The sequence below is a fragment of the Candidatus Villigracilis saccharophilus genome (assembly GCF_016711665.1).
Genome location: NZ_JADJSO010000002.1, coordinates 115344 through 230065, shown reverse-complemented (window position 1 = coordinate 230065; position 114722 = coordinate 115344). Strand labels below are relative to the sequence as shown.

Below are 114722 nucleotides of genomic sequence, written 5' to 3'. Positions count from 1 at the left end.
GCAGGCGACATTAACCGCTTCGTGGAAAGGGAAATGATTCAGGATTGAAATAACGGTGTGAAAAGCATATACTAATTCAAACATATCCGATCTGTTGTTTTCGCAAAAAAAATGGAGGATAAAACCCATGCCAGAATATAAGAATATTGATAATACAACTGTAGAAGGCAGGCGCACTGCTGAAAGGCTGTTGACGCTGAAGTTTGAGTTGGATAAAGTCATCCCTGCGAAGACGGTTGACCCGACACTCCTATTGGCGACATGGAATCTGCGCGAGTTCGGCGGAACCAAATCGGGTGGTCGGGAGGATGAGCCGCTCCTCTATATCGCGGAGATCATGTCACGGTTTGACATCATTGCTGTTCAGGAAGTACGCGACAATCTGGATGCTCTCGATCAATTGATGGGTAACCTTGGCAGTTGGTGGAAGTATCTTGTCTCGGATGTTACCCTGGGGGAGCAGGGTAACAACGAACGCCACGCTTATATCTATGATACGCGCAAGATCTCCTTTGGCGGGATGGCGGGGGAACTGGTGCCTGAGATGAAAAAGGAAGGCGGTGTCCTAAAATCTGATTTCGCTTTTTCTCGCACCCCATATGTTGCGGGTTTTAAGGCGGGCTGGTTTAAATTCACACTCTGCACTCAACACTTCTATTATGGTGAGGACAAAGCTGACGATCCGCAACGCCTTCAGGAAGCAAAGGCCATTGTTCAGCTGCTAAAGAAACGCATGAAAGCCAGGGATGCCTGGGCGAATAACACCATTTTGCTGGGCGACTTCAATATCTTTTCCACAAACGATGAAACTTTTAAAGCAATTGAAATGGAAATGTTTGAAATTCCCGCAAAACTCAAAGGCACGTACACGAATGCCATTCAAGACAAGCCCTTTGATCAGATCGCTTTTCTGGCACGTGATGTCCAAGCCCAATTAGGGCTTGCAAGGGCAGGCACTTTCCCATTCTTTGATCATGTCTACCGCGACGCGGATTGGCAAACTTATCAGCCGCAGGCAACGCTGAATAAATACAAACAATGGCGCACTTTCAAAATGTCCGATCATCTGCCGCTCTGGGTTGAATTATTTGTGGACTTTGGAGATGCCTACCTTGAGAAGAAGATGAAAACGCCCGCTGGATAACCCGCAAATACAAAGTCAAGCAAACGTCATTATGCAGGTAATCCCCCACGGGATTAGCGAACAACATCCCGTGGAAAGGCAACTGTTGGCTGCACATCATCGCATGAGAATTCTCTGCGATTTGCGTCTCCTTGGATAATCCGGCAATCTCGGTTCGTTACAGAATGTTATGGTTTCAAGGTACATTTAATTTCACCCATGACCTTGTCGGGAACAATGCCCGGTAGTTGAATTTAGAAAACTGACTTTCTTGAGTCAGTTTTTTTATTTTTGATAATTGTACAAGGGGGATTAACTTTGGCGGATCCGTGGCGTGTAACATTTTGACATACTAACGACAATGACTTGATGGAATGGAGAATTAAATTAACCATCCTTGCTCAATTGTCATATCTTTGATTCGACCTGTTGTCTTCTGTTTGCAACTAATTTTACTTGTGCTCGTAAATCAACCAGAAATCATACATTCATGAAGGATAAACAAGATGAAACATATAAAATTAATAACCTTGACGCTCCTTGCCTTGACCATTATCGCTGCATGCAGTTCAACGCCGTCTGCCACCCCACAGGCCACTCAGATCCCAGTAGTAATTGCAGACGATACCACCATCGCTGAAGGACGCGTTGAGCCCGTTCAGTATGCCGAAATCGCTTTCAATACCAGCGGGATTGTTAGTGAAATATTGGTAAAGGAAGGCCAGGTAGTGGAAAAAGGCCGGCCATTGATCCGTCTTGGGAATGGATCGGATACAAATTATGCCACTGCACAACTTGAACTCGCCAGTGCTCAGAAGGCGTGGGATGACCTGCAAAATTCAAGAAACGCCGACTTTGCCCAGGCGGTCATTACATTGAAGAACGCCCAAGAAGCAAGTGAAGAAGCGTATCAATATCTCATATATTTAAAAACTGATAAACAGATCCCGCAGAACGAAATCCAAAGGGTTTTGAGAAACACACCTTTTGGATATCAATATGAATCCAGGAAAACCAAAGGCTTTAAAGGACCCGCGCCACAGGACTGGATCATTGAAGCCGAGAACGACCTTGCATTGAAAAAAGCTGAGCTTGAAAAAGCACAACTTACCTATGACCGTCTCAAGGATGGCCCGGATGCGGAACAACTCCCGTTGCTCGAAGCGCGCCTCAATGCCGCGAAAGCCGGTGTTGAGGCTTTCGCGGTGGTTGCCCCGTTCGATGGTATGGTGGCTGAATTAACCGCAAAGATGGGCAGCTCGATTAATGCCGGCGAAACCGCTGTAACCATCTCAGACTTCTCAAGCTGGATCATTAAGACCAGGGATGTGACTGAGATCGATGTTGTCAAGTTAAAAGAAAGCCAGCCTGTCATCGTTAAATTTGATGCCATACCTGGCAAGGAATTCAAAGGTAATGTACTCTCCATTGGCGAAAATTTCTCTGAAAATCAAGGAGATGTAGTTTATGAAGTCACGATCTTATTGGCAGATACGGATCCAGCCATACGCTGGGGCATGACTGCTGTAGTCACGTTCAGATAATCACAAAAAAATTCAGGATGAACTTCTCTTGAGTTCGTCATTATTAGAAAGAGACCATCATGGCTATCTCATTTTTCAAACAGAAAATCGAGGACAATCAGAACGGCGATCGTCCCATCATAGACCTGCGGGAAGTCAATAAATACTATAGGACCGCAGTCGGTGACTATCACGCGCTGGAAGGCGTAGACCTGCAAATTAAAGCCGGCGAGTTCGTCAGCATTATTGGAAAATCTGGTAGCGGCAAAACCACCCTGCTCAACATGATCACAGGCATAGATCGACCCACAACTGGAGAAGTCTGGGTCAATGGAACGGCTGTGCATGATTTGAACGAAAACACAATGGCACGCTGGCGTGGAAAGAGTCTGGGCATCGTCTTTCAATTCTTCCAATTGCTGCCCATGATCTCAGTGATTGAAAATATCATGCTGCCAATGGATTTCTGCCGCACCTATCCAATACACGAACGCCGTACTCGTGCGATGGAATTATTGGAACTTGTTGAACTCGCAGATCATGCCTACAAACTTCCCACCGCACTTTCGGGCGGACAACAACAACGTGTGGCAATTGCCCGCGCATTGGCAAACGATCCGCCTGTGATCATTGCAGATGAGCCGACGGGCAATCTCGATTCGAAAACCGCCGAGGCTGTATTCTCCTTGTTCAATAACTTGATCGCCAAAGGCAAGACCATCATCATTGTGACACACGACAGCGGACTGGCAAAGCGCACCCATCGCACAGCTCTGATCGCTGACGGTGAAATCGTCAATGAGTACGTTGCCAAAGTCATGCCTAATCTGACAGCTTCCCAATTGTTACAAGCCACAAAAACCGCAAAGCTGCAGACTTATAAGGCGGGCACAATGATCCTTTCTGAAGGCACGAATGCGGAAACCTTTTATATCGTTTCTAAAGGAACTGTGGAAGTGATCCTTCCGCGTAAAAACCAATCGGATGTGATCGCGCTTCAACTTGGACCAGGGAAATGCTTTGGCGAGATGGAGTTTTTCCACGAGAAGAAGCATCAAGCGTCCATCCGCGCATCTGAGGGCGGACCTGTTGAGGTGCTTGCCATCGGATATGGGCAATTGTCAGAATTGCTGAGCCAGTCCGAGGTTACGCGTGAGACACTGCATCAGTTGGCGGACAAACACGAAGGTGAGAATCTATCCCTGCGGAGAGCATTCTAATGGGCAGCCGCTGGATAAAAGTCTGGGCTGACTTTTCGGGCAACCGCGGGCGGACTTTCCTGATCATTATGACGATCGCGGTCGGGGCGTTTGCAGTTGGATTCAACAGCAACCTGGGCTTGTACATGAACGAAAGCATGGATAACGATTTTCTTTCCGCGAATCCATCCGAGGCACAGGTGTATGCTTCGCCACTTACAGATGGAATGGTTAAAATTGCCCGTTCTGTGCCGGGCGTGGATACAGTAGAAGGGGTGGCTTCAACCAGTGCCTCAATCATACGACCTGATGGAACAAAAGTTAATATTAGTTTCACTGTGGTTAAAGATCCCGGCAAATTGACTTTGAACCTCCTCAAGCCCGCAAAAGGGGAGACCGATATTCCACATTACGCGGATAAAGAAATCATTATTGACGCGAGTGCAAAATCTCTTGGCTATCATCCCGGCGATACGATCCTGTTGGAACTGGGCAATGGCAGGCGGCGTGAAGTTAAGCTGGCAGGTTACGTTCATGCAGTCACAGGATTCCCATATAATCTATCAAACCAGGTAAATGCTTTTGTGACTCCCGACACTTTGGAATGGCTCGGTGGTGATATTTCCAGCTATGGCCAGTTGGAGATCAGCGTTTCTGAAAACCAGACCGATCAGGCCCATGTGACAGAGGTGGCGCAGGCGGTGGCAGACCGCATGGAACGCGCGGGTGCAACCGTGTATTTTGTGAGTGTTTATCAACCGGGCCACCATTTTGCCTACAACATTACACAGGGTGTTTTTTTTGTATTGATCGTGCTGGGGTATCTCACGGTATTTCTGAGCGGATTCTTGATCGTCAACACGGTCACTGCTTTAATGACCCAGCAAACACGGCAGATCGGAATCATGAAAGCCACGGGCGGAAGCATGATCCAAATCTTTGGGATGTATCTTGTGCTGATCCTGAGTTTTGGAATTGGTTCATTATTGATCGCGATTCCTCTGGCAAATATGGCTGCTGAGATCATTGGCGGCAGAATGGCAGAATGGTTAAATTTCTATCCCGTGCCATTCAAAGGATACACATCAACGGTAATACAACAGATCATTGTCGCGATGATTGTGCCGGTACTGGCAGCCATACTACCGATCTACAATAGCGTTAAGGTCACAGTTCGCGAGGCATTGAGCGACTACGGTCTTGGCGGTAATGCCACGGTCAAAAAAGAATCTGTCAGCAGTAACGCGCTAATCATTCCGCGGCCAATCCGTATCTCGGTTCGCAACATGATCAGACGCAAAGTAAGGCTTGGCATCACCCTGTTCACCCTGGTGTTGGGCGGTGCGGTATTCATTGCCGTATATAACCTGTGGGCTTCGTTCGATAAGACCATTGAAGATATTCAAGGTTATTTTCTTGCCGATATTAATATTGCATTTGATCATGGTTATCGATTTGATAAAGTTGCAGGAATCGCAAACAATATCGCTGGTGTGGAAAATTCCGAAGGCTGGTTGGAATTCCCTGGCACCCTCAAGATGGGGGCTGGAGAAACGGGAACACAGATTCTTTTCGTTGCCCCTCCTTCAACATCCACCTTGATTGATCCGATCATCACATCAGGCCGTTGGCTTGAATACGGGGATGAGAATGCGATCGTGATTGGCAATCATCTGCTTAATGTTTTTCCGGACCTTAACGTTGGTGATTGGATAACGATTGAGGCGAACGGCAAGGAAACAGACTGGCATATTGTCGGGACGTACAGCATAACTGGGAATGTCAGTCCACCCCTGTTATATGTTAATTATGAATATCTCAGCATGTTGGTCGGCGAACCAGAAATGGCATATTCTCTGCGAATCGTCACAGCTCAGCACGACTCTGCCACGCAAAAGCGTATCAACGATCAAATCCAGGCAGCTTATGAAGCGCACGGCATCCAAATTCAATCCACTCAGTTGGGAGCAGACTTTATTCGTGATCAAAAAGCGCAGACAGATATTCTCGTTTACTTTATGCTGGTGATGGCGAGTCTGATCGCAGTGGTCGGTGGGCTGGGTTTAATGGGAACCATGAGTATCAATGTGCTCGAGCGTACACGCGAAATCGGCGTGATGCGGGCAATTGGAGCAAGCAACGGTGATATTCAAGCCATTGTCATCACCGAAGGCCTGTTAATCGGTGTTCTCAGTTGGGCGGTTAGCATTCCGATTTCCATTCCGATCACCAGCGTGCTTTGTTATGGTGTTGGTGTGGCGATCCTAACCGCCCCTATGCCGGCGGTATACGGTGCAAGCGGCCTCATCGCCTGGCTGATCTTCACCATCGTACTCGGAACATTAGCAAGTGCTTTACCCGCAGGACGGGCATCACGGTTAACCGTGAAGGATACACTGGCTTATGAATAGTTCAGGCATGTAAATAAAAAACTACACGCCTTTTTTCTGAATACTTACAGCATCTTTGTGTCAAAGAAATATCCAGCTGTTTGAGAAATACCCGCTTTAGATTCGAAAACGGTCGATATAAGATAATGTGTGATCTTTCATTGGCCCAGATTGGGATTGAAGATCCAATTGGTCAATCCCATCATGGCGGCTTGATCCAGGTAATGCACCTTTATTCCAAAGCCCGCGCATAGTCCACTGATCCCGTCCCACCAAGCCAGGCCTTCATTGCCTGGAAATACAAATTCCAATACGGTCCGCCGAACAAAGGGCAGTGGTACTTCCTGCACTGCCAGCAAAAGTCCCTGATACAAAATATCCAATCCTTCCACTTGCGGGGTTTTCCAGACCCGGACAAGTTTTTGAAACTCCAGTCTTGGTTCAGGATCAGGCCAGAATAATTGTAAAAGCCTGAGAGTCCAGCCCGGCTGCATGGATGACAGGATGGCCTGGTAAGCCTCCTGCGGACGCACCTCGGGACGATCCGGATCCGCATACAGTTCGGCAAATACTCTGCGGGTATCATCGTCGCCGATCAATGCCGCGTGCGGGCCGGCCTGGGTGAATCCCTTTGAGAGTACAAAGGTGCGGGTCGAACCAATGGTCTCGCCGGCCATTACAGCAAACCTTTGAAAAGAGACTCGGGAAGATTGAGATCCGTTGCGCGAAATCCTGGGCGCATGGGACGATTGCCGGTCGGCTGCAACCCTTTCCCTGGTTCAAAACGAAACAAGGGGGAGAAGGATGGACGGGCCGCGGTACGCTCCACAATGGAAGACACCTCAACCACCTCGCGCACGATCTGCCCGTGCTGCGGATTGCGTTCAATGTAGATCGCGGCTGTGACCGCCTCCGCGAAGGACTGCGCGATCTGGAACTCAGACATGCGGGCCGCGTCCGGGTGAGCCTGCACGACCTGAAGGAAGCGCGGCCAGACATGCTCGGCGCTGGTTGCGTGGATGGTGAAGGCGGAATGTCCGTGCCCCGTGGCAGCCGCGCGGATCAACTCCCAGGCTTCCGCGCCGCGCGCTTCGCCGATCACGACCCCGTGCGGACGCGATCGCAGAGCCGCGCGGATCAGGTCATACATCGTGACGGCCGGCGGGCCGCCGCGGATCTCTGGGCGCGTGATGGTGTAGACGATATTGCTGGTGTCGCTTTTGCCATCGCCATTCCAGCCGTTCAGGATGATCTCGTTGCTGTCCTCCACCAGAAATAAACGGATCGCGCCGCGCGGGTAATAATCCAGCATCTCCTGCAGAATGCGTTGCCCGACGAAGGTCTTGCCTGAACCGGTTGTTCCCGCAATGACCAGTGTCCCGCCATGCACCATCACACTTAATAAATAGTTCGCGACGTCGGGAGTCAGGATGCCATCGCCGCCTGGAAAATCCTTTGGATCAAAGCGCGGGCGCGGGATGGGCGGGAGTCGTTTCTGGCAGAGCATGGCCAGACTCCCGTGTGTGAGATCCGTGGTCGTGCGATAGTTCGAGATGCGCAGGGTGATCGTGTCTCCATAGGGGGAGGCCGGCGCCATGATGTAATTGATGCGCACGCCCTTCCTCCGCACGGTTCCATCTGCAAGCGGGACCATCACTTGCAGCATGGCATCCGCGATCGGATAATCGGGAGTCGGCGCCCGCTGCCCGGCTCGATCGATCATGACGCGCAGGGCATCCCCGATCCCATCGGGCGCGGCGCCCGTATGTTCCCAGCCTTTCGAGGTCGTGTACACATGGATATGCCCGAGATTGATAGCGATGTCTTCAATGTCGGGTCGCGCGATCAGTTCAAGCAACGGTCCCAGGCCGGATAGATCCCCGATCAGGCGCAGGATGTATTCAGCAGGCAGGGAGACGCCCGCGTCAACTGCGCGCAGCCGCATTTCTTCAAATACAGTGCGCGCCAGGGTCTCGATCTCGGTTGAGCTCATGCTTTTCTGTCTGGACTCGGTCGCCTTCCGCGCGCGGCCTTCCAGAGCCAGAATGCTCCACCAGTGTTCCAGTTCCTCCGAAGATCTTGCATCTGCAACCGGCTTCATTGTTTTTCCAGTGATATCGAACATGGCTATTTTCTGAACCAGCCGCGTTTTCTGATCTGGTTGGGTAACAGCCCAACCCGCGCCGCGCCTTCACGCACGGCAGGCACAAAGTGTGCCGCGAACCCCAACAACGAATCCACGAACGGACCGAGTTCCTCCAGCTTCTCCTTCTTATATCTCCAGATCAAAATATCATCGCGGCGGTCCGAGTTGACCGCCTGCGCGGCAATGCGCGGGTCGACCACAGGCAGTATCCCGTTCGGGATCAGAGCCAGTTCGATCCTGTCTTCGGCCAGCGCCTGTTGCAGCATTTTGTGGGCGGACTTGAATCCATCCCCGACCACCTGGTTGTAGCAGAGCTTAACCCTGCTGCCGATGAATTCATGCGCGCTGTTTTTTCCAACCACACCTGCCAGTGAATTGATCATGCGCGCGATCCAGCGACGGGTCTCCGCCAGGTCCGGGATCTCAGGTTTGATCACGATCGCGATGCCTTCGGCGGCCTTCAAGGCGGCGCGGTGCACGACATGCGCGGGATTGATACCGACATCCATGATGACCACACCGCCGGCCGCGACACCTGCTTCGAATAATCCCTGGATGACCTCGGCCACTTTTCCTTCCTGTTGCAGGACTTCATCACCGAGATCGTCGGTGATCAGGCCGGGCAGGACGCGCAGGGTCGGTAGATTTTCAAGCGGTGTGAACGCATTCAAGTAGGCCGCTCCCGAAGCCACATCGCTCATGACTCCTTTTCCAGCCTTTGAGATTTCGCGCCGCAGCAATCCGATCATGGTGGTGTTGACCCGTTCCAGGCGCATGTGATATTGCAGCGAACCGGCGTTGCCGTCGGCATCCACCAGATAGGTTGTGATGCCGGACAGCGCCAGCGCGACCGCCAGATTAACGGCCACGGTAGTCTTGCCCGTGCCGCCCTTTGGGGATGTGATCGCGATCTTGCGCACCGCCATACCGGATTGAATGCGGGCCGACATGTCAGTGCCTAGTACCGCCCGGCGATACTGATCGTCGGCGGCCAGGTTGCCGGCATCCGCCCTGCGCAGTTCTTCATATAAACGATTGATATCCACATCCGATGGCGGATACGCAAAGGCCGGCACACCGACACCGTTCGCCCAGGAGGACATGCCATCTCCGACTCCCGCGACCACGAAGATCAATTTGCCGCGTTCGGCGGCCTTGATCAGACTCTCGGGCGAGACCGATGATTCCGGAGAGACCACGACCACGGCCCGAAAATCGAACAGGTCCAGATGCTGGGGTGAGAAGGCCGCGATCTGCGCAATGACCGAGTGTCCCTGTTCGGCCAGCTGCATGTTCAGACGCGAAGTGACGGTGCCCGCGCCAAGCAGCAATACCTGCATTATCGTCCTCCCAAAACTTCCGACCGATCCGCCTGGAAGAGATCCTCGAAGTCCCAATAGGTGAAGCCGGCGGTGGGTGCCTCATCGCTGCGCGCCATCAGGGATACGACCAGTCGATCGCCCTGCTGCAGGGCAAGCGACAACACTTCGCGGCTTGCATTGGGTACCAGCAGCATTAACATGCGCGCCTGGGTCATGGTTGAAAAAGAAGAGTCAGCGGTGCTTCCATCCGTGGACTGTGTTACAGCGGGCAATCCCTGGACGGAGATCACGCGCACGCCCATTGGAAACAGGTCCTTTGCCAGCGGCGGCAATGCGCGCGCGAGCGCCTCCGTCTGTTCCACTTCTTCGGGCATCGGCGTGGCTGTGGGCTCCATTCCCGCAATGATAAATTCCGGGACGGCAGTCGGTGTGGTCATCTGCTGCGGACGGCTGCTGATCACAACGGTGATGCCCACCAGGTCACCAGGCAGGAACGACTCCACATCCGGCGCCACCAGATTCATGGCATCCAGCGGCAGTGGAAATAAACTATATCCGGGGTATTTCGCGAGCACTGCCGAGAGTCGGGTCCCCTCCGCAGCCTGGGCCAGGATGGTGGTGCGGAAGATGGGCTGACCGCTGAAGATCGGCTGCGCGGCCACGCCGCCGACCACCCCGGCTGCTTCATCTGCAGAAATATACAAGGCGGCGTTGTCATCCTGAAAGACGGTGCGGGCGACAACATCTTCAGCAGTGATGACATCCCCGATATTCAGATCACGCGCCGCAGACAATATTTCCAAAGTGGGCGGGCGCTGGGCGGCTCCCAATGCGTTCAACGCAAAGAAAGCGGTCAGGAAAATTGCGACAGAGACACCGAGCACCACCAGGTTGATGCCGGTCGAGGCAAATCGTTTAAGCATTTTGATTTCTCCAAGTTTGGGGTTTCCAGGGCAGGCTGCTCTGGGTGATGATCTGCTGGCAGGCGGGTGTATCGGAAATGATTTCTTCCAGACTTTCCAGTGTCTGGTGCAGGAGGCCGTATACCACCGCCAATACAAATTCCGTGCGCAGATGCGCCGACTCGAACAGGGCGTTATGCACCTGAGCGGTCGCTCGCGCTATATCCATGACCTCCGCATCAGCCAATGCTTCGGACGAGATACGCGGCATGTCAGGAAAACACATTTGGATCAAGTCCGTCAGATCGGTTTGAATTTGCTGGGGGGATGGTTCGGGTACGGCTTGCGCGGGCGGGTCGAGCAGATCTGCAACTGAAGTATCGGGATCGACGCGCAGCTGCTCCACTGCGCGTGATAACTGTTTGAGGCCGGCTTGAAAACCTTCCATCAGGCGTGCCTGCGCCTGCGGAGGCAATGCGGCGACCGCTTCGACATTACGCAGGGAGACATGCTTTCGCATCTCAGTTGGCAGGCAGGCCAGCACCCGCTGACGGCGTTCGCGTTTGGATTGGTATGTTTCGCTCATACCTGCATGATATGAAATTACGCGGGAGGGTATTTGGCAGGTGTCGCTAAGGAACGCAAAGCGGACGGATGCCTGTTTTGCATCCGCCCGCTTTGCATTGGATATTCTTTTTATGGTAGGAGTTTCTGGTTTCCGACGGGGTTGCCCAGAAGTTTTAAACCCTGGAAGGCAGCTCCGATCTTGAGCAGGGTCTCAATGACCGGCAGTACTTTCATGATCACCTCCCAGAAGATATTCAAGAAATTCGCAAGGTTATCCACGGGAGTCGGGTCTCGCTCCAGTATTTCCTTATGCAATACTGCCAGGTTTCGTTTGACCTTTTGGCGTTCCATATCGTAGGTCCGCGCACCTTCTTCGGATAATTTTCCATTTCGGCACCAGTTCAGAACATCATCTCCGATCTTTTCACAGATGGCGTGGATCCTGCGAAAGTGTTCGGAATCCCTGAGTTGGTCCGTCGTATACACATGCTGCATGAAGAACCCATGATCCCTTTTTTAAATGGATCTTTGCCGAAATCTGATTCAGTTCATATTCGACGAGGCTGAATTTTTTTGTAATACTCAGGGAGTCCTGATTCATGCTCTACCTCTCATCTTGACCTAAAACTTGTGAATGCAGTATAGATGGCAAGATGAAAGGAGTCGATTGATATAAACAGGGGGATATGGGTGGGCAGATATGACCATTCAATATTATTGCTACAGTATTTCTTGCACACATATCGTTTTGCGATCATGGCTGGCTCATTTTACATAGCACCCATTTTGACCACTAGCGATCAGAGTTTTCTTTGATCCCATCTCTGGATCAGCATAAAAATAATTACAACACAAATCAACCCGAGAACACTGGCTTCCAGCCCAAATTGACCGCCAGTCAACCATACTGGAACTTCGTTAAAAACGGGCTTCAACAACCCCGATTGATCTGTACCGCTCACACCAAAGCCAAGCAACCCGCCTTGCACTAAATTCGCCATAAAATGCAGACCGAGCGGCATGGCAAGGCCTTTGGTGCGGAGGAATGCCAATCCAAACACGAGCGATGCGATAAAAATATTGATACTTGCCAAAAATTTTACCTCACCCGTCATGCCTGGGTTATTCAAATGAGTAAGCAGGAAATACCCTGCCATGATCAGTTGGGCTGGCAGTTGACCGAGTCCAGCGATAAGCCGTTGAAAAATAAAACCCCGAAACAACAATTCTTCTGCCAGCGCAACCCCTGCAAAGAGCAATACAGTTGAGAGTAAGGTTGAGAAGCCGTCAGGATTCCATTGCCAATGCACCCAGCCAAAAATCCACAGGACGAGCGCGGGAACAAGCATGAGCGCAGAACCAACCAAACCGCCTAAATAAAGTTCCTTGAACCAAAGCGCATTGAATTTTCCCAAAAGTTCAGCCAGTGGTCTTCGGCGCAGCAACTGACAAATCCACGAGGCAAGCAATATGATGACAGCTTGCAACCCAATGGAGACATCCATGGAGTTTTGCTGCGCTATTATTAAAGTTGGCACAAGTAACGAAGCCAGTACAAGAAAGAAGATAAGGATCCACCAGCCATTGCGCAACTGGCGTTCAGAATTCAGAAATGGATTGATTAACATAAGACACCTTCATATTCCGGGTGGAACCTTGTTATGCGCTACACAGACTCAGCAGCACGTTTTTCCCATTGTTCAAAGTTGACACCTTTAATCAGAAGCCATAAGGGGAATGCAATTTCGAGAAACGCAAGGGAACCGATCGAGGTGAATAGCGCTTTGTATTGGGGGAAAAGCATAGTCCCAAAATCCTGGGCAAAATAACACAGGGATACAATAAGCAACAAGACGCCCAAAAATTTGGGGAGGTAGCCTGACTTGTACACCAGGTAACCAAACACCAAAAGATGCAGCCCAAAAAACAATCCCCAAATCAGGGTTACGGATTCGTGAGCATTGAGAAATATAAGCACGAGTGCCTGCGATTGATCAGGCGAGAATACTGTTAGATATCCTGCGCCGCTTATAAGCAGCAAGACAATAAAATGATTGAGCAGATTGATTCCCTGAATAACCGTCATTGCCAATCGGGAAAACGCTGCAGCCAGAGAAAGAGTTTTGTTTACTGGCTTGACTAAAACATAGAGGAGCACAGTCAACACGATCTCGATCAAAAAGACGATTGAGTCGCTGACCATGCCAGCGCGGAATAACCCCTGGGAAGCCATGATATTGTTGGCTGTTGCTGCAGCATCGCCAGGCACAATCAGTGTAGTGGGAATGTATAGCATACTGAACGGCGCCAGCACAACGATCAGCAAAGTTAGGATTGCCGCAATTCTGGCGGTCATCTGGATTGAATTTGTTTTTATGGTTGTATTCATGGTTTTCTCTTTTTGTGAATGATATTAATTCTGTTACTCTTTAGCCGATTCAAAAACGAACGCAGCCGAATTGAAGCCCTTGACGATCAACCACACGCCGATGGACATTTCCCACAGACCGCCTGGAAGGGTGTGGAGTAGTTGTAGATTGAAGCCCAAAACTTCCAGCATGGATCCAAGCAGAAAGCTCACGTAGCCAATGAAGCCCCAGATGACGAAAAACTGCGGCACCAATTTTGCGCGATAGAACCCGTAGCAAAGTGATAAGCCAGCCATCCCTAAAGCGACCATGCCGATCTGGTAGGTGTAAGCCTGCGACTGAGCGAACAGCGTGCTCAAGGATTGAAGATAGGGAATTTCAGAAGCGCTGGCTTTCAGGAACTCAGCACCCAGCGGGATTTGAAGCAAGATAAATAAAGCCGAGACAGCAATAACAGCAGCTTCGACGAGTCTGGCGCTAAGGTAACCAAGCGCAACACGCTCGTTGTTTTGCTTGAGGATCGGGAACATCATCACGCCGTGAGCGGCGTCACCTGCGGCGGCGATCACCCAGAGCAATGCACCGATTGCGATCATCATGCTCCTGGCAGAAACCGTGTCAAGCTGACCTGGCGCACCAAGCACCGAACCTGCAATACCTACAATAAACCCCATGATGTACAGCGCTCCCACTACTTTTGCCGTCGTTCTGTATGTGTTAACTTTTGTATCCATAATATTTTCTCCTTTGATTGAATAAACTTGATTGACCGAGATGAGGGGCATGCCCAGATCTCTCACTTTGCGTAGCAACCCGTATAGGGCTGGCTGATCAGGCACAGGTCCAGAAAGAAGCGTTTTTCCATCCGCTTCGAGGGTGATGGAAAAGCCGTCAAACCAGTCTGCCCACTGATTGCCCAAGTGCCCTTCGATCCTGATTTGATATTCCTGCGCCATTGCCTTTCACCTTTTGTTTGAATTAACGTGCGCGAAATATAACGGCAATGAGTATTGCCGTTTAGAACCAAAAGTATTGTTTGAAGTATTGTTTAGGGGATTAGAACAAACCCAGCTCGCGGGCACGTGCCACGGCTTCGGTGCGGCTTTTTGCCTGCAATTTGCCAAAGATGCGCAGGTTATGACCTTTGACCGTGCTCAATGCCAGGAAAAGTTTCTGGCTTATCTCGTCATTTGAAAGTCCCTCAGCAACGAGACGCAACACTTCCAGCTCCCGCTCGCTCAACGGGTCGATCAACGCTTGAGGATTGGCAGGCTCGGGTTTTGTTTTTTCAAAGGCATTCAGCAATTTATGGATGTAGTTGTTGAGCCTGTCACCTGCACCCGCATGGCTTAATGCTGTCAGCATCTCCGCCATTACTTTGCCTTCATTCACAAAAAAGCGGAAGTAGCCTTCTGGTTCAGCCAGGGTCAATGCGTGTTTGAGGGAGGCGAGTGCTTGCGATGGTTCTCCGTGTGCATGGAAAGCGAGCATTTGCACCGTCAGGATCTCAAGCATGCTGCCCATTCGCTTTGCATTTTCGGCTGTCTGCAAAAGGCGCGACAACAATCCCAGCGCATCCAGAATTTTATCTTCTGATGCAGTGCTTTGATATTCAGCAATCAAAACCCGCGAAAGAGTGATATGTTCGAATTCGCGCAAATAACTGAGTTCATCGTTAACTTTAATTCCATGTTCGCGCACCCAATCTTGCGCCTTGGATAATTGTCCCTGCTTGAGGTAGATGCGCGCCTTCAGCGCTTCGACAGGACGCGTGTTGGGAATAGGCGTGCTGATATATAAACGTTTGGCTTCATCGAGAAATTCAAGCGCCACATCTAAATCGCCCTCTGAATCTTTAAAACGAGCTTGAGCAAGACTCAGGCGATATGGAAAATCTACGAGAGTTGACTGCTTTCCCAACTCAATGCTTTGCTGAAAATATTGCGCAACAGATTCATCATTCCCCATTTCATGATGCAGCAATGCCAACCCCAAATGATGATGGGCTAATATCTGATTCACTTCGCTGCCATACGTGGATGCATGTTGCAGCGACAGTTCATAAGTCCGCAGCGCTTCGCGGAGATGTCCCTGCGCTATTTGGATTTCCGCCTTGCCTGACTCACTGGCAATCGAAAAAATATAATTTCCAGCCTTCAATGAACTATCGATCCAATCGCTCATGGATTTGCAAGCCGCATCCAGATCACCGCTTGCCCAATAGGTGCCACCCAGCATCGCTGCGGCTCCAGCACGCATGAATTGATCTCCTTCGGGGGCAAGCTTGATCGCCAATTCAGCATACTTGACCGTGGCAGAGAAATCGCGCCGCGTCTGTGCATTGTAGGCGCGGGCAAAAGCAATTCTGGCGGGCAGCGTTTGAATCTCTTTTTCATCCACGACAACCATCGCTTCGGATGAACCTTCGAGACACAACTCAGCATCCCGCAAACTGGACTCGCTGGACTCTACATCGCCTGCATCCATGAATGCCCAACCGATCTGCGTGCATAACACGGGACGAGTGCGGATCAGACTCTCTGGTAGCTGCTTCACCCACCCAAGCCAGGCAGCCGACTGAAAGCTTTGATTCATTCCCTGCCAATATTTTTCAGCCAACCCAGCTCCACGACTGAAGTCTCTGGCAGCGATAGCGTGTTGAAATGCTTCAGCCTCTTCACCATTCTGTTCATACCATTCACTGGCACGGACGTGATGTTTGGCAATCTCTTCGGGCTTTAGGGTTTGTTCGTGCCGCTGACGGAGTAGATCATTAAAGAGATGATGATAGCGATACCAACGTCGGTCATTATCGAGTGCCACGATGAATAGATTGGCGCGCTCCAAAGATTCCAGTGTTTCCTGTCCAGAAACAGAAGGGTCGAGTAATACCGCATCGCAGAGCGGACCGCACAGGCGATTGAGGATGGACGTGCGCAGCAGAAATGCTTGAACATTTTCAGGCTGCTGGTGCAGAACCTCTTCGAGCAGATAGTCCAATACGAAATGATGCGCACCTGTAAATGATTGGATGAAGCTGGCGACATCGGCGTGCCCTTGCATGGAGAGCGCTGCCAGATGCAAGCCGGCGATCCAGCCTTCGGTGCGGGCTTCGAGCGCGGCAATATCTTCATCCAATAGATTTAATCCCATCACTTGGTTTAGAAATTCCGCAGCTTCAGCAGGGGTGAAACGCAGATCGGCAGTGCGTAGTTCAGTGAGTTGATCGCGGACGCGCAGGCGTGCCAATGGCAGGGATGGATCTTCACGAGTAGTGATTACCAGATGCATTTGTTGCGGCAGGTGTTCCACCAGGAAAGTCAGGGCTTGATCAACTGATTTGGAGTCAAGCAAATGGTAATCATCAAGGACGAGAATGAAATCATTGGGAATGGAATTTATTTCATTGAGCAGGGTCGTCAAAAGCGCTTCAAGTTCTGGCATTTGCGGTGATTGTAGAGCACCCAACACCCCCGAGCCGATCTCCGGGACGAGGGTCTGCAACGCCGAAATGAGATACGTCAAAAAGCGTTTGATCTCGGTATCCCCTTCATCCAATGACAGCCACGCGATCGGTCGCTTGCAATCTGAAACCCATTCGCTTGTCAATGTGGTCTTGCCAAAGCCTGCCGGAGCAGAGATAAGAGTCAGTTTATGTTTAAACCCGGTGGTTTGATTTAAGCCCGCATGCAATTGCTTCATCAAGCGGGCACGCAAAACAGTTTTGGGGCGGGGCGGAGGCATATATAACTTCGACGCTAAAATAGGCATGGACATGAATCTATTATAAAGCCCGTATGAAAAGCCGTGAAAAGATCCACTCAGAAAAATTCTTTAGATCTTATGCTGACAGCGTATGCTACTGCCCATATTTACAGGATCTAACACCCCTGGTTTGATTTCAACCTTTGCCGCAGCCTGCCATTCCTGCCTGTGAAGAAAACATCCGATGCGGTCCGCATCGGATGTTTTGACTCTTAGTACTCGACCGCCCGTTTGAGCGCCTTGGCGGCTTTTATCCAGGCTTTCACGTTACTCAACCCGGGCATCTGATTCACCTTGTTGAGTTTCGCATTCGCCTTGGTCATTGCTTCAAGCAAGGCTTCAGGATTGCGGCCGGCAAGTTCCACTACAGTATCCACCCCTGCAGCTTCGAGCAGGTCGGAATATTGTGTCCCGATCCCACTTACGCGAAACAGGTCAGCGCGGTTGACCCAGGCAAGAATGCTTTTTGTGCTGAAGCCTGTGGCTTTGGCGAGGTCCTGGCGGCCTTTTCTAGTGGCGCCTTTCTCTAACAACCCGCCTGTTCCCCGAACACCTGCTGCATTAAGCTTTGCTGCGTTGACAGGTCCGATCCCCTCAATTTCAATCAATGTAGGCATAATGTTTTCTCCTTATGAATAAGTATAGCATCAGCTTCAAAAACTTCAATATCTGTGAAGTGGGAATCACGGTGAAAGAATCTTTGGAAATGGAGTATTCACAGCTCATCAATAGGATGCGATTGAAAAGCCAGATAACGATCGATTGAAGACGCGGAACCTTTGGATGGGAAGGTGTCATGTACCGGTAGCCGCCAGGGTATTTGAACATGGAAGGTTGTCTTCCGGTTCGACATGGAAGCCGAGAGTTGGATCCCGCGCAATTTGACTCGTTCAATACAAGCTCTTTCGCGGATCGATGAAACTGAATAAAAAATCAATGAAGACCAGAAGTTCACCCCTGGGTAGAAGGGCCGTAAAAACAAGTGGTATTCCCGCCTACGTGCTTTGACAACCGGATCCGCTCTCTGTATACTCCCGATCGTTCAACCCCACCACAATCCATCCACCCCTCTTAAGCCTGGCCATCGCCGGGCTTCCTTCGTTTCAATATTAATACATAGAAAGGAGACCAGAATTAAACGATCACCACACCAATTCAACCTGAAACACATCAGGCCATCATCTGAATTCCCGGACCCTGCGAAAGATCAAGCGTACCTCCGCCATCATCTCGAAATGGGAACAACTCCATTTCACCGACACGGCGAAACCTGGCGCCGATCCACCCACCGACACGGTTCGAAATCACGGACCATGTCGGTCCTTCGCGCACCTAACCATAAACACATAGGAGGCACACGAAACCAAGTACACAACTGAATATCCACGCATTGCAAGAACGGGCGCTGTTCCTGGAATTTCCAGGCGGCGCCCGTTTTCGATTCACAGTGAGGACTCGCCGGGGTGAGAGGCCCGGTATTAAAAGGTGAAACCGCCCAGTTGCGCCTGGACGGTTTCGAGGAAGAAATAGAACACATGTTCACTAATAATAATACCACATATGAAAAGACTGTCAAGATTTTCGCGCCTTTTCGCCTGAACGCCGCAGAGCGCAGAGTGATCGCAGACGGAAAACATATCAGCACCGCGGCACCCGCCGGACGACAGCAGGGAGACTACCTATACTCTACAACCGTTACACTGCTGCGTGAAGGCATGACGCTGTATACCAGCGCGCCGTGCTGGGCGAGTGTCGAGATCCGATGAGCAGAACTCGCCCTGACGGTCCGCGCGGATGTGTGATCATGGGATCTTCCTGGAAGTATTTAAAAAATAAAAACAAGGAGACCCGTTATGAGAACCATCGCGTACCTTCTCATTCTGGTCGCGATCGCCGCCAGCCAGCCGTATACCTGGCTCTCGGATATTGCGGCCTGTACCGTCCAATCCCTGGGCGGGTAGTTCACAACAAATTATTCCGTTCAAAAGGAGGTCGTAGAAAATCTCATGGAAGATATTCTTTCCGCCGCAGAAGAGATCCTGGGCAGCGCGGTTCGAGTGGAACACCACAGGGACTGGGCCATCTTCTGGTGCCCGTTTCATAACGATGCCAGCCGCGATGGGTCTGGCGGACACCCGAACTTCGGGGTCAATCTCAGCTCGGGATACTGGAAGTGCCTGCGCTGCGGCGCGACCGGTGGATCGCTGAACAGTCTGCGCATGAAGCTTGGACAGGATTGGAAACCGGGTGTGTCGGTAATGCCGCCGACCCGCCCTCAAAAACCGCCGACCCGGGTGCAGTTTCTGGATGAAGCCGTGTCGGAAGCGCGCTCGGTTGTGCAGCGCTCTCCCGCCTGGGGCTATCTTGCAGAGCGCGGAGTAAGTCCATACACAGCGCTGGTGTACGGACTCGGATACGGCATTCCCGTTCCAAGGGTTTCCCCCGAGATCATCAGCGCTGCAAAACAGTCGCTGATGGTGCGCTCGGACGGGACCTGGTTATGGACGGGCGGGGTGGTGTATGCCGACCCGCCGATCCACCCTACTGTGATGAACGTGCGCTACATTCCCGAAGAGCAATTGCCCGGCGGCACGCGCAGCTTCAAACCTGAAAAGAACCACAAGACCTGGGGTGTTCGTACCCGGCCATTGGGCAGCTGGCGCATCCAGCCAACCACCCGCACCGTGATCGTGCTGGAGGGATTATTCGACATGCTCATCACCGCGCAGAAGATCCATCAGCTTGGACGTGATGCCGACACGGTCGCGGTCTACACCAACGGCGCCAGTCCGGCTGCGAAGATGAAGCAGTGGTTCAGCCAGCACAATGAATTTGAGTATGTCCTGTTTAGCGATCCGGATGCGGCAGGGGAGGAATGGACCGACACGCTCACCACCTGCATCCAGGCAGGCGGCGCGCAGGTCTGCGCCTTCAAGCCGCCGGACCATCTTGACCCGGACGAAGCCATCCTGAAAGGATGGTGGCCGTCCATCCTATGAACATTCCATCCCAATCGATCGGGAAGTGACTACCAGTCGCTTCCCGATCTTGTTTTCCAGGAGACCCCGCATGTCAACCCTTTCCATCATCCTCGCCGTTCCCGTTTCCATCTGGGCGGTGTGGTTTGTGATCGAGTCCATTCGTTACATCGCTTCGGGCGAATATGAGATCGACAAACGCCTGAAAGATGTCTGCCGCTAATTCCCCCCAATATTCAACCATAAGGACGGCTTCCAGCCAGGGAGCCGTCTTCGTTTTTCAAAGGAGACCCAAATGACCACAGGCAATTCACTTCTGCTTCAATCCCCTTCCGCGTATGACCAGCCCAGACTCAAGAGCCAGGCTGCGCGAGCAGCCCGCATACCGCGTGACCCAGAATCCATCCGCCTGCAATATCACCGAACTTCTGGCCGCCGTCATCGGCGGAAATAATCAGATCGAGACCGCCCAGGCTTTGATGTCCCGTTTCGATGGAAATATCCGCAGGCTGTACCAGGCTCACCCGGCCGAGCTCGCGAAGGTCAAGGGCATCAACCAGACCAGCGCGGTCCGCATCAAGGCCGCGCTCAACCTCGGGCTGCGCATCAACCTGCCGGAAGACGCGCGGCCGGTCATCAACTCTCCGGCCGACGCGGCCGCGCTTGTCCAGAATGAAATGAGCTTGCTGGAGAAGGAGTCGCTGCGGGTCATGCTGCTGGATACAAAAAACCATGTCCTGGACATCATCGAGGTGTATGTCGGCTCCGTGAACTCCTCCCAGGTGCGCATCGGCGAGGTCTTCAAGGCGGCCGTGGCCAGGACCGCCTCCGCCATCATCGTTTTTCACAACCATCCCTCATCGGACCCGAGTCCTTCACCGGATGATGTGGCAGTCACCCGCGCGATCCATCAGGCTGGCAATCTATTGGATATCGCGCTGCTCGATCATGTGATCATCGGCGGCACGCGCTGGGTCAGTCTCAAAGAACGTGGGATGGGTTTCGGGTAGGTCCAGATGGCTTTCTATCTAGGAAGACGCTCTGCCGATGACCTGATCCTGTTTCGCTCTTCAAAGATCCCCACCAGGGAGACACACGGGACTCAGTTCACATCCGTCATCGGTCCGTTCAAGTCCAGTCTCGCGGCAGGCTGGTATGCAAGATACGGCCGAAATGATCTGCGCGTTCATAGCGCGGATGAGATCGAACAACTGGCGCGCGCTGACCCGCGCATGCAGCAGGCAATCGTGGAAGAGAAGATGACAAAAGAAGAACTGTCCATCGCACTTGAGTGCAGCGCGATGGACTCTATCGAATATTCACCCGACCCTTTGCCGACCCTTCAGACGGTCTGGCAAATACAAACCAAGGAGGAACAAAATGCCCAACTGGTGTGAGAATGAACTGACCATCACAGGTCCCGATGTACAGAAAGTATTGAATGCCATCCGCTCTGAATCCGATGAAGACGCGCGTGTGCTGGACTTTGACCGGATCATCCCATACCCGAAGCACTTCCGCGAGCTGGATGAACGCAGCCTGCAGTATCAGGAGCAATACCTTGCAGTCGACAGGGATGACCCTGAGCGGCAGGTCAAGCTCGACGCGCTGGCTGCGGAATATAACGTGGAGCCCGGAACTCCCTGGCTGAAGGACGGCTTCAACTCCGGCGGGTATGAATGGTGCTGCGAAGCCTGGGGCACGAAGTGGAATGCGGTGCGGGCGGTCCTCAACATGCAAAAGGATGGCAGCGCCAGGATCGATTTCGATACAGCCTGGAGCCCGCCCATCCCGGTCATTGAAAAACTGTCTGCGCTGTTCCCAGAGCATCAATTCGAGCTGGCATATTTTGAGGGTGGCTGCGGCTTCTGCGGTCAAGCGCGCTGGGAAAATGGAAACGAACAATACCACAACCAGGGCGACTACGACGGTCCGCGCGGCGGATAACAGGAGCAGAAAGATGAACCACGAATTTGATGCCCCCTGCCTGCTTTCCTACTTCACCTGCGCTGAAGATGAATACATTGTGCTCGTCTCCCCGGGGAATTCACCTCTGGATTTTTGCCGGGCGGGGTACAGTCTCGCCGGCACGCTGGAGGTCTGGAACCCGTTTGATCTCCCGTTCGATGTGATCCTGCGCGTTGAGCATGAAGACACTGAAGCGGACACGGAACCGGATGAGGGTCTATTAACAGAGGAGTTTGAAAATTCTTCAAGACTGCATGACGACGACTGGCTCGAATACAGGATCGAGGACGATATAAGCGGCTGGGAAGGATAACCATTCAATGAGAGGGCGGCTATATGGTTGCCCTCTCATTCATTTATGGAGGAACCAATGACCACACTATTTCAAACCATGATCGAGCATCTGCTGCGATCGCACGAAGTGCTTGAACAATTCCAGGCTCATACCGATTTCCATGTGCGCTTTGACATGCCACACTACAACCGCCTAGTGATCGAAAGGCATGATGCACTGATCAGTGTCGCGCATTACTTTGAGCAGAACGGAGACCTGGTTCCTGACCCGGATGTGGAAGTGCGAATCGCTTGAATCGATGCTAACCACCCTGCGTGAGGTTCGGGCGGAATAAAATAATGATCTATAACATCAAACAAACAGCGGAACCATCATGTGGCTCCGCTGTTTGTTTCCCGGGATTTTTGAGACCACTCCAAATTATTAACCTACTCCCATGGATTGATGATCCTGACGTCTGCGCCATCGAAATCATTCACGTTTCGGGTGACCAATGTTAACTTGTAAGTAAGTGTTGTTGCTGCAATGAGCGAGTCTATTGCAGGTAAAGTGATTCCTGTTGATTCCAGGCGCGCAATGAGAATTCCCCATTCCATCAAAATATCTGTATCCAATGGAATAATCCTTCCATCAAAGCGAACCATCAAATCTTCCTTGAGCCAGGAATGCAATTCCTGTTTACGTTTCGATTTGGGTAATTTTTCAACGCCTTTGGCAATTTCCCCAATCGTGATAACGCTCAAGTAAACATCCCCAGAGTCCAGAGAATCAACGAATTCCACAACTTTCGGATTTGGGTGCTTGGCAACCAGTTCCGAGATGATGCAGGTATCAAGCAGGTATTTCATAGCTCTATTCCCTTGCGCGGCAGGGACTTGTCACGAGGCAGCTCAAGTCCAGCCAGGGGAGAGGTACGAAAAAATTCAGAAAGTTTACCCTGGGATTTACGCAGGGTCTCGTATTCGGCATATGAAATAACTACAACGGTTTTCTCGCCGTGCTTAGTGATCAGTTGAGGTCCCTGCTTTAAGGCGCGTGCGATCACCTCACTTAGTTTGTTTTTTGCATCCTGGATTTGCCAAGTTTCGTTCATTGTCACTCCTTTCTGTCTAGTCTGTCTAGCCAGATTTTACCTTTCCTTCAAACGAAAGTCAATCTAAAGGAGACATATGACCGATCCATTTTTCGAACTGTTGGTCTTGCTGTTTCAGGCAAAACTTTCAGGATCTTCTGAATTCCTGCCCTTTAAACAAACCATGTGCATGCTGAGAAAGGGCCAGCGCATTCAAATTGAGCGCAGTTCCCCCGGCGCTCCCCATGCCATCGGCTGGACGATCTTCCGCCGCACACCCAGGAAATATGTGTACGATAAAGAACCGCTCTTTCGCTTCGAACGCGGTGCGCGTCGCTCGCTCCGCGTCCGTAAAGCCTATGCCATTCACTATGCTTCGTTCGGTTCTGAACCGAGCTGGCAGGCACCGGTTCAGAACCGACTTGTACAGTAGATGGTAAGTATATAGAACATCCTCACGTCTTGTATGGGACGAAGCGGGAAAGCAATAAAAAATCGCATGAACAACAAAAGGAAAATATATGACATCAGATATTCAGGTTTCTAAACGAACGCTTGGGAGGACTGGGATTCAAGTGACTCCCATTGGTTTGGGTATGATGGAATTTGCCGGCGGCGGTGGGTTGATGGGATCGGTATTTCCCATCATTGCCCAGCAAGAGAAAAACGCGACGGTCAAGGCGGGGGTTGGAGGGAAGATCAACTGGTTCGACACGGCTGAACTTTACGGGAACGGCGTCTCAGAAACCTCACTATCGACAGCGCTCAAGACGGCCGGCAAGTCCGATCAGGATGTTGTGGTGGCCACAAAGTGGTGGCCGCTTTTTCGCACGGCACGCAACATTCCCAAGAGCATTGAAGACCGCCTGCGTTTCCTGGACGGTTACAGCATCGGCCTGTACATGGTGCATCAGCCTTTCGGATTTTCTTCAAAGGAAGCCGAAATGGATGAAATGGCAAAGCTGGTCAAGGCCGGCAAAATCCGTTCTGTGGGTATCAGCAACTTCAATCCCGACCAGATGCGTCGAGCGCATCGTCAATTGCAGAAGTATGGTTTGCCTCTGGCGGTGAACCAGGTCCGCTATAGTTTGCTTGACCGTACGATCGAGAAGAACGGCATCCTGGAAACTGCAAAAGGAATTAGGAGTAACGATCATCGCATACACTCCACTGGAATCAGGATTGCTGAGTGGCAAGTATCATAAAAATCCCGAACTGCTGGATAAGAAACCAGCCATGTGGCGGGCAGGCTGCGCCGCAGTATGGAAAAGAGTCGCCCGGCTGGTATCCGAGCTGAAGAAATTGCCCTTCGTTACAATGCCACCCGCATCCCGGGTGGCGCTGAACTGGGTGATCAATTCCCAGGGCGATAGTGTGGTCACCATTCCGGTGTGACGAAGGCCAGTCAGGCGCAGGAAAATGCCGGCGCGATGAGTTCAGGTTGTCGGTGATGAGATCGAACAACTTGGCACTCTCTCGCAAGTCGCCCGTTAATTTCTCAAAGAAAATAGTTCACATTCACAGCCCCATACCGTTCTGGTGCGGGGCGTTGATTCCTAAAAGGAGGTTCCTGATGTTTCAAAGCATTCAAGTGGATCAGGTCTTTGATATGAACAAGGCGATGGCATCTGGGAACCGTGCATCCTACTGGCTGGCGCAGTTGCGCCGACTGGCGGTACCTGTTGAAGTTCGTGGATGTGAAGCTGCGAGCGAAAACAAAGAAACAAATACTGGTGGAGACTGCCCTGGGAAATTTGAGTTTGTCACCTGCGATGGGCGTGGAGATGTCTGGCGGCTGTGGAATGAGATGCGGAACGAGCATCGCATCCACGATGATCCAGTTCCGTCATTCAGAGTCGGATTGGTCTCGTGAATTCCGGGGTTCATCCACTGGAAAAGACGATCCTTGGCTTTGTGAATATCGCGGACAGATGCAAGAATTTGAGGCGGCACTCCTGCATCAGAGTCGCGGCACATGGCGCCACCCTTGCTTTAGCAATGGGAGGATACCGTCTGCTTCTTGAATTGGTTTCAATTTTCAATTAAAGCCTCTGTTATAATTTCGGTAAGGCACTCCATTTTTTTTGGAGACAACAGCTTTCAGTACCTTTCCTGTTGAGAATAGAAGGTTGCAGAGAATAATCGTTCTTTGCAGTTCTCAGCGTCAAAGTTAAAACTTTTTCCGCCAGTCCTTTGGACTGGCGGGGCAGTTGTAAACCTGCCATTGATCCTCAACCCAAGGGTTAGGATAAAGCCTCCGCCTTTAGGCGTGAGGTTGTTTACATAAACGCAAGCCCTGATTCGTTGAAAATCAGGGGCTTTTTGTTCGGTATTGTAAGAGAGTGGAGAAAACGATTTCACTTTTGAAAGTGAGATGAGCGGGTAGAAAACTACCCTGATTTCATTTTTGTTCCTGGCCAAGAACACGTCCAAGAGCGGTCTGTTAATATCGGCTGGATCAGGATAGTGCCGGCAGGTCTGGATATAAACCCCATGAACCATGATAATCCCAGTAGGCAAAATTTAGATTGTTTTCGTTTAACAGATCAAGCATGTCAGTTACCCAGCGTGCACCGCCTGCTTCTGGCGAAAGAAATGTTGTTTGGAAGACTCCAAACTCACCGACGTTTATGGGGACATTGTTTTGTTCGCCAAATTGAATTCCAGCCAGCATGCGCTCGGCCAGGAAATCACGATCATGGCGAATGAGCTCATCCTGAGGATCAAGCTGGAAAAAATCGATCATATAGGAACAATTCGCGGGCGGAAATGTCGTCGCCTTTCATCCAGCCTTTGATCTGATATTTTGTGTCGGGTTGTACCTCAAAAGTACCTTTTATCGATTCGTTCCGCAGGAGTTTCCGGACTCTCTAACGGTCAGGAGCGGCCTTCGGAAGTGTTGTTATGATTTTGCGGCGATACCCCAAATATGACGGATCGGGATCGGGATTTTTCCAGATGATACTTTCCAGATCGATCGTGATATCCACCAGGACCTGCGGGCTTTCAGAGCCTTTTTGTGCAAGGATTTGAAAATCTCCAAAATACGCTTTCCCGGTATTATTCATGCACTTCCTGCCGGGAGAACCAAACGCCCGGGTGTTCTGCTGTTTGCCTGGATCCAAAAATGGGGTTTCATATAGGATCCAGTCGGACGAACCGTCCGGCAGTGAGGCTGTGCGCAGCGGGCCAAGATACTTAACCGGTCCCAGCGGATCTCCAGAAAATCCCGGATCGGGATAGGTTTTGTATTAAATAGGCCCATTGTATTTTCGTGAGTGAGATTCCCCGGCTGATAATGATGAAAATCATACATCACATTGTCATCTTTCACGGTTACGAATTGCGGGTTATTGCCGGGGATGACCTCGACAATGATCAGATGGTTGGTATCCACCTCACGAATGGCATCCACCACCTTTTGCATATACGATTGATAGACTGCCGGTTCGAGATTGAATGGCTCGTTCATCAGATCATATGCGGCAATTATGGTCTCATCCTTATAGCGGTCAGCCAGCATGCGCCAAAGGTCGGCGGTTTGCGCCTGTGATTCCGGGTCAGTTGACACCGTCCAAATATCCTGCCCAGGCACGTAATGCATATTGATGTCCAGGTACACACCGGCTTCCTTCGCCCAGGCAACCTGCTGATCCGCCAGCCCAGCCCTGGTCAGGGTTTTCCGTGAACCATTGATAGGTCAGATTGAAGCGGATTAAATTAAGCCCAATCGCCGCACCTCAAAAAATCACGCCTGGCATGATGGGGCATGAACGGAAAATTTTGAGTATAAAGATCGTTGTTGAAATTAATTCCGACCAGGCGAATTGCCTGTTGAGAGGATCCAACAATCAGATCCTGTCCCTGGGCGTGCACAAAGCCGTCCAAAAGGACTGGCTGGATATTCGATGCGCTTTTTGGAGCAGAAACAGTACTCAAGACTGGATCTGGGCGTTGGAAAAGGGCTGCGAGTATTGGATGTGAGAAAACATTACTCTTTGCTGGATACATCCCCCAGCGGTCATCACGATAGGATTTCCAGGCATAACTCCATGAAAATCCGTCCAACAGATCAAACATATCCTGCGCCCAGACCGTCCCGCCTTTATTCAGGCTTTCGCGTGTCACACCAAAATCGACCAGCATCATGGGCAGATCATGAAATTGGCCATAATTTGCAAGACGCTCCAATTCACGCTGCAAATGGTCTCGATCCCAAACTGCCAGCTGATCACGGCCTGCATATGAATAAAATTCAATGTTAAATCTGCAGTCGGCGTCAGGGTTTACATTTTCTCCCCGCACCCAGCCGTGAACAGTATAGCTGCGGCCGGGTATAGCTTCAAAAGCAAAATTCTGATCCGCGACCGTGCCGTCCGCAGACTGACCTGCATTGATAGGCGCAAAATGAATGGACGTACCGGTTTGACCCCAGGGACTGTCATCCACCTTTTCAATGATGGTATTGTTATTGGGACTCCACGGCCCCCAAAAGCTGGATTGAGCCAGGTCAATGGTGTTCACATCCCTTAGAAATTCCCCTGTTTCATCATATTCGCGAACTGTAAAATTACTGAACCAGGCTGATCCGAGCAGGTAGTCACAAGCAACGGCGGGGACCCCTATGACCGTCTCGCGGTTGACCACCAGGTTGAGGGAAGCGCCTGTTTCGGTCCAATCTGTTGTCCCCGCAGCGAGTTTGGGATTGCTTAGATTTTCCGTCAATTTAAAATCTTCCCATGCAGGCTGGAAAATTGCCTCGCTTGGATATTGACCCTGGCTTAGCGCTGTGAATTCATAAGGCTTGAAAAAATCGAAGCCAAGGATGTAATTCGGATCTTCAAGATATATGAAAGTGCGATCAGGTACCAGGGCTGCCTGAACGATCAAGGGATGATTGGAGTCGCTGGCCCGGATGGCCCTGGCGATTTTTTCTGCCAGGGATTGCCATTGATCGAGCCCCATCGGGACCGGCCTGTTGAGTAGATCGTATGCAGCGATCACAACTTCGGCGGCATACTTTCGTGCAATGCTGTCCCAAAAATCCAGGACGGCTTGCTCAGCGGTATCCGACCACAGCGTGGATTGATCGGATTTTGTGTTCAAACTGAGTATTAGATATATTCCTGCTTCTTTTGCAGACGCGACCTGTGTATCCAGCCAACTGTTGGCGGTTTCGGCTGTTGAAAACAGATCCATATCCAGCCCAAGACGGACCGCGTTAAATCCCATGGCGCGGGCATCCGCATAATCTTGCACAAGCGGGTCATGTGTGAAATTTACAGCAAGCAATCGCAAAAGGACCGCACTGTCTGCGTTCACAAGCGCCTGGCCGTTGGATCGTAAAAACCCAGAAGGAAATTCACTCTGAACTTGTTGAGTAGGCGCAGCCGTGGAGGGAACCTCTGGTATGGGGGCGCTCTGACAACTGGAAAGCACTAGACTTAAAATGATGATCGGGATGAATTTTTTCATGGTTTCCACCTTGGTTCTATGCACGCTGGATGAAAGGCATTTCGGTTACGCAGGTTCATTCCCGCTTTTCCAAATTATACGACGTGAATTCCCGTATCCGCTTATTGCAGGGCTTGTTGAAGACCTTCTTACTGCTTGGACCTGCCATACCGCAGCCTTCGAACAAACCACCTGATACATAAGCACATGGACACTTTGCTTTAATTACGCTTCCCATATACTTCATCCTTTCAAATATTTTTATGATTCAGTCTTCATACCGATATTTGTCAATCGCCACTCCAATGCCGTGAAACGCTGCGACACCTTATTATTCCGCACCGCCATGCTGATCGCGCGTGGGCTGCCTGCCAGCACACACAACTTGCGAGCGCGGGTGATGGCTGTGTAAAGCAGATTGCGCTGAAGCATGGTGTAGTGCTGCGTCACGATCGGCATCACGACCACAGGAAACTCTGATCCCTGCGCCTTGTGAATTGAAACCACATAGGCAAGGGTTAGTTGGTCCGCGTCACTCCAATCATAGGTTGCCAATCGTCCATCGAAATCTACAATAATTGTCTGTTCCACAACATCGATCGAAGTAACAAAACCAATATCGCCGTTGTAGACATCCTTGTCATAGTTGTTCTGGGTCTGCATCACCTTGTCACCCAGGCGAAAGATCGTGCCGTACAGTTTGCGTTCGAGTTTGTTATTGGCGGGCGGATTAAGCTTCTCCTGCAAGCGTTCATTTAGCGCGATCACCCCAGCGGGACCACGATAGATCGGGGATAACACCTGAATGTCCCGCACTGCATCAAACCCAAACTTCTGGGGAATTCTTACCGAAACCACATCCACGATCCAGTCCGCTGCGGCGGTTGCATCTTCCGCGGGGAATAAAAAGAAGTCTCCGCTTTCTTTTGAGAACACTGGAAACTTGCCCTGGTTGATCAGATGGGCATTGGTGATGATCTTCGAATCAGCGGCCTGACGAAATATGCTGCTCAGGCGGGTGATCGGCGCGACCCCGCTGCTGATCATGTTGCGCAGCACATCGCCGGCTCCCACCGATGGAAGTTGATCGATGTCCCCGACAAACAATACATGCGTGCCTGGACGAACCGCCTTGAGCAGATGGTTCATCAACAGCAGATCCAACATCGAGGCCTCATCCACCACCAGAAAGTCTAAGTCAAGTGGATTTTCTGTATTGTGCTTGAATCCTTCAACAGGGGAGTATTCCAATAACCGATGGATGGTGCTCGCAGGATGTCCCGTTGCTTCAGAGAGACGCTTTGCTGCTCGTCCGGTTGGAGAAGCCAGTGCGAAGCGCTTATGCTGATCTGCGATCGTGGTGATCAAGGCTTTCAAACAGGTGGTCTTTCCAGTGCCTGGGCCGCCAGTAAGGATACTGAGCGGATGAGTCAGCGCCATGTTCACAGCGGCTTGTTGTTCATCAGATAGATTCTCCACAGGAAAGAGACTGTGGTTCATCGTCTTTTCCTGCGACGCCGCGCTGGCAAGTGTTTGTAAGCGTTCGGCAACGCCCTTCTCGCCGAAGTAAAGCGGGGTCAGGTATATAACAGGTGTGCCGTACATCGCCTGAGATTCAGTGACCGTTTGTTTTCCCTTTCCATCGTTCTTGCTGTTCAAGGGAATCATCTCAGGGCGAATGCGTTCATCCTGTGCCAGACGTTCAAGAGCTGGGGCGATCAGCTCTTGTGGAACTTCAAGCAGCTCGATGGCTCGCTGCGACAGCAATTCCCTGGGAGCATAGACATGACCATCGTTGATCATTTCATTCAGGGCGAACACGATCCCCGCCTCGATGCGCGAAGGATGTTCGGGAGGCAATCCCAATGCTTGGGCGATGCGGTCCGCGGTTTTGAAGCCAACTCCATAAATATCGCGTTCGAGTTGATATGGATTTTTTTGAACCGTTTCAAGGGACGCATCCCCGTATGTCTTGTATATCTTGACGGCCAGATTCGTACTCACCCCGTGGCCATGTAAGAAGACCATGATCTCCTTGACCTGTTTTTGCTCTTTCCAGGCGGTGGTGATCTTATTTTTACGGTCAAGACCGATGCCACTCACTTCGAGCAAGCGGTCTGGGGTAGTCTCGATCACATTGAAGGTGTCTTCCTTGAATAATTCGACGATGCGTTCAGCAAAGCGCGGGCCGATGCCTTTGATCATGCCCGATCCGAGATAACCCTGGATCCCGGCCACCGTGGCCGGCAATGTTTGTTCACAAACTTCAGCTTTGAATTGTGGTCCGTGCTTTGGATGGTTATCCCATTGCCCCTGCAGGCGTAAATGTTCTCCTGGTGAAAGTTCAGGCAAACTCCCCACCACTGTAGCCAACCCATCCGCGTTCAGGCTGGATTTATTGGTGAAGCGATTCGCCATCTTTGTATCCGGGCGCAAACGCAACACGGTGTATCCATTTTCAGGATTGTAATAGGTGATGCGCTCAACGGCTCCGCAGAGGGTTTCCATAAGTTAAGTATACCCGGCAGGAAAGTGGGGAATCTTGAATCGTTTTTTTTATTTCATCCCGATTGCAGACTTCAACACTTCTGGCAGTTCACCTGAATAGGTCAAAACTAATCTTTGCCCTGCACGTGTTGCTGCCATATAAAGCTTGCGGGTATTATCGCGGATCAGGTTTTCCCGTTCTTCGTCAGACAGGCGCAAAGACTGCTCCTCTTCAAAGAGTTGCTGCAGCCCAACCAGGAAAACGATATGACTTTCCAGGCCGGCTCCTGCGTTCAAGGTGGTCACGCGGACATAATCTCCAGGATAGGTATCCTTCGGGTCATAGGCCGCGTTTTTGCCGAGCCGTTCGTCTATGGCCTGAATTAGATTTTTCGCTCCCCACGCGTCACCGTGAAGTAGAAGCAGATGTTTTTTCGGGAAGCCCTGTTTCACCAAACTTTCCACTTCATTGGCTACTCGTGTGGTTTCATCTTGAGGACTTGTGAGTGGAATGATCTCTGGAAAAGCGCCATTTGGCATGTTGAGCATGTCAGGAATGAGGATGTCGTCATCTGCTTCGTCACCCAGACGCAGGCGATACAGCAGGGTGGCAAATTGCATAATTTCAAGAGTGGTGCGATAGCTTCTTCTAAGATTGTGGGTATGACCGCGCGCTTCAAGTCCGAGGGATTTCCAGGTTGTGCCGCGCCCAAGAAATCCCTGGGTTGGGTCAGCAACGAGGAATAGATGTCCACTGCGGGGGGTGAGTGATTTTTGGATCAAGCGCATCCAGAGTGGTGCGAAAAACTGGGTTTCATCAACCAGGATGAAGTCATATTCGGGTAACTTCACTTCGCCGGTTTCTGAGGATTGCCAAAGAAGCCTGGGCACATCCCCCCAGTCGCACGCGCCTCTTTTTTGCAGAGAGATCTGGTAGTCCTGCATGGCACCGAATATCCGCTGGCGTTGTTCCATATTCAAACCAAACCCGCGTCCGCGGCGGTCAACGGTTAAATATTCATCTTGCGATAATGGGATCTGATCCTTGAACCAATCCAGTTCACTCTCAAACATATGCAGGCTGATCGTGGATTTTTGCAGATGGCTCCGCCAGGTTTCTTCGATGATCCTTTTGCGCGCCTTTGTGTTAAGGGGTTCGATCCATTTGGGTTGTTTGGGCCAGTGGTGATAGCACCAGGCATTGAAGGTCCGCCACTCGATATTACCCGATGAACGACTTTCCAGCCTGGAAAACCGACTTTCCATGTCATGGCTCAATGGGCGGTTATGAGTCAATACCAGGAATTTCTTGTTTGGATAAAGGCGATACAGGAGGCGCAATCGATACAGAAGGATCAAGGTCTTGCCGCTCCCCGCAACACCGTTAATGATATTGAGGCGCAGGTCGCTGGGGAGGGATTGATCGTCTTCAGGGAGTTCCAAATCGGTTTTGACCGCTGCTTCTTGATCATAATCAAGCAGATAGCTGGTTAACCCGGCTTGCGTGCGTCGTTCGATGGGCTGCCGAACGGTCATCTCGGGTTGGATCACAATTTCTGGAGTGAAGTGTTGGCGGAGTTTTTCCAGCCAGATCGGGTCAAGTGGAGCGGATAAAAGATATTGGTTCAATTCAAGACCAGAGTCTGATTGAACGATCTCCTTGCCAACCCAATGCGGTTCTCCAGCGCGGCGCTCCAATCGGCTGGCCGCCGCCTGTTTATGTTGAATATTCGGGAATATCACCAGCGTTTCAATGTTTTGATCAGCCGGTAACTTCAACGCACCGACAAAATTTTCCAGCAGGACATTCTCATTCCGCCCCAATTCTTTTTTGTTATCCTCCAGAAGCAGCATCTGCGCGGCAGTGCTGGCCTGGTCACTGGCGGCGGAGCTGACCTTGATCAATAACGTCCGGCCTTGTTCATTGATAACCAGAAAATCAGGGGCGTCGGGCTGCCACGGAGCAAGATGGTGCCAGACATAATAGGAATCAGGCAGTGATTTGAGCGCTCGAAAAACGCGCAGCACTTCCTTCGGCATGCTCTGGGGCGGGGTGTCGGGAAGGATATGTGCCATGAAGGGGGTTAGTCCAGGACGCCGTTCGGTACGGTAATATGATGACAGCTATGGATCAGATCGCGCAGGACATCCATGATTTCCTTTTGGCTTTCGTCATACTGATCTGCATTCAGCATGTTGCTGCTTCCAACCAGAATTAATTTTGTGCGCGGGCGGGTCACGGCGACATTCAGGCGTTGAGGTTGAAAAAGGAATTCCGCCATTTGAGAAGCAAACTTGGCACTGGAGGTTGCAAAGGATACGATGATGACTTCCCGTTCCTGTCCCTGCATGCGTTCCACGGTATCCACTACAAGGCGATTGGCGATCTCACTATCCATCAGATTTCTGCGGATCAAACTGCGGATCAGGCGGCTCTGCGCACGATAGGAGACCACGACGCCGATATCCTGCGGGGATACATCCCGCATCAAAAGGCACAGGATCAATTCCAGAACCACATCGGCTTCCACCCGGCTTCGAACTGTGGTGTTCTTCTGGCACAGGTCAAGGAAGACCGCGGGGGAAGCAGGATCAAGCACCGCATCCCAGCGGGTGACTTCAGGTGACAAATTCAATCGCCGTGCGGCGGAATGTTCGCTTGACTTGAGTTCGTTTTGATAAAAGGTCCGGCTCGGCCAGTCGGTCAGCACATCATTTAATCGATAGGTCACAGCGAGCATGGTTTCATTTCCGCGGCCAGAGAGATAATTAAAGATGGAGGTTTGGGCCACCTCGGAAGTGGAAAATGCCGTCACCGGTTGAAGCTGATTTTCATCCCCGATAAAAACATATTTGCTGCCCGCCAGCATCCCCATGATCGCCAGCGGCAGGGTGATCTGGGATGCCTCATCAAACAGGACAACATCGAACTCCACCCCGGAGAGGCGCTGGGTTTGGCGGGCGAAAGGGGTGGCGCCGATCACATACCCGCCGCTGTTATCGCCAAAACGGGAATTGGAAAAATTATTGTAGTTCGGTACATCCAGATCGCCCGTATGTCTTTCCTCACCGATCTTACAGACGGGAATCATGCTGTCCACTTCCGCGATCTTATTCAGTGCGTTGTGGATCGCGCGATGGGTCAGGGCGGTCACAAATACGCGCTGCCCATCCTGGACTAATAAGCGGGCAAGATGGGCAAGCATAAGAGTCTTGCCGGTACCGGGCGGTCCCTGGATCAGGTGCAGCAGGTCTGTGGCGTATGACATGGCCACAGACTCAATCTGGCTATCGTTGAGCCCCGCATTCTGTAATTCTTTTTGGGCGCGTTCATAGCGGGCGTAATCTATTTTTGGCGTAAGCTTGCCCTGGAGTAATGGCAGAATGGTATCCCGTCCAAGGTTGGTGTCTGCGACCGTATTCAATGCGTCAAGATAAAACTGGCTGGAGTCGAACCAATCCTGATCCATGACCCAGCCTTCCGTTTGAGATAAAAGGAAAGTTTCATTGCCCTTCATCAAACTGACTTCAAGATCGGTTTCCCCGTCGTATTGCAGATCGAAATGAAGCGCGTTTGGATCCCAGGGATTATTTTGATGCAGAATGACCAGATCGCCTTCACGGAAACGCGAATCATTGGTCGCGCACGAAAGACGGGCTATGCCATTTTTTATTTGCTCAACACGCAACCCTTCAACTGCCCAGCCTTTGGCAACTCGGTCCCGAATGGAGTGAGACCATTGTCTTTCTAATTCGCGGTGTTGGGTGTCGGCTTCATCCCGGACGAATTCGCGTAGCTTATTCAGGAAATCAAGTGATGATACTTTCATGCTGTGGGGAGCTCCCCTTTGGAGCAAATTTTAATGCCTTATAGTGGAGTATAGCAGTTTTTATGCGGCCTTTTATTTGAAAATATTGCGATTAGAAATCTCACATTATGAAAAGCAGTCTCCGAAGATTTTGTGTCCGAGACTGCTTTGTTAATGCCGTAAAATGGAAGCATGAACATCAGACTGAGCTATTACGGATGGATGGTCACGCGCCATCTGGTGAGTGTCAATCAACTGCATCTTGGCGATTCGCCTGAGACTGATCTGTTGCTTGACCTCTACACAGGATTGAGCGCGCCGTACGCGGATTCTTCGCTCCAGCATGCCATGCGTGACGAGGGTCTGATCGAACTTTCTAATGACTCTGTTAGCCGTGACGATATTCGACTGGGGTATCGTCGCAACCCCTTTGAACATGTCCAAAAGGTGATCTTCGAATTCACAACGTACTGCAACTTCAACTGCGAGCATTGTTATAACGCGCAGGTTCCCCGCCTGACTGAATCCGATCCGCAATTGCTCATGGATGCTGCGAATAGTTTATTGCGTATGGGCATTCGCCGATTTGATTTTGTGGGCGGTGAGGTTTCGCGGTACGGGGATGGCTGGCTGGATGTAGTTGAGCATATTCGCTCGCACGGCGATGATATTGTGATTTCGCTCTACACCAATGGCTGGTGGCTTGAGCAGGAAAATTTCAAGGCGGCCGGTCAGACCTTTGTGAGCACGCAGGCCTATCTGGAGGAATTGAAGCGGCGCGGCGTCAGTCATATTGTCTTCAGCCTGGATGGCCAAGGCGAGCTGCATGATGCATCACGTCATCATGCAGGTCTTTATCAAAAAGTTCTACGCGGATTGGACCAAGTCAAGAAAAGCGGACTGGCACCGCGAGTCTCCTTGCTGATCCGACCGGAGTGGAGCGACGCAGAATTCGAAGCGTTCCTGGCCGAGCCTGCTTCCGTTATTTACGACTTTGATCCGCTCACTCCGCCGGGTGAACGGGCCCTGCGGCTTTCACTTGACTCAACCAACGCCCTCAGCAATTTCATCGATGTGGGCAATGGCGCCGGCGATGACACGATCCAATTCCCGATCCTGGAGGAGCGTAGTCACGCTCTGTCCTGCCGTAACTTCTACCGCCTGAGTCCAACGTTGACCATCAAAGCCAATGGCGAGCTGGCATCCTGCCGCTTATCGCAGGCTGGCGAAGGCTATGGAAATTTAAATCAACAGACTCTGGTGGAGGTGCTCAATCATTTTGATGAAGCCTTTGTCTATCAACTGCACGCCAATCATCAACTGGAGAAATACCTGCCTCTTGTGGATCGTTCGCTCTTTGGCTCAGCCTTCACACACTTGTGCAGCCTGCGCGCCATCGTTACCATGCTGGCGCGTCGGATGCACGAAGAATTCATCTCATTTGAGGATGTTTCTGCCATCGAAAGAATTAACCGCGAAGTTGCCATCTTGACCGGGCATCTTTCAAAACGTGACCTCAGCACGGAAATTTAATTTCATCCATGAAATCTTCCCCTGTTCGACTCCCCGATTTGACCCGCCGTTCTTTTGCCCGCACGAATGCACAAACCATTGCGCAGCGAGTTGTGCTCCTGCGCGAATTTGCTCCCAAGGCCAAGGCGATCTCTGAGATTTGTTGCGGTGATTATTCGCGGCAGCATCAGGCTTATGCAGTCGAACTTGGAGTGCAAGTTGTTCGCGGATTGGATCTTGAGCCAGCTATTGTTGCCACCAATCGCGAAAAGGGAATTGAATGTCATCTGGGGAATGCGCTTGACGTTAATGCTATGCGACGGTTCATCTGTGATGATGTGATCTTCTTTGGTCCGCCGCTTTCAGAGGATTGCGACGGTCATCGTCTGGTGGACTTTGATCAAGTTGTGCCTGGCTATGCTGACTTTTCAAAATTACTGTTTGGGGAATTAAGCTATGATGGATTGCTCATCTGCATCTGTCCAAACTCAACCAACCTCGGGGATATCACAAAGTTATATCGTGAAATCCGGGCAATTCGCTCAGATATCAATTTGAGACTCGTTCACAAAAGTTATTCCACCCTGACGGGCAATGCTGAAATTACAGAGCCGCGTTTGAAATATGTCGAGTTGTGGTTTTCCAGCAAGCTGGATGATTTGTGGGAAGTGAGAGAAGATGGGATGGAAGAATAAGTATTAACGTTGTAATTCCCACAAACAACTTGGTTTTTTTGATTTAATAGATACAAGCGTCATTTGGAATGGCTTGACGACTCCGCCCCTTTGGTCTCGACAGAGGTGGGGTATGAGGAAGCCGCATTAAATATTGTCCGCTTCTGGGATGTTGATACAGGCAAAATATTGTTCGAGTTTCATGGGGCAAACGGTTCCTGGGGAGAGTAATTCTTTATTTGGTTTGTCATATTTCGGGAGAATTAAAATGCGTGAAAATACTTTCCGGGTATCGGGCGAAAATGCGGCCTTGCGCGGTGTTGGCAATAAGGTATTTTGGGCATACCCAACGATCGTTGTTCAAGACACAGCGGAATTAATTGTTCTATATATGCCGGCCGGTGTGGTCGGCAAGGACACCGACCACAAGCCCACACCAGGAGAATTACTGACCCCGGAAAAAATAAAAATTGTCGATTGCCAGTGGGAAAGAACCGATGTATTGTTCTTGATCGTGCCTGGCGATTCGTTCAGCACATATCTGATGTGGGAAACTGGCACTCGAAATTTGAACTGCTGGTATATCAATTTGCAGGAGCCCATTCGACGCACAGGAATTGGTTTTGACACGATGGATCATATGCTGGATGTCGTCATCCAGCCTGATATGACCGAATGGAAATGGAAGGATGACGATGAATTTAGCGAAGCCCAAAAGGTGGGTGTCTATTCCAGGGAAAAGGCGTGTGAAATTCAGGCTGAAGGTGAAAGGGCGCTCAGGCTGGTAACCACGGAACGGCGTTCTATATATGAAGAATGGAGGCGCTGGCAGGCAGATCCTGCATGGGGGCTTCCTGAATTATCGCATCTTTGGGATAAGGTAAACTTGGAAGTGCTTCCCCCTGCAAATTAGCTTTAGCTCAGACCTTGGCTGTTTTTTGATGAGGATCGTGACGCCCTTTTTATTGTTTATGGGGTGTAAGTCAATAATTACCAAATGTTCCATGATTACGTATTTCCCGGTAACAATAGGCTTTCTCCCAACTCATTCAACTCTGAGAGGAAAACATCGGCAGATGGTGCTTCTATCCAGCGAATTGATTCCCAATCTACATGGTTGACAGAGCATAAAGCACGCCCCAAATCAGCCGGAAAAACCCCCATCGCCTTACCTTGCGCATTTGAAATCGCGTCTCGAACACTCAAATCTTTTATAAAACAAAAACCCCAAATGTCAGCCAGGTCTTTAGGCTCATCACGATCAAGTAGGGCTGTGATTTTATTAGCAAGAATATTTTCAGCAGTGTCCAATCGTCCAAGCGTTGGGTGGTTTTGAATTTTGCCAACCCGCGCGGGAACATCATTAATTAATTCAATCTTCAACAAATTATTATTCTCAATCAAATTGAAGCGAGCAAATCGCTCTTCTTTTAAAATTACCTCACAACTCCAGTGGGAATTAAATGCTTGAATCAGTCTCTCCGTCCACAGCCCAAAGCGAGAGTCGTCGTTAATAAAATAATCCAGGTCATCTGAAAAACGATGATTAAGATAACCTCGCGATGCAGCCGTTCCGCCTGATAAATAAAATTCCGTATCAATCTGACTGATGATTTTTATTACACGATCCTGAAATGGGTATAGGATGTCGAAATAGTATGAGGACTTAGCCATTTAATAACTCTGGGTGTTTGTCAGGAAGCCAAGTAACGAGAAAGTCAAAACCCCGAACGCGGTTTTTTGAGCGTACTCCGGGCCGCCATCGGTCCCAGTTTTCCACAAGTTGCTTGAAGCCAATTAAACGAATAATCTCTTCATAAGGAGCATAGTCAAGAAGGCGGCGGGCAGCCCAATCCCTGTTCAATCGCCCCAGTGCCCAACGCCCTTCAAGAATTTCTCGGAACTGGATTTCATTCAAATCGTAGTCCCAAACGTAAGATAAACGTTTTGTAATATCCATAGCAATATTATTATACACCGATGAATTTACCTAACTCGGTTTTCCTTGAGCGAATTATTATGGCGTTATAGAACCTCATTGAGGCAGTTGTGATATTCCTGCATCTTATGGGGATTACATCGCTTTCATTCGACTCTCACAACAATAAGACCTTGCCAGCACGGCGCGGCGCAAGGAATGCCCGTAAAGGGGCTTTTATCCATTTGATCCGGTAAAGGAGTAGGGGTGGGCATAATCTGATAAATTAAATACTTTATTTTCATGCATTCTCCACAAGACTATGGAACCCAATAGTTTTTAATTGCATCTTCGATATAGTCTTTTCTGATTGGACCCAAGTAACCAAAAGACGGATATACAACGTATTTAAAACTCTCAGCCCAATCTTCTCTAAGATGACTCTGTGCATACCTGTTAGGTGCTGCCTCGCCTGTATTAACATAAAGGCCATCTTTAAATGATTTTGTAAGAGCGGCCATGCCATTGCTTAATCGAAACGGTGGCCACCATTGTCGAAAATCTATTACATGGGCTAGTTCATGTACAATTTGTCCTTTTGCCCATCCGTCGGTAGAATTAAAAACGTTATTAGGAAGTATCACATTGTTTAGTGAATAGGCTCCCTTCTTGTTTGGATCATAAATATAATCAGTTGAGACATGATAAAACCTAACGGGCTCCCATCTCATTGCAGTGCTAAATAGCCTTTTTTCACCCAACACTTTATTCATATCGTTTATTGCTTCAAAGGTTAATTCGAGTTCATCTAAAGAGCGCCAATCTCCTTCAACCCATTGACAATTTATCAGAGTCATTGATTGGTCAACATGTTTGGATATTGAAAGAACTCATTCAAGTACCCCCAATCTTTATGAATTTCGACACCATAAAAAATTTTCAATTTATCTCTAATAACATCAGCTGTTCTAGCTTCATGTCCTTCTGCTATATGTCCACTGGGATCAAAATAATTTACAGGATTCCCTTCCACATACCCCCACCGATTCATGGACATAGGACGATTTGCATCTCCACCCCACGTATCTCGTGAGGTAAACCTCCCATCGGCAGGATTGTAATAACGTGCTCTCAAATACAGCAACTGTGTGGAATCCCCATAAGATTCATCTTGCGCCAAAATGTCTTCTGCAGGTAAGGTTATATAGGTATTATTTAACAACCAGAAACAGGATATGAACACAACCACTGAAAAAAAACGAAATTCCAATCTTTCTAGATTGACATTTGGTTATTCGTGGTGTTATGATATATGAGAAATCAGAAAATCAGATTTAGAGAAAGTGAGAAGCCATGTCTGAATATTTACAAGTCCGTAGCAATGGGCAAATTACCCTCCCAGCTCCAGCCCGTCGAAAAGCAAAATTGAATGAAGGCGATCTGCTTGAAGTCCTTGTTGAAGAGGATGGCTCTATTCGTCTCATTCCCAAATTACCAATTGATCGTGCCTTGGCAGAGAAGTATCAGTTAGCCGATGTTAACTGGGCGGTAAAACAAAAAGGCAAAAAGAAATGACGCGAATTATTGTAAGCGACACGGGACCACTCCTACACTTAAGCGAAGCAGGAGCGATTCATTAACTGTCGCTGGCAGGTGAAATTCTGATACCTTCACTTGTGGCAATTGAGTTTGAAGCAAATGCACAAGGCTGGCATCCACCGCAGTGGGTAAGGATTGTTGATCTTGAAAAATCGACCCGACAAAAAGCCGAAAAATGGGTGAAAGCGAATCAAATTGACGGCGGGGAAGCAGAAGCTATTGGCTTGGCATTGCAGGAACATGCCGATTGGCTGCTTACTGATGATGCGCAAGCGCGCCAGTTTGCCGAATCAGCTGGGTTGGAAGTTCATGGGTCAATCGGAATACTTTTGTGGAATGTTGCAAATGAAAACATACTTGATAAAGCGCTCGCACTTCTATTGTTGGATAACCTAGCAAGCTCATCATTATGGATTTCTGAACGTGTATTAAAAGAGGCTCGAAGAGCAATAGATACCTTACTTGAATAAAGAAATATGTTCGTGTCCTATTTGTGCCGCTCATAGATAAAATGATCAAACCGGCTTTGGGACACAAGATGCATCTTATGGGGATTCCACACAGTTGCTTTATTTGAGAGCAAGGTATTACAACCCCGCTGATGGGAGGTTCCAGTCACGGGATACATGGAGTGGGAATGTGAATCGTCCTCTGTCCCTGAACCGGTGGATATATGTTGAGGGGAATCCGATAAATCGAATCGATCCGATAGGAAAGTTTCCAATAAGCATGATTGACAAAAATATTCCAATCGGTAACTTCGCTTACGAAAATGCAACAGATATATCGTGGACGCGAAGATCAAGGTGGGGTTTCTTGGCTATGTTACTAGAAGCTCAAGACTTCGATTACACGCGAACTGGGTCTCTTGATCTTACACATTGGACGCCGAAAATTTCATACTCAAGTACTGAGAGAATTTGGTCAATTAATTGTGAAAAAATAATGGTGGGTTCAAGGCTTCTGTTTGATTACTACCAAACAGAAGTCAGAAAACAAAGAACTCCCGGTATTTACTGGCGAGATACTTCTGCAAGGTATTATGACCTATTTCGTCCATTGGAATCTCCAAGAACTTATGTTGATGGAGGAAATATGATTGACTATCCTCATTTCCGGAGCATATCATTGGGTGTTGGGCCAGCGGAGTTGAACTTACTTGTGGACATAAATGGACAATTTCACTTGGCTGTTTCTGGAGGAGCAGGTGGAACATTAGGCATAGGTTATACAGAAGGATATTTGTGTAATTGGGCAGCCTGTACAGACAACATTGACATGCCTTCTCCGGCAGATATTTCTAAAGCGATAGATGGCTTTTGTGGTGAAGGAAGTTTCCAACTTGTTGGAGGTATTGCTGTATCATTGTGCCCATCAAGTATCGATCCATTAGAATTGACTGGTGTATCTGCATATTATCTTGGGCTTGAAGTGGGTTATGGAGCAGGAGCAATTGGAACATTTTCGCTACCTTACAGGAATCCTTCATTAGGTTGGACCAAGGCAGTGCAAGATCAAATTAATGGATGGGATTTAAGCGCTGCATATTCTCAGACGCTTTCCCATTAGGAGAAATAAAGCGTGAATAAAAATTCTTTGACAATGGTTTTTCAGATATCCCGAAGTATCTTTGTGCTATTCTTAATATTAGTAATTTTTGGAGCAATCACAAAGATCAGCCTATTGGTTTACTTCGGAATGATCTTAGCTTCAATAAGTTGGATTACGCCTGGAATCCTGATAGTGTTAAATTTTCCTTGGTTTGCTCAATTTTGGCTCAGAGGGATTAATTCTTTTTGGTTTTCTGGGGATCCATGGGATCAATTGACCGGCTGGAAAAAATTCACAATATACTTTTTTTCGATATTGTTTTCAAGTACTGCGATTATTGCAATAGCAAGTTATATAATCCACTGACTTGAACAGTAAGAACTGTTTATCTCAGATGCGCAATATGATAATCTCCTGCAAAACTACTAACAGGAGATTATCATGCACATCGACTTTACCCCATTCCAAGACTGGCTGACCTGCCAGTATCCGCACTCCAGCGCTAGGAAGCATATCATCAGCGACCTGGCGCTTTTCTTTTCATGGGCAGAGAAATCACCCCCTACCACCCCCTAGAAGTTTTTTTATAAGACGTTGACTTCCGCTTATGATTTTTAGTAATTATTTATTCACAATCCTCAACTTCAATGCAAAATGTTACAGGCATCAAGTCTGTGCTTTCATTTTCATTTTCCACAAATCCTCGGAATGCCGCTGCGCCATCGAGAGCTTGAACTGGGACTTCCCAATTCCATTCACAAACCCCTAGCGAATTCGCTTGAATTGTTGGGAATTCTTCAAATACCCAGTTGTTTGACGTATCCCAAAACGCAACTCCCGTGTGACAGGTCACGAGTGGTGATGTTTGAATAATAAATTGATATTTTTCTCCTCGTAATGTAAGTGATGGTGCTTTAACTTCTACTGGCAATGGCGTTGTTTGAGGAAGACTTCTTCTAGGCGCATAACAACTCATTTGTACAGTCAAAATCACAAGAAAAGAAAGGAAGAACTTTATTTTTTTCATGGTGCCCTATCTCGTAAAAATTATGGTGGACTAAATGACCGAATCTCATCCACCCATTGCCAACGATGTAAGTAGTCCTTGTCTGGCGCCTCCCATGTATAACTCAAGCCGCCAGAAACGCCCAGCATTGCCATGGGAGGTCCATAAAGAGCTATTAATCTTGAACTATTAATTGACATCCCTGTACCTGTATCAATTATTGAAATGGAATCACTCAATGACCATCCGAGAATGATATTCTTAAGCTCGTTTTCAGAAGAACCCCATTTTCCTTCAAAACCTCCAGGCACATGCTTTCTTGAATAACCTTCCCAGCGTTCAACTACACCAACACCAAGAGTAGCGCCTAATCCTCCTGTATAGTATTTATTTCCAAATTTATCCCTTATCTCACCTAAATAACCATAACCTCCAAGGAAAAGCCCGCCACCTATAACTAGAAGTTCCGGCATATCTGAGGTGTGGTTATAGTCGCTGTAAAAGCGTCCTTGTGACAAATACCAATGGTACTGCAAGGTTGATGGTCGCCACCATTGGTCTGATATATTTGAACTAAATTCTGCTTTATCGTTTAGTATATTAGGACTTACGCAAGAGCCATCTGAATGGCAGGAGATTTGAGTTGCTGGCGCAGGTAATCGGAAAGAAGTCCATGCTTGAGGTGATAAACCGTTTGCTTGGTTTCATTGGCAACCTGCTTGAGACGCACCCAAACTAAAATGGCACAGGCAATATGATTTCGGACAATTCTGGCTTTGCGACACTGACATCCTTCTAATCCAGTGAGTTGTTTGGTTTCTCGGTGAAACTGCTCGACCTTCCATCGAAAGCTGCACACTTCTCGTACCGCCTGCGTGTCGTCTTGCGCCATGTCGTTGGTCACAACATAGTCCGTGCGCTGTGTAGAAAGCACTACCCGGAAGAGTTTCACCTTATGACTGCCAGGAAATCCTTTGATCTTTACAATCTTGCCTTTCTGTTTTTCCAGTTCCGTCCATTCCAGTGCGTCCACCCGCCGGTAAGGCTGGGTCGCATTTGAATCATCCACCTGACGATTATCTTTGAGTGGACAGTAGTAGATCTTCTCGTACTTTTCGATCGCTAGCATGATCTCTTTCGTCGCATACCAGCTGTCCATCAGGACGGCCCAAAACTGTAGCTGTTTTTGATGAACACAATTCAGGAGCATCTCTTGCACATGGTCCAGTTTCGTCTTCCCGTCTCCATCCGGATCATAGATCCGATAGTCAATGATCCAAAATTGATCCAATTCCGGATTGACATACACACACGTCACAATCCCGATGCCTTTGATGACGCCATGCGCATTTCCGCTGTATTGACGCCGCACCAGCTCAATGTTGTGAGAAAAGTTCTTGTCCGCAACCGTATCGTCAAAGACCAGAAACCCTTTTGGGGTTTGGATCACTTGATTTTGAACATTCTCCCAGGTCAACTTGGGGCTCAGTTTGTCTCCCTCCAAATAACGGTTGAGGGCATCATGACTAAACTTTTCGCTGTGCTCGGCAAAATTCGTCAATGTGTAATTGATCTGGCTGACCAACAGATATTGGCAATAGTCCAGACGACTGACTGTTTGAGTTCTTGGTCTCATACCCTCAAACTTATCTGCTTTTTTCCAGTTCGTCAATCGCTTTGTTTTGCGTAAGTCCTAATATCTAAGAATTGTGACAGGTTATTAAATCCATATTTGTTATTTACAAAAACTAGTTCGCAGCCACTATCATATACTGCCCAATTTCCATCTACATCAGATGCTAGAGGATAATTGGGTCCTTCCATTCCAAAATCGGCCTTAAGAAGAGTAAATCGATCAAAGGCATTCGCTTCCTTTAAGAAGTTATAGAAGCCCCATCGAGCAACGCCATATCTCTCTTGTCCAAAAGCATCGGATAAGTTGATGCCATGTAAACTATTTGTGATTAAACTTTCTGAAAATTGACCGGTAGGATCAAGTGCATTAATTGGATTTCCCTCTACATACATCCACCGGTTCAGGGACAAGGGACGATTCACATCCCCACCCCACGTATCCCTTGACTGGAACCTCCCATCAGCGGGGTTATAAAATCTAGCTCTCAAATACAGCAACTGTGTGGAATCCCCATAAGATGCACTTACGTCGTTATAGCCGCCATTTTATGATTTTACTCTCTTATCATTGAATAATTTCTCGCTTAATTGTATTTAATGCATAACTCATCCAGCAAGGATACTGGATGAGTTATTTCTATAACATTCAATTTTCCTTATCACCTTTCGTAAGGTTGTAAGGTCTTAAGTCCCTTCAGTATACGGTAATGTTTTACGTTAAATGTAGCAAGTTCGGCAGGAACCCCAATTGCAGTTTCAGCAATCAAAGCATCCAGTAAACCGATATTATCGCTTAAGTGGTGAGAAGAGAAACTTGCTAAAGCTCGGTTGCAATCTTCTTCAGTAGGCCAATAAAGTGGATATTCTGACAGAGCCTTTTCCAATTGTCTTTGCTCTCTTGCGTTTTGACATCCCTGTAGTAACTCCATTACCACAAGTCCAGGCACACCAACTTCTTGCGCAGATTTCAGCCATTCTTTGGAAGGTTCATATCCGCGCAAGATGTCTACCATCACATCAGTATCAATTAATATCATTGAACTCGTCTCCGAGTTTGTGCTTGTTCGCGAAGTTTTCGGGCGTATTCCGTACTGTCCTTAATATCTTTCCTGTTTGCCCAAATACCTACCACACCTGAGTTGAGCAGGTCTTTTCCCGTCATAGGTTTATTGACCTGCCGTACGCGCTCAATCAGGCGGGTTGCAAGCAGAAGCTGTTCATTTGGGGACAAGAAGTTAGCTTGTTTTAATATTCTATCAATTGTATCAAGCGCCATTTTTTGCTCCTTTTTCTGAATTATACTACCCTAGAGACTTGCGCACCCAATCGAGTACTTGCATTTTTACCTTGACTATGTGAAAGGACAGTGCAGAAAGGTAAGTGTGCGGGCAAAATGGAAGTTTTTAGAACAAACCGTACGGTTTTTTTGTTTTGCAGTATTAGCGTATTATGACCAGATTTGCTTTGTAAGGAAATTCTAACCGCTATTTGTGCAAAGGCATTAAAATCCCGTTATGATTGATGCATCTTATGGGGATTCCACACAGTTGCTGTATTTGAGAGCCAGATATTACAATCCCGCCGATGGGAGGTTTCCCTCAAGAGATACGTGGGGTGGAGATGCAAATCGTCCTATGTCCATGAATCGGTGGGGGTATGTGGAAGGGAATCCTGTAAATTATTTTGATCCCAGTGGACATATAGCAGAAGGACATGAAGCTAGAACAGCTGATGTTATTAGAGATAAATTGAAAATTTTTTATGGTGTCGAAATTCATAAAGATTGGGGGTACTTGAATGAGTTCTTTCAATATCCAAACATGTACTTTGACCAATCAATGACTCTGATAAATTGTCAATGGGCTGAAGGAGATTGGCGCTCTTTAGATGAACTCGAATTAACCTTTGAAGCAATAAACGATATGAATAAAGTGTTGGGTGAAAAAAGGCTATTTAGCACTGCAATGAGATGGGAGCCCGTTAGGTTTTATCGTGTCTCAACTGATTATATTTATGATCCAAACAAGAAGGGAGCCTATTCACTAAACAATGTGATACTTCCTAATAACGTTTTTGATTCTACCGACGGATGGGCCAAAGGACAAATTGTACATGAACTAGCCCATGTAATAGATTTTCGACAATGGTGGCCACCGTTTCGATTAAGCAATGGCATGGCCGCTCTTACAAAATCATTTAAGATGGCCTTTATGTTAATACGGGCGAGGCAGCACCTAACAGGTATGCACAGAGTCATCTTAGAGAAGATTGGGCTGAGAGTTTTCAAATACGTTGTATATCCGTCTTTTGGTTACTTGGGTCCAATCAGAAAGACTATATCGAAGATGCAATTAAAGCTATTGGGTTCCATAGTCTTGTGGAGAATGCATGAAAATAAAGTATTTAATTTATCAGATTATGCCCACCCCTACTTTTTACCGGATCAAATGGATAAAAGCCCCTTTATGGGCATTCCTTGCGCCGCGCCGTGCTGGCAAGGTCTTATTGTTGGCGAGTCGAATGAAAGCGATGTAATCCCCATAAGATGCAGGAATATCACAACTGAGGAAATTGCGACAAATATTTATACCTGATTTATAAATCAGGTATAATACAGGTATGATGAATATCACATTTTCCCGCAAAGCCACTGAGGTTATATTCCAAGATGCCATCCAGCGTGATATCACCACCGCCCGTCGCACCTCTCTTCTTCAAATTCTATGGAATGAACGCTACCTTACTCGCGCTCAATTAATAGCCAGGGTTGAATACAGGCTTGGAAGGAATTGTTTTGGAATAGCTGCATGGGAGGATGTTTTTTACCGTGATATGCGTGTGGTCAAAAGGGCATTTCAAGCTGCCAATTACATCTTGGATTATAGTCGTAATAGGGAACATCTTGGTTACTACCTTCGTGGACAATCGGCATTATCGCCCGAATTCCAGCAAATAGTGAAAGCTAGTGCTGCTGAAGCAGATCAGCGCCAGATTGATATTTACCACCAGCTATCTGCTGCAGCCCGCTTTCGACAGGGATGTGCCATTAGCGATACTGCCCGAAAAGTGGTGGCCTATCGAATCCATTTGGAAAATCCACGACTTACTCCCCAGGAAGCCAATCGCATGGCATTACAACGAGCGTACATACTATGAATGATAAACCACTAGACATTACTGATTTTCTCAAACTCATTCTTGAAGCACTCAAGGCTTCTGGAATCGAATATATGATCGGCGGTGCGATAGCTGAGTGGGCTTGGGGTGAACCACGGGCAACTCAAGACTTGGATATTGTCATTAACCTGCCCATCAAGGCGATTGGCAAGTTTTCCAAGGAACTTGAGAAAAGAAAAATGCTCGTCCCAGCCGACATTATTTTGGATACAATGATGGAAGACCGGGCAGACATTCCGTTGAATGCGATCCATATGTACAGCGGTCTCAAAGCGGACATATATTTGATGCGGGATGGCGACACACTTCGGCAGAGCGCATTTCAAAGAAGGACAATTGTTGATTATGGTCCGCCTATTGGGAAGGTATATGTTCATTCCCCGGAGGACTTGATTCTCTACAAGCTCATGTATTTGGGATTGAGTGGGCAACCCAAACATGCCCGGGATATTGCAGCGATTCTTCGGGCGAAAAAAAATCAACTTGAGTTTGGGTATATCGAAGAATGGGTTAACCAACTGGGATTGGGTTCTGTTTGGAAGGAAATGCTAGACACCATTGTATAAAAATCCTTATTTCTATATAACCCGTTTTCAAGATGACGCCTGTTTGGGGGAAAAGTAAACTGTGTCCAATCCCCATAAGATACATCAATACGTTTGACTTTTTTACCGCTTCTCAAAGTCTACCATTAAGTAATATATTATCTACGAGCTTCAGGTAAAGTCAAAAACACCACCTTTCCACTGAGTTGTCATCTTATGGCTGTAGCAAAGTCGATTGACAGGATTTGAAGTTCATGGCGTCATCTGAACAGATTTTGTCGAAACTACTATTTTTCGTTTTCTATGCGAAGCCGAAGTGCAGAATTCCTGACTTTGCTACAGCCATGGTTGTCATCTTGCTAAATCTGTGGTTTTGAATTATTATTCACAGCATGAATAATAACGCGAGCCAAAACACTTATCGTGAACGCTGGCTTACACCTCTACTTCAAGATGCAATTAAGGATCATCCAGTCATTGTCTTGACCGGTGCTCGACAGGTGGGTAAAAGTACACTCCTTTTTAATACTGAACCTTTCCGTAATTGGCGCTTTCATACTCTTGATGATTTTGATGTTTTGGAACAAGCGCGTTCAAATCCTGAATCTTTATGGGCTGGAACCAATCAAGTTATCCTGGATGAAGTCCAAAAGGCGCCGGAACTTCTGCTCGCTGTCAAAAAGACTGTGGACCGAAACCCAGGTAAATATCAATTTGTATTATCTGGTTCTGCCAATTTGCTATTGATGAAGCAGGTAAGTGAAAGCCTGGCAGGCCGTGCAATTTATTTTGTGCTTGATCCCATGTCCGTTGGAGAAATGAATAACCAGCCTTACCCGGATATTTTAGTACGTGTCTTGAATGGTGAATTCCCTGAAGAAAGTTCATTAACTGCGGATCTTCCTGATCCAGCAGAGTTTATCCTCCGGGGGTTTATGCCCCCACTCCTCAGTTTGGATTCTTCGCAAGCATGGACAAGGTGGTGGGAAGGGTATGTTGCGACCTACCTTGAGCGTGATCTTCGGCAAGTTGCTCAAATTGATGCGCTGTTGGATTTCCGCAGAGTTATGGTATTAGCAGCTTTGCGCTCCGCTCAGTTAATTAATCAGTCTGAGATTTCCCGGGATGCGGGACTATCTCAACCAACCACACATCGGTATCTAAACTTGTTGGAGACCACCCACTTGTTCGACCGTTTACCCGCTTATACGGCAAGTCATACAACTCGGCTATTGAAATCTCCAAAGGCATTTTTCAACGATCCTGCATTGGCGGTTTTTCTATCTGGCTATTTTGAATTGGATGATCTTCGTAAAGCACGCGAATATGGTTCGTACTTTGAGACATTTATTTATCATCACCTGAGAATTCTGACACGTTTGATGACTCCGTCAGCACGTCTTTATTTTTGGCGCACTCTCGAAGGGAATGAAGTTGATTTTGTTCTTGAATATGGCAGGCACCTGCTTGCTATAGAAGTGAAACTTACAGATAATCTCGGATATCGTGATACAGCGGGTCTGCGGTTATTCTTTGAAAAACATCCAAAGGCATCTGGTGGTTTGATTATATATGGGGGAACAGAGATCAAGCGCTTGGATCAGAAGATTGTTGCAATCCCATGGTCTTTGATAACAGGGTAAATCCATCTCTTTAATTAGCCCGTGCATCTTATGGGGATTCCACACAGTTGGTGCATCTGAGACCCAGAAATTCAAGAGTGTAAACATCCTCACGCCTACAGTACGCGTTTGAGAACATGAAGGTTGAAACCCTTGTGATGGTGGCGGATGAGAATTAGCATGCCGCGGGATTATACGAGTCGATCGGTTTTCAACCCAGGGAACATCAGTTTGGAGTTGATTGGTGGAAGAAAAGCGGACTGTGTGTCGGGAATCAGTTTTACATCAACGACGTATCAGTGACCATCGGGAAAATAAGGATGCCTCTGATGTCTCCCATAAATGTAGGCTAACAAAAATCTGTCGGGCGATGAGGCGCGATATGTAACCGACGCCCGTTACATGTCACTGGTGATCCTGCCCCATTCCAGAATGGGTAATTTTCCGAACCTGCCCCAATCGGCCAGGACCACGGCGGTGTTTTGAGGCAGTTCTGCATACCCTTTTGACAGCCTGACGAACCCAGCGTGTGCTTAACTGGGTGTACACCAGGCGGACCCCGGTTAAGGCGCAAAACTTCACGGCCTGGTTCAATCGAAAGGCTGTGACGTTTGTGATCTGGTCAATGCTTCGATGTTCATCCCCGACTTCCAGCCAGAAAAGTGTTTCATAACCGTGGGCCCGGCCCCAGGCCAAACCATCCGGGATCACGCGCGAACCCGGAATGCGCACTTCGCTCCAGCCGGTCCATATCCTGGCCAGGGGCCAGGCGGATTGTAGCCAGGCGGTCCAGAGGCGTGCTAAGCGGCGGTGTTTACTCCCGATCTGCCACAGGTACGCCTCGCGTCGGGTGCGAAAGCTCACTCCTTTTGGGACGACCCAGCTTTGCAAGGCCAGGTGTCTTCCGCGCGGCAGGATGTGCCAGAGCGGGAAGAGGTCGTTCTGCCGCGGTCTGAAAAGACGGCGATGTAGCCTGTGTCCGGTTTTATACACGACCAGCCCCCTGCAGGACAGATCTGCCAGAACAGTTTTGGTTTTTTCCAGGTCCAGGCCGGCCAGGGCCGCGATCTCAATCTCATTTCCTTTGATCATCCTGCCCAGAGCCTGCAGGCAGCGCAGTTCGGACAGCGGCAGGTCTGGTATAACTTCATCTGAAACAGGTGGCGCGGGCGGACGGGAATACAGCAGGGTGGGAGGGGATGAAAAATCCAGATAATGAACCGTGATACCCGCGCGGGTCACGGCATATGGCACTGGAAGTCTGTTTTTCAGAGCGTTGTGGACTTCGGCCGCGAACCACTCTCCGGGGCCATCGACCTGTATCCAGACCGAAGCGCTGGACCTTATTTTTTCCATTTGAGTCAGTATGCGGCGCAGCGGTTCCTTGTAATAGAAGGGGGCAGGCAGGCCAGCGCGGAGACGCGCAGGATAAAAGTGTCCGACCAGCCGTCTTCGAAGTGCAGGCTGGTCCAATCTGAAAAAGTGATGTTTCCGATGCGGACCGTCACGCATCAGTCCGAACAGCCGATGGGGATGATCTCATCTTCTGTGAAGTAGGCGCGCGGGTCGAGCCAGACGAAACTGCCCGCCTCAGTCCTGTGCTTGATGCCGTAATGCAAATGCCCGCCCGTGCTGTTGCCGGTGTTGCCGCTCAACCCGATCAAGTCGCCGTATTCCAGGACTTCGCTCTCGGACACTTCAATGCTGCTCAGGTGTGCCAGCCAGACCTGGTAGCCATCATTCTCAATAACAACCAGGTTTCCCCACGGTCCATTTTCCGCAGCCCAGACCACCTGGCCGGCGAGGGTCGTGTAGATCGGCGTGCCTTCATTTACAGGCAGGTCAACCCCGCTGTGACTCTCGTAGCTTGGATCGTGAAAGACACAACCCAGCAACGGCTTGTCATACCACGTGCTCCAGTGCTGAATGGGTCCCTTCATCGGCATGCCGTGCACGCTGGACTTGGAACCGACATACTCTGCCCAGCGCACGGCGCTGATGCCGGCTGCGGAGGATGGGGGCCGCGACCCGTTGTCGGCAGTTTCTGAATGCTGGGGGATATCCAGCATCCAATCGGTCACACTCTTTTGCGCCCAGGGGGGCAGTTGGGGAATGGTGAGCGCGACCAGGATCACATACCCGATTACAAAAGCAGTCCCGCATACGAACGGGACTGCCATCATCGCGATCGCGAAACGCAGGATGCCCTTCACTTACAAAACTCTGCCCATGCGGTCCATGTGGATCTCGCCTTGCTGACCGGGTTGTAATCCCATCGAGGCTTCGATCGACAATCCATTGCGGATCATGCGCATCGAGAGCCAGTATGACACACCCGAGCCGATGATGACCGGGGATAACAACAGGGGATTGGCGGAATACAATCTGCCCGTCTCGGGCGTCGTGATCGCGATCACGACCAGGACGGAAGGCGGAAAGAGTGCCAGGAATTTAGCCTGCCACTCCACTCCTTTGGCCGCAGCGCGGGCACGTGATAATACTTCCACCACGGTTCCCAATGTCTTGCGCAGGGATGCCACCAGCGGACCGATCTCGATGCGGCCTTCAATGGATGCGAGTAATGAAGTGGCCACGATATCCACTGCTGGATTGTCCCAGATGGTTGTCCATTCCCGCACAGCCAGCGCGGCTTCGTCAGCCGGCGCGCTGCGCAGGCGCACCACCAGATCGTTCAACACCAGCCTGCCATCCGGTCCGACCGCCTGCGCGGCATCATTAAGCGCGTCCCCCAAAGGCCTGCCCTGTGACAGCAGAGTCTCAACCACACTCAGTCCGCGCAAAATATCCCTGGCCTGCTTCAGGCGAAACTCCTGGCGCTTGTCAGATAACGACCCCGCATACAGCAGCCCGCCGGCGATCGCGAACAGCAGCGCGGGGAAGACGCCCAGGAATATTCCGCCGGCCAGTCCAGCGCCGACCCAGACCAGAAAGCCATATACGATCTGATTAAAGGTCAGTCCTGTGCCCGTTTGTTGCGCGAACTTTTCGGGATCAAATCTTTTCTGTGGCTGCGCGATACCCATCGCGCGCGCCATGCCGGCTTCATCCACACTGCGCCGCCAGCCGAACGCGATCGGGATGGCGGCCAGCGCCAGCGCGCCGATCAGGGATAATAAAGTTTCCATTTCGTTGCTCCTATTTGAACCAGATGGATAATTCCGCGGCTCCGCCATGCGCAAGCCAGTCCGCGAAATAAACGCCGACAACTCCCAGAAGAACGGTCAGCAGTGGATAGACTCCGACTTCGTCCCAGGCCAGATCGATGGGTAGGAAAAAGGTCAGCGGATCGAAGGATGGCGAGCTGCGTTCTTTTTTTTGTGTTTGTGGATTTTCAGTGGTACGGGTTGCAGCCTGTTGATTGACATACTTGCGGCTCTGCCTTGCGTACCGAAAGCGGCGTGATAGCCAAACTTCCGGCGGGACACGGTCGGGTCCGAGGCGCAGCAGGGCCAGTGCCATGAAGAGCACCAACACCAGGAAGCCAACCACCACTTTGCCCACAAAAGAGAGGGGCAGGAATAAACACAGCACGGCCAGTAATGCGCCGCCCCCCAGGATGCCAAGATCGCGGTCGTTGAACATGGTTTCCTAAAAAGGTGCCGCCGGCTGGAAGCTCTTGAGCATTTCGCCGATCTGCGGCAGGAACAGAAAGGCGAACAACACAATGATCACCAGCCCCACGACTCCGATGATGGCCATCGAGGTCATGCGGCTGGCACCGAAGGCTGCCCCGGCTGTGCCCTGCAGGACATAATACAGACCGCCCAGCAGCGCCACGACGATCAAGAGGCCGGCCATGAAGGCCCAGGCGTCACGGGCGATGGCGAGGATCTGTTGCAGAATGGGATCAAACATTTTTTTCTCCTTTAAGAACTAACAGGTTCCGAGGAACCAGGCGGCCAGAGGGATGGCCAGACTCGCCAGGAGCATGCCAAAGATCGCTTCGGCACATTCGATCAGCGCGTGTGCGAAGGAGGAGCTCCCGCCGATTGAGGCAGACAGGGCGGAAAGAAAGGCTGCCTTCAACATGCGCAGCGCCGCGAGTCCCCCGATCAACGCGGATGCAAAGGTCCCCAGTTCACTGATCGGTCCGCAGCCGGAGGCGTTTGGAAGGGAGGATTGCAATGCGGATACGATCTGCGGGATCCCAAGAAAGGCAAACAATCCGATCAGCATGACCGACAACAATGCCGAAACTGATTCCCAGACCCACAGGTTCGCTCCCAACACGCCTGCCGCGCTGACTCGCAGTACCTGCGCGATGCCGGCCAATAGAACAAATGCAAGCAATGCGCCTGCCAGAGCCATCCATGCTTCACGCAAAAAAGTCAGTAATAATGAAGAGGCTTCATTCATGAGGCAGATCCATCGGCGCGTGTTTATGAAATTCATCCGCAAGGGCGGGATAAAAACGTTCCCCCCAGAACTGCATCGGGAATCTGCGGACCGGGCCGGTGCGGTCTTTGAGGGTCAGGACTTCCAGGGGAGTGCATTCACATTTCTGCACATCGCCTTTCCTTCGAACCACCAGCACGCGGTCGGCTTCATACGGGACGCGCTCGTCGCCCAGCAAAGCCGACAGGTCATCGCCATCATTGAAGTTCTTTGCCTTCAAGGCCGCCGCTGCGATGACTGCCCAGCCATGTTGTTGCGCCATCTCCCGCAAGGAGGCGGCAGCCTCCCCGCTGCGTCCTTCGGTATTCATCATGCCTGTCAGTCCGATGACTGGTACCCGGTTGAGATAATCCACCGCGATCAGGGCGGGGCCTTTCATGGGAAAGGCATACTCATGAATCAACATGTCCTCCAAAGCGCGCACGGTATCTTCCTGTGAATTCAAGGACAGCAGCACCGCTTCACTTGCGCGCGCAAGGGTGGCCTCCACTTTTTCCAGCGGCGCTTTTTTATGCGGGCCGCTGGTCATGGCTTCCACTTGCAGCAGCAGTCGATAACGCAATTCCTGGGAGGTGTGCTCGTAGCATCCGATCACGGCAGGGAATCGTGCGGCAGCCGCTTCGAATAACATGCGCAGCAGCCAGGATGTCTTGCCGATGCCTGGCGCAGCGGCCAGCAAAGTCAGTCCGCCGCCCCAGAAGGTCAGACCGGCAAAAAGTCCAAAAGGAATATAGGGTTGGGGATTACCCAGGGTTCCGGAGCGCGGCATATCCTCATGATATGCAATTGTGGGCGGGGGAGAATCTTTGCTGTCGCTAAGTGGTCTGCAGGATTAATTGATAAAAAGAAATGCAAGCAATCCAAGCAGCAACCCCGGCAGGGCGGGAATGGGTCCGGCCTGTCTGCGCACCCAAAACTTGCGCCAGACTTCCAGTCCCAACAATGAAAGGATCACTGCGGGGAAGGGCAGGAGACAGGCCAGTCCACTGATGGCAAGCAGGTCGGCGCGCCCGATCAGACTTTTGCGATAACCATAGCCTGTCAGCAGGACCGGCCACGCGGATGGGAAGAATAAAAGCGGGACTGTGTACAGTCCTGAACTATTTCTTAGCACGCCCCATGCGCAGGCAAATAGAATCATCGCAGTCTGGATGGGGGTCACAGGCGCGGCGATCAGGATCGTCCCAAATAAAAAAAGTTCTATGCCCGGCACAAGCCGATAGCGCAGGTCAGCGAAGCTGAATAACGTAAATGAAACCAGTGCGAAAGATTCAGTCAGGGTCATATCTGATTGTCTTTTTTATTGGTTGGGGTGAAGGTCAGCATGCCTTGAACCTGATTGGCATTTCCAAGTTCGGCGGCATGATAGAGCGGATCTGGTGAACCTTTAATTTCATTGGGATGATCCAGATAGGCCTGAACTATTTTTGCTGTTTCTTGCGGATATTGCGCGGCGAGCACGTTTGGATCCAGGCCATGTTGGGTGACATGCGGTGACATGGCTTGAAAGCCGCGCTCAAAGTCATCAGGCGACCCTTTGAAGCTTGAACCGATGGCTGAATTCACGGAAGAGGAAAAACCGAAATCCTGTGTTTGGGATTGTGGCGGACTCCCCTGGGTTTGACTTGCATTGAAGCGCTGCATGCGTTGACCGAGTTCGGCTTGCCGCGCGGATAGTTCATGCCCATGCGCCAGGGAACGGTTGTATGCGGCTGGTGCGTGCAGTCCCATCGCATCCAACGTCCCCGCCTGTTGGGTGAGTTGCTGGGCGGCATTCAAATGACTCATGGCTGCCTGTCCATTGCCTGTTACAGTACCTGCTGCGGCTGAACTTGCAGCACCTCCCTGCCGCCCACTGGCGGCCAATGCGCCGATCGAGACGATCTGTTGCGCGGTCTTTAGCATCTGCCCGAAGGCGTCTGCGGTGGTGGAGATGGTCATCCTCCCAAGGATGCCGGCCAGCGAGAGCAATAATCCGGTTGCGCCCCAGAGCCAGATCACGCGGATGATGGCGGATAACAACCCCTGCCTGTCGAACAGGGACCCGGCTGCGATGCCGGCTTTGAAGACCCCGCCGGCCACAATGGGCAGCAAGGAGATCAGTACAACCGCCTTGATCCATAGGGAACGCAGCCAGGCCGCCTGCGGAAGAACACTTGCGATCGCGATCGGGGGAGCGAGAACAGCCAGAATGAACAGGACCGCGTTGGCGGAGGCAAAGGCAAACAACATCCCGCCGATCGCGAGCAGCGAACCGATGGATAGACCCACGGAAACCAGTCCGCCGATGAAGCTCAGATTGGAAATCCCCAGCACCACTGAAGTGGCTGTGGTGGAACTGACAAAGTTCATGGCCAAGCCCCCGGCTTCCCCGATCACTTTTCCCACCATCCACCAGCCCAGCCGCACGACCAGGTCCAGAAATGGTCCGGATACGACAGCGAGTACGCCCGCTGTGACCCAGTCGCCGATGACGCGCAGTCCAGAGTCGTCATCACCGAGCAATCTTCCCCAATGATATAAGGCCAGACGTAGAAGAAATAACGCGGGGGCCAGTGCGGCTGCCACGGGCAGACTCGACTGCGCGGCGCGGCTGTAATCGCCCTGACTGGGCGCCTGCACGATCTCCCCGATGACCTGGGTCCAGCGCGCCACTTCCTCGCTCATGGCGCGTACTTCCTTGTTGGCAGCCTTTGAAAGATGTTGGTCAAGGCCTTCGAGATGGTTTCAGTTGGAAAGACCAGATGATGAAAGATCTGCGAGATGCTGTTGATGATCGACCCTCCCGCGCGGTGGCGTTGAAGTTGGTGTGGGAGGCGGTGTTGTCGTGACATCCATCGACGGTCTGGAACTGTCTGGAGGTGTGGCGGCTTTTGCCATGCCGCTCAACGACAGCATGGCAAGCAACAGAGTCAAAATGATATAGGGACGGGCTTTTTTCATAGATCCTTCAAGGCGAATGGTGAGATGAGATCTCTTTTGAAACATTGATTTTGATATCCACATTTCTTGCAGATCGAAGGTTGACGCAGAGCGTGCAATGGGTGATGGGGGCCGTGCCTGGCAAGATCTGAGAGATGCTGCACCACCCGTTCGAGTTCCCTGCCGGACAGCGTTTGATCAAAGACCTGGGCCAGACCGTTCTCACAGTCAAGCGAGAAAATTCCCGGCGTGTTTGGCCAGGGGTGATCTCCGGTCGGGCTACATTTTTCCATCAAGGAAAATCGGACCTGATCCTGTTCCAGGTTTGATACCAGCAGTCCGATCTTATTCTCCACCACATGACCGACTGGAACTTTCCACAGCCACGCGTCGAATTGCACAGGCAAACGGGTGAAAGACAGGATCAGGGATACCTTGTCACTCTTCAGGGCATAGCCTGATTCAGAATCAACATTCAATCCTGCGCGCCAATCATGGACCAGGTATGCCCAGGTGCGTACATATGTAAAAAGATTGCGCCAGTCCCCACCCAGGGAATTGATCGCGTTCTGTGATCCAAAGCGGTTGATCAATTCGATCTTGGGTCTGGTGAAGAATGGCAGGAGTTCGGGCGCCTGGATGGTCGGGTGTTGGGAACGAAAAATGCGGACCCGCTCGATATATTGCCTGACCTCTTCGAGTTGCCCATCGAAGCCATAGCGGGTGAGATGCTCTCGCAGAGTCCCGCCGCTGGTTAGATCCAGCAGGCATTGCCAGACCGGGTCAAAAGGCGGGACAGGATCCGCGCCGGCCAACCACCAGTGCGCCGTCATTGGACAGAATAGATATGCAAGCGCTGACAGGATCGGATGCGCGCGCGCATTCTTGCGGTTGAGCAGGGCGAGAAAAAGGTCAGTGTACATACCAGCATAATAGGACAAATGGAATGGTTCGCCATGCGGCAGGAGTCACAGAATTGGTTATTGAGCGTGACTGGATCACCCTCCAGAGTAGCTGCATGAGAGCGCTGAGAAGGAATGATATGAACATCATGAGCAGAGCCTGTGATGAATGCTCAACAGGTAATACCCAGAGCACGGTAATCCAGAGCTTGACATCGCCCGCTCCCATCCAGTCACGTGCCCAAGTGAACAACAAAAGAGAGCAGGCCAGCCACAATTCGAGTGAACCTGGAAAATGCGCGATCACTCCAGTGGCAAGGATCGGAACGATGCACCAGTTCGGAATGCGACGGGTGCGCAGGTCAACCAGGCTGAAGACTAAAACATAAATGAGCAACCAGATCATGGTTGCTCATCATAGTGGAATTACAGTGAGGGTGTATGGATGGTGTCGGTATCGATGGAATATGGATTGATCAACTTCCTGATATTATCACTGCGTCTGAATCGCTACAGGCGGTCATCACTCGTCCGCATACCCCTTCTTGTCATCAATTTACTCGTATGTGCTGTCAAGAAGGGGACGGGAGGTTTATACTTGGCGAGGAGTTGACGCAGGGAGAGGGGATGCCTGCTCGATTCAAAATCATAATGAGGTTTTCAAATGATCCTAAAATTTTCAGGAAAGATAACATTGTGGGATAAAAATTTTGACCTCTTTGGGCGTGAGCCGTATATGATGGTCAGCGTCGGCGGAGATACCCTCTACCATGAAATCATGAAAACAGAAATTGACGGGCATGTTTTTATGGATGTGAACGGTGAACGTATTGAGGGAGAAATATACTACGACCAGGATAGCGAAAGCCCAAGCCTAAGGATCGGCGAGCGAGATATTCTCGGTTTCTTAAAGTAGTCTCGCAGAACAGGAAGCGCAAGTATGGCTTTCTGACAAGCCTTTTAGCGCGAGCCAGGTGAGCAAGATGGCTAATTTTTACGCGAACAGGGATGAGTGGGATAAGGCAATGAGATACTTTGCAGAAGCCATGTCTTTGGATACGCAAAACCCAGAGCACATTTTCAGATATATTCAATGTGTTACTGGAGCGGATAAAATCGCGGAGGTGGGGGGTGACGCAGTGCTAGATCTTACCAGCCAGGCCATTAACCTGAAACCTGTGAGAGAAACATTGTTTATTCTATTGAACATGCGTGCGGCCATTTACGACGGGCTTGGGAAAACCGAAGAGGCAGACCGCGAGCGTGTATGGATCGAAAAAATCCGTTCAAGCGCGCCGGGAAACTTAAGGGATAGGATCCTTGAAGGGGAAGAAATAAAAGCCCGACGTAGGTCTGATGACAGACCTGCTGGAGAGGACTCAACTAATCTGGACGCCAGACTTTAGTTTTGGGAGCGATCAAGATGTCTTTGGAAGAAAAAATCATTGAGAACGCAAGACGTTATGAGTCGGATGGAAAGAAACAAGTCCATTCAGCGACTGGGAAAAACGAGACCTGGTATAAAAGTATTCATCTGCATTTTGAGGGCAAGATCGCGCCGCTCATGAAGGAAGCAGGGGAACACTTTATTGAATATCATCCGGTCAAGTTTTCGTTTGGAGAGTCTACAGGATACAAGCAAGGTCTTTCGAGTGGCAAACTTTACCGGCATACTTATGGAACATATGGCAGCGGTTATATTTGCTTTTCGGATCAAAATATTTACATCAATGCCTTGGATGCGCTGACAAAAGAATATCCGCTATATCCCAAAGGCACCCAGGGTTTCCTGGATACTATTTTAAGCGGGCTGCAAGGTGAAATGAACGATCGAAACCCGTGTGTGGGAGACAAGATTTGGAGCATTGATTACCCCTCGATCAATGGCGCGCAGATCACACCATTGGATGGGGAATATAAAGAGATCCTTTTGCTTATGACGACCACGGTTGACTGGCAAATCCATGAACATTTTAAGGAGACACTGCCGGAAATGCTGGAGACAATCAAATTGGGCAGGGCCGGCAAACTGACGGCTATTTGGAGCAAGCCGAACGCGGCGAGTTTGTTAAAAAGCCTAACTGAACTAAAGAATGCGGGAATTATTTCTGAAGCAGATTTTGAGAAGAAGAAGCAACAATTGTAAAAATCAAACATGGTTGTCATGTGTAAAACTCGCCTGGCAACAGACGCACAACTTTTATTTTCAGTTAACAAGGACGGCACCGATGAATGAAAAAGAAGCAGATATTTTGGAGCATGGGATCACTTCGGACTATTGGGAAGAATATACGCGGGAACTGGCCTGGGAAAAAGAATCAACGCAGGCGAAGCTTTACATCGCGGGTACCTTGAGTGGTTTTTCACATGAATTTGTTTTGAAAGTAATGTTGGAGCAAGCATCCATCCATGGGACCCATTTTAAGAACCTGGGATTCTTTATTTGGAAAGATTTCTTTAGCCAATTGAAGTCAAAAACATTTGAAGTTGAAAGTAGTTATGCAAAGGAAATGGAAACGCGCAAACCTGACGGAATGAAGGTAATCAATATTCCGTACGAGGATTACAGAAGAATCGCAATCGATGAAAGAAATAGATTTCCGTATTTATTTTTAGCAAATGGTGATCTCGATGAAGAACTGCTTGGAGAAATTCATTTCAACGCAACACACTCAATGTCCAGTGCGGATATTAAGGACAAATATGATAAGGACGCTTTCATCGCAGGGACTTTGGTGGGATGTAGCGGCGTAAAATTAGAAGAGCTTGTACACACGAATGAAATGATACGACAGCTGGGCTGGTGAAGCGGTAACGTGCAAAGTGTCTGGAAATTGATTAACAGGAGGATGATAACAATGTTTGACTGGCTGTTTGGTAAAAAGGAAAATTATGGGGAGAGCGATGAAAAGAAGGAGTTGACCAAGGAGATTAACCGTCTTAAGGAAGAGTATCGGGCCATCCCAAACAATACAACCAGTATTGATGAGGGGCTGCGTCGGTTTCAGTTAAGTAAACAGATCGTCGCAGTTGCGGATACGATTTCTCCCTTTTTAGGCGGGGGTTTTTCAGGGGAAATTATATGTGACTATAATTATGCCCTTACGCAGATCACACAGAGATTGTGGGATATATTAATTTTCAAAAAGACGGCTTATCATAATGAGGTGATGGCATTACAGATCAAAGCCAATGCATTGTTGGATTGGCGGGAGTTGCACTATAAACGCTGGTGGAGCGACGAGGAAGAACCGTTCCAGCACGATCGGAGCAGGGCGGACCTCAAAAATTTGATCTCAGAAATTGAAAAAGCCCAGGTGCAGTAGCGACCTGCAAGCCCTCGTACGGGGATGATATATACGGGAATGGGTCAGCAGGAATACAAATTTATGAACCATGTTTTTGTTCAATATATAAGGAACAACACATATGAATAAAAAATCTTCTGGTTTGTATTTTTTACTGGCTGTGTTGCTCCTGCTGCCAGCGGCGTGCGCTGGCGCTGAGCCAATACTCCCTACGCCAACCTCTCTTCCACCCACGCAAACCCTAATTCCCAGTAATACTCCTCGGCCGAGCGTAACCCCACGGCCAAGCGAAACTCCACTGCCAACCATCACGCCTGAGGGCGAGATCGGTTCCACATGGGTGCGGGCGAAGGACGGTATGGTGATGGTGTATGTGCCAAAAGGTGCCTTCAACATGGGCAGTATCACAGGCGAGCCGGATGAAAAGCCGGTCAGGGTTGTGGAGATGGATGCTTTTTGGATCGACCAGAGCGAGGTGACCTATACGATGTATGCCCGCTTCGTGCCGGCCCGATCTGGCCCGCAGCCTGTTGTGAATGTCTCGTGGGAGGAGGCGTCTGCCTATTGCGCCTGGGTGGGTAGCCGCCTGCCAACGGAGGCGGAATGGGAAAAAGCGGCACGTGGTACCGATGAGCGCGTGTATCCTTGGGGAAATCAGCCACCAGCTGGTGATCTGGTGAATTTTGCCGATGTGAAATCACGCCTGAGCTGGGCAGATGTTAACGTGGATGATGGTTATGGAAACGTTGCACCCGTCGGAAAATACCCGGCCGGCGTCAGCCAGTATGGGGCATTGGACATGGCCGGCAATGTCGCGGAATGGGTCAATGATTGGTACGATGAATCTTATTACAGTACGAGTCCGTCGAGCAATCCAGTGGGACCAGCAGAAGGCTTTTTTCGTGTTTTACGGGGCGGCTCATGGTTTAGCACTGCGGCGGGGATTCGTGTTAGTGAACGCAGTTGGTACATCCCTGAATCTGGGTCGGACTATATCGGGTTCCGCTGCGCGCAAAGCACTGTTGCAAAGTGATGCCACACTTGACATAAGAACATTTGTTCTGGTATTATCTTCCTATGTCTATTTGGGATCGCTTCATATACCTTATAGGCTTGCGTCAAACGCCCGGCCCTCGAAGCTATAACCTGGATGTGAGTGACAGTTTTCAAGTCACACTTTCCACACTTGCTTCAGATGAGGGTCGCCCTGAATCCGAATTGATCCCTGAACTCTTGAACGCCGGCCTAAACCAATATACGTCCAACGAAAGACTTTGGAAAAAATGGGGCTCCCTCTCGGTGCGCGAGAAGGATGTAGCCGCGCTGGTATGTTTGGGATACACCAACCGCGAGATCGGCGCGCGTTTGAACATCTCGTCTGAAACGGTCAAGGATCGTTTGGAAAGCACACTGATTAAATTCAATATCACGAAGCGCACTGAACTGCGGCTGTTGTTCGCCAATTGGGACTTTAGTGCCTGGGAACAGGCGTAATAGCGCACTGAAAGCCGCTGCCTGTACTCGTAAATATATTTACGCACATCCGCCACCACACCCCATCACATCACATCCATCGTCGCGGTGATCACTTTTATATTTTCCTGCCTGCGTGAAGATCAGTTGAAACGGCTTCAAATTTAATTCTCCAGGGGCAACTAAATGGACTGTCCTTTAAACTGGCTGATATACAGATGATGGTAAAAACCCTTTCGATCCAATAATTGCTGGTGAGTGCCTTTTTCGACGATCTCTCCGTCGTTGATCACCAACACCTGATCCGCATCGCGGATGGTACTTAGGCGATGCGCGATCACGAAACTGGTTTTTCCTTTCATCAGGCGCAGCAATGCCTTTTGAATGTGCGCCTCCGTGCGCGTGTCAACGCTGCTGGTGGCTTCGTCCAGGATCAGGATCGCAGGGTCTGCCAGAATTGCGCGCGCGATCGAAAGCAGCTGCCGCTGTCCCTGACTCAGATTACTGGCGCGTTCTGAAAGATTCGACTCGTAGCCGCGCGGAAGTTGACGGATGAAGTGATCGGCATCCGCCAGTTTTGCAGCTTGGACGCACTCCTCATCCGTGGCATCCAGACGCCCATAACGAATGTTTTCCATCACTGTCCCTGAGAACATGAATGTGTCCTGTAAGACCAGACCCAACTGACGGCGCAGATCTTCTTTCTTGATATCGCGAATATCAATCCCGTCAATATGGACGCTTCCGCCTGTGATCTCATAGAAGCGTGTCAACAGATTGATGATGGTGGTCTTGCCAGCGCCTGTCGGACCGACCAGCGCAAAGGTTTCCCCGGCTTTCACATCCAGGGTCATATCTTTGATGATCAATTGACCCGGGCGATAGCCAAAGTTGACATGCTCAAATTGCACGTGACCTTTTATGCTGATTGCCGATTTTGCATCCGGCGCGTCATCCACTTCGGATGGCATATCCATGATCTCAAAGACTCGCTCTGACCCGGCCAGCGCGGCCTGAATGGAGTTGTACATGTTGGCCAGTTGGCGTAAAGGCTGAATGAAATTCTGCCCATAGGTGATGAAGGTGGCAATGATGCCCACGGTGACCAGTCCCTGCAGGGCAAGCCATCCGCCCAGCCCCGCCAGCACGATCACAAAGAAATTGCCCAGCACATTGGTGAGCGGCATCAGGAGCAGTGCATAACTGTTGGCAGAAACACCGGCTCGAAATACTTCTTCATTGTGTTGACGAAACAAGGCGATGGCAGATTCATTGCGGCGAAAAGCTTTGACCACCTTTTGGCCGCTGATGGCTTCCTCCATCACGCCATTGAGCTGTCCGAGATGTTTTTGTAATTCACGGAAGCCGCGGCGGGTATATCTGGCAACGAATTCCGTGAACCAGAACATGATCGGGACCACCAGCACGGAAGCCAGCGCCAGCCATTTATCCAATACGAACATTGCAATCAGGATCCCGACCAGGGACAGTACACTCGCCAGCAGGGAGGTTACATTTTGTGAGACGGCCTGGTTAATGGCATCTATGTCATTGGTCAGGCGGCTCATCAACTCGCCTGCGGGGTTGCGGTCAAAAAAGGAAATGGGCAAACTTTGTAAATGGCTGAACAGATCCTTGCGCAATTGTTTCAACGCGCGCTGCGAGACATCCGACATCAGCCAGGCTGACAGTGCTGTAAACAAATTATTCAAGAGATACACCGTCAGCATTGCAATGGCGATCTTCATCAATCCGGCTGCGTCTTTTGTCGCGATGAATTTATCAATAGCCGTACCCATCAGGTATGGACCGATCAAACCCAGCAAGGTGTAGATCAATACAAAGAAAAGCACCAGGATCAAAATCAGCTTGAAGGGATTGAGATAGGGCAGCAAACGCATCAAGGCATTGCGCGGGTCGCGCGCCTTTTCGATCTTGCCCGGGTCACCGGGCCGTCTTTGCAGACCAGGTCGGAATCCACTTCGATTGGATTGATTGCTCATGCTTGCGCCTCATTTTTTGATTCTTCCAGCCGAAGGCCGCTCCCCAACTGCGACTCGTAGATCTCCTGGTAGATGGAACTGGACTGCATCAATTCCAGATGTGTTCCTTCCGCGGAGATGCGCCCGTCGTCAATGACCACGATCTTGTCAGCCTTCAATACCGTGCTGATGCGTTGTGCGATCACCAGGGTGGTATGCCCTTGTAATTGAGACTCCAGCGCGTCCTGTATTTTTGTTTCGGTTTCCACATCCACGGAGCTGGTGGCGTCATCCAGGATCAGGATCTTTGGATGAGTCAACAAAGCCCGCGCAATGGCGATGCGTTGTTTTTGCCCGCCTGAAAGATTTGTGCCACGTTCCTCGACATGGGTCTCATACCCTTTAGATAACTCCAGGATGAAATCATGCGCTTGAGCTGCCCTGGCCGCGGCGACAACTTCTTCGTCACTCGCAGCGGGGACTCCGTATCGGATGTTGTCAGCAATTGTCCCTGAGAAAAGAACCGTTTCTTGAGGGACCATCCCGATCTGGGAAAGAAGCGCATCCTGCTTAATCTGACGAATGTCCGCGCCATCGAGCAGAATTCTCCCCGAGGTAACATCGTAAAAACGCGGCACCAAATTCGCCAGCGTGGATTTGCCAGCGCCAGTGGAGCCCAGCACGGCCACGGTTTGTCCGGGTTCAATGACCAGGTTGATATTTTCTAAAACTGTCTCGCTGATGCCGTGGTAATGAAAGCAGACATTCTCGAAGACAAGCCGCGCTTGCGCCTCTTCAGGCAGTGCTCTGGCGCCGGGCGAATCCAAAACCTCCGGAACCGTATCCAGAACTTCATTGATACGTTTGGCCGAGGCAAGACCGCTGGCCCAGGTATTGGAGAGCATCGTCATCATGGTCAGCGGACCCATGGTGGTCAGCAGGTAATTTGTGAAAGCCACGATCTGGCCGGTGGTCAGGCTGCCGCGAATGGCTTGCATCCCGCCGGACCAGATGACGATCACCATGCCGATATTGACACACAGGGTCAGTATCGGCGACATGCTTGACATGATCTGCATCACCCGCACGGAATGATCTGTGTAGGCTTCGTTGGCGCGCTCAAATCGCTGTCCTTCAAAATCTGCGCGCACAAAGGCTTTCACCAGCCGCGCCCCGGCGGTATTTTCCTGCAGGACGGTGTTGAGGCGGTCGAGTTTTTGCTGTACTGAATGGAATAGCGGTTCCATTTTTAGCACAAAGAAAATGATGATGATCGATGTGACCAGTAATAAAGGCAGGAGACTGAGCGCCAGGTCGCGGCTGGTATTGATCATTAAAATAAAACTGCCGATCATCAGCAGGGGAGCGCGCGTCCCGATCCGCAGTGAGATCTGTGCCACACGTTGAACAGCGGTCGTGTCACTGGTCAGGCGCACCATCAATTGGCCGGTCTTCTGTTCGTCGAGGTTCCCGTATGAAAATGATTGTATGTGTGTAAAGAGCGCATTCCGCAGATCGCGAGCGACGCTTTCCCCAACCTGCACGGATAAAATATTATTTCCAACCGCGATCAAAGTGCTGATGATTGAAATGCCGATCATGATCAATGCGGTCTGGGTTACCACCTGTTGGTTGTTGGCTGTGATGCCCTGATCGATGATGCGCTGGATCAAACGCGGGATGGACAGGTCGAGAAATACCAGGGAGGTCAGCAGGATCAGGGCTGCCAGAGAGCGTTTCCAATAGGGGCGAAGAAAATGAATGAGTTTAAAGATTTGTTTCATTGCTTATTTTTTTTTCAGGCTGCTGTCGCTTTGCGAAGCAAAGAGCGGATGAAGGAGCTGCATGGCCTGATGAATTATCTCGAGTTCAGCGCTGGAAAGATGTTTCAAGGCTTTGGCGATATTGGCTTGCGCACCTACCCGCGCCAAATTAACAATGGACTCACCGCTGTCTGTGAGTTCAAGCGTCAGCCTTCTGCGGTCATGGGTGGACTCCTCGCGGCTGATCAATTTTTGTTTGACCAACCCGTCGACCAGCTTGGAAACGGATGGGAGGGTTAGTCCCAGGTGCTCTGCCAGATTGGAAAGAGAAGAGTCAGGATTGCGCTGAACAAATCTCAGCGTTCGAAACTGGGGGATCGAGATATCAGACCCGTGACCGCGGCGCATTTCCACGCGGATCGATTGCATGATTTGCGGGGCGGTCTCCATTAATTCCCGCGCGCAGGTGTCAAGCAGTTTTGTCATAATTAGTTAGCCTTTCTAATGATTAGAGAATGACATTATAACTTCAATTCACATGGATGGAACGGCCTGCCCTTTGATGTCAGTCACCAACTTGTGGCTTACCAAACGGTCAAGCCCCCCATATCTAGTACCCCCATTTCACCCCCGTTTCATACCCGGACGGGGGCTGTTTATTCTTCAGTAAAGGGAATACCCTCATGAAATGTATATTATTCCCTTCCTCAGAAGCCACAAATTGGTCGTTCTATATGCCCAGCACGCTGCGCGCCATGAGAGTGCCACCCTGGTTGCTGAACTGGCTCTGCTGGGCTCGGTCACGGTTCTGGACGGTGGCAATCGTTTTGTTCCATATCGGGTTGCGCATTTGCTGCGGCGAAAAACGGTGGATGTTGCCGCAGCATCGCAGCGTATATTCGTGCGGCGCGCATTCACCTGCTATGAAATGAATTCGCTCCTGGCTGACACGCCTGCGCTGCAACAACCCTGCCTGATCCTGGATCTGCTGAACACCTTCTATGACGATCATGTTCCCACGCGTGAAGTCAGTCGCCTGTTGAAAATATGCCTGGATCAGATCCATCGTCTACAGATTTCCGCTCCCGTGATCGTTACGCTCGGTCCGCCATTGGCTGAGGAGCGCGCCTCCCTGCTTCAGCAGGTCTGTGAAAGGGCGGATGAAGTCATTACGGCTACCATTCCTGCCCAGCAAGCCACACAGCCCGCATTGTTTTAATCGATCATTATGGGCCGTACTGTCATCACGATCACCCAGCATCTGAATGAGACCGAGGGCATGCTCTCACCGTTTCGGCGTACGCTGCGCCGCGGCGATCAGTATGTCTTCGATGGTCTCTTCGCGGCCGCGCGCCGCCATATCGCCGCCATCGGGCAGGCTGAATCCTTGCTGCCTTTCGAGTCGGCTTTACTTGCCATGCTGTTGGAACAATCCAAGCAGATCGCAGTCCTTGAACAGAAACTTGCGGAATTGATCGCGAATGAGTGAGGCGACTGGTTGGCTTCTGGATGTATACGCGGATCCGGAGGATGGGGTCATCCTGTGGCTGCTTACCGATGACGGCAAACGCCTGCGCTTGCGCATGGATTTTCCAATCACGTTTTATGCGGCCGGGGACTTTTCACTGCTGCGTCAGGCCTGGATCTTTTTGAAGGACCTGGATGTGCAACTGGCGCGCACGACCCGCCGCGACCTTTTTCTCGGCGAGCGTGATGTGATGAGTGTGCGCACATCCACGCCCGCAAAACAGCCATCGCTCTTCGCAGACCTCGCGTGCCAGTTTCCATCCCTGGATTATTACGACTCCGATCTGCCCCTCAGTCTGCGTTTCATCGCGCAGACGGGTACGCATCTGTTGGGACGCTGCAGGGTCAAATTGGATGGGGAGTGGGTTCAGACTCTTGAAGCGCTGAATTCGGCCTGGGAAATAAATCCCGCCCCCATCCCCTTACGTATCCTGACTCTCAGCCCCGATGTCAATCCAGTGCTCGGCAAGCCGAAAAATCTCAGAATACGATACAAGCAGCATGAATACAAACTTGCGCTTGAGTCCGTACGCACGTTCATGATCGGATTGAAGGCGGATCTCAATCGTTTTGATCCCGATCTGATCATGACCGAATACGGCGACACCTGGCTATTCCCGCAGCTGCAGGTCTGGTCCAGGGAAAGCGGGATCGAATTAAATCCCAATCGTGATCAAACCAGAGAAATCCAAATCCGCCGCGCGGATAGTTATTTTGCATATGGACAGGTGGTATACCGCGGTGCGCAGGCGCATTTATTCGGACGCTGGCATATTGATCGTCATAACGCCATGTCGTTCGGGGAATATGATCTCGAAGGGGTCATGGAACAGGCGCGCGTCACGGGTCTGGGGGTACAGGAGATGGCGCGTAAATCTCCGGGGGCTGGTATCACGGCGATGCAGATGCACACCGCCCTGCGGAATGGGATCATGGTCCCCTTTCAAAAGCAGCAGGTCGAAGACAGGAAGACACTGGCCGATCTTATCCATGCCGATCACGGCGGGTTGATCTATCAGCCTTTGATCGGCCTGCACGGCCATGTGGCGCAGATCGATTTTTCATCGATGTATCCCGCCATCATGGTCAAGCACAATATCTCACCGGAAACGGTCGGAAAAGAGGACGCGCCGGAAGGCTTGATCCCCAGGACTCTGCGGCCTCTGGTCGAAAAGCGCCTGATGCTCAAGAACATCATGTCGGATCTAAACCCGCGTGATTGTCGGGTGGAAATACTCAAGGCGCGCGCAGCTGCGCTCAAATGGCTGTTGGTGGTTTGCTTTGGGTATCTGGGCTACAAGAACGCCCGCTTTGGAAAGATCGAATCGCATGAAGCCGTGACGGCTGTGAGTCGTGAGTTGATGCTGCAGGCCAAGGAAGTGGCGGAGGATCTGGGTTTCACGGTGCTGCACATGTACGTGGACTGCCTGTTTGTACAGCAGGAAGGGTATACGCGGCCGGCGGATTTCACCCCACTCATGAATGCCATTGTGAATAAGACAGGCATCCCGATCGCGCTGGAAGGGGTCTTCAAGTGGGTCGCATTCCTGGCATCCAAAAAGGATGCGCGCGTGCCGGTTCCCAATCAATATTTTGGCGCATTTCTCGATGGGTCTCTCAAGTTTCGTGGCATTGAACTGCGCAGGCGCGATACAACTGTCTGGGTGCGCAAGGTGCAGTTGGCCGTGCTTGAAATTCTTGCCAGGGCGGATACGCCTCAGGAATTGGCGGAGCGGGTTCCAGACGTGCTGGCCTTTGTGGAGCACTGCAAAAGCCAGCTGAGAGCAGGCCGTGTTCCCCTGGAGGAATTGATCGTAAGGCAGCGGATAAGCCGCGCTCTGGATGGATATAAATCTCCTTCTCCTGCGGCGCGCGCAGCTTTGCAATTGCAGTCCATAGGCCGGGTGATCTCCCCCGGCCAGTCGGTGCAGTTCCTATATACCCGCAGCGGCAGCGGGGTGCAAGCCTGGGAACTTGGTGAGGCACTGCCTGCGGATAGCGTGCACACCAAACGCTATTGTGTCATGTTGGATCGGGCAATACAGACCGTACTTGATCCAGTCAAGTCATTATGCATTCCTGAACGCTTGCTCTGACCTCACTTATATCCACTGCTGTAAATGGAATCAGATAAATTCAAAAGATCGATAAAATGGCTTGAAAAATGGTCCGGAAATCTTTCTCATCTGCGGTGAATTGAAATTAAAACGGGCTCTGTCCAAAAAGCAAGTCTTGATTAAAACAAAAATATAAAATATCATTTGAACCATAAATCCTCGGGTTGGCAGAAGAGTTTATGAATACAGATAAAAAACACACAAGAGACAGGATTTTCAAGTATCTTAATTCTACTTGGCACAGGCTTACCTTTTGGCAAAAAATGCATATTTTTTATCTGGTTTGGAAGCATGTTTTCATGAACAAGATTCGTCAAGTTTCCATGTTTTGGATCAAGACTTAATATTAAATTACGAACCGGTCCACGGAATAGAATTGAAGCAACCATCTTGGGGGGAATCAAGCCTATGTCGATTTATTCCAGCAGCCATGCCTTCGCTTTGTCAACATCGGTAAATAGCTTGACTGGCTGTCCGCGATTGGCTGATACTGTTTCCAGGAAATGGAAGTCTTCTGTTATTTCTGTCACCACCAGCGCTCTTTTCACTTCTCTTTCACTGATGTAACTCGGAGTGTCCGTGTTCATGATTATTTTAGGTACATCATAAATTTCAAAGGCGGATAGCTTTAATGTCGCTTGACGATAGTCGCTAAGAATTAATAAACAATGATTCTCATAAACAGCATCGGCCACTTCTGGAAATGACGTCCTTGAATTCATTCAAGGTAATGAGTCCCTGGATGTGGAGCTCAATGATGCATTCTTCCTGGTTATATCTGATGGTATGCGGCATGGGTCTCCCGAATCTTTTCCCTCTGCTCCATGATAAAAATAAAAATATTTGCGGTCTTTGAATAAGCGGTTGTTGTCCCGCAAAAGACTGCCTTTAATTAAATGCTATTCTGAGTCATTCTGGAAGATAACCGAAAACAAAGAAGCCTGTGTGGCTTCTTTGTTCTTATAAACACAATCGGTAACGGTTCGTTGTGAAACTTAATCCCAGGGTTAATCCCCCGGCCATCCGATCTGACCCTGCCCCTCCCGCACCGCCCAGTAGATCACCCCGCCCCAATTCCACGAACGGCCGTAGAGCGGGCTGTTCACACTGTTGTTGTTATCCATCCTGCGAATGGTCAGATTGTTATCCCAGTACGCGTCGGGTATGCCATCGTTGTTGATATCGGCCTTCACGGCGGCTGGAAGATTCCGCACTGCGGATGGCGCGACCTCGCCGTTGTCTCCGTCGCGCCTCCATTCATGGTCCACAACTTCCATGTGCCCTGTTCCACGATCACAGTTATATCTGCCATTCCGGTTTGGACCGGGCACGCAGTCCTCAATGGCTGTGTATTCGAAATAGCGCAGTTCCCAAAACAATTTATACGGCGCGCGTCCGCGTCCGGTAAACACGGGCATGTCGGCTGGTAGTTCTTCGAGACCGCTGATGCTGCCAGCCTGTGTCCCAGCGCCGACGGCGGGATGCGAAGGCACTTCCCATTGGATGATCCTGGGGCTTCCGCCTGCGCCCTGATCCGGTAACATCAAGTCGCCGATGTACGGCAGCGTGACAAACATCGGACCGGCGGCCCGCAAGGTCAGGGTCAGGCGCAAATTCTGCCAGTCTCCCACATGCGGCGCGGCTGGTGACCCGCCGCCATAGGATAGATAATTCTTTCCGCCCGAACCCGAGGACTCCAACATGCCGCCATTACGGATGGCGGTCGGCCAGCGCACAAGGGTCGCGGGATAGGGGCGCAGGTCGAGGTAGATCTCCGGAAAGGAAACACGGGCGCTGATGTTCCATTCCGAATTGGTGCAGGTAATGCCGCCCGCGCCAGCCGTGAACCGGTCACAGGGATTCTGCGGCGCGGGAGCCTGCGGATCGCATGGCAGGTCATCCACCATGTCGCCCCCTGACTCCACGATCTGGCCCGTGCAATTATCGACCCAGGCGGGGAAGGCGCTGCAGATGCCGGCCGCGGGATCATAGGCCGTGACTTGATAGACCATGTGCTGGCCGGGTACGCAAGCCCCGCCGCCTTCTTCATTCCCATCGCCTGGTTCATCGCCGCCGTCGTCATTGCCTCCGATGGTGCAGATGATGCTTCCGTCGGGTTGAAAGGTGCAGGTGGGCGCGGACTGCGCCTGAACAAAATTCGGCCGGGCGAAAAACGGCAGCAGCCCCAGCAGGATGATCATGAAATAATTCTTCATTGATTCACCCCGGCAGAGAGTTCATTCAGGATGAACTGTTTATCATTCTCATCGGTCTGATCCCGCCAGTTTTGCGGCGGTTTTGCATCAAAAGATGATATGTGCTTCCCAGCCATTTGGTATCCCAGGGTCTCGTGTCATACATGGCTGCGATGGTTTCGCGTTCATGCGCATTGGCTTCGGGATCTTTGATCCCAAGCCTGGGCTGTTCCTGTGTCCCGATCCATACCCAGAGTCCATCGGCCAGGTAGCCGAAGAGCAGGAACGAGCGGGTGGGTGTGGCGGGTGATGTGTAGATGTGTCCATCGAGTGAATAGATGATGTGGGTGTTCTCGGCATCTTCCACGACCAGGCAGATCACAGAATACTCGCCGCCCCAGGTCTCGATGGTATTTCCAACAACACTGCTGGTTCGAAAGCAGCCGCGCATGGCGTAGGTGATGGCAGGCTCTCCGTTTGCGTTCAGCCGCCATTCGGTCAGATCAGGATCGGGTGGGATGAAACTGACCGGTACTTCGCTCAAGCCCCTGGCATTGGCCGGGATGGTGACCGCCTGCAACGGTCTCATTGGCATGTCGTCAAATCCAAGCAGTTCTGTTGCCCTGGCGCGGCTGTATCCCTCGCGGACGGCGAGCGCCCAGGCTATTGTTTTTTCCAATCCCTGATAAACACAGGCTGGTTGGATGACGTTATAGGTCCGACTTGCATAGGTCGGTGAGAGCGACCAGTCGGATGAGTCGCCTGGACATTCGAGAGGCGTTCCAGACTCGGGTTGCGTGGGCGCGGTTGCTTCCGGCGCCGGCGTGGATAAGGAAATGGAAACAGGCGCGGCTTTGACTGTGCTCATCAGCAGGTATTGATTGAGCATGGCCATGCCGGAGACCGTGAAAAGCAGGATCAGGATCAGCGCGCTGATGACCGTATAGGCGCGTGGTTGCCTGAACCCTGCCAGGTCTTTATAAGTCAATCCATCCAGGATCGTTATAAATATCGTCTTCATCAGAGTCGCGGCATGGAAACCCCTTGCTTTAGCAATGGGGAGGAAATGCCGCCTCCTTCTTTTGAATTGGTTTCAATTTTCAATTTAAGCCTCTGTTATAATTTCGGTAAGGCACTCCATTTTTTTTGGAGACAACAGCTTTCAGTACCTTACCAATTGAGAATAGAAGGTTGCAGAGAATAATCGTTCTTTGCATAAAATCCTCAGCGTCAAAAGTGTAAAACTTTTGTAACTTCGAGCCAGTCCTTTGTGACTGGCGGGGCAGTTGTAAACCTGCCATTGATCTCAACCCTAACGGGTTAGGGATAAAGCCTCCGCCTTTAGGCGTGAGGTTGTTTACTGTTTGACTCCAGAAAAAAACTATTGATCGCCGCGTGTGACGCCATGCGCCAGATATCCGATCGCGCGCACCGTCACCCAGCGTGTGGGAAGGATATAGCCTGCGGAACGGGTACGGGCCACGACCAGGCAGGCCGGACGGTCCTGATGTCTGCCGCAGGAAACAGAGCTAAGTTGCGCATGCCCCGCCCGCTGGGCATTAAAGTACAGGGCGGCGACGCCAGTGCCGGCCGGGGCCGCGCTGATCGCGCCGTTGGGCAGGACCGTGATCTCCTGCGCGCCGGCGTGCGCGGCCAGGTCAGCCGCCGCCACGGTTTCCATCACCCGCGCGTTGGTGATCATGGTGTCCAGGATGCCCAGCAGGAACAGGGACATCAAGGGCATCAGGATCGCGAACAACAGGATCGACTGACCGCGTTCACTTCGTTTGTTCTTCATTGCCATCTCGCTTTCCAGGTTTCGGAACGCGAGATGAACCACTCGCTCTCCCAGCCGCCTGTACTGAGTCCAAGCAATCCATTGAACAAGGTTGGCGCTTGAAAGGAAACCAGACATCGACCCGGCAGCCCTGGACCGGCGGGCGGCGAAACCTGCACGCGATAGCTTGCGCCCCGTGTCGCGGACCAATCCGCATTCAAGGTTTTCCAGGCCAGGTTGACCGCATTGCGTTGCGCGCGGGCTGGATCAGGCGACTGTGATAAAAATTGTGAACAGGTGTATGCGGCGGCGGTTGCTGCCGTGCGGGCGCGATGGGCTGGAATCCAGGAGAGAAGTCCGAAAGCCATCAGGATCGCCAGGGTGGCAAACAGGGCGGTCTCGGGCAGGGCCTGACCGCGTTCACTTTTAGGATTCCAGGCTTTCATTCAATGCCTCCGTTGGGAGGACCGGGATAGAAACGCCACAGCCGAAAATAGTTGGCTGCGCGCTGGGCCTCGGTCAGGCGGATGCCGAAGATCCAGCTGCGCGAGTCTTCCACGCTGATCAATGAACGCACCTGACGCGCTCCGCTCTGACCCGCGTTGATCCGATGCGCGAGGTCCGGCCACAGGACATTGTCACGCGCGTGTTCTGTCATGGGCGTATCGTAGGATCCGCTGGCGACCCCGGTGATGAACACGCCCCAGTCTGTCGAGGCGGAACGAAAGGCATAGAAGGCGGCGAAGGTCATGCCAAACAACAACAGGATCAGGATCGGCATGACGAACGCGAACTCTGCCAGCGCCTGGCCCTTTTCCTTCCTGCGCTTCATTTATCCTCCCCGCGCCATTCGCAGCGCTTGAATGCCAGCTTCAAAAGCGGCGATCAATTCATTGCGGTAGCGGGCGATCACGGCGATTGCCACCACGCCGACCGCGCCAAGGATCAGAGCATATTCAGCAAAGTCCTGGCCATCTTCCTCGCGCACAAACCGTTTGATTTTGTTTAACATGGGAGTCTCCTTTTGAATAAAAAAAATCGGCTGACAGAATGTTCTGTCAGCCGATATGATATATAGCTGTGGTTGGGGGTATGCTTTCTCTGTCGCTATGGATGTGTGTTGCCCTCGATGGTGAAGCAGGGCATGCTGTCAAGGAAAGTTAAGAAATCCGTTTTCATGTTTTATACAGGATAATACACAATATATGTATATTATCCTGTATACATTTTTAAACTTCAGACCGTTTAGAACATCCCCGCGCCCATGAACGGTGCGATGATCGCCAGCACCAGACCCATCACGGCCATCACACCGAACAACCCGGCCCGCTGCCGCACCAGCGCCGCTCTGGCCTCCGTGATTTCCACCACGCTGCGATGAACAGACTCCTGCAGGCCCTGCACACTCGACAGCAGCGGACGATTATTGGCGAAGAAATCATGAATGTCGCGCAGGAATAAATTGGCTTCCACATCCGCGGGATCCGGCAGGTGCGCGCGGGTCACTTCAATCGCCTTCGTGAAATCCTCCACCTCCATGCGCGCCACCAGCAGCCCGAGCAGATTGCAGAACGGACCGCCAACGGCCGATGCGCGCCGCAGGGCTTCCTGTACGCCGACCCCGGAAGATAATAACGAACCCAGGACCGACAACCCGATCAACATGTTGTTGCGCAGTCCCTCCGCGCGTTTTTTCGCGAGAGTCTTCAAGCGTACATACGGCCGCCTCAGACCCAGGAATATAAAGATCAACGCGATCACTGGCGCGGCCACGAGCATGTTCATCGAGGCGATCGCGCCGGCCAGCAATCCGCCCACTGTCAGGAAGATCGTGAAGTCGCGCATGGCGACCGCGTAGAATTCGCCGGGCGAGTCATACGGATAGCCGGCCCGTCTCAACATGCTGACCACATCCGCCATGTTCGCGGCCTGATCGGGATCAAAGCGCCCCGGCCAGAGCGCGATCAACAAGGCTTCCCAGGTGGAGCGCTTCTGGATCGGACGGGAGGGTTGCAGATTCATCAAACGGTTGTTGCCAAAAGTGCTGAACGCGGATTGGAAAGCCGAGAGCAGTTCGAACGCCAGCACGCTGACACTGAGCGCGCCAAGAAAGGCAAAAAAGGTCATGGGGTTTCTCCTTGTGCAAGATCACTGCGGAAGTTTAATAATTTTTGCAGATGGGTATCGCCCGGCTGTCGTCTGCGGAAGGGTTTTGAAAACAGGCTGCTCTGCAGCGCGTGCATGTGGTCCATGTTGCGGGTCACATGCGCGGGCGGACGCGGCCTGGCATCCTGCAAGGCGCCGCTGCCGCTCTCCCAGGTCTCACCGCCATATTCGCGCGGCCAGAGCGGATAGGCGGCCATGTCCCATGCAGGCAGGTGGTTATTCTTCCAGGCGCGATGCCAGCGCCAGAAGGCCTCAAAGCGCGCAGCCCACAGGCCCCAGACCAGGTCGATCTGCATGGCCTCATCGCGCAGCAGTCCGAGCGTTTCGGTGCAGTGATGACAGATCGGGATGGCGTTCTCCGGACGCTGGTAGCGCCAGGTGATCTCGACCGGTGAGTTCCGCGATGGACGCAGGATCGGATGCCAGGAGCCGGGCTTGCCGCAGCGCATGCATTCGTGCGGAAATTCATGCTGCCAGGGGATGCCGGCCACCGAGGCGGCCACCAGTTCATCCAGATAGGGAGCTTCGGCTCGCAGGATCGAATGCGACAGGCGCACCGCGTTGTGTGGAATGCTCCAGGAGTCGCAGAAGTCCAGAAGAAACCCCGCCGAACTCACGATCTGTCCGCGTTCCCACACTTCGAATTTGCTGCGTTGAATGGTGGTCCTGATGCGGCCGTGATGAGTATCGCGGATGCGGCGCATGTCGGCCACGGCTTCTGACAACAGCGCGAACAACAGGCTGTCCATGCCGGTGCCCGGATCGATCGCGCCGCTCTGGGGCAGGTCGGGGGCAACCGAAAGGATGGTCTGGATAAAAGGGCTGATATCAATTTTGGGCCCGCATTCAAGCACATACCGGCAGGGGGGCATTTTGATGAATCTCCATTTTGAAATGATCTCATCAAACAAAACCTGCCCGTCTGAACTCAACCCAACCATCCGCATCGACGGGCAGAAAAATGTGTGAAATGTTCTGGCGGCTTCCGTTGGATAGACAAAGGCCAGCAGGTCGCGCTTAAGATCCCGCATGAACATCGCGCCCAGTGCGCGTTGATCGGAACTGACCAGGAAATGCAGTCGGATGTTATTCATCGCCCTCTCCACAAAAAAGGATTTCGCGCACCGCGGCCAGACGCGTATTACTCGCCCCCATCCCATTGATCCACTCCGACGCGAGCGGATGAACCGCCTGCGCGGGGATCTGATATGGTTTCGATGGCGCGCTGTTGATCAACGCCAACAGTTCAACGGGCGGCAGGTCGGCCAGTTTTCGAAAGACACCGCGCGCTTCACGCAGTGGATGTTCACGCAGCCGGCTGATGGCGTATCCCAGGGGATCGGCGAGCTGTCCGCTGCGCGGGCTGGCCGCATACAGCACCCAGGAGACGAAGGCGTGCGCGGAGGCCTGTACCTCCAGCAGTTCCTTCTGGACTTTTGGATGCACGTCATTTTGTGAAAGCAAACGCTTGAGCTCCCAGTGCGGCGGCGCCGCCTGCTCCGGTCTTTTCGCGCCATGCGCGTGTTGGGTGGTGGAAGTGTTTTTCTTGATCGTGTTTAAAGGGTGTTTTAAAGAGCTTAAATCCGTCCCATTTGCGTCTGCCATATCGCCCCCACCCGCGTCCGCTAAGAACCCCATCCGCGTCTGTCTATTGCCCCCATCTGTGTCTGCCAAAATCGCCCCATCTGCGCCTGGCATATTGCTCCCATCCGCGTCCAGCGGTTCGTCCAGGAGTACCCGAAAGGTACGCGGCATGCTCTCCACGCGCAGGTCCAGATAGGGAGTCGCGGGTGAACTTTCCAGTTCGACCAGGAAAGAGCACAGATCCCCGCCGCGTTTTTGTGTTTTCCATTGCGGGTTGAGCCAGGCCTGAATGGTCTTATACCTTCCCGACCCGCACAGCCGCGCCATTTCCAGGTAGCCATTCCTGAAGGTGACGGTCTCGCGTCGTTCGCCGGTCCTGGCATTCAAATAGGCCATGTCACGCGCGACGGTCACCAGCCAGGCCTGCGCGGGAGTCAGGTTATATTTCCGGATGGTCTCGGTGATGAAGTAATGCGGGATGTGAATGTCGCCCAGGCAGTTCACGATGCGCCTGTGCAGCTCCTGAGCCAGATGATCCACATCAGAGGAATACGAACTGCCCGCTTCAAAACGCGCCATGTCCATCACGCTATTAAATTGCAGGCCAGGGCTCGAAGACTCGACCGGCCTGAGCAGCTCCTCTGGATCATCCACGGCCAGTAACTCCTGCAGGGCCTGCGACAGGGACCTGCCTTGCTCCAATAAATTCTTCAGGGCGAAGTAGACCGCCTGCGCATCCGCGCGGGTCAGTCTCGGGGTCATGAAGACGCGGTAGCGGATCGGAATGCGATGCGGCCGGCCATCGCGCCCGCGATGGTATGTGCGTTGAGCGGGGGGATCGATGCGCTGCACCAGTCCGTCGAGTTGCGATTGGATTCCCGCCTGGGCGAGCAAGCGCCAGAAAGCGCCGCTGCTGATACTGCTGAAACGCATGACCTGCCGGCTGAATAACGGCAGGGATTGATTTTCAGCCGCATGCATCGCCCAGGCCGCCTGATGAAATCCGATATATAACCAGACGGCCTTCGGACCGATCTCCATTCCGAGGCGGCGCAGGTAGCCCTTCACCACCACCTGCCTGTGAGGTTGCACGATCCTGTCGTAATCCAGCCATTGGACCGGCTCGATGCCAACTTCCTCCTCCGCTGCCTGCGGTTCCTCCACCCCGCTGTCGCGCGCAACAAATCGAATGGAAACGGAACGGCCTGTGATCGCGTTTAAGATGATCTGGATCTTGTCCTTCATGCGCGCCTCGAGCCACTCGCGCGCAAATGCAGTGCGGGTCGCGATGGTGATTCCATCCTGCCCTGCCGTCTGGATCTCGATATCGCGCACCCAGTTCTCAAATTGCGCGCGCGGCAGGTCGGCCTTGAGTTGCGCAAGCAGCGCTTCCCGCACTGCCTGGTTGGTTTGTTCAGTATTCATTTTTTGGACTCCAGTAGAGATTGCCTGCCTGGCATTTTCTTTCGGCGCAGGCGGGATGATGGACGGTTGCGTGGACGCAGGGCGGGCGGATCGTGGACGGCACCTGGACCGGACCGACTGCGCGCTCCATCCAGTTCCCCATCAACAAATTTTTTCGGGCCGGTTAATTTCAGGGTATAGCTCGTCGATTTCTGCACAGGTTCAAGCTTCACCAGATCTGATCGATAGGCGGTCAGTCCAAAGCGCAGCAACGCCGATACCAGTTCGCCCAGGGGCACATTCAAGCCGTCTTCCGAAGCCAGCGCGGATATTTCCTGTTTCAGCTCGGGCTGGAAATTACGCCAGGTGACGATCACCCGCCACAGGGCTGCTGAATGTTTGCCGCCTTTGGGTCTGGCGGCGGCTTCGTATTTGATGAAAGCTTCAGAACTTGGAAAGAGGGTCATGCGCATTCGATATGGCTGGTGGCGCGGGTTCAGACTCAAGTCCCCGACCGCATAGGCTCGCAGAGCGTACCCGATCAAGGCGCACGCGACCTCGCCTGCGGGTACAAATAATTCCTGTGCGATCGCTTTCACTTTGAGCGCCAGCTTTGGATCTACTCCACGATAGACCGCCTTGTGACTGAGGTGTTCCTTTTCCCACTGGCGCCTGCGCTTGCGCGGCGCTTCATAAATACCGGGCGGATTGCAAGCCAGGTCAGTCTGCGCGGCATCATCAAAGGGATTGCGTCTGTTGCTCATGCCGGCCTCCTAAAATTTCATGACATGCGCGCTCAGGGCTTGATATTCCTTCGCGGCCCGGCAGAGCGGGTCTGCCTCCAGGATGGTCCTGCCTTCGGCTGCGCATTCACGCAGGATGGTGGCGCGGTGGATCGGGGACAGGATGCTGGAGGAGAATCGCTCGCGCAGGTCGTCCAGCGCGGCCGCGCTTTCAGGGGTCTGTTCATCATAAAAGGTTGGCAGGATGCCCAGCAGTTTCCCGCGCCACTCCTTCTTCTCCTGCAGGATGCTCAGCATCAGCAAAACCATGGAGACCCCATCGGATAACAGGAATTCGGTCGCGCTCGGGACGATCACCAGATCGGAAGCCCAGACCGCGCGTTCCTGGATCCCACCCACGCTCGGCGCGGTATCAAAGATGATGTAATGCAAACTCTCCTTGAAGAAGCGGCTGATCGAGGTTCGTATCGCCGAGATGGGTTGGTTCTGCGCGTTCAATACGGTTTGCGCAGCCATGGTCTGCTGGTCGCCGGGGATGTAATACAGCGCCTCTCGCCCGGAAGTCCGCACCCAGGAGCGCACGAATGTCGTCTCCTGCGGGCTGTCTCCCATTGTCAGTAGATGAAAGACACCTGGTTCAGGACTGCGTCCCAGCGCGGTGGCGCACTGGCCCTGCGGGTCCAGATCGATCAGCAGGACCCGCCTGCCTTTTTGAACCAGGCCGTGCGCCAGGGATACAGCGCTGGTGGTCTTGCCGACCCCGCCTTTTTGATTTGCGATGCAGATCACTTTTGTTGTCATGTGGTTTTATCCTTATCTGAATTGAACGGACGCTGCAGGTGCTTGAGCAAAAGAAAGAACAGCAGCCCGAGCGCGAGCGGGGCGATGCAGGTGACCAGGCCGGCCAGAAGACCCGTCATCATGTCAGCCTGCGGGGAGCGGACTGTCCGGGGCGGTCGTCCATGCTTCGGTTTGTTGGGTGGCGGCCGGCTGTGTGCCTTCGATCAGCCCCAGCTTTTCCAGTTCCGTACGGATGATCAGCGCGGCCTGCGCCTTGGGCACGCGGTACTCACGCTGCGCCAGATGGTGGAGCGCAGAGAGTTCCTGTTCCCGTAGATAGATGATGACTTTTGGCATATGCACCTCGTTAAAAAAATAAAGAGCCGTGTGGGTACGGCTCTTGTATCAGGCGCGAGTCAAATTAGTTTCCAGTTTGATATCCAGGAATTGTATGAAAATTCAGATGGGCATCTTTTCTGTGAATGGCAGCCTGGCCTGGCACTTTATGGAAATGCAAAGACCTGAACATACAGTTCAGGTCTTGTTCTAATCAACCTGGTCGTCAAATACACGAGGATGCTGAACAAGGAATACTACGATGTGTCAGCCCTGGATGTGAAGGGCGAAAAGGTGCAGGTCAAAATTGAAGATGGTGCCACCGAATGGAGCAGCCCTTCGACAGCATGATCCTTCAGTTGAACATAGGGAACTGCGCTACTACCTTTTGATCGCTGCGGTCGTCCTGACAGTCGGCGTTGCTGATTTTTTTTTGGGCGGGACTGTGCACATTCCCGCTGTTGATATTCGTGGTCTATCGCGCCATGCTTAAATTTTTCCCGCATGAAAAAGAACCCGTCGGGTAGCCGGGTTCTTTTTCCAATCATGCATGAAGTTCTAAAAGGCGCGCAGATATTGGGAAGGGATTGGCGCGGCTTGTTTCAGGACCTGCGCGGCATGCAGCGGCCAGTATGGATCGCGAAGAAATTCACGGCCCAGCAGGACCAGATCGGCCCGCCCGTTGCGGATGACCTCATCGGCCTGGAAGGGGGCGGTGATCATGCCCACCGCCGCCGTCATCATATCTGCCCCCTGTCGTACGGCTTCTGAAATTGGAACCTGGTAGCCCGCTCCCACCGGGATGATGGCCTGCGCGGCATTGCCTCCCGATGAACAATCGATCAGGTCAACGCCTTCCGTTTTCAAGCGCCTGGCCAGCTCGACGGAATCTGCCACCTCCCAACCGCCCTCCACCCAGTCCGTGCCTGAAATGCGCACGGTCAGCGGCAGGCGCTCCGGCCAGACGGCCCGTACCGCCTGGATGGTTTCCACCAGAAAACGGATGCGGTTGTCAAAGCTGCCCCCATACTGATCGGTCCTGCGATTGGAGAGCGGGGAATAGAAATTGTGGATCAGGTAGCCGTGCGCGGCATGCACTTCAAGCCACTCAAAGCCGGCCGCCAGCGCCCGTTCCGCCCCGCTGCGAAAGGATCTTTGAACCTCAAGAATATCCTGCAGGCTCATTTCATGCGGCACTGGATAGCCATTCTTAAAAGCGATCGGGCTCGGGCCGATGGGCAGCCAGGTTTCGTTTTTTTCCTGCGGGTTTTCCCAGGGTCGCCGATCCCCGGCTTTGCGACCGGCGTGGGCGATCTGTATTCCGGGCACCGCGCCGCCGTCTTTTATTACCTTGGTCACGCGCTGCAGGGGGACGATATGTTCGTCGGACCAGATGCCGACATCATGCGGGGTGATCCGCCCGCGCGGCTCGACCGCGGTTGCTTCCGCGATCACCAGGCCGGCCCCGCCTGTGGCGCGCGCGCCAAGATGGGTGACCTGCCAGTCGTTTGAAAAACCGTCGACATAACTGTACATACACATCGGGGAAACCCCGATGCGGTTACGCAGTGTGATCCCGCGCACGGTCAATGGTTCGAAAAGGTGGGGCATACATTTCTCCGCTACAGATTTTTTGGGTACCCTTAAAGTATATCCCCATCGGGTTGGGTTTATGCGGCCGGTTTTTTGGATTGTGCGCGCCGCCGCAGTTCCGCGATCGCGCGCGGACGCCAGGTATTGTAATAGGTCTGTTCTGAGACGATCGGGGATCCGTCTGCGTTGGTGCCCAGATGGTCGGCGATCAGGTCGGCCAGCGTGAAGCCGTCGCGGATCGGATCGCGATTTTCCCATTGCGCTGCGATCGGCAGCCAGCGATCGAGTGTGAAGACGGGTTTTCTGCCGCGCCGGGTTGGCAGGTCCAGCAGCACCAGCGGGTCCGTGGGGACCTCTTGTTTATGCCCTTCCTCTTCCAGGGCATATCCCCATAGATTCAAAATGATCTCGGCCCAACTTCCTTCTTCGACACACTGGAAAATGGAGTTCTTTTCGCGGATCATGCGGTCGACCCAGTGTCCCAGGCAGATGCCTGTCAGGGCCAGACCTGTTAATAGCAGGATGTGATAGGCGATGGCTGCCTGGGCCAGCGGGTGGTCCAGGTTCGCTTCAAAGGTGCGGTAGAACCAGCGCAGATCCAGGAAAACGATCAACAGCATGCTGCCGTGAAAGACAAGCAGCAGGATGACCTTGAGGGCGGTATATTTTCTGGAATTCGTTATCATATTTTTTCCTTGCCACCCCGGGATCTGGAATCCATTCACGTCGGGTCACACGTTCGCCGCGAAATCCGTTCGCTGCGAGTGTCCTGGGTGGGAGTGTGACGATGTAGCAAGCATAGCTGCTGGCAGCATAAAAAAATATCCGCCTGACGGCAGATATTTTGACGGATATATCGGCGTATGCCGCGCGGTCTACCTGTATATGGTTCTGGGCGGCAGGGGGGTGGGTAATTGGCGGCGGATCTCCCACCAGGTCTGGAAATCCCAATCCCTTAACGCGAGGCGGATCGCGTGGCGGTCGCGCAAATTAAATTTCTTGAAGATATTTTCCAGGTGGGATTTCACGGTGCCGTTGGCGATCCCCAACACTTCGGCGATCTGATAATTCCGATGATCCATGCACACCAGCGCGACCACTTCCTTCTCGCGCGGGCTGAGCGAATACCAGTGCTGCAGATCATCGCGTTCCTTGTCAACTCGCTGCGGATGACGGCCGTCGAGCTCGACCAGAGTCAGTTCTTCATCGGAAAGATTTCCTGTGTCAAAAGAGAATCCCCGTGTACCTTCCTGCTTATCCTCTTCTTTTTTCTTGAAAAGATCCCGTAAGTGTTTTGGAAAGAATGATCGCATTGAATCCCGGAGACCAATATTGTTCGGCACTCCATTGATCATTAATTTCATCCATCAATGGAGTGTTGAGTCTAATAGAACAATTGTTCTATGTCAAGCATGGATTTTTCACCCTGAATTTTCATCCCCAGACCGGGCTTCGCCTTGGGTTGACGCTTGACTCACGCCTTGTGAAACGGGGATGCGCGATCAATTCAACAGAGACTCAAGATGAAAAAAAACAAGTGACCGATCTCCTGGGTTGGGTGAATATTTTTCACAACAACTTCTTTCGTTATCGCCCGATCGGAATGGGGAATTTTTCTATTCGGTCATTAATCATTTTGCGGAGGAGCGTATCTCCGCTACACCCCGGACCGCATGCTGCAGGGCGGAGAACTCGCGCAAGGATAACGCCTTCAAATCAAACCGCAGCGCAGGAAAAAATTTGCAGACATGGAGCGTTTTTTTTCAGAGTTCCGATATTTGTTTCGGTTCTTTGATCTTAAATAAAAACAACGCGGACATGCGTCCGCGTTGTTTTGGTGCTTTGTTTTTATTTAATCCAATAGGGACTGCGGAATGTTGCCGCCGTTCTCGGCGATCTTCTTCAACACTTCCTTGTGAAGCCAGACGTTCATTTTGGCAGAGTCGTGCATGAGATCAGCAGGGCAGCCGAGTTCAGTTGCCAGTTCATTGCGCGCCTCGCGGCTGCTATCAATATCAAGAAGCTTGAGCAGATCCACGATCGATACTTTCCAATTGAGCCCTTTTCCAACGGAAAGTTCTTCCAGCTGTTTGACGACATCCACCTCTGAAATTGCCACCGGTACTGGAGCTTTCACAGGTTCGATGGTTTTTAGGGAATCGAGATCGTTCTTCTCGGCTTTCATACCCGCGGGTCTAGCAACTGATGCAACCGTTGCAGGTTTGGCAGCAACAGCTGGAGGTGCCTGTTTTACAGGGGCGGCAGGTTTTGCAGGTGCGGCAACTTGAACGGGTTCGGCGGCCGGTTCATTTTTTTTGATCCCCAACTTTTCGAGAATTTTAGAGAAAAATCCCATGGTATACATACTCCTTTTTTATGGCTTGAATAGAATTAATACGGATGGAAATCAGTTTTCATCCTTATGATCAACAAATTTATTATAACCTTTTAACCGCGGAATAAAAACATTTTACGCAAAACGGCTTGAGGATTTTTTCGAATCCAGCCGTGTCTGAGAGAGCCGTGTTATATGATCCATAAAGACGGTCTTGGTTTCTTATGGGCCGCGCGCTGATCTGGTTGATGAATGGCGTGTTTTTTTTGGCTTGCCCGCTGGAACATTCGGGCAAGCCTCATGAAAATATAAAAGTTACTTGTAGGTCAACAAATAGCTTTGTTGCGGGACGATTGTACAAATTAATGGGGGATCAGTTATTGATGGGAACGCCGCGGCTATGGCGTTCCCATCAATTTTATTTTGCCATGTTCTTACTTATGGATGACGATACTGCCTTTGCCAAGCGGCATGGTGGGGCTGGCATTAACTGGCGCGCCTGACTGGTTGTCGTAGACCACGGCATTGCCATTGTCCATATCCCAGATGCGCAGGCGGAATTTGTCGACGCCGCCACCGCCGGTCACCTGTCCATCGATCACAGTGACTGAGAAGCCGTATTGATGAGTACTTCCTTCAACACTGCCCGTACCCTGGAACTGGGCCTTGGACGCAGTCAGGGTCAGCCATTGGGCGTTGGCGGAATGGAAATGGAACGCGCCTGCTTCCAATTCAAACTCAGTTTCGCTTGTGAGTGCGCCATTCTTATTGTATTTGGCAACGAACCCGAATTTGCCTTTGCCAACGGCGGAAGGATCAGCAACATAGGCGCCGGCAGGGGAGTTGATCCAGCCGCCGCCGGTGACGAATCCGCCGTTTGGATCGTACGCGACGATAAATTCGTAGGCGGCCTGGTCAGTGTTGCCGTAGCCATCATCCACAGTGACAGTGATAGTGTACACGCCCGGTGTGGAATAAATGTGCGAATTGGTAATTGTGCCGGATCCGTTGGCTTCGATGATCGTGCCGGTGGATGTGGCCCCATCGCCCCAGTCCCAGACTGCTGTGTGTACATCAAGCTTGTCCGGGTCGGTGAATGGAACGCTCGCGTTGATTGTTGTGCCAACGGAAACGAGGCTGGAAGAGACCGAAATGGTACCCAGCTCGGGCGGGTAGTTGACTGGATTAAGGCCAATCACGACCGCGTCATGATCTGAGGTGCGATATGCGTTCACTTCGTAGAGCGCGTCCTGCGCGGCAGGTTTGAAAGAAGTATCGTAATCAAGGATATCCGGCTCATCAGAGTTGATGTGCCATTCTGTTGCACCGCTGATCTGGGCGAGCAGACTCGCATTTGCCAGTGCGTGATCGAGATAACCGGCCTGCCCGTCGAACGTGTACGAGTAGGCATAGGTCCCCTGGAAGTTCGCGATCAGGTTGGTGAAATCATCGCTTGTTCCAGCGAGGTCATCGGAGCCGGCTTTGATCTCATCGATCGTATCTTCCTGGGCATAGGAGTTCAAATCGCCGACAATGATAAAGTCGGGGTCGCCGCTGCCAGTCGGGTCGGTGGCGAGCCAATCCACCAGCGCTTCTGCCGCGTTTCTGCGGGTCTGGCTGCAATTGCCCTGACCGTCCAACAGGTCCGGGTCACCGACATCGAGACAATCGGATCCCTTGGATTTTAGGTGATTCACAACGACAGTAAAGCGCGCGCCTGTGGCGTTAACTACGAAAGTCTGTGCCAATGTTGGGCGGCTCTTGGTATCAATGAAGCGCGGGTCATCTGTTGAATCAAGGATTTGGAACGAGCCAACAGGTGATACAACCGCAGGTCTGTAGATCATGCCGACCTTGATCGCATCCGTGCCGATGGTGCCGGTGGCGATGTAATCGTAACCCGGCAACCCGGATGTGATACTAGCCAGCGGCTCGACGCCGGTTGAGTTCTCCAGCTCGTTCAAGCCGATGATATCGGCATCGAGACCGGAAAGCGCCTGCAGGAGTTTGTCGCGTTGGCGGGTGAATTCCAAAGGCTGGTCACTATCCCAACCGCGACATTCCACATTGTTAAGCGGACCGCATTTATTATCCAACACGCCTGATGGGAAATCTGCTGTGACAAAGAAGTTGAGCGTGTTCATCGCCGCAACGCGGACGGTTCCGCCCACGGGTTCGGGGGCAGCTGGCCGCGGGTTCACGGAGGTGTAGTCCGCCGCTGCGGTCGGGACGATGCGATACAGATTGAAATCATAGGCGAGCACGCCGACCGCGTTTTGGACCGTATCACCGCCGCGGAATTTGTTAGCCAGCGAGAATGGAAGTCCGTTCGGGTGGCGAAGTACGGCGGGATTTTGCGCACTCTGTACATCATCAAGCGTGATGCGGCTCAGGGCATTGGCGGCGGCGCGGGCATTGGCTGCGGCACCGGGTTCATCAATGGCTGTACCAGTGAAGGGGCGGGTTTCGCCAGCCAACGGTTGGGCCAAAACGATTTCGCCAAAGCGGTCATAGTTGAAATATTCTGCAATGACCAGTGACTGCGGGAAGCGCACCAACATGCCTTCATAGCGTTCGGGGGAGTTGGCGTCTGCGAACGGCAGCGTCACATCGGTCGCGGCAACGGAGCCGGTACCGCAGTTGATGACGTTCGCGGCAAGCACGGCGGATGAATTACTGTTCGTGCCATTGAGCGCGGTCTGGTTGAAGCGCTCGCGGGCGAAGCCGGTCACACGCACCACCTGTCCAACGCTGACAAGGTTGGTTGAGCCGCTGAATACAAAGATGCCGTCTGATGTGGCGGGGTCCCCATCACCGGTTAAGTCTTGAATGTAGAAACCAGATGCTGCGGCAGTTCCTTCGAAATCGCCAACCACAACGCCTTTGGTGGAGACTGTGCCAGTGATCGCGGCGGCAAGTCCACTGCCTTGGATGGCATAGATGGGAGTGTAGTCTGCGCAAATATCATAGGCTGTAAAGCCAACTACAAAGTTGAAAACCATATTGTCAGGCGGATCGTTTCCATCCTGATCGCTGATTTGGTCGGCCAGTACGGTTAATGTACAGGTCTCACCATGGACCAGCACAACACCTGGATCAAGTGCGAAGGTGGTCGGCCCGCCGCTGAACGTGGTCGCAACTGCTCCGCTTGTGGAGCAGTCCAATGTGAACCAGGATGAGGTCACATTGACCGGTTCACTAAATGTAACTGTGAGGTTGGAGCCGATCGGGAAGTTTGTAGCGCCGTTCAATGGGAAGGTGGCGGCAACCGAGGGGGCGGCATCCGCAACATCCTCGTTAAGGATCGTTCCGCTGCCCTGTGCATCTACAACAGCGGCGCCGGTGACATTTGTGACATCGACGAAGAAGTTCTCATCCGCTTCGTTGACGATATCACCATTGACTAGAACGCTGAATGAATAACTGGAAGATCCCTCAGAGATGGTTTGACTCGTCAATGATATGGCGGTGAAATCGTCTGGTGAGGTGGCTGTATCATCTTGTGTGGCAATGTCAAATGTCACTCCGCCCGCGCCGGCCGGTGATGACAGGTTCACTGTGAAATCAAAGGATGTGGTGCCGGCATTTCCTTCACTGGCAGAAACATCAGTGATGGTCAGGCTGGGTAGGGCAATGGATGTGTTGGGTGTGATCGAGAAATCATCGACCGCCAGGCCATCATCTGAGCCTGGAGATAAATCAGATTCATTCCAGCGAATCCAGAATGAGGCTCCATTGGAAATACTTAAACCTGTAATCGAAAAACTCAAAGCAGTTTGGTTTACCGATGAATTTCCATTCAATGCGCCAAGTGTACCGGCAACCACAGGACTTGAGAAATCAAGGCTGTTGTAATCTATCCAGGTACCCGTATCGAGACTCGTTGCATTTGTGCTAAGTTGGAAATCCAGTCTGTCAGCACCGCGCCCGACTGTGTTTTGACCGAGTCGCCACATTTCACCAATATACGAAACATCAAGCGAGGTAATGGTGCCGCCGGTATTGTTCGTGAACTGAGCTCCAATCGTGGGAGTCAATGAGCCGCTAAATAGAGTCCCCAAAGCGCGTTCTGTACTGGCTGCGGCTCCAAAGCTGTAAGTATCCCCGCCAGTACCTGAGCCGGTGCCTGTGTTGTGCTGCCCGTTATTGGAGGCGCTGCTTCCGGTTTCATTCAAATACCAGCCGTTGATGGTGAGGCTGTTGGCTGTTCCTGTGTTGGCAAGGGTGTCAAAGTTTTGGGTATATGCGCTTCCAAATGTGGTCAGACTCACTGAACCTGAGCCGCCTCCAAGCGCTTGCGCCTTTTGCAGTGGTAAAGCCGTAATCATCAAAGCCAATATCGTTATCAATGAAAATACTTTAAATGAACCTTTATTCATCCGATTCTCCTTATATAAAATGGGTGGCGCGGAAATTTTTCATGTTTAGCGTGTACATGGTTGAAATTACATTTTCTAAAAAATAAAACCTCCCGAAGTTAGATCTAATTGGTAAACTCCTAAATTGGACAAGTGTTATCCAATAATAAATATTTTAGGTTACTCTATTCAAAAACGCAAGAATACTAGCGTACTATTCTTTAATTAGACCGCCGCTCCTGCTATAATCCGCAAAATGAAAAAAGAAAAGCAACCTCTCTGGACACGTGACTCATCTGTTCTGCTTGGCGGATTCTTCGTCATCATTTTTCTGATCGCGTATATTTGGTGGCCGCTTGCTGAAGAAGCTCTCGCCTATGTAGATTGGAGCGGCGCGTGGTGGCTGTACATGGATTGGCTGCTATTTGGTATTTTTCTTTTTATGTCCATTACGATCGTGGCACGCGCGGATCTCAAGACCGATGTGCTGATCGTCTTCGTCGGCATCTGCGGCGGGCTGGCAATAGAATCATGGGGCACGCAGACCAATCTCTGGCATTACTACACAGCCGAGCGCCCGCCCTTGTGGATCATCCCTGCCTGGCCGATCGCGAATTTATCCATTGATCGAATTACAAGGCTGCTTAATTGGGCAATTGAACAGGCGAGCCGCAAAAGCAAGCCAGCCATTCTTCATTTCCTATTCTTTGCCTTTTATTGGATCACATTCGCTTCCTTCTTGATCTTGATGCTGATCTTTGTTTCCCCGACATTCGATAAGTCCTATACATGGCTCTCGCTGACGTTGTGTGTCCTGCTGATCCTCACGCCAACCGATCATCGCTTTGCTGTGCTGACGTTCATCGCGGGTGCGGGGCTTGGCTACTTCCTTGAGTTGTGGGGCACAACCCGCGAATGTTGGACTTACTACACAAATGAGACTCCGCCTTTCTTTGCGGTCTTGGCGCATGGCATGGCCGCGGTCGCTTTTTGGAGGGCGGGGTTATTGATGAAGATGATTTGGGAGAGGGTGAGAAGAAGGTAGTGGGTCGTGGGGAGTGAATAGTAATGAGGTTCGCGAGATTTGATCATCTTGCGAACTTTTTTTTGTTTAATGGCCCGCAGGGAGAGTCAACTTTGGAGAGCAGGGTCAAGAAAAGGTCAAGAAAGAAGCGATATGACGTTTATTACTATTGACAGGCGGGGGAATCGTCGTAGAATGTGACCTGGTGGTCATGTGACCACTCAGGTCATGTGACTCGGAGGTCACTAAATGCCCAAGCAAACATTTCTCAACCTGCCCGAAGAAAAACGCAATGCCATTATTAATGCCGCCGCGGATGAATTTGCTGAGTATGGCTTTGAAGCAGCATCCATCAACCGCATTGTGGCGAACAGCAAGATCTCCAAGGGAAGTTTCTATCAATACTTTGAAGATAAGGCCGATGTTTTCAGAGGTCTGATCGATGCGGTTGCGCAGGAGAAGGCGATCTTCTTTAAAGACAGGCATCCGCCAAGCCAGGGTCAAAGTGTGTTTGGTTATTTCCGCTGGCTTACGAAGATCGGTATTGAATTCAACTCTGCCTATCCGAGCATGGTGCAAGCCACCAGCCGCGTCTTGTTCGTTGAAGGTCTGTATTATGGCAAGCTCTTTGCTGAATATCATGAAAGAACGAGGGATGCATTGACCGCGATGATCAAACAGGCCATGGAGCTTGGGGAAGTTGATCCAAGCATTGATATGGAACTGGCGGTCATGATCATGGAGATCTGGACGAATGCGATCACCACGTACATCCTGAATGAAGGCATGAAACAAAAGGATATTATGAAGTGGGTGCGTTCGGCGAAAACCCAGGAAAGAATAGACAAGCTATTGTATGTAATGGAATATGGCTTGCGCAAGACAGAATCTCAATTTGTAAGTGATCTTTAAACGAAGGAGAACATAATGAATTTATATCTGCGCCTTGCGTGGCGCAACGTCTGGCGGCATAAACGCCGCACGATCATTATTGTCCTTGCCATGTCGTTGACACTGGCGTTGATGATGTTCTACGATGGGCTGATGTATGGCTTTACCGATGCGATCTACGGCAATGCCGTCAAGGTGCTGGGCGGCAACATCCAGGTCCATGCGGAAGGCTTTCGAGCGCAGGCAAATTCGACCCCGCTTTTGCCGTTGACGGATCCGCTGGCGGTGGTGAAGGCGGCTGAAATGAATCCGTTGACGCTGGCGGCGACGCGGCGCATCCATACGGGTGGGTTGGTCACCAGCCGTGAAGGAGCGTTTGCTGTGGGCATTACCGGTGTTGAGCCTGAAAAGGAAATGCCTGTCAATATCATTGGACAGAATGTAAAAGAAGGCCGCAACCTGACTAGCGCTGATCTGGATAATGTGTTGATCGGTAAAGGACTTGCGGATGCAATGGGCGTGACCGTGGGAGACCGTGTCACCCTGGTCGGGCGTTCACAGCATGAGCAAATGCGCCAGCGCACAATGACTATCATTGGCATCTTTGATCTGGGCATGGCAGACATTGAGAAACAAACTGTTTACATTTCCCTTGGCGAGGCGCAGGCGCTTTACGAGTTGGAACAGGCCACTGAGGTGGCGGTCTTTCTTGAAAGGCTTGGACAGGAAGGGGATGTGATCAGCGAGATGCGAGCAAGCCTGCCCGGCTATGAGATCGAGTCGTTTCAGGCAAATTATCCCGACCTTGCTTCGGCGATCAACACCAAGGGCGGCGTGATGAACGTGTTCAGCGTGATCATCATTGCCATTGCCGGTGTGGGCATCCTTAATCTGCTGTTGATGGCCGTCTATGAACGGACGCGGGAGATCGGTGTGCTGGGAGCAATGGGACTTAAGCCGAATCAAATTTCGCTGCTTTTCATTCTTGAAGGCATCATGATCGGGCTGGTGGGCGTTGCGGTCGGCATCCTCTTTGGGTTGGCGCTGAACGGCTACTTGATGAGTGTGGGACTCGATTTTGGCGATTTGACCAGCGCAACGAGTTATATGGCCTTGATGCAATCCCGTGTGTATCCCACCCTGGGTCTTGAGAAATTGTTAATGCGTGCTTCGATGATCGCGATTATCTCCGCGCTGGCGGCGCTCATTCCTGCCGCTGAAGCCGGGCGGCGCGAACCTGCCGAAGCTCTGCATTTTGTATGAGGCATGCCATGATACAAATCCTAAAAATGGCTTTTCGTGATCTCGGACGCAACCGCCGGCGTTCCTTTTTTTCCGCGCTGGCGGTGGGCGCCGGGCTTGCCCTGCTGATCTTGATGGCGTCCGTGATCGAAGGGGAAATGGGCAGCGCGATCGAGTCTGCCATTCAACTGCAAAGCGGACATATTCAGATCCGCGCGGCTACTTATGATGAAAATAAATCCAGCCTGAAGTGGCAGGATCTGGTTGCCGACCCGGACCAGATCGCGGGTCAGATCGCGGCGCTGGATCAAGTCAAGACTGCGACGCCGCGATTGTATGCAAGCGGATTCCTTTCCTCGGGAACCCAATCTGCAAGCGCACGTATCACAGGCATTGATCCGCTGTCCGCCGCGAGCGATCCATATCGAAAGGGTGTCATCAGCGGCGAGTATCTTAGCCCTGATGACCGCGAAGCGATCCTGATCGGCAAGCCGATGGCGGAGAAGTTGAGCTTGAGCGTTGGTGATCGTGTCGGCCTGTCACTCAACACCGCAGACGGCGATGTGCAGGACCAAACCTTTATTGTGAAGGGTATTTACACAACCAATACCTATGGCTTCGACAGCGCGACGGTTTTCCTGCCATTGGCAAAGGCGCAGGCGATCACACGCACAGAGAATCACGCCAGCACGATTTTTGTGCTGCTCAACGATACTGCCTTGACCGACTCGGTCGTCAGCGCTCTTAATGTTTCGAACCTCGAGATCAAAACCTGGCGGGATTTAAATGCCCTGTTCGTCGAGTATGAAACCATGGCGGAAAGTTATATTGGGATCTTTTACATGATCATCCTGGCGATCTCCGCCTCGGTCATCATCAACACGTTGATCATGTCGGTCTACGAACGCACGCGGGAGATCGGGATCCTGTCCGCGATCGGCATGCGAGGCAACCGCATCATGATGTTGTTCCTGGCTGAATCATCCATGCTGGCAATTGGCGGTGTGCTGATGGGATTGGTCATTGGTGTGCTTGGAACCCTGTATTTCAACCGAAATGGATTCTATATCGGCAATATGGGGCTGAGCGGCATCATGATCACTGATACGATCTATGCCAAACTAACAATGGATAACCTTATCAACCTGACCATCATGACATTCGTGGTCACAATATTGTCCGGGCTGTACCCGGCTGTGATGGCGTCTCGTATGCAGCCTGTTGCGGCTCTGCGGGCCGAAAAATAAAAAAAATGGACTCCGGCGTCTCACGACATCGGTAAACTGAAAGCCGAAAGGCTTTCGAGTCCGCAAGGAGAAATATCATGGAAATCGTAAAAATTGAAAACGTTACTCGTGTGTATAAAATTGGAAAACTTGAAACGCAGGCGTTACGCGGCGTCAACCTGTCCATTGGGAGTGGAGAATTTACTTCATTCGTTGGTCCTTCCGGTTCAGGCAAAACCACGCTTTTGCAAATGATCGGCTGTTTGGACCAGCCGACAGCCGGGCGGGTCTTCGTCAATGGTAAGGATGTCACTTCTCTTAACCGCAATCAACGCGCTGATATGCGCCGCGAAAATATTGGTTTTATTTTTCAATTTTTCGCCCTGATCCCAACCTTGAGCGCGTATGAGAATATCGAAATGCCGCTCCTGCTGAATGGTCAGGGAGCGGGGGAGCGCAAAGACCGCGTGATGGAATTGCTCAAGGCTGTGGATCTGCTCGACCGGGTCAACAACCGCCCCGATCAATTAAGCGGCGGACAACAGCAACGTGTTGCGATCGCGCGGGCGCTCGCGCCAAGACCGTCCTTGATCCTGGCCGACGAGCCCACGGCCAACCTTGATACTGAAAATGGCAGGCAGGTAATGGACATCATGAAGAAGTTGAATAAAGACACCGGGGTTACTTTTATCTTTGCCACTCACGATCTGCGCGTCATCAGTTATGCCGAGCGTGTGGTCACCCTGGAAGATGGTTTGATCGTTAAGGATTCTGCAGATAAATAAGACCTGCAGAATGCCCGATAATACCTGTGCAAAACCTGTGCAATACAGTATAATATTTTCAGTTAATATTTCACAGTTTTTGGAGATCTAATAATGAAGAAAGTGTTTTTTGTATTCGTTGTCATGAGCGCACTGGTGCTGACCGCCTGTGGAGCTTCTGCAGAACCTACCGCGATACCGACAGTTTCCCTAAATGGGAACCCCGCCGCGACAGCCCAGCCGTCCGCTCAGATTCAGTTTCAGCTTCGGCAGTAATCGTTCCCCTGAATGAGACGCAGCTTTCATTTACATCCATTGGACGGGTGACCGCTGTCAATGTCAAAGTGGGGGACAAAGTAAAAGCGGGTGATGTTCTTGTCACCCTGGATACCGCTTTTCTTGAAGCAAAGGTGCGTGAAGCGGAAGCCAACTTATTGACCACTGAGATCCAATTGAAGTACCTCAAGCGTGTTGGAACCGGCCAGAAGCACCTGGAATTGGCCGAGGCGGATGTACAGCGTGCGCAAGCTTTGGTGGATTCTGCAAAGGCGGCGCTGCTTGCCCAATCCGGTCTGGCCGCTCCGTTCGATGGCACGATCGTGTCTGTAGATGTGGCCGGGGCCGAAACCGTTTCGCCCGGACGGGTCGTGATCATCCTTGGAGATCTTTCCGGTTATCAAATCGAAACCACCGACTTGAGCGAACGCAATATTCCAAAGATCAAGCTTGGTCAGTCTGCCAATGTTTTCATAGATGCCTTGAATGATACGTACGCCGGTAAAGTGGTTGCCATTGACAACATTTCATCCACGCTGGGCGGGGATGTCGTTTATAAGGTGACGATCAAATTGGACGAACAACCCCAGGGATTATTGTGGGGAATGAGCGCTGATGTCGAGATTCTTCTTGAACAATAACAACAGGGATTTTGGAGATATAAAATGAAAAGATATTTTTGGTCAATCAGCATGATCTTGACCATTCTACTGGCCGCGTGTGGAAGCCCAACTCCCTTGGCAAGCTCTCCCGCAGCCCCCGCTCCTGTTGAAGTGGAAAATATCCCATCCGCTGATGTTGTGATTTCATCAGCTGTAATTGCTCCAGTTCAAGTAACTCGCTTAAGCTTTATCATTTCCGGGCTGATTAAGGAGATCAAGGTCAAGGAAGGTGATAAAGTTCAGACTGGGCAGTCTCTGGTCATGTTGGATACGTCCGAGCTGGAGTTCGCGGTCATGGCTGCTGATGCCGCATATCGATCCGCAAGCATCAACGCCGAACTTCAGGATGCGGATCGCGTAAGAGTAGTTAACGAAAATACCGGGCGTGTTACCTTTGTCAGCCTGCCCTATGAGCTGAAGCAGAAGGCGGAGGCAAAAGCCGCCCAAATACTGGCAGCATTGGATGGCGCAAAAGCCAATCTTGTGTCGGGCAGCTTGACGGCTCCTTTTGATGGAACAATTGCATCTGTTGATGTGATCGCCGGTGAGCTTGTTCAGAGTGGTCAGGTGGTTCTCACGCTTGCCAGTTTGAATGATTTGCAAATTGAAACCACGGATCTAAGCGAGCGCGATATTTCCCGTGTGAAAACCGGCCAGAGCGTTAATGTTTATCTTGAAGCGTTGGATGTGACTGTTACGGGTAAAGTGATCCTTATTTCCCCTGTCTCAAAAACTGTTGGCGGGGATGTGGTTTTCCCGGTCACCATTAAATTGGATGAACAGCCTGAGGGATTGTTGTGGGGCATGACTGCGGAAGTGGAAATACAAACGGAATAATTTTACGGCTTTCAACATCCATGCTTTGTGGATGTAAAATAAGCATGTTGGGAATCTTCCGCATGCTTATTTTTTTGTTAAGGAGACAAACATGACTGTCATCACTGTGATCGGAGCAGGCAGCGCCTCATTTGGCGAGAATACACTCTCTGCCATTCTGCGATCAACAAAACTAAAAGGGTCAACACTGCGTTTGGTTGATCGCAATACGCAAAGCCTGGATATCATCCACAGGCTTGCGAATCGGCTAAACAGGGAATGGGATTCAAGTTTTATCATCAGCGCGCACGCGAATCATAAGGATGCGCTTGATGGAGCGAATTTTGTTGTCTCGGCTATTGAGGTCGGGCCGCGTGAAAAACTATGGAGATCGGATTACGAGATACCTTTGAAATATGGCGTGCATCAACCTTACGCAGAGAACGGCGGACCAGGCGGGTTTATTCATACTGCGAGAAATATCATGCCATTGATGGAGATCATCCATGATATGGAACTGGCCTGCCCCGAGGCCTGGTTCATCAATTTCACCAATCCCATGGTTCGTATTTGTGATGCGATCAATCGCTACAGCAAAATTAAAATTGTAGGATTGTGCCACCAGATCTATACGGGCTTTGACATGGTTGGTGTCGCACTTGCAAAGGATCTTGGCATAGAAGTCCCCGATGGGCTTGAGGGTATGCACGCGGATCCGTTCCAGCATCCATTACAGCAAATGGTGATTCACCAGGCGGTTCCGCTCCTGGATATTCGCGCTGCAGGTACGAATCATTTTTCTTGGATACTTTCTATTCATGATAGGCGCACAGGAGAGGATCTGTATCCGCTTTTGAAGGAGCGCTTCTTTGAATTGGATGAGAAATTTGAACCGTTGACGCGTCGTGTCTTTCGTGACTTTGGCCTGTTCCCGGTCCCCGGAGACACGCATCTCTGTGAATACCTTCCGTGGATGAGCGATTCCGCCACAAAGCCGTGGGAAAAGTTCAATATCCGCCTTTACGACTGGGAATTGATGGCTGGCTTGCGTGATTTCAGTCTGGACCGTTTGAACGAGATGGCCAGCGGCAGCATGACCATTGAGGGCCTTTTGAACACAGATTCGGAAGGCGCATTGGAAATGATCGAGAATATTTCAGGTGCAGGAAATCATTACCACCTGGCGGCAAACCTGCCGAATACAGGACAGATCTCAAACTTGCCATTAAATACAATTGTGGAGACCCCGGTGATGGTGGATGGCGCGGGGGTTCATCCTGTTTTTGTTGGCGCGCTGCCTGAGCCGGTCGCCGAGTTATGCCGCCGTGAATTAATGGTTGCGCAGTTGGGTGTGGATGCCGCTGTTGAAGGTGATTATAAAAAAGCCTTGCAATGTCTGCTGCTTGATCCCGTCATCCGTGATCTTGATTCTGCCAGACTGGTGCTTGATGATTATCTGCAAACATACAAGGAGTATTTGCCGCAATTCTGGAATTGATTGAGCTACGGCGTGTGACGCGCTTTTCAGCGCGCAGGGTCATTCCTGCGCGCTCTTTTCTTAAGAACCTTAATAACATTAATAACCTTAAAGAAAAAATATCCGGCCATGCGTAAATGCCATGTGATATTTTAAGATAATTGTATATTCAAAACCCTTTACTTTAATCAATAGTTAGTTACAATGGATATGGAATAATAAATATTTAAATGTTATTCATTAAATAAATTAATAAATTTAAATGATCATGCATGATTCAGTGGAAGTGAATCAATGCGTGACGATAATGACAAAGGAAAAAACATGTATATTTGTGTGTTGACAAGTACTCCGGATGCGAACGATATTCCATACGATCCATCGCCGTATATGAATGGATATCGTTGGAAGCAGCACCTGGTGGGACCTAAGAATGTTGAAAAGCAAATTCGCGATCTGATGGACGAAGGGGTGGATGTCTTTATCAATCTGTGTGACGGCACTCCCGATGATGCGCTTTCAGGGATCGCGCTGGTTCATGCGCTCGAAAAATATAACGCCGCTTTTTCCGGCGCCGATTCGAAATTCTTTGATCCGACTCGTGATGAAATGAAAAATGCCGCGCGGCGGGTTTCCGTGCCCACGCCGAATTGGATGTTCGTGAATCGGGTGGAAGATGCCGAGAAAGTTGCCAAGCGATTGAATTTTCCCATGCTGGTCAAGCCGCCGCACGGGTATGCCAGTGTAGGCATACGCCGCAAATCACGTGTTGAAACGGTTGAACAATTGCGTGAGCAATTGCAGCTTGAAATTGACGAATTCGGCCGTGCTCTGATCGAGGAGTTCATTGAAGGGCGGGAATTCACCTGTCTGATCGCCGAGAATCCTGAAGATCCCAGGAAGCCATTTACATTCACGCCGGTTGAGTTTATTTTTCCGAATGGCGAATCCTTCAAACATTATGATATGAAGTGGATCGAATATGAGAAAATGTCTGTGGCAGTTGTGGATGATCCGAAGATCCAAAAAGTACTGCGTGAACAGACCATGCGTGTCTTTAAAGAACTTGGCGGTAATGGGTATGCGCGCTGCGATTATCGGATGGATGCCGCGGGCATAATTCACATGCTGGAGATCAACCCCAATTGCGGTATTTTTTATCCGCCTCATGAGCCGGGCTCGGCAGATTTTTCCCTGCTCAACGACCCGACCGATCACAATAAATTTATGAAGTTGATCATCCGTAATGCCCAAATGCGACAGGCTCGCATTGCTGCGGAGAAACTGCTCAAGCGCCAGTTGCGAAAACGTACAATTGAAGTCGAACAGATGGCATATAGTTAAAAATAAAAAATGGACACGGTTGCGTGTCCATTTTTTATTTAGTTGCGAACGATATTCTTAAGCGTGACCTTGGTCTTATCTTTCGACAAGACTCGCCCCTGCGCTTGCCTGACATACATACAAACTCGCTTCCAATCCTGACATTTCTTTATATGTGACGGCTACGGCTTTTGTGAATTCCTGTGCGTCTTTCTTGTCGACCAATGCCACTGCGCAGCCGCCAAATCCCGCCTGGTCATGCGTGCGCCATGGCAGCTTTCCTGCTCACGAGCACAATTGACCATGCTATTGAGCGCCTCGTTTGTTACTTCAAAATCATCGCGCAGGCTGTCATGGCTGGCATTGAATAACTCGCCCAACTTTTTAATATCACCTGACTTCATCACATTTACTGCTTCGAGTACGCGGGCATTCTCTGTGATGACATGCCTTGCTCTTTTTAATGTTATTTCCCCAAGTGTGCTTTCTGCCTTGGTTTTTCTTTCAAACTCTTCCACGCTCACATCCCTTAACGCCTTCACCCCAAACCAGTTCGCCGCTTCTTCGCACTGATTTCTTCTTTCGTTATAAGCTGAATCAACCAACCCGCGCCGGGTTGATGTGTCCATTATCACGATCGCAACCTCATCTGGCAGGGGTGCATGTTGATATTCCAGGGAGCGGCAATCCAAGAATAAAGCATGGCCTGCTTTGCAGGCTGCGCTTGCCATTTGATCCATGATTCCGCAATTCATTCCAACCCATTCATTTTCTGCTTTTTGAGATAGCTTTGCCATAAGCACTGGATCCCATGAAATACCAGAGACAGAGGTAAAAGCATATGCTGTTGCCAGCTCTACGGCAGCAGACGAAGATAAACCCGCTCCGCGTGGTACATCGCCAGTCATCACTGCATCAAAACCGCGTACCTGATAGCCCGTTTTTTGTAATTGGTAGGCAACACCTTTAACATATTCGATCCAGCCTTCGCCCTTTGTGAGAGAATTTAGATCGAAGACAGAATCAATATTAAGATCCAAAGAGCGGATGCATACCTGGAAATCGGTTCTCGGCGCTAGCGCGATCCAGATTGCGCGGTCAATTGCCATTGGTAGGACAAATCCATCGTTATAATCCGTATGTTCACCGATGAGATTGACGCGGCCCGGCGCGCGAACAATGAATGACGGTTTGGCGTTAAAATAGGTCGCGAAAGATTGCTCGAGGTTTTGAGTTTCCATAATTGAGTTTATCCCATAGAGGTAGTGTGACTGAAATTGATTTGCTTGAAAAATATGAGCCTGTTTTAAGGTTTGCGAAAAGCGAGCGTTTCTTTCCTATGGCTGTGGAACCTTACCTGGAAAGATGCTCGATATTTCCGAGCGGACCGCAGGGGGTGGTGGAGGCGTTCGCTCATTTGCAGGAGCCCATGCCGAGCCGTATTGGAAAATTAAAGAGCGAACAATTTTATCTGCGTTTTGTCAATAAGCCGTTGAACGACTCTGATGCCTGGCTATGGTGGGCTGCCCTTTCAATAATCGGTGTGGCAGGCGGATGGTTTCTCGCTGGCTTATCGGGTGTTGAAGCAATTATAGCGATTTCGCTTGTAGTTGCAATCACAATTTTCATATTCGCATCTCCAATTCGATTGCGTATTATCCCGGCTGCGTTTGCGGCTTTGTTTTTTATTGCGCTTGAGATCGCGCCGATCTGGTTCTTTCTTCGCCCGAGTGAATATGTAAGTATTCAGGTGGAGTATTTGATCCTCCTTCCCCTTTATTTGATCGTGCTCTTCTATCTTTCTGTGCGGACAATGAAGTTTATCCTTGAACGGGTCGTTCCCGAAGGGCCTGGCATGGTCATGGATATGCTTTCGCAGGCGACAGAGAAGATCGCTCAAGAATCTTTTCTTGAGTACTCAAAGATTCTTGAGAAAGATCCGCAGCCGGTCTATTATGGCCGTGTAGTATTTGAGGAAGATGCGAATAAGAATCGCTGGACGATTTTGCAATATCACTATTTTTATGCGTTCAACGATTGGAGACTTGCTGCGAATGGAATAAATCACCATGAGGGGGATTGGGAAATGGTGGCTGTTTATTTAAAGAATGACCAGCCGTACGCGGTTCTGTTCTCTCAACACGGAGCGGGCAATATTGAAAAGTGGGAAACAGTGAATAAGGCTGTTGATAAATTTGAAAAAACGACCACGCATCCGATTGTTTATGTTGCATTGGGGTCCCACGCAAATTACAGCAAGCCTGAAGCGATCCGCTCTCCGAGCATGTACAAACCTGGCAGGTTGCAACGTCTGCTTTTCTGGACCGACGGTGTAATCCATTATTTATTTTTATTGTTCAACCCGAATCAAAAGGCCCGTCAGATCGCATTAAATGAACTGCAGGTGCAGAAGTCCCATTTTCTGACTGAGGATGCATTGATGAATATGCGCGATGAAGCAGATCATTATGTGGTCAGTTTGCCGTTTGAACTTGCCACAGGAGATGGGTTCCGTGTGGGATTTCAAGGCAATAATTTGCGTGAGGGGGTTGTAAAATCAAGCAGTTATCTCAAGCGCTTTGTATCAGACCGCAAGACAATCCGCCCCCAAAAAAAGGAATGGAGGCGCGTGCTCTTGAATCCTGAACCCGGTTGGGTACAATATAAGGGGTTGTGGGGGGTGAAGAGTGTTTTGAACGACGAATCTGGTCCGCCCGGCCCCAAATGGGACAGGCCGAGGAAAAAACAATTGGGTGTACACGAGCGGATACGTTGGAGCAGGCCTTTGGATTGGCTCGCTGAGTTGGAAAAAAATATACGATAGAAATAAAAAGGAGAAAATCATATGTCCATTTCCCAAGCTCTCGATGTTGCAATTGGTCTTATTGTTGTATATTATCTTTTAGGCTCTCTGGTGTCCCTTGTCACGCAGTGGATCAATGAAATGCTTGAGACGCGCGGCAAGGCGCTTGAGCAATATCTCATTCGAATTGTAGGCGATAAAAAGATCGGGGATCTTATAAAACTTCCTCAATTGCAAGCGCTTCGCCCGATTCGTTACAAGAGTTTTTTCAGCGTGTTTGGTTCGGTCACTGAGCCAAAAAGAATTGAAAAGATCCCTGTTGGCACGCTTGTAGATGCTTTCTTTGACCTGGCTGGCTTAACTGCAAAAAAGGAATTGGATCTGCTGCAACTAGCCGAGTTGATCGATAAACTGCCCGACTCCGAAGGAAAGAGTGCCTTTATCAATTGGATCAATCAAGGCGTGACCAGTATCGCTGATCTTCGGGCTCGCACCACCGCATATTTTGCAGGGATGCTGGAGCAGGCTGCCGCGACCTTTCGTGCGCGCGCGCGTAGTTTTGTAATTATTCTTTCGCTGGGCATTACCGTTTTGTTTGGCACGGATACAATTCAGTTGGCCAGAACGTTATGGTCAAGCGCAGAATTGCGCGCCATCGCGGCTGCCCAGGCTGATGCAGTTGTGGCTCGTGAAGGTGCGAACGCAGATTTATCCGATATCATTGATGATCTGGGCGCGTATTCAATTCGCATCGGTTGGTGGCAAACTGAACAACTGCCACAAACCAATAATATTGGGGATTGGGCTATGTTCATTCTCCTGAAGGTGATCGGCCTCTCCATCACTGCCGCGGCAGTCTCGCAGGGATCCTCTTTCTGGTACGATTTGTTGAAGAAGGTAACATCACCTTCCACGAGTACTAGCAGCAGTAAGAGCAGCGGCTGGGGGAGCAGTAGCAGCACAAGTAGCAGCAGCGGATAAACAATCCAGTTGCTTATCTTGGGATCAAAGGCAGAAAAAAAACATGAAATTAACTAAGGTTGCATCGGTCAGGAATGGGGCGTACAGTTTTTGAATAATTGAATCACGAAGGTGCTGAGAAAATAAGAGTAAAACTCTGCACCTTCGTGGCTCGGCGTAAAACCCTTTTGTTTAAATTTTTTCTGATTAATACAGAAATTCAGTAAAATTGTAGTAGCCCAGCCCGCGATGAGAAAATTCTATGTATACATATGGCGTTGGTGCATGAATATTTTTCTTCCCATTCAGAGCCGAGTTTTAGCGAAATCTAGATAGTTTTCTCCCACAAGCAACCTTGAATTCGTGGAGAAGAATTAGCCTGATTTTGGGATGACGTCTTCAAAAAACCGATTTGTGCACCAAAGCCTATACATATTGTTATAGTAGACCTCTTGCAAAAGTCATGGTTTAGGCTTGAGTTCTAGATTGTAGATGGCAGCGATCAAATTGAAACGCAATCCAAAACGTTTACCTCGATTGCGATAGCGTTCGCTCAGAATCCGAAAGATCTTTAACTTGCGAATGATGTTCTCGATCAAAATGCGCTTCTTCGACAATGCTCGGTTGGCAGCCTTTTGCTCCTGGTTCAAAGGATGAAGTTTACTTTTCTTGACAGGCGTCTGACTATTCGAGTGTAAGCTGGATACTCCTTGATAGCCTGCATCCGCCAAAATACGAATGTGCTCTGCCACGATATAGTGACCTTGCTTGAACAGCTGAAAATCGTGTTGCTTCCCGTTGCAGAAATCCGTGGCCAAGATGAGTTCTGTGTTCAAGTCGGCTATCAACTGCGCTTTTTGAGTGTGACGCTTCTTTTTGCCGCTATAATGGCGCTTTTGTCTTTTTTTGGACGCTCAATTGGCTGTTCGGTAGCGTCCACCAAGACAATTTCAAGAATAGTATCGCTTGGTTGTAGCGCCTTTTTTCCTGGCAGGTGAAACTGTTTCGATTGGATCAACGCATTTTCAACCTTTTTGATCGTCCGACATACGGTTGACTCGCTGACGCCATAGGTCAAGCCAATATGAAATTCAGTTCGATACTCTCGCCAGTACATCAAGGTCATCAGCAACTGGTCGGCTCGGCTGAGTGTGGTCGGTCTGCCAAAGTTACGCATCCCTGCTTCCACGATCACCAGCATTTGCTTAAAGGTGCTGCGCTGAACTCCCGTGCAACGCTTGAAATCTTCGTCGTCGAGTTGTTGTACAATTTCGTATCTCATGTACCTATTATGACACACTTATGCAAGAGGTCTAATGCACCACGACAAATGTCACTTATCAAAGTAACATTTGTCGTGATGCAAATGCAATGGAAATGCAATTCGCTGAACAGAATTACTATCCTTTGGTGATATACTATCGCTCTGGTTTGTTTATTCTGTTGTACGAAAAATTTCTGTTTGGGGTTTTTTTCATGGGTTGGATTTTTCTTTCAAGTAATGATTACACTAATCTTCAGAGTAATACAGCTCTTGGTTTAGTTTTTATGGGGGATATTATTTTGTTCCTATTCATTACCTTTGAAAGAATGAAACCTTTGCTGGGAGTAGTTTTTGATTTCCTTACTAATTTTATTACCATTCGTTTCGCGCTCATAGCAGAAAACCTAGTTTTATACATGCAATTATATTCAGGAGGATGCTGATGTTGAGTAGAATTTACCGTGTGTTTGCGGTCCTTATGGCTTTTTCAATAATATTTAGCGCAACTGATGTGATGAAAGCACAAGCCATGGCGGTTGTTGAAAAAGAGCAAGTTACTCTACAAGCGGCGACTTCTTCGCCATGTTCGAACTTAGATGTAATATTCATTGTTGATCAATCTGATAGCATGAGCCGTAACGATGCTATCAAGAATCGAAAATATGCGGTGGAAGGCATGATCGATATATTGGTGGATTTGGCTATGAATCAATGCCCTGATAGTCGCCATCGTATTGGTGTTATTTCCTTTGGAGCTGAAGAACGTACCCGAGTTGATGTTGAATTATACGATATTGATCCTGGCACTGCAACGGATGCACGCCGTATTCGAGAAGAACTTCGTCCTAGAGTAATAGCGGATAATTTAGGGAGCACCTATCCGGAACCCGCTTTTGTAGAAGCTGAAAAAATGTTCGAGCGGAATCAGGTAGATGAAGCCGAGCCACGTAAAAAGGCCATTATTTTCATCACTGATGGTCTTCCCTGTGGTAAAAGCGGTTGCGAAGGATCTGACTACAATGCTAACACTATCGCTTTGCGTTCACTGGTAGATGGTCGTTTCTCTTTTGCAAGTGATTTGAAAAGCCGCGAGTCTTGTCTTGCAGATGTTCGTAAAGACTATCAAAATAACACCCCCCCTGTTGAAAAGACGACAGCATGTCTTGAAAGCTACCCAGTTTCTTTTGAATCGTATGGTGAAAGTACTTATTTGTTCACACTTTTGCTTCATAATAGTGATGAAGATTACGTTCCATCGGCAATAAGTCAACTGGACGGCATGTCACAAGATTATTCTGGTTACGTCAGGAAAAATCAACGTCAAAACCAAATACCTTCCAGCTTGCGTGAAATCCTTTCCCAATTAGTTGGCGTGCGTCCTAGCTTATTAACGGGTCCCAGTTTTGCAGTTAATCCCTACTTGAATAGAATGATTGTCACAGCCTATAAGCAAAGTGCAGACGTACAATTCACTCTTTCTTATAAAGATGCTGAGGGAACAACCCATACCATCCAAGGAGGCCAAGCTACAGGTGGTTTCACCCTTGATCCAGACAATGGTTATTATCAATTTGGCGCAAATGAGACATATACTATACTAAATCCTTATCCGGGTATTTGGAATATGTCTACAAGTAATCCGTCCGGCCTTGATGTTTTTTATCAACCGATTCAGTCTGATTTTCGTCAGACCGCCCCATTTTCACAAATTCCACAATATGATCGTGAGCCATTTTTCAACGAGGCTGATCCATTTAATTGGAGTTTACCCTTTTCGATGACTCTAACAATGGGGCAGTTATTTTGCAATCCGACAAGGCCCTTTTTGCTATCGATGTTCAAGCCAATGTAACTGATCCAGATGGTAAGGAAATTACCTATCCTCTCAAGTGGGATATTGATAAAAAGAACTTCATTGCCGAACAACCGTTACAGGTTCCTCTAGCTGGGACATATAAAATATCCATTGTTGGAAAAACTCGCATCCATGAAGGCGAACCTGTTGTAGAGTCCGCGAATGAAAACCAGGTCTTCGATAAGACCCTCACCTTATTTAGTGTCGATGGTGAATTTTCCGGATTGGATGTTACTCCTTTCGAGATAGTGGCGCTCTCGCCGGTAACAGGTGAAACTAAGATAGGTATTCATGGAACTATTATGGATGGCTGGCCGCTGCCTGTGTCAGTATTTCCTGTACGGGTGAAAATCACCGATGAAAATGGCAATATTCTTCCAAACCCTGATTCCATCTTTATTAACCAGGAGGATGCGATTACTGCGCAGCTTACCTATTTACCTAAAGTCGAAGATGGTGAAGAAGACGAAGAATTAGAAGAGGCAATTAACACAGAGATCATCATCCTTCAACCCGATCCAGCGGTCCCGGGTGAATTTATAGGACAATTCCAAAATTTTGGATATGAAGGCTCCCATATTCTGACATTGACTGTTGGTGTTGACAAAATGGAACAAGGTTATTGGACTTATCGTCGAGAGGTTAAGGTTGAGTTTTCAAGAGACGATTGCCTGATGTGCCGCACTAGTACTTATTATGGTATTTTAGGCATCATTATTGCCACGATCTTGACAATAATTGCTTATAACATTGCCATTCGAACGAATAAAGTCTCTGGTTCACTTATTCTTGTAGATGGTTCAGCGCCTATTGCTGAATTTGGTTTGTATAATGGCACGAATTTTCGAAAAATAAAAAACCGTGAACTGGATCCATATCCGCAACTGGCTTTGAAATATATGAAAGCGCAAAATATTGGTAAAAAACGCCGTACTACCAAACAACGAGATGAGGCTTCGGGCGGATTATATTCAGATGAAGCGCAGGGAATTCGGGTAGATTGTGTGTCTACAAACGGACGCAAGTTCTCGGTTGATCTGTATCCAAAAACCCCCACTATGTATAGCGATGACACTATGGCTCAAATGTTGTTTGAGCCTGTTGAATGAACATATAGAAAACCACCTAAGTTAAAGGAGTATAAAAATGACTCGTCCAGCGATTATCATCGGTCTTGGCGGCACCGGTCAATGGGTGCTCACTTTCCTCAAAAAGGAGTTATTGGAAATTGGCGGGGGCACCATGCCGTCAGGCGTCAAATTACTCTCATTTGATACCACTACACGTACAACGGCGGAAACAGGGCAGACGGGGAAGCGTAAAAAAGAAGAAGATATCAGCGCGGGAGCTGTGCGCTTGGTTGAAGGTAAAGAATTTATTCCAATTGGGGATAATATTGGTTCACTTGTCAGTGAAATCGCCGCCGGAAAATACCCTCATTTGCAATGGTTCCCGGCAAAGTCTTTCCTGTCAAAACTCCCTCCTGCAGCTTTTAATACCAAAGAGGGCAGCGGGCAAATCCGTCATATGGGGCGCATTTCCATCTTCCGTGACTTAGCAGCTATTCAGCGTTCTGAGATCTTGTCTCGCTTACGCGCAGCTATGCAGGATTTGCAGGGCAAAGTATCGCGCGATACGCAGATGGAAATAATTATCGTGGGCTCTTTGGCGGGCGGGACAGGCGCCGGTATGTTGGTGGATATGGCGTTGTTGGTTCGTGCCCAGGCGGCTAAGGTGGTCGCCAACAATTATGTTGTACGCGGTTTCTTTATTCTGCCGCGGGCGTTTACAGCCGGCGGTTTGGGTGAGGGCCGAGATATGCTGGCACGCTCTTTTGCGGCATGGCGTGAACTTGACCGCTTTATGATCGTTAGTGAGCGTTTTGGCCTGCGCCAGATCAATTATCACGAATCCAATCAGGATCTCCGCCTGCGCTTGGATCGTCGTGCTTATGATGTTAGTTACATGGTGGACCCAGCTCGGCAAACCGTCAACTCGCTTGATAATGTGCGCGCAGAAGAAGGATTGTTTCCGGGCGTGGCACATGTTGTTTCTGCGATTTTGGACGAACAAGCAGGGAAGGCTTATACTGAATTTATTACGACGAATTTAGCCGGCAAATTGGCTCAACTGCCCCGCCGTCCTTATCATTCAGCCATTGGCTCTTACACTTTGAAAGTGCCTGTTTTTTATGCGGAAGAAAAATTCTCCCACCAGCTAGCTTTGGATGTTTTACGCCAATTCCTTGCTCCTGAAGTAAATGACAAGGGACGCGTGACTGGCGTTTCGGAGATTCGTAACCGCGAAGTTCCTGACGGCGAGAGTGGAGTTCAATCTGCACTTAAGTTCATGTTTTCTAGCGCGAGTAATGTGAATGGCAAGGAAATTCCGAACACGAAATTCCTTCCCCTGCTTGCCGAGGTGCGTGAAAAAGAAGGATTGCGTAATGATGGAATGATTCAGCAAATTGCGCGTGGGGGACTTACTGTTGGAAATAGCCGCTATCTTTCTGCGCTAACTGATATCAGCCAGGATGATGAAGGTAAACTCATCATGCGTGATATTCAAGATGAATTGAACCACCCAATTTGGGGATATGTTGCTCCTAGTCGGGTGGCAGGTGATACTCCTGATTCGGCCTTCTCTCGTATCAAGAATAAAGTTCCTGCGGTTCGTCAGGAGCATTATGGAGTAGATACTGCGGGCGGTGAGCGTTTACGTGGTAAATACGGCAAAGCGCTTGAACAAGCTAAAAACGCGCAGGTGGCTCGCTTCCGGCATCTCTTGAAGGCATGGACACTTCACGCTCTGAACGGCGATTCCCCTGATCCGCAGGTAGCGCGTGGCGGCAAGATCGGTTATGTGCGCTCATCTTATTTAGGTCTTCTTGATAACTTCGATTACTTTGTTAAATTCCTAAACTCGGTACGCCAGACTCGAAATGAGAATTTGCGGCTTGCGGCACGGACACGTCAGGCTGCAGACTCTTCATTGAAAGAATATGAACGGTTACGTGGGAAAAAATGTTGGCTACCATTTTGGGATGATTTTACTCATCCTGATGCCCACCGCGCTCAACGCAACTATCTAATGGCGGAACAACGTGATATTGATGTTCGCAAAGACGATATTTTGCTGGATGTCTTGGCTGAGACTACCCTTGAAATGCGGGCAATTGCGGAAAAAGGACTTAATGACATTCAAAGTTGGATTACCCATCTTGCCACTGGTGACCAAAATATAAAGGTGAATGGCTTATACCCTGAAGCAATGGAGTCACTTGCCAATGTCAATGTTAATCATGAGATTGACAAGCGAATGAACAAAATCAGCCAGCTCATTGGTGAACATGAGTATAAGACGGATGCAGCTTTTGTTGCTGAAGCCCTTGATCGGTTGAAGTGGGACGTGCTTGAAACAGCGGATGGCCTTCGTACAACTTGTGGTATTGAATTTCCATCCGATGACCCCAGTCAACCTAATGCCTTCTCTGCTTTCCGTCGTGAGGGAGAAAATGCATCTACGATCAACCTGGAAATGATTTTGAAATTAGCCCAACGACCATTCAAGGCCATTTATAAGGAACGTCCTTTGGCAAAAGAAGTAATGAAAATATATCCAACAGGGACGAAACTGGCAGAGTCGGTGGATAAACTGGCTGAGCCGCTGTATATGCCTGCGACTTCTGTGCTGGGACCGGAAGTTGTAGCCTGCTATATTCGAGCTCATTCCAATGTGGATGATGAAACCACTAGGTATTTTAGTGAATTTGAAACCGAAATGAAGGATCGCAATCCCAATATTAAGGGTGCCAGCCTTACGCTGGTGGATTCGGAAGACCATCACAAGTTGACTATTGTTCGTTCAGATGATCTCATCCCGAGTATGGATTTCCAAATGTGGCAGGCCTGTCGAGATGCATATATCCAGCAGGTGACTGACCCTCATCGCGGAATTCCTGCTGCGGAATTGCACATCTTCCCGGCAGAGATCAATGCCTGTGTTTATGAATCAGATATTCCCAAGCTAATCGGTAAAAACTATCGTACGTTGCACCCCGAAGTAGTGGCTCTTTTGGAGGATAAGGAACGTTTTGAAATGTTCTTGCGCGCTTATGCACTCGGTTTCATAAAGGTAGCGGAGGGAGATGGCGGCTCGTACTGGGCTTATCAGCTCCCAGAAGATGTGGAGCCGCTGTATTTGAGTGTTCCAAGTAAATCTATGTATGGCGCGGTTAAGGAAGATATTTTTCAGGTGATTCACAATTTTGTAATGGAGGGTGTTGACCAGCGGCCAGGTATGAATCAGCAGCGATATGTGGATTGGGAAAAATTGCTGGATGCCATTTTAAAGGCGCAGCGTGATCTGGGTAAAGCCAAAACCATAAAAGCGTATCGCCAGCAAATTGAAGATCCAAAAGGCGTAGTCGATACCATTTTGGCTGATGTTGTAAATCGCCGCGCAGCGATCAGTGATGAAGTTTTGCGGAAGACTATCGGTCAGGAACATGAAGATCTGGCGGATGTCTCTAAAGTCGTATACCTGAAGGCAATTCAGGCATTTGAGAATTTGTCTTCCAAATAACAATTTGATGCACCAGTGATAGTGGCTGCGGGTCAGTCGCGCGGCGGCAAACAGTCACTACCATTGGTGCTAAAACGAAGATATTTATGCCTTTGAGAGATTTTCTGCCGTTTCGCAGCCGTGAAAACCAGCAATTTCTGAACTGGCCGTCGGCGCCAGATGTCAAACCCGTCCGCGCAAAAGCAGATGGAGTAATTTCTGCTCTCCCTTCTTCTCTCAAGGAGCAACGGGAAGGAGAGTATCCCCCGACACTGATTATTGCAATCGGAAAAACAGGCGACCAGGCACTTGCTTTGCTGATGGAGAAAGTTTTACAGGACCAGACGAATAGAAGCGCATCCATCCGTGCATTATTGTTAACAGAAAGTCCAACAACATTGTCTGCTGCAATTGGAAGGCAGATTCGTGTAATTGAACTACAAAAAACTGGTATGTCATATGTCACTAACGGAGCAATGCAGTCTGCCCGCGCATCCTCTAATGCTTTATTTCAACAGGTAATTAACTACAAGCGCTATCAGGAATGGCTTCAAGAAAACTTGCTGGATCTGGGAAGCGATGTCCAGGTTTATTTTATTGGGAGTCTGGCTGAATCTGCAATTGGAATGGTAGGGGATGCGCTTCAAATTTTGCGCAACTTTCCACAAAACCTGGGGCGTACAGGTTTGTTTTCACGTGTTTCGGCGATTCTTTCTCTTCGTGCATCAACAGCATCCAGCTTGCCGCCCGATGAGATTTTTGCGGCTTGTCGCGAAATTAGCCGCATGACTTTTACCGGCCCGCATCGTATGAATACTTCTTTTGGGCAATCACTCGTTGTTGAATCAGCATTGCTTGATTATTTATTCATCCTTGATGGTTCAATGCCGCAGACATTGGAGCAACATCAGGAAGTTGATGTTGCTCAATTACTGGCCGAGTCGCTATTTACGTTTTTGCATCCATCCGCTCGTTTCTTGTGGGAGAATTTGATTAATGATTTGCGTTCTTCCGGAGAGATTCGTCAGGAATCCCACTTGCCGGTGATTCACAGTGTAGGGACTGCTACACTATACATTCCGCTCAATGAAATTAAACGTTATATTTCGGTCCGCTTGGCGGACGCGGTATTACACGGGGAGCAGGAAGGTGTAGAAGAAGGGTTGGTGAAAAAATCTTCATTTCAAGCTGAACCATCCCTGCGCAGCCTTGCCCGCCAATTTTTATTGAATGGTCCTTTCCCTCACCCTGTCTTTCTCTGGCTATTGGAGGCTAATAGCCAGAATTATTTTGAAACTATTCCAGATTTATCTCCAAAGTTTATTTCACTCTTCCAGGCGCAGGTTTCTCATTCACTGACGCACTACCTCAACCAAATTCCTGCCGATTTGGGGCATGCCAACATGGCACTCGCTTGGCTGGATGGACACTTGTCCGGTTGTGAAAAATGGTTAAATGATGGTAATCTGTCCCGGCCAAATGTCCCTGAACGGTCTAATTTTCAGTATTTGTTATTCAAGTGGCGTGAAATTATTCAATTTCTCTCTGCTGATTTGGGCGCTTGGGAAAAAAGTCTATTCCCTTTGAATGAGAATGAATCCACCCTTCCGTCTCCAACTCTTAATTGGCGCAATACTAATCCAGAGTCATCCAATTGGAGAGAATCTAGCGGCGCCAAAACAGAGGATCTTCCATCCGGCATCTATGCGATCTTGAAGTCTCAGAGAGACGAGGCTGAAATTGCAATTTCTGATTCATCTGCTGATCGTATCTATCGTTCAGTTTTGGCAGAATCCAATCAAGACATAAATGAGCTTGAAAAATATTATACTGACACTGTTCGACCAGAACTCTCCAAGATAGGGATGGAAGCAAGTACATCTTTTAACCGCATCCGTCAGCGTCTGGAGTGGTGGATACATATTGTGCCTGATAGGTTGCCGCAACTTTACCTGATTTGTTGGCCGGCTTCTGTCACGCCTGCAATGACTCCACCGGCGGATATTTGTTTTAAGGCCGACCAAGCCCTGGCTTTTTCAACAACGTTGACGCAATTAGCCTATTCACAAACCGAATCATTAGAATCTGACTTAACGACCAATTGGTTTGGTCGCCGTATAAAACTTCTCGCGGATTTTTTGCGGCGTGCGGAAGATGCGTATATTCGTTATGATCAGAATGCAGCAGCCAGATTTAAAAATGCCGCCACCAGACGTTCCTATTTGATTTCACATGATCCCCTTCTTAGCCGTGATCTTGTCAATGATATTTTTCCAAATACGCCGCGTTTCGATATTAACGAACTCGGGGGGGGGCAAAGAACACGTGTTACTTCTTTTACCTTGCGCCTCAATATGCCGCTTAGTGTAATAACATTGCTTCAAGAATTCCAGCGTGACTATATTGAAAGGCAGCCTGAAAACATCCATCTTTATGAACAGGAACGTGCCGCAACAATTTATGAAAAACGGCTATGGAAATTGAATCGAGTCAGGATTTCGCTTTCTCCTGAAATGACCATATTGCTTGCTGAACCGCAGCTGGTGACCCTTTTTTTTCAAGCCCTGTTTACCGGGGTGATCCATACTCATCATGATGAAACCGGGCGACAACCCTATTGGATCGTCAATGGTGTTCAAGATTTTTCACCTTTATCTCTTGCGCCGGTGGGAAAAGACGGGTTATTGTTGGCTTTACGGCGTTTTGCACTCGAGTTGCCAAATGCATCAGATATTAACCAAAACCCGCAAAACTATTTTAGCTCATCCCGACGACTAAATTATATTTCAGCCCTTACAAATTTGGTCAAAGAGACTGCTTCCAAGCCGGAAGCGCGTACTGTACGTAATTCTTTAGTTGGGGAGTTCACTGAATGGAAGGCAAGAGGTGAACTCGATCGGCTGGCAAACTCGTTCCATACCGTCATCATCTGTGAACTTGATGAACCGGTTTGGACGGGCTGGTAAATCGGTTATTTTCGAAGTTTTTGGAGGAAAGTCAATATGATAAACAAAAACCTGTTTTCAGATGGCCAGCAGCTTGATCATGATGGACATCCATTAATTATTGAACGTAAATTGTCTTCTGGCTTGACCGGCGAAGTCTACTTGGGTAAATTATCTTTGCCTAATCAGCCTGAGCCGGTCAGGGTCGCTATAAAAATCATGAAAGGGCTTGACTTTCCTCTTGCCCGTCAGATGTTCTATAAAGAAGGAGAAACTCTTGCTTTTCTGATGCATCTTGAAGATGAGAGCAGGGATCTTCTTGATGAAACTTTGAAGATCGCC

At 50.3% G+C, this 114722-nt stretch carries 122 protein-coding genes (1 of these 122 only partly in view); 54 read left to right on the top strand and 68 right to left on the bottom strand.

Annotation, left to right across the window (positions count from 1 at the left end):
• Positions 1–127: 127 nt before the first annotated feature.
• The 4 genes from IPL17_RS01430 to IPL17_RS01415 all read left to right on the top strand — a co-directional run bounded on the left by IPL17_RS01430 (position 128) and on the right by IPL17_RS01415 (position 6256).
• A complete protein-coding gene (locus tag IPL17_RS01430) occupies positions 128–1144 on the top strand; it encodes an endonuclease/exonuclease/phosphatase family protein (protein ID WP_345305292.1) in 1017 nt (338 codons plus the stop codon).
• Positions 1145–1629: 485 nt separating this feature from the next.
• A complete protein-coding gene (locus IPL17_RS01425) occupies positions 1630–2667 on the top strand; it encodes an efflux RND transporter periplasmic adaptor subunit (RefSeq protein ID WP_345305291.1) in 1038 nt (345 codons plus the stop codon).
• A 59-nt stretch (positions 2668–2726) separates the two neighbouring features.
• Positions 2727–3866 carry an ATP-binding cassette domain-containing protein gene (locus IPL17_RS01420; protein ID WP_345305290.1) on the top strand — a complete coding sequence of 380 codons (1140 nt, stop codon included), beginning with the start codon at positions 2727–2729 and terminating at the stop codon, positions 3864–3866.
• A complete protein-coding gene (locus tag IPL17_RS01415) occupies positions 3866–6256 on the top strand; it encodes an FtsX-like permease family protein (protein ID WP_345305289.1) in 2391 nt (796 codons plus the stop codon). Before IPL17_RS01420 ends, IPL17_RS01415 begins: the two co-directional genes overlap by 1 nt.
• Positions 6257–6393: 137 nt before the next feature.
• Here the strand turns inward: IPL17_RS01415 and IPL17_RS01410 are convergent, their stop codons facing one another.
• From IPL17_RS01410 to IPL17_RS01360, 11 genes are all read right to left on the bottom strand, one after another.
• Positions 6394–6912, bottom strand: a complete 519-nt coding sequence (locus IPL17_RS01410) for a hypothetical protein (RefSeq protein WP_345305288.1) — start codon at positions 6910–6912, stop codon at positions 6394–6396.
• Positions 6912–8360, bottom strand: a complete 1449-nt coding sequence (locus IPL17_RS01405; protein WP_345305287.1) for an ATPase, T2SS/T4P/T4SS family — start codon at positions 8358–8360, stop codon at positions 6912–6914. Before IPL17_RS01405 ends, IPL17_RS01410 begins: the two co-directional genes overlap by 1 nt.
• Positions 8361–8362: 2 nt before the next feature.
• The gene (locus tag IPL17_RS01400) at positions 8363–9721 is read right to left on the bottom strand and encodes an AAA family ATPase (RefSeq protein WP_345305286.1); all 1359 of its coding nucleotides are present in this window, start codon (positions 9719–9721) and stop codon (positions 8363–8365) included.
• Entirely contained in the window at positions 9721–10626 is a 906-nt protein-coding gene (locus IPL17_RS01395) for an SAF domain-containing protein (protein ID WP_345305285.1), read from the bottom strand. The genes IPL17_RS01400 and IPL17_RS01395 overlap by 1 nt, the downstream gene beginning before the upstream one ends.
• Positions 10619–11191: a hypothetical protein gene (locus IPL17_RS01390; RefSeq protein WP_345305284.1), complete on the bottom strand. Its 573-nt coding sequence runs from the start codon at positions 11189–11191 to the stop codon at positions 10619–10621. The genes IPL17_RS01395 and IPL17_RS01390 overlap by 8 nt, the downstream gene beginning before the upstream one ends.
• Positions 11192–11301: 110 nt before the next feature.
• Positions 11302–11667 carry a hypothetical protein gene (locus tag IPL17_RS01385; RefSeq protein ID WP_345305283.1) on the bottom strand — a complete coding sequence of 122 codons (366 nt, stop codon included), beginning with the start codon at positions 11665–11667 and terminating at the stop codon, positions 11302–11304.
• Positions 11668–11972: 305 nt separating this feature from the next.
• Positions 11973–12800, bottom strand: a complete 828-nt coding sequence (locus IPL17_RS01380) for a type II CAAX endopeptidase family protein (RefSeq protein WP_345305282.1) — start codon at positions 12798–12800, stop codon at positions 11973–11975.
• Positions 12801–12838: 38 nt separating this feature from the next.
• On the bottom strand, positions 12839–13561 hold the full coding sequence (locus IPL17_RS01375) for a DUF4386 domain-containing protein (RefSeq protein ID WP_345305281.1): 723 nt from the start codon (positions 13559–13561) through the stop codon (positions 12839–12841).
• 33 nt (positions 13562–13594) lie between these two features.
• Positions 13595–14497, bottom strand: a complete 903-nt coding sequence (locus IPL17_RS01370) for a DUF4386 domain-containing protein (RefSeq protein ID WP_345305280.1) — start codon at positions 14495–14497, stop codon at positions 13595–13597.
• 100 nt (positions 14498–14597) lie between these two features.
• Positions 14598–17318 (bottom strand): LuxR C-terminal-related transcriptional regulator, encoded by a 2721-nt coding sequence (locus IPL17_RS01365; RefSeq protein ID WP_345305279.1) that lies wholly within the window; start codon positions 17316–17318, stop codon positions 14598–14600.
• 200 nt (positions 17319–17518) lie between these two features.
• Positions 17519–17923: a DUF4332 domain-containing protein gene (locus IPL17_RS01360; protein WP_345305278.1), complete on the bottom strand. Its 405-nt coding sequence runs from the start codon at positions 17921–17923 to the stop codon at positions 17519–17521.
• A gap of 918 nt (positions 17924–18841) precedes the next feature.
• Here IPL17_RS01360 and IPL17_RS01355 point away from each other — a divergent pair.
• The 8 genes from IPL17_RS01355 to IPL17_RS01320 all read left to right on the top strand — a co-directional run bounded on the left by IPL17_RS01355 (position 18842) and on the right by IPL17_RS01320 (position 22841).
• Positions 18842–19072 (top strand): hypothetical protein, encoded by a 231-nt coding sequence (locus tag IPL17_RS01355; RefSeq protein WP_345305277.1) that lies wholly within the window; start codon positions 18842–18844, stop codon positions 19070–19072.
• Between the two features lie 453 nt (positions 19073–19525).
• The gene (locus tag IPL17_RS01350) at positions 19526–20305 is read left to right on the top strand and encodes a toprim domain-containing protein (RefSeq protein WP_345305276.1); all 780 of its coding nucleotides are present in this window, start codon (positions 19526–19528) and stop codon (positions 20303–20305) included.
• A 70-nt stretch (positions 20306–20375) separates the two neighbouring features.
• Positions 20376–20507: a hypothetical protein gene (locus IPL17_RS01345; RefSeq protein ID WP_345305275.1), complete on the top strand. Its 132-nt coding sequence runs from the start codon at positions 20376–20378 to the stop codon at positions 20505–20507.
• 166 nt (positions 20508–20673) lie between these two features.
• Positions 20674–21294, top strand: coding sequence for a DNA repair protein RadC (gene radC, locus IPL17_RS01340; protein ID WP_345305274.1), 621 nt, complete (start codon positions 20674–20676; stop codon positions 21292–21294).
• A 6-nt stretch (positions 21295–21300) separates the two neighbouring features.
• A complete protein-coding gene (locus IPL17_RS01335; RefSeq protein ID WP_345305273.1) occupies positions 21301–21681 on the top strand; it encodes a hypothetical protein in 381 nt (126 codons plus the stop codon).
• Positions 21665–22231 carry a hypothetical protein gene (locus IPL17_RS01330; RefSeq protein WP_345305272.1) on the top strand — a complete coding sequence of 189 codons (567 nt, stop codon included), beginning with the start codon at positions 21665–21667 and terminating at the stop codon, positions 22229–22231. The genes IPL17_RS01335 and IPL17_RS01330 overlap by 17 nt, the downstream gene beginning before the upstream one ends.
• A 13-nt stretch (positions 22232–22244) precedes the next feature.
• Positions 22245–22565: a hypothetical protein gene (locus IPL17_RS01325; RefSeq protein WP_345305271.1), complete on the top strand. Its 321-nt coding sequence runs from the start codon at positions 22245–22247 to the stop codon at positions 22563–22565.
• Positions 22566–22622: 57 nt separating this feature from the next.
• Positions 22623–22841: a hypothetical protein gene (locus IPL17_RS01320; RefSeq protein WP_345305270.1), complete on the top strand. Its 219-nt coding sequence runs from the start codon at positions 22623–22625 to the stop codon at positions 22839–22841.
• A gap of 134 nt (positions 22842–22975) precedes the next feature.
• Here IPL17_RS01320 and IPL17_RS01315 read toward each other — a convergent pair whose 3' ends face one another.
• Both IPL17_RS01315 and IPL17_RS01310 read right to left on the bottom strand, forming a co-directional pair.
• The gene (locus IPL17_RS01315) at positions 22976–23395 is read right to left on the bottom strand and encodes a type II toxin-antitoxin system VapC family toxin (RefSeq protein ID WP_345305269.1); all 420 of its coding nucleotides are present in this window, start codon (positions 23393–23395) and stop codon (positions 22976–22978) included.
• The gene (locus IPL17_RS01310; RefSeq protein ID WP_345305268.1) at positions 23392–23640 is read right to left on the bottom strand and encodes a type II toxin-antitoxin system Phd/YefM family antitoxin; all 249 of its coding nucleotides are present in this window, start codon (positions 23638–23640) and stop codon (positions 23392–23394) included. The genes IPL17_RS01315 and IPL17_RS01310 overlap by 4 nt, the downstream gene beginning before the upstream one ends.
• Positions 23641–23716: 76 nt before the next feature.
• On the opposite strand from IPL17_RS01310, the gene IPL17_RS01305 reads away from it, so the two are divergent.
• Both IPL17_RS01305 and IPL17_RS01300 read left to right on the top strand, forming a co-directional pair.
• Complete coding sequence (locus IPL17_RS01305) at positions 23717–24052, top strand: hypothetical protein (RefSeq protein WP_345305267.1); 336 nt, start codon at positions 23717–23719, stop codon at positions 24050–24052.
• An 88-nt stretch (positions 24053–24140) separates the two neighbouring features.
• A complete protein-coding gene (locus IPL17_RS01300) occupies positions 24141–24824 on the top strand; it encodes an aldo/keto reductase (protein ID WP_345305266.1) in 684 nt (227 codons plus the stop codon).
• Here IPL17_RS01300 and IPL17_RS01295 read toward each other — a convergent pair.
• Positions 24819–25001 (bottom strand): hypothetical protein, encoded by a 183-nt coding sequence (locus tag IPL17_RS01295; RefSeq protein WP_345305265.1) that lies wholly within the window; start codon positions 24999–25001, stop codon positions 24819–24821. The two genes, IPL17_RS01300 and IPL17_RS01295, sit on opposite strands and share 6 nt — an antisense overlap.
• A gap of 191 nt (positions 25002–25192) precedes the next feature.
• Between IPL17_RS01295 and IPL17_RS01290 the strand changes: the two genes are divergently transcribed.
• A complete protein-coding gene (locus IPL17_RS01290; protein WP_345305264.1) occupies positions 25193–25492 on the top strand; it encodes a hypothetical protein in 300 nt (99 codons plus the stop codon).
• A gap of 585 nt (positions 25493–26077) precedes the next feature.
• Here IPL17_RS01290 and IPL17_RS01285 read toward each other — a convergent pair.
• The 7 genes from IPL17_RS01285 to IPL17_RS01255 all read right to left on the bottom strand — a co-directional run bounded on the left by IPL17_RS01285 (position 26078) and on the right by IPL17_RS01255 (position 35390).
• A complete protein-coding gene (locus tag IPL17_RS01285; RefSeq protein WP_345305263.1) occupies positions 26078–26365 on the bottom strand; it encodes a hypothetical protein in 288 nt (95 codons plus the stop codon).
• Positions 26366–26489: 124 nt separating this feature from the next.
• Positions 26490–26687, bottom strand: coding sequence for a hypothetical protein (locus tag IPL17_RS01280; protein ID WP_345305262.1), 198 nt, complete (start codon positions 26685–26687; stop codon positions 26490–26492).
• The gene (locus tag IPL17_RS01275) at positions 26684–27280 is read right to left on the bottom strand and encodes a cellulase family glycosylhydrolase (protein ID WP_345305333.1); all 597 of its coding nucleotides are present in this window, start codon (positions 27278–27280) and stop codon (positions 26684–26686) included. The genes IPL17_RS01280 and IPL17_RS01275 overlap by 4 nt, the downstream gene beginning before the upstream one ends.
• Positions 27281–27339: 59 nt before the next feature.
• Positions 27340–29094, bottom strand: coding sequence for a cellulase family glycosylhydrolase (locus tag IPL17_RS01270; protein ID WP_345305261.1), 1755 nt, complete (start codon positions 29092–29094; stop codon positions 27340–27342).
• A gap of 240 nt (positions 29095–29334) precedes the next feature.
• Positions 29335–31581, bottom strand: a complete 2247-nt coding sequence (locus IPL17_RS01265) for an ATP-dependent RecD-like DNA helicase (protein WP_345305260.1) — start codon at positions 31579–31581, stop codon at positions 29335–29337.
• A gap of 48 nt (positions 31582–31629) precedes the next feature.
• A complete protein-coding gene (locus IPL17_RS01260) occupies positions 31630–33636 on the bottom strand; it encodes a UvrD-helicase domain-containing protein (protein ID WP_345305259.1) in 2007 nt (668 codons plus the stop codon).
• A gap of 8 nt (positions 33637–33644) precedes the next feature.
• On the bottom strand, positions 33645–35390 hold the full coding sequence (locus tag IPL17_RS01255; RefSeq protein ID WP_345305258.1) for an AAA domain-containing protein: 1746 nt from the start codon (positions 35388–35390) through the stop codon (positions 33645–33647).
• Positions 35391–35561: 171 nt separating this feature from the next.
• Here IPL17_RS01255 and IPL17_RS01250 point away from each other — a divergent pair, with 171 nt between their 5' ends.
• The 3 genes from IPL17_RS01250 to IPL17_RS01240 all read left to right on the top strand — a co-directional run bounded on the left by IPL17_RS01250 (position 35562) and on the right by IPL17_RS01240 (position 38468).
• Positions 35562–36902 (top strand): radical SAM protein, encoded by a 1341-nt coding sequence (locus IPL17_RS01250; RefSeq protein ID WP_345305257.1) that lies wholly within the window; start codon positions 35562–35564, stop codon positions 36900–36902.
• Between the two features lie 8 nt (positions 36903–36910).
• Positions 36911–37576 carry a hypothetical protein gene (locus tag IPL17_RS01245; RefSeq protein WP_345305256.1) on the top strand — a complete coding sequence of 222 codons (666 nt, stop codon included), beginning with the start codon at positions 36911–36913 and terminating at the stop codon, positions 37574–37576.
• 247 nt (positions 37577–37823) lie between these two features.
• Positions 37824–38468 (top strand): DUF402 domain-containing protein, encoded by a 645-nt coding sequence (locus IPL17_RS01240; RefSeq protein ID WP_345305255.1) that lies wholly within the window; start codon positions 37824–37826, stop codon positions 38466–38468.
• A gap of 95 nt (positions 38469–38563) precedes the next feature.
• Here IPL17_RS01240 and IPL17_RS01235 read toward each other — a convergent pair whose 3' ends face one another.
• The 4 genes from IPL17_RS01235 to IPL17_RS01220 form a co-directional block, all read right to left on the bottom strand.
• Positions 38564–39229 carry a nucleotidyl transferase AbiEii/AbiGii toxin family protein gene (locus tag IPL17_RS01235; RefSeq protein ID WP_345305254.1) on the bottom strand — a complete coding sequence of 222 codons (666 nt, stop codon included), beginning with the start codon at positions 39227–39229 and terminating at the stop codon, positions 38564–38566.
• Positions 39222–39515, bottom strand: coding sequence for a hypothetical protein (locus IPL17_RS01230; protein ID WP_345305253.1), 294 nt, complete (start codon positions 39513–39515; stop codon positions 39222–39224). The genes IPL17_RS01235 and IPL17_RS01230 overlap by 8 nt, the downstream gene beginning before the upstream one ends.
• Before the next feature lie 278 nt (positions 39516–39793).
• The gene (locus IPL17_RS01225; protein ID WP_345305252.1) at positions 39794–40330 is read right to left on the bottom strand and encodes a hypothetical protein; all 537 of its coding nucleotides are present in this window, start codon (positions 40328–40330) and stop codon (positions 39794–39796) included.
• Positions 40327–40695 (bottom strand): RHS repeat-associated core domain-containing protein, encoded by a 369-nt coding sequence (locus tag IPL17_RS01220; RefSeq protein WP_345305251.1) that lies wholly within the window; start codon positions 40693–40695, stop codon positions 40327–40329. Before IPL17_RS01220 ends, IPL17_RS01225 begins: the two co-directional genes overlap by 4 nt.
• 131 nt (positions 40696–40826) lie before the next feature.
• On the opposite strand from IPL17_RS01220, the gene IPL17_RS01215 reads away from it, so the two are divergent.
• The 4 genes from IPL17_RS01215 (at position 40827) to IPL17_RS01200 (ending at position 43199) form a co-directional block, all read left to right on the top strand.
• On the top strand, positions 40827–41048 hold the full coding sequence (locus IPL17_RS01215) for an AbrB/MazE/SpoVT family DNA-binding domain-containing protein (RefSeq protein ID WP_345305250.1): 222 nt from the start codon (positions 40827–40829) through the stop codon (positions 41046–41048).
• Positions 41049–41149: 101 nt separating this feature from the next.
• Entirely contained in the window at positions 41150–41542 is a 393-nt protein-coding gene (locus IPL17_RS01210) for a hypothetical protein (RefSeq protein ID WP_345305249.1), read from the top strand.
• Positions 41543–41801: 259 nt separating this feature from the next.
• Positions 41802–42641, top strand: coding sequence for a hypothetical protein (locus tag IPL17_RS01205; protein WP_345305248.1), 840 nt, complete (start codon positions 41802–41804; stop codon positions 42639–42641).
• Between the two features lie 423 nt (positions 42642–43064).
• Positions 43065–43199, top strand: coding sequence for a hypothetical protein (locus IPL17_RS01200; RefSeq protein ID WP_345305247.1), 135 nt, complete (start codon positions 43065–43067; stop codon positions 43197–43199).
• 49 nt (positions 43200–43248) lie between these two features.
• Here IPL17_RS01200 and IPL17_RS01195 read toward each other — a convergent pair whose 3' ends face one another.
• The 6 genes from IPL17_RS01195 to IPL17_RS01170 form a co-directional block, all read right to left on the bottom strand.
• Positions 43249–43650: a hypothetical protein gene (locus IPL17_RS01195; protein ID WP_345305246.1), complete on the bottom strand. Its 402-nt coding sequence runs from the start codon at positions 43648–43650 to the stop codon at positions 43249–43251.
• Between the two features lie 20 nt (positions 43651–43670).
• Entirely contained in the window at positions 43671–44102 is a 432-nt protein-coding gene (locus tag IPL17_RS01190; protein ID WP_345305245.1) for a hypothetical protein, read from the bottom strand.
• Positions 44103–44236: 134 nt separating this feature from the next.
• Entirely contained in the window at positions 44237–45265 is a 1029-nt protein-coding gene (locus IPL17_RS01185; RefSeq protein WP_345305332.1) for a transposase, read from the bottom strand.
• A gap of 32 nt (positions 45266–45297) precedes the next feature.
• Positions 45298–45762, bottom strand: a complete 465-nt coding sequence (locus tag IPL17_RS01180; protein WP_345305244.1) for an RHS repeat-associated core domain-containing protein — start codon at positions 45760–45762, stop codon at positions 45298–45300.
• A 161-nt stretch (positions 45763–45923) separates the two neighbouring features.
• Positions 45924–46301 (bottom strand): PIN domain-containing protein, encoded by a 378-nt coding sequence (locus IPL17_RS01175; protein ID WP_345305243.1) that lies wholly within the window; start codon positions 46299–46301, stop codon positions 45924–45926.
• Positions 46298–46540 (bottom strand): hypothetical protein, encoded by a 243-nt coding sequence (locus tag IPL17_RS01170; RefSeq protein ID WP_345305242.1) that lies wholly within the window; start codon positions 46538–46540, stop codon positions 46298–46300. The genes IPL17_RS01175 and IPL17_RS01170 overlap by 4 nt, the downstream gene beginning before the upstream one ends.
• 238 nt (positions 46541–46778) lie before the next feature.
• Between IPL17_RS01170 and IPL17_RS01165 the strand changes: the two genes are divergently transcribed.
• From IPL17_RS01165 to IPL17_RS01150, 4 genes are all read left to right on the top strand, one after another.
• Positions 46779–47858 (top strand): RHS repeat-associated core domain-containing protein, encoded by a 1080-nt coding sequence (locus tag IPL17_RS01165; protein ID WP_345305241.1) that lies wholly within the window; start codon positions 46779–46781, stop codon positions 47856–47858.
• A gap of 25 nt (positions 47859–47883) precedes the next feature.
• Positions 47884–48420 (top strand): hypothetical protein, encoded by a 537-nt coding sequence (locus IPL17_RS01160; RefSeq protein WP_345305240.1) that lies wholly within the window; start codon positions 47884–47886, stop codon positions 48418–48420.
• Positions 48417–49007: a hypothetical protein gene (locus tag IPL17_RS01155; protein WP_345305239.1), complete on the top strand. Its 591-nt coding sequence runs from the start codon at positions 48417–48419 to the stop codon at positions 49005–49007. The genes IPL17_RS01160 and IPL17_RS01155 overlap by 4 nt, the downstream gene beginning before the upstream one ends.
• Before the next feature lie 371 nt (positions 49008–49378).
• Positions 49379–50629 carry an ATP-binding protein gene (locus tag IPL17_RS01150; RefSeq protein WP_345305238.1) on the top strand — a complete coding sequence of 417 codons (1251 nt, stop codon included), beginning with the start codon at positions 49379–49381 and terminating at the stop codon, positions 50627–50629.
• A gap of 384 nt (positions 50630–51013) precedes the next feature.
• Here IPL17_RS01150 and IPL17_RS01145 read toward each other — a convergent pair whose 3' ends face one another.
• From IPL17_RS01145 to IPL17_RS01085, 13 genes are all read right to left on the bottom strand, one after another.
• Entirely contained in the window at positions 51014–51964 is a 951-nt protein-coding gene (locus IPL17_RS01145; RefSeq protein ID WP_345305237.1) for a hypothetical protein, read from the bottom strand.
• 5 nt (positions 51965–51969) lie between these two features.
• Positions 51970–52116, bottom strand: coding sequence for a hypothetical protein (locus IPL17_RS01140; protein ID WP_345305236.1), 147 nt, complete (start codon positions 52114–52116; stop codon positions 51970–51972).
• A 3-nt stretch (positions 52117–52119) separates the two neighbouring features.
• Positions 52120–52821, bottom strand: a complete 702-nt coding sequence (locus IPL17_RS01135) for a M23 family metallopeptidase (protein WP_345305235.1) — start codon at positions 52819–52821, stop codon at positions 52120–52122.
• A complete protein-coding gene (locus tag IPL17_RS01130; protein WP_345305234.1) occupies positions 52822–53754 on the bottom strand; it encodes a hypothetical protein in 933 nt (310 codons plus the stop codon). It abuts the gene before it with no gap.
• A 10-nt stretch (positions 53755–53764) separates the two neighbouring features.
• Positions 53765–54211, bottom strand: coding sequence for a hypothetical protein (locus IPL17_RS01125; protein WP_345305233.1), 447 nt, complete (start codon positions 54209–54211; stop codon positions 53765–53767).
• 6 nt (positions 54212–54217) lie between these two features.
• Positions 54218–54484 carry a hypothetical protein gene (locus IPL17_RS01120; protein WP_345305232.1) on the bottom strand — a complete coding sequence of 89 codons (267 nt, stop codon included), beginning with the start codon at positions 54482–54484 and terminating at the stop codon, positions 54218–54220.
• Positions 54485–54502: 18 nt separating this feature from the next.
• Positions 54503–54985, bottom strand: coding sequence for a hypothetical protein (locus IPL17_RS01115; RefSeq protein WP_345305231.1), 483 nt, complete (start codon positions 54983–54985; stop codon positions 54503–54505).
• Positions 54978–55793 (bottom strand): DnaB-like helicase C-terminal domain-containing protein, encoded by an 816-nt coding sequence (locus IPL17_RS01110; protein WP_345305230.1) that lies wholly within the window; start codon positions 55791–55793, stop codon positions 54978–54980. The genes IPL17_RS01115 and IPL17_RS01110 overlap by 8 nt, the downstream gene beginning before the upstream one ends.
• A gap of 63 nt (positions 55794–55856) precedes the next feature.
• Positions 55857–56309: a hypothetical protein gene (locus tag IPL17_RS01105; RefSeq protein WP_345305229.1), complete on the bottom strand. Its 453-nt coding sequence runs from the start codon at positions 56307–56309 to the stop codon at positions 55857–55859.
• Entirely contained in the window at positions 56306–57691 is a 1386-nt protein-coding gene (locus IPL17_RS01100) for a hypothetical protein (RefSeq protein WP_345305228.1), read from the bottom strand. Before IPL17_RS01100 ends, IPL17_RS01105 begins: the two co-directional genes overlap by 4 nt.
• A gap of 60 nt (positions 57692–57751) precedes the next feature.
• Complete coding sequence (locus tag IPL17_RS01095) at positions 57752–57967, bottom strand: hypothetical protein (protein WP_345305227.1); 216 nt, start codon at positions 57965–57967, stop codon at positions 57752–57754.
• Complete coding sequence (locus IPL17_RS01090) at positions 57964–58869, bottom strand: hypothetical protein (protein ID WP_345305226.1); 906 nt, start codon at positions 58867–58869, stop codon at positions 57964–57966. Before IPL17_RS01090 ends, IPL17_RS01095 begins: the two co-directional genes overlap by 4 nt.
• Positions 58859–59254, bottom strand: a complete 396-nt coding sequence (locus IPL17_RS01085; protein WP_345305225.1) for an A24 family peptidase — start codon at positions 59252–59254, stop codon at positions 58859–58861. Before IPL17_RS01085 ends, IPL17_RS01090 begins: the two co-directional genes overlap by 11 nt.
• 258 nt (positions 59255–59512) lie before the next feature.
• Between IPL17_RS01085 and IPL17_RS01080 the strand changes: the two genes are divergently transcribed.
• The 7 genes from IPL17_RS01080 to IPL17_RS01050 all read left to right on the top strand — a co-directional run bounded on the left by IPL17_RS01080 (position 59513) and on the right by IPL17_RS01050 (position 63650).
• A complete protein-coding gene (locus IPL17_RS01080) occupies positions 59513–59764 on the top strand; it encodes a hypothetical protein (protein WP_345305224.1) in 252 nt (83 codons plus the stop codon).
• Between the two features lie 67 nt (positions 59765–59831).
• Positions 59832–60254 carry a hypothetical protein gene (locus IPL17_RS01075; RefSeq protein WP_345305223.1) on the top strand — a complete coding sequence of 141 codons (423 nt, stop codon included), beginning with the start codon at positions 59832–59834 and terminating at the stop codon, positions 60252–60254.
• 17 nt (positions 60255–60271) lie between these two features.
• A complete protein-coding gene (locus IPL17_RS01070; protein WP_345305222.1) occupies positions 60272–60994 on the top strand; it encodes an SHOCT domain-containing protein in 723 nt (240 codons plus the stop codon).
• A gap of 82 nt (positions 60995–61076) precedes the next feature.
• Entirely contained in the window at positions 61077–61655 is a 579-nt protein-coding gene (locus tag IPL17_RS01065) for a hypothetical protein (protein ID WP_345305221.1), read from the top strand.
• A 51-nt stretch (positions 61656–61706) separates the two neighbouring features.
• Complete coding sequence (locus IPL17_RS01060; protein ID WP_345305220.1) at positions 61707–62174, top strand: hypothetical protein; 468 nt, start codon at positions 61707–61709, stop codon at positions 62172–62174.
• Positions 62175–62277: 103 nt separating this feature from the next.
• Entirely contained in the window at positions 62278–63189 is a 912-nt protein-coding gene (locus IPL17_RS01055) for an SUMF1/EgtB/PvdO family nonheme iron enzyme (protein WP_345305219.1), read from the top strand.
• Between the two features lie 119 nt (positions 63190–63308).
• The gene (locus IPL17_RS01050) at positions 63309–63650 is read left to right on the top strand and encodes a helix-turn-helix transcriptional regulator (RefSeq protein ID WP_345305218.1); all 342 of its coding nucleotides are present in this window, start codon (positions 63309–63311) and stop codon (positions 63648–63650) included.
• Positions 63651–63811: 161 nt separating this feature from the next.
• Here the strand turns inward: IPL17_RS01050 and IPL17_RS01045 are convergent, their stop codons facing one another.
• Genes IPL17_RS01045 through IPL17_RS01035 form a run of 3 tightly spaced genes read right to left on the bottom strand, consistent with a single transcriptional unit; the run spans position 63812 to position 67860 of the window.
• Positions 63812–65632, bottom strand: coding sequence for an ABC transporter ATP-binding protein (locus IPL17_RS01045; protein WP_345305217.1), 1821 nt, complete (start codon positions 65630–65632; stop codon positions 63812–63814).
• The gene (locus IPL17_RS01040) at positions 65629–67395 is read right to left on the bottom strand and encodes an ABC transporter ATP-binding protein (RefSeq protein ID WP_345305216.1); all 1767 of its coding nucleotides are present in this window, start codon (positions 67393–67395) and stop codon (positions 65629–65631) included. The genes IPL17_RS01045 and IPL17_RS01040 overlap by 4 nt, the downstream gene beginning before the upstream one ends.
• Before the next feature lie 3 nt (positions 67396–67398).
• Positions 67399–67860, bottom strand: a complete 462-nt coding sequence (locus IPL17_RS01035) for a MarR family transcriptional regulator (protein ID WP_345305215.1) — start codon at positions 67858–67860, stop codon at positions 67399–67401.
• A 202-nt stretch (positions 67861–68062) separates the two neighbouring features.
• Here IPL17_RS01035 and IPL17_RS01030 point away from each other — a divergent pair, with 202 nt between their 5' ends.
• Genes IPL17_RS01030 through IPL17_RS01020 form a run of 3 tightly spaced genes read left to right on the top strand, consistent with a single transcriptional unit; the run spans position 68063 to position 70997 of the window.
• On the top strand, positions 68063–68593 hold the full coding sequence (locus tag IPL17_RS01030; protein ID WP_345305214.1) for a hypothetical protein: 531 nt from the start codon (positions 68063–68065) through the stop codon (positions 68591–68593).
• A 9-nt stretch (positions 68594–68602) separates the two neighbouring features.
• A complete protein-coding gene (locus IPL17_RS01025) occupies positions 68603–68863 on the top strand; it encodes a hypothetical protein (protein ID WP_345305213.1) in 261 nt (86 codons plus the stop codon).
• The gene (locus IPL17_RS01020; RefSeq protein ID WP_345305212.1) at positions 68856–70997 is read left to right on the top strand and encodes a DNA polymerase domain-containing protein; all 2142 of its coding nucleotides are present in this window, start codon (positions 68856–68858) and stop codon (positions 70995–70997) included. The genes IPL17_RS01025 and IPL17_RS01020 overlap by 8 nt, the downstream gene beginning before the upstream one ends.
• Positions 70998–71434: 437 nt before the next feature.
• Here the strand turns inward: IPL17_RS01020 and IPL17_RS01015 are convergent, their stop codons facing one another.
• The 14 genes from IPL17_RS01015 to IPL17_RS00950 all read right to left on the bottom strand — a co-directional run bounded on the left by IPL17_RS01015 (position 71435) and on the right by IPL17_RS00950 (position 82030).
• Positions 71435–71713: a hypothetical protein gene (locus tag IPL17_RS01015; protein WP_345305211.1), complete on the bottom strand. Its 279-nt coding sequence runs from the start codon at positions 71711–71713 to the stop codon at positions 71435–71437.
• A 312-nt stretch (positions 71714–72025) separates the two neighbouring features.
• The gene (locus tag IPL17_RS01010; protein WP_345305210.1) at positions 72026–73234 is read right to left on the bottom strand and encodes a hypothetical protein; all 1209 of its coding nucleotides are present in this window, start codon (positions 73232–73234) and stop codon (positions 72026–72028) included.
• 25 nt (positions 73235–73259) lie between these two features.
• On the bottom strand, positions 73260–74234 hold the full coding sequence (locus tag IPL17_RS01005) for a hypothetical protein (protein ID WP_345305209.1): 975 nt from the start codon (positions 74232–74234) through the stop codon (positions 73260–73262).
• 360 nt (positions 74235–74594) lie between these two features.
• A complete protein-coding gene (locus IPL17_RS01000) occupies positions 74595–75011 on the bottom strand; it encodes a hypothetical protein (RefSeq protein WP_345305208.1) in 417 nt (138 codons plus the stop codon).
• Positions 75008–75436 carry a hypothetical protein gene (locus tag IPL17_RS00995; protein ID WP_345305207.1) on the bottom strand — a complete coding sequence of 143 codons (429 nt, stop codon included), beginning with the start codon at positions 75434–75436 and terminating at the stop codon, positions 75008–75010. Before IPL17_RS00995 ends, IPL17_RS01000 begins: the two co-directional genes overlap by 4 nt.
• Complete coding sequence (locus tag IPL17_RS00990) at positions 75433–75822, bottom strand: TadE family protein (RefSeq protein ID WP_345305206.1); 390 nt, start codon at positions 75820–75822, stop codon at positions 75433–75435. Before IPL17_RS00990 ends, IPL17_RS00995 begins: the two co-directional genes overlap by 4 nt.
• Entirely contained in the window at positions 75823–76002 is a 180-nt protein-coding gene (locus IPL17_RS00985; RefSeq protein WP_345305205.1) for a Flp family type IVb pilin, read from the bottom strand. It abuts the gene before it with no gap.
• Between the two features lie 233 nt (positions 76003–76235).
• Positions 76236–77117 carry a hypothetical protein gene (locus tag IPL17_RS00980; RefSeq protein ID WP_345305204.1) on the bottom strand — a complete coding sequence of 294 codons (882 nt, stop codon included), beginning with the start codon at positions 77115–77117 and terminating at the stop codon, positions 76236–76238.
• Positions 77114–78250, bottom strand: a complete 1137-nt coding sequence (locus IPL17_RS00975; RefSeq protein ID WP_345305203.1) for a hypothetical protein — start codon at positions 78248–78250, stop codon at positions 77114–77116. The genes IPL17_RS00980 and IPL17_RS00975 overlap by 4 nt, the downstream gene beginning before the upstream one ends.
• Positions 78243–80165 carry a DnaA N-terminal domain-containing protein gene (locus IPL17_RS00970; protein ID WP_345305202.1) on the bottom strand — a complete coding sequence of 641 codons (1923 nt, stop codon included), beginning with the start codon at positions 80163–80165 and terminating at the stop codon, positions 78243–78245. The genes IPL17_RS00975 and IPL17_RS00970 overlap by 8 nt, the downstream gene beginning before the upstream one ends.
• Entirely contained in the window at positions 80162–80908 is a 747-nt protein-coding gene (locus IPL17_RS00965; protein WP_345305201.1) for a hypothetical protein, read from the bottom strand. The genes IPL17_RS00970 and IPL17_RS00965 overlap by 4 nt, the downstream gene beginning before the upstream one ends.
• 9 nt (positions 80909–80917) lie before the next feature.
• Entirely contained in the window at positions 80918–81688 is a 771-nt protein-coding gene (locus tag IPL17_RS00960; protein ID WP_345305200.1) for a ParA family protein, read from the bottom strand.
• Positions 81685–81810 (bottom strand): hypothetical protein, encoded by a 126-nt coding sequence (locus tag IPL17_RS00955; RefSeq protein WP_345305199.1) that lies wholly within the window; start codon positions 81808–81810, stop codon positions 81685–81687. The genes IPL17_RS00960 and IPL17_RS00955 overlap by 4 nt, the downstream gene beginning before the upstream one ends.
• A gap of 1 nt (position 81811) precedes the next feature.
• Positions 81812–82030: a hypothetical protein gene (locus tag IPL17_RS00950; RefSeq protein WP_345305198.1), complete on the bottom strand. Its 219-nt coding sequence runs from the start codon at positions 82028–82030 to the stop codon at positions 81812–81814.
• A 280-nt stretch (positions 82031–82310) separates the two neighbouring features.
• On the opposite strand from IPL17_RS00950, the gene IPL17_RS00945 reads away from it, so the two are divergent.
• Positions 82311–82496 carry a hypothetical protein gene (locus tag IPL17_RS00945; RefSeq protein ID WP_345305197.1) on the top strand — a complete coding sequence of 62 codons (186 nt, stop codon included), beginning with the start codon at positions 82311–82313 and terminating at the stop codon, positions 82494–82496.
• Between the two features lie 65 nt (positions 82497–82561).
• Here the strand turns inward: IPL17_RS00945 and IPL17_RS00940 are convergent, their stop codons facing one another.
• From IPL17_RS00940 to IPL17_RS00920, 5 genes are all read right to left on the bottom strand, one after another.
• A complete protein-coding gene (locus IPL17_RS00940) occupies positions 82562–83614 on the bottom strand; it encodes an NADH:flavin oxidoreductase/NADH oxidase (protein WP_345305196.1) in 1053 nt (350 codons plus the stop codon).
• 59 nt (positions 83615–83673) lie between these two features.
• Entirely contained in the window at positions 83674–84282 is a 609-nt protein-coding gene (locus IPL17_RS00935; protein ID WP_345305195.1) for a hypothetical protein, read from the bottom strand.
• Between the two features lie 189 nt (positions 84283–84471).
• The gene (locus tag IPL17_RS00930) at positions 84472–84909 is read right to left on the bottom strand and encodes a helix-turn-helix transcriptional regulator (protein WP_345305194.1); all 438 of its coding nucleotides are present in this window, start codon (positions 84907–84909) and stop codon (positions 84472–84474) included.
• Positions 84910–85448: 539 nt separating this feature from the next.
• The gene (locus tag IPL17_RS00925) at positions 85449–85952 is read right to left on the bottom strand and encodes a DUF3597 domain-containing protein (RefSeq protein ID WP_345305193.1); all 504 of its coding nucleotides are present in this window, start codon (positions 85950–85952) and stop codon (positions 85449–85451) included.
• A 413-nt stretch (positions 85953–86365) separates the two neighbouring features.
• Positions 86366–90310 carry an ExeM/NucH family extracellular endonuclease gene (locus tag IPL17_RS00920; RefSeq protein WP_345305192.1) on the bottom strand — a complete coding sequence of 1315 codons (3945 nt, stop codon included), beginning with the start codon at positions 90308–90310 and terminating at the stop codon, positions 86366–86368.
• A gap of 235 nt (positions 90311–90545) precedes the next feature.
• Between IPL17_RS00920 and IPL17_RS00915 the strand changes: the two genes are divergently transcribed.
• The 10 genes from IPL17_RS00915 to IPL17_RS00870 all read left to right on the top strand — a co-directional run bounded on the left by IPL17_RS00915 (position 90546) and on the right by IPL17_RS00870 (position 100011).
• On the top strand, positions 90546–91334 hold the full coding sequence (locus IPL17_RS00915; protein WP_345305191.1) for a hypothetical protein: 789 nt from the start codon (positions 90546–90548) through the stop codon (positions 91332–91334).
• Positions 91335–91562: 228 nt separating this feature from the next.
• A complete protein-coding gene (locus IPL17_RS00910) occupies positions 91563–92225 on the top strand; it encodes a TetR/AcrR family transcriptional regulator (protein ID WP_345305190.1) in 663 nt (220 codons plus the stop codon).
• A 15-nt stretch (positions 92226–92240) separates the two neighbouring features.
• Entirely contained in the window at positions 92241–93467 is a 1227-nt protein-coding gene (locus tag IPL17_RS00905) for an FtsX-like permease family protein (RefSeq protein ID WP_345305189.1), read from the top strand.
• 8 nt (positions 93468–93475) lie between these two features.
• Entirely contained in the window at positions 93476–94693 is a 1218-nt protein-coding gene (locus tag IPL17_RS00900; RefSeq protein WP_345305188.1) for an ABC transporter permease, read from the top strand.
• A 77-nt stretch (positions 94694–94770) separates the two neighbouring features.
• The gene (locus IPL17_RS00895; protein ID WP_345305187.1) at positions 94771–95457 is read left to right on the top strand and encodes an ABC transporter ATP-binding protein; all 687 of its coding nucleotides are present in this window, start codon (positions 94771–94773) and stop codon (positions 95455–95457) included.
• A 93-nt stretch (positions 95458–95550) separates the two neighbouring features.
• On the top strand, positions 95551–95712 hold the full coding sequence (locus IPL17_RS00890; protein ID WP_345305186.1) for a hypothetical protein: 162 nt from the start codon (positions 95551–95553) through the stop codon (positions 95710–95712).
• Complete coding sequence (locus tag IPL17_RS00885) at positions 95712–96353, top strand: efflux RND transporter periplasmic adaptor subunit (RefSeq protein ID WP_345305331.1); 642 nt, start codon at positions 95712–95714, stop codon at positions 96351–96353. The genes IPL17_RS00890 and IPL17_RS00885 overlap by 1 nt, the downstream gene beginning before the upstream one ends.
• A 24-nt stretch (positions 96354–96377) precedes the next feature.
• The gene (locus tag IPL17_RS00880; protein ID WP_345305185.1) at positions 96378–97211 is read left to right on the top strand and encodes an efflux RND transporter periplasmic adaptor subunit; all 834 of its coding nucleotides are present in this window, start codon (positions 96378–96380) and stop codon (positions 97209–97211) included.
• 91 nt (positions 97212–97302) lie between these two features.
• A complete protein-coding gene (locus tag IPL17_RS00875; protein WP_345305184.1) occupies positions 97303–98688 on the top strand; it encodes a hypothetical protein in 1386 nt (461 codons plus the stop codon).
• Between the two features lie 273 nt (positions 98689–98961).
• Positions 98962–100011 carry an ATP-grasp domain-containing protein gene (locus IPL17_RS00870; RefSeq protein ID WP_345305183.1) on the top strand — a complete coding sequence of 350 codons (1050 nt, stop codon included), beginning with the start codon at positions 98962–98964 and terminating at the stop codon, positions 100009–100011.
• A 161-nt stretch (positions 100012–100172) separates the two neighbouring features.
• Here the strand turns inward: IPL17_RS00870 and galK are convergent, their stop codons facing one another.
• Positions 100173–101231 carry a galactokinase gene (galK, locus tag IPL17_RS00865; RefSeq protein ID WP_345305182.1) on the bottom strand — a complete coding sequence of 353 codons (1059 nt, stop codon included), beginning with the start codon at positions 101229–101231 and terminating at the stop codon, positions 100173–100175.
• A gap of 26 nt (positions 101232–101257) precedes the next feature.
• Between galK and IPL17_RS00860 the strand changes: the two genes are divergently transcribed.
• Complete coding sequence (locus tag IPL17_RS00860; protein ID WP_345305181.1) at positions 101258–102814, top strand: hypothetical protein; 1557 nt, start codon at positions 101258–101260, stop codon at positions 102812–102814.
• Positions 102815–102835: 21 nt separating this feature from the next.
• The gene (locus IPL17_RS00855) at positions 102836–103774 is read left to right on the top strand and encodes a hypothetical protein (protein ID WP_345305180.1); all 939 of its coding nucleotides are present in this window, start codon (positions 102836–102838) and stop codon (positions 103772–103774) included.
• 440 nt (positions 103775–104214) lie between these two features.
• Here IPL17_RS00855 and IPL17_RS00850 read toward each other — a convergent pair.
• Positions 104215–105035, bottom strand: a protein-coding gene (locus IPL17_RS00850) for an IS5 family transposase (protein ID WP_345305179.1) whose coding sequence is annotated in 2 segments (ribosomal slippage) — positions 104215–104654 and positions 104654–105035 — 822 coding nt in all. Because the reading frame shifts where the segments join, the coding sequence is not laid out codon by codon here.
• Positions 105036–105459: 424 nt separating this feature from the next.
• Here IPL17_RS00850 and IPL17_RS00845 point away from each other — a divergent pair.
• The 5 genes from IPL17_RS00845 to IPL17_RS00825 all read left to right on the top strand — a co-directional run.
• Positions 105460–106869: a vWA domain-containing protein gene (locus IPL17_RS00845; protein WP_345305178.1), complete on the top strand. Its 1410-nt coding sequence runs from the start codon at positions 105460–105462 to the stop codon at positions 106867–106869.
• A complete protein-coding gene (locus IPL17_RS00840) occupies positions 106821–107981 on the top strand; it encodes a hypothetical protein (RefSeq protein ID WP_345305177.1) in 1161 nt (386 codons plus the stop codon). The genes IPL17_RS00845 and IPL17_RS00840 overlap by 49 nt, the downstream gene beginning before the upstream one ends.
• A 37-nt stretch (positions 107982–108018) precedes the next feature.
• Positions 108019–111456 (top strand): tubulin-like doman-containing protein, encoded by a 3438-nt coding sequence (locus tag IPL17_RS00835; RefSeq protein ID WP_345305176.1) that lies wholly within the window; start codon positions 108019–108021, stop codon positions 111454–111456.
• Between the two features lie 86 nt (positions 111457–111542).
• On the top strand, positions 111543–114401 hold the full coding sequence (locus IPL17_RS00830) for a hypothetical protein (RefSeq protein WP_345305175.1): 2859 nt from the start codon (positions 111543–111545) through the stop codon (positions 114399–114401).
• A 36-nt stretch (positions 114402–114437) separates the two neighbouring features.
• Positions 114438–114722, top strand: the start of a protein-coding gene (locus IPL17_RS00825) for a hypothetical protein (RefSeq protein ID WP_345305174.1). It continues 426 nt past the right edge of the window; the window shows 285 of its 711 coding nt (coding positions 1–285); it begins with the start codon at positions 114438–114440; the stop codon falls past the right edge of the window.

Bases quoted from the DNA above. Each gene is read 5' to 3' on its own strand.
- IPL17_RS01030 (WP_345305214.1), top strand. From the start codon at position 68,063: ATGTATATTATTCCCTTCCTCAGAAGCCACAAATTGGTCGTTCTATAT.
- IPL17_RS01405 (WP_345305287.1), bottom strand. From the start codon at position 8,360: ATGTTCGATATCACTGGAAAAACAATGAAGCCGGTTGCAGATGCAAGA.
- IPL17_RS01300 (WP_345305266.1), top strand. From the start codon at position 24,141: ATGACATCAGATATTCAGGTTTCTAAACGAACGCTTGGGAGGACTGGG.
- IPL17_RS01005 (WP_345305209.1), bottom strand. From the start codon at position 74,234: ATGAAGACGATATTTATAACGATCCTGGATGGATTGACTTATAAAGAC.
- IPL17_RS00955 (WP_345305199.1), bottom strand. From the start codon at position 81,810: ATGATGACGGGTCTTCTGGCCGGCCTGGTCACCTGCATCGCCCCGCTC.
- IPL17_RS01320 (WP_345305270.1), top strand. From the start codon at position 22,623: ATGACCACACTATTTCAAACCATGATCGAGCATCTGCTGCGATCGCAC.
- IPL17_RS01070 (WP_345305222.1), top strand. From the start codon at position 60,272: ATGTCTTTGGAAGAAAAAATCATTGAGAACGCAAGACGTTATGAGTCG.
- IPL17_RS01245 (WP_345305256.1), top strand. From the start codon at position 36,911: ATGAAATCTTCCCCTGTTCGACTCCCCGATTTGACCCGCCGTTCTTTT.
- IPL17_RS01375 (WP_345305281.1), bottom strand. From the start codon at position 13,561: ATGAATACAACCATAAAAACAAATTCAATCCAGATGACCGCCAGAATT.
- IPL17_RS01205 (WP_345305248.1), top strand. From the start codon at position 41,802: ATGATTGACAAAAATATTCCAATCGGTAACTTCGCTTACGAAAATGCA.
- IPL17_RS01280 (WP_345305262.1), bottom strand. From the start codon at position 26,687: ATGAATAATACCGGGAAAGCGTATTTTGGAGATTTTCAAATCCTTGCA.
- IPL17_RS00905 (WP_345305189.1), top strand. From the start codon at position 92,241: ATGAATTTATATCTGCGCCTTGCGTGGCGCAACGTCTGGCGGCATAAA.
- IPL17_RS00845 (WP_345305178.1), top strand. From the start codon at position 105,460: ATGTTGAGTAGAATTTACCGTGTGTTTGCGGTCCTTATGGCTTTTTCA.
- IPL17_RS00890 (WP_345305186.1), top strand. From the start codon at position 95,551: ATGAAGAAAGTGTTTTTTGTATTCGTTGTCATGAGCGCACTGGTGCTG.
- IPL17_RS01010 (WP_345305210.1), bottom strand. From the start codon at position 73,234: ATGAAGAATTATTTCATGATCATCCTGCTGGGGCTGCTGCCGTTTTTC.
- IPL17_RS01125 (WP_345305233.1), bottom strand. From the start codon at position 54,211: ATGTTCAACGACCGCGATCTTGGCATCCTGGGGGGCGGCGCATTACTG.
- IPL17_RS01350 (WP_345305276.1), top strand. From the start codon at position 19,526: ATGAAGCTTGGACAGGATTGGAAACCGGGTGTGTCGGTAATGCCGCCG.
- IPL17_RS01055 (WP_345305219.1), top strand. From the start codon at position 62,278: ATGAATAAAAAATCTTCTGGTTTGTATTTTTTACTGGCTGTGTTGCTC.
- IPL17_RS01215 (WP_345305250.1), top strand. From the start codon at position 40,827: ATGTCTGAATATTTACAAGTCCGTAGCAATGGGCAAATTACCCTCCCA.
- IPL17_RS01035 (WP_345305215.1), bottom strand. From the start codon at position 67,860: ATGACAAAACTGCTTGACACCTGCGCGCGGGAATTAATGGAGACCGCC.
- IPL17_RS01115 (WP_345305231.1), bottom strand. From the start codon at position 54,985: ATGAATGAAGCCTCTTCATTATTACTGACTTTTTTGCGTGAAGCATGG.
- IPL17_RS01095 (WP_345305227.1), bottom strand. From the start codon at position 57,967: ATGAAAAAAGCCCGTCCCTATATCATTTTGACTCTGTTGCTTGCCATG.
- IPL17_RS00970 (WP_345305202.1), bottom strand. From the start codon at position 80,165: ATGAATACTGAACAAACCAACCAGGCAGTGCGGGAAGCGCTGCTTGCG.
- IPL17_RS01335 (WP_345305273.1), top strand. From the start codon at position 21,301: ATGGCTTTCTATCTAGGAAGACGCTCTGCCGATGACCTGATCCTGTTT.
- IPL17_RS01355 (WP_345305277.1), top strand. From the start codon at position 18,842: ATGTTCACTAATAATAATACCACATATGAAAAGACTGTCAAGATTTTC.
- IPL17_RS00880 (WP_345305185.1), top strand. From the start codon at position 96,378: ATGAAAAGATATTTTTGGTCAATCAGCATGATCTTGACCATTCTACTG.
- IPL17_RS01255 (WP_345305258.1), bottom strand. From the start codon at position 35,390: ATGAAAGTATCATCACTTGATTTCCTGAATAAGCTACGCGAATTCGTC.
- IPL17_RS01345 (WP_345305275.1), top strand. From the start codon at position 20,376: ATGTCAACCCTTTCCATCATCCTCGCCGTTCCCGTTTCCATCTGGGCG.
- IPL17_RS01360 (WP_345305278.1), bottom strand. From the start codon at position 17,923: ATGCCTACATTGATTGAAATTGAGGGGATCGGACCTGTCAACGCAGCA.
- IPL17_RS00975 (WP_345305203.1), bottom strand. From the start codon at position 78,250: ATGAATAACATCCGACTGCATTTCCTGGTCAGTTCCGATCAACGCGCA.
- IPL17_RS00910 (WP_345305190.1), top strand. From the start codon at position 91,563: ATGCCCAAGCAAACATTTCTCAACCTGCCCGAAGAAAAACGCAATGCC.
- IPL17_RS01025 (WP_345305213.1), top strand. From the start codon at position 68,603: ATGGGCCGTACTGTCATCACGATCACCCAGCATCTGAATGAGACCGAG.
- IPL17_RS01020 (WP_345305212.1), top strand. From the start codon at position 68,856: ATGAGTGAGGCGACTGGTTGGCTTCTGGATGTATACGCGGATCCGGAG.
- IPL17_RS01395 (WP_345305285.1), bottom strand. From the start codon at position 10,626: ATGCTTAAACGATTTGCCTCGACCGGCATCAACCTGGTGGTGCTCGGT.
- IPL17_RS01265 (WP_345305260.1), bottom strand. From the start codon at position 31,581: ATGGAAACCCTCTGCGGAGCCGTTGAGCGCATCACCTATTACAATCCT.
- IPL17_RS00960 (WP_345305200.1), bottom strand. From the start codon at position 81,688: ATGACAACAAAAGTGATCTGCATCGCAAATCAAAAAGGCGGGGTCGGC.
- IPL17_RS01230 (WP_345305253.1), bottom strand. From the start codon at position 39,515: ATGGATATTACAAAACGTTTATCTTACGTTTGGGACTACGATTTGAAT.
- IPL17_RS01240 (WP_345305255.1), top strand. From the start codon at position 37,824: ATGCGTGAAAATACTTTCCGGGTATCGGGCGAAAATGCGGCCTTGCGC.
- IPL17_RS00875 (WP_345305184.1), top strand. From the start codon at position 97,303: ATGACTGTCATCACTGTGATCGGAGCAGGCAGCGCCTCATTTGGCGAG.
- IPL17_RS01250 (WP_345305257.1), top strand. From the start codon at position 35,562: ATGAACATCAGACTGAGCTATTACGGATGGATGGTCACGCGCCATCTG.
- IPL17_RS01160 (WP_345305240.1), top strand. From the start codon at position 47,884: ATGATGAATATCACATTTTCCCGCAAAGCCACTGAGGTTATATTCCAA.
- IPL17_RS00855 (WP_345305180.1), top strand. From the start codon at position 102,836: ATGTCCATTTCCCAAGCTCTCGATGTTGCAATTGGTCTTATTGTTGTA.
- IPL17_RS01085 (WP_345305225.1), bottom strand. From the start codon at position 59,254: ATGATCTGGTTGCTCATTTATGTTTTAGTCTTCAGCCTGGTTGACCTG.
- IPL17_RS01190 (WP_345305245.1), bottom strand. From the start codon at position 44,102: ATGCCGGAACTTCTAGTTATAGGTGGCGGGCTTTTCCTTGGAGGTTAT.
- IPL17_RS01370 (WP_345305280.1), bottom strand. From the start codon at position 14,497: ATGGCGCAGGAATATCAAATCAGGATCGAAGGGCACTTGGGCAATCAG.
- IPL17_RS00985 (WP_345305205.1), bottom strand. From the start codon at position 76,002: ATGTTAAACAAAATCAAACGGTTTGTGCGCGAGGAAGATGGCCAGGAC.
- IPL17_RS01390 (WP_345305284.1), bottom strand. From the start codon at position 11,191: ATGAGCGAAACATACCAATCCAAACGCGAACGCCGTCAGCGGGTGCTG.
- IPL17_RS01185 (WP_345305332.1), bottom strand. From the start codon at position 45,265: ATGAGACCAAGAACTCAAACAGTCAGTCGTCTGGACTATTGCCAATAT.
- IPL17_RS01155 (WP_345305239.1), top strand. From the start codon at position 48,417: ATGAATGATAAACCACTAGACATTACTGATTTTCTCAAACTCATTCTT.
- IPL17_RS01305 (WP_345305267.1), top strand. From the start codon at position 23,717: ATGACCGATCCATTTTTCGAACTGTTGGTCTTGCTGTTTCAGGCAAAA.
- IPL17_RS01225 (WP_345305252.1), bottom strand. From the start codon at position 40,330: ATGACTCTGATAAATTGTCAATGGGTTGAAGGAGATTGGCGCTCTTTA.
- IPL17_RS01325 (WP_345305271.1), top strand. From the start codon at position 22,245: ATGAACCACGAATTTGATGCCCCCTGCCTGCTTTCCTACTTCACCTGC.
- IPL17_RS01090 (WP_345305226.1), bottom strand. From the start codon at position 58,869: ATGTACACTGACCTTTTTCTCGCCCTGCTCAACCGCAAGAATGCGCGC.
- IPL17_RS01175 (WP_345305243.1), bottom strand. From the start codon at position 46,301: ATGATATTAATTGATACTGATGTGATGGTAGACATCTTGCGCGGATAT.
- IPL17_RS01365 (WP_345305279.1), bottom strand. From the start codon at position 17,318: ATGTCCATGCCTATTTTAGCGTCGAAGTTATATATGCCTCCGCCCCGC.
- IPL17_RS01195 (WP_345305246.1), bottom strand. From the start codon at position 43,650: ATGAAAAAAATAAAGTTCTTCCTTTCTTTTCTTGTGATTTTGACTGTA.
- IPL17_RS00895 (WP_345305187.1), top strand. From the start codon at position 94,771: ATGGAAATCGTAAAAATTGAAAACGTTACTCGTGTGTATAAAATTGGA.
- galK (WP_345305182.1), bottom strand. From the start codon at position 101,231: ATGGAAACTCAAAACCTCGAGCAATCTTTCGCGACCTATTTTAACGCC.
- IPL17_RS00915 (WP_345305191.1), top strand. From the start codon at position 90,546: ATGAAAAAAGAAAAGCAACCTCTCTGGACACGTGACTCATCTGTTCTG.
- IPL17_RS01420 (WP_345305290.1), top strand. From the start codon at position 2,727: ATGGCTATCTCATTTTTCAAACAGAAAATCGAGGACAATCAGAACGGC.
- IPL17_RS00930 (WP_345305194.1), bottom strand. From the start codon at position 84,909: ATGCGATCATTCTTTCCAAAACACTTACGGGATCTTTTCAAGAAAAAA.
- IPL17_RS01380 (WP_345305282.1), bottom strand. From the start codon at position 12,800: ATGTTAATCAATCCATTTCTGAATTCTGAACGCCAGTTGCGCAATGGC.
- IPL17_RS00980 (WP_345305204.1), bottom strand. From the start codon at position 77,117: ATGACCTTTTTTGCCTTTCTTGGCGCGCTCAGTGTCAGCGTGCTGGCG.
- IPL17_RS00990 (WP_345305206.1), bottom strand. From the start codon at position 75,822: ATGAAGCGCAGGAAGGAAAAGGGCCAGGCGCTGGCAGAGTTCGCGTTC.
- IPL17_RS01170 (WP_345305242.1), bottom strand. From the start codon at position 46,540: ATGGCGCTTGATACAATTGATAGAATATTAAAACAAGCTAACTTCTTG.
- IPL17_RS00925 (WP_345305193.1), bottom strand. From the start codon at position 85,952: ATGGGATTTTTCTCTAAAATTCTCGAAAAGTTGGGGATCAAAAAAAAT.
- IPL17_RS00965 (WP_345305201.1), bottom strand. From the start codon at position 80,908: ATGAGCAACAGACGCAATCCCTTTGATGATGCCGCGCAGACTGACCTG.
- IPL17_RS01100 (WP_345305228.1), bottom strand. From the start codon at position 57,691: ATGAGCGAGGAAGTGGCGCGCTGGACCCAGGTCATCGGGGAGATCGTG.
- IPL17_RS01075 (WP_345305223.1), top strand. From the start codon at position 59,832: ATGGCTAATTTTTACGCGAACAGGGATGAGTGGGATAAGGCAATGAGA.
- IPL17_RS01235 (WP_345305254.1), bottom strand. From the start codon at position 39,229: ATGGCTAAGTCCTCATACTATTTCGACATCCTATACCCATTTCAGGAT.
- IPL17_RS00920 (WP_345305192.1), bottom strand. From the start codon at position 90,310: ATGAATAAAGGTTCATTTAAAGTATTTTCATTGATAACGATATTGGCT.
- IPL17_RS01315 (WP_345305269.1), bottom strand. From the start codon at position 23,395: ATGAAATACCTGCTTGATACCTGCATCATCTCGGAACTGGTTGCCAAG.
- IPL17_RS01330 (WP_345305272.1), top strand. From the start codon at position 21,665: ATGCCCAACTGGTGTGAGAATGAACTGACCATCACAGGTCCCGATGTA.
- IPL17_RS01110 (WP_345305230.1), bottom strand. From the start codon at position 55,793: ATGCCGCGCTCCGGAACCCTGGGTAATCCCCAACCCTATATTCCTTTT.
- IPL17_RS00935 (WP_345305195.1), bottom strand. From the start codon at position 84,282: ATGATAACGAATTCCAGAAAATATACCGCCCTCAAGGTCATCCTGCTG.
- IPL17_RS01430 (WP_345305292.1), top strand. From the start codon at position 128: ATGCCAGAATATAAGAATATTGATAATACAACTGTAGAAGGCAGGCGC.
- IPL17_RS01045 (WP_345305217.1), bottom strand. From the start codon at position 65,632: ATGAGCAATCAATCCAATCGAAGTGGATTCCGACCTGGTCTGCAAAGA.
- IPL17_RS00900 (WP_345305188.1), top strand. From the start codon at position 93,476: ATGATACAAATCCTAAAAATGGCTTTTCGTGATCTCGGACGCAACCGC.
- IPL17_RS01425 (WP_345305291.1), top strand. From the start codon at position 1,630: ATGAAACATATAAAATTAATAACCTTGACGCTCCTTGCCTTGACCATT.
- IPL17_RS01415 (WP_345305289.1), top strand. From the start codon at position 3,866: ATGGGCAGCCGCTGGATAAAAGTCTGGGCTGACTTTTCGGGCAACCGC.
- IPL17_RS01290 (WP_345305264.1), top strand. From the start codon at position 25,193: ATGTTTCAAAGCATTCAAGTGGATCAGGTCTTTGATATGAACAAGGCG.
- IPL17_RS00995 (WP_345305207.1), bottom strand. From the start codon at position 75,436: ATGAAAGCCTGGAATCCTAAAAGTGAACGCGGTCAGGCCCTGCCCGAG.
- IPL17_RS01285 (WP_345305263.1), bottom strand. From the start codon at position 26,365: ATGATCGATTTTTTCCAGCTTGATCCTCAGGATGAGCTCATTCGCCAT.
- IPL17_RS01080 (WP_345305224.1), top strand. From the start codon at position 59,513: ATGATCCTAAAATTTTCAGGAAAGATAACATTGTGGGATAAAAATTTT.
- IPL17_RS01120 (WP_345305232.1), bottom strand. From the start codon at position 54,484: ATGTTTGATCCCATTCTGCAACAGATCCTCGCCATCGCCCGTGACGCC.
- IPL17_RS01000 (WP_345305208.1), bottom strand. From the start codon at position 75,011: ATGAAGAACAAACGAAGTGAACGCGGTCAGTCGATCCTGTTGTTCGCG.
- IPL17_RS00830 (WP_345305175.1), top strand. From the start codon at position 111,543: ATGCCTTTGAGAGATTTTCTGCCGTTTCGCAGCCGTGAAAACCAGCAA.
- IPL17_RS01385 (WP_345305283.1), bottom strand. From the start codon at position 11,667: ATGCAGCATGTGTATACGACGGACCAACTCAGGGATTCCGAACACTTT.
- IPL17_RS01410 (WP_345305288.1), bottom strand. From the start codon at position 6,912: ATGGCCGGCGAGACCATTGGTTCGACCCGCACCTTTGTACTCTCAAAG.
- IPL17_RS01040 (WP_345305216.1), bottom strand. From the start codon at position 67,395: ATGAAACAAATCTTTAAACTCATTCATTTTCTTCGCCCCTATTGGAAA.
- IPL17_RS01065 (WP_345305221.1), top strand. From the start codon at position 61,077: ATGAATGAAAAAGAAGCAGATATTTTGGAGCATGGGATCACTTCGGAC.
- IPL17_RS00940 (WP_345305196.1), bottom strand. From the start codon at position 83,614: ATGCCCCACCTTTTCGAACCATTGACCGTGCGCGGGATCACACTGCGT.
- IPL17_RS01145 (WP_345305237.1), bottom strand. From the start codon at position 51,964: ATGGAAAAAATAAGGTCCAGCGCTTCGGTCTGGATACAGGTCGATGGC.
- IPL17_RS00835 (WP_345305176.1), top strand. From the start codon at position 108,019: ATGACTCGTCCAGCGATTATCATCGGTCTTGGCGGCACCGGTCAATGG.
- IPL17_RS01165 (WP_345305241.1), top strand. From the start codon at position 46,779: ATGATTGATGCATCTTATGGGGATTCCACACAGTTGCTGTATTTGAGA.
- IPL17_RS01060 (WP_345305220.1), top strand. From the start codon at position 61,707: ATGTTTGACTGGCTGTTTGGTAAAAAGGAAAATTATGGGGAGAGCGAT.
- IPL17_RS01260 (WP_345305259.1), bottom strand. From the start codon at position 33,636: ATGGCACATATCCTTCCCGACACCCCGCCCCAGAGCATGCCGAAGGAA.
- IPL17_RS01310 (WP_345305268.1), bottom strand. From the start codon at position 23,640: ATGAACGAAACTTGGCAAATCCAGGATGCAAAAAACAAACTAAGTGAG.
- IPL17_RS00870 (WP_345305183.1), top strand. From the start codon at position 98,962: ATGCGTGACGATAATGACAAAGGAAAAAACATGTATATTTGTGTGTTG.
- IPL17_RS01200 (WP_345305247.1), top strand. From the start codon at position 43,065: ATGCACATCGACTTTACCCCATTCCAAGACTGGCTGACCTGCCAGTAT.
- IPL17_RS01400 (WP_345305286.1), bottom strand. From the start codon at position 9,721: ATGCAGGTATTGCTGCTTGGCGCGGGCACCGTCACTTCGCGTCTGAAC.
- IPL17_RS01105 (WP_345305229.1), bottom strand. From the start codon at position 56,309: ATGACCCTGACTGAATCTTTCGCACTGGTTTCATTTACGTTATTCAGC.
- IPL17_RS01150 (WP_345305238.1), top strand. From the start codon at position 49,379: ATGAATAATAACGCGAGCCAAAACACTTATCGTGAACGCTGGCTTACA.
- IPL17_RS01130 (WP_345305234.1), bottom strand. From the start codon at position 53,754: ATGGAAACTTTATTATCCCTGATCGGCGCGCTGGCGCTGGCCGCCATC.
- IPL17_RS01270 (WP_345305261.1), bottom strand. From the start codon at position 29,094: ATGAAAAAATTCATCCCGATCATCATTTTAAGTCTAGTGCTTTCCAGT.